The organism is Vibrio sp. ZF 223, assembly GCF_003050585.1.
GTDB classification, from domain to species: Bacteria; Pseudomonadota; Gammaproteobacteria; order Enterobacterales; family Vibrionaceae; genus Vibrio; species Vibrio crassostreae.
On the sequence record NZ_PIGB01000008.1, the window covers coordinates 115,344 to 230,686 of the forward strand.

At 42.3% G+C, this 115,343-nt stretch carries 102 protein-coding genes and 6 tRNA genes (2 of these 108 cut by a window edge); 70 read left to right on the forward strand and 38 right to left on the reverse strand.

The window, feature by feature from the left end; all coding sequences use genetic code 11:
- Positions 1-100: the 3' portion of a glycosyltransferase family 4 protein gene (locus tag CWO13_RS15930; RefSeq protein ID WP_108083179.1), read on the forward strand. Its footprint begins 980 nt before the window's first position; the window shows 100 of its 1,080 coding nt (coding positions 981-1,080); its start codon lies off the left edge, out of view; it ends in the stop codon at positions 98-100.
- Between the two features lie 20 nt (positions 101-120).
- On the opposite strand, the gene CWO13_RS15935 is transcribed toward CWO13_RS15930, so the two are convergent.
- From CWO13_RS15935 to rfaD, 14 genes are all read right to left on the reverse strand, one after another.
- Positions 121-813 carry an acylneuraminate cytidylyltransferase family protein gene (locus tag CWO13_RS15935; RefSeq protein ID WP_102479808.1) on the reverse strand — a complete coding sequence of 231 codons (693 nt, stop codon included), beginning with the start codon at positions 811-813 and terminating at the stop codon, positions 121-123.
- The gene (locus CWO13_RS15940) at positions 813-1,871 is read right to left on the reverse strand and encodes a nucleotidyltransferase family protein (RefSeq protein ID WP_108083180.1); all 1,059 of its coding nucleotides are present in this window, start codon (positions 1,869-1,871) and stop codon (positions 813-815) included. Before CWO13_RS15940 ends, CWO13_RS15935 begins: the two co-directional genes overlap by 1 nt.
- Positions 1,868-2,371 carry a GNAT family N-acetyltransferase gene (locus CWO13_RS15945; RefSeq protein ID WP_108083181.1) on the reverse strand — a complete coding sequence of 168 codons (504 nt, stop codon included), beginning with the start codon at positions 2,369-2,371 and terminating at the stop codon, positions 1,868-1,870. Before CWO13_RS15945 ends, CWO13_RS15940 begins: the two co-directional genes overlap by 4 nt.
- Positions 2,368-3,354, reverse strand: coding sequence for a pyridoxal phosphate-dependent transferase (locus tag CWO13_RS15950; protein ID WP_108083182.1), 987 nt, complete (start codon positions 3,352-3,354; stop codon positions 2,368-2,370). Before CWO13_RS15950 ends, CWO13_RS15945 begins: the two co-directional genes overlap by 4 nt.
- Entirely contained in the window at positions 3,338-4,501 is a 1,164-nt protein-coding gene (gene neuC / locus CWO13_RS15955; protein ID WP_108083183.1) for a UDP-N-acetylglucosamine 2-epimerase, read from the reverse strand. Before neuC ends, CWO13_RS15950 begins: the two co-directional genes overlap by 17 nt.
- Entirely contained in the window at positions 4,501-5,502 is a 1,002-nt protein-coding gene (gene neuB / locus CWO13_RS15960; RefSeq protein ID WP_108083184.1) for an N-acetylneuraminate synthase, read from the reverse strand. The genes neuC and neuB overlap by 1 nt, the downstream gene beginning before the upstream one ends.
- Positions 5,503-5,510: 8 nt before the next feature.
- Complete coding sequence (locus tag CWO13_RS15965; protein WP_108083185.1) at positions 5,511-6,503, reverse strand: GNAT family N-acetyltransferase; 993 nt, start codon at positions 6,501-6,503, stop codon at positions 5,511-5,513.
- Positions 6,503-7,654: a LegC family aminotransferase gene (locus CWO13_RS15970; RefSeq protein WP_108083186.1), complete on the reverse strand. Its 1,152-nt coding sequence runs from the start codon at positions 7,652-7,654 to the stop codon at positions 6,503-6,505. The genes CWO13_RS15965 and CWO13_RS15970 overlap by 1 nt, the downstream gene beginning before the upstream one ends.
- A gap of 12 nt (positions 7,655-7,666) precedes the next feature.
- Positions 7,667-8,857 carry a UDP-N-acetylglucosamine 4,6-dehydratase gene (locus tag CWO13_RS15975; protein WP_108083187.1) on the reverse strand — a complete coding sequence of 397 codons (1,191 nt, stop codon included), beginning with the start codon at positions 8,855-8,857 and terminating at the stop codon, positions 7,667-7,669.
- Positions 8,858-8,904: 47 nt separating this feature from the next.
- Entirely contained in the window at positions 8,905-10,005 is a 1,101-nt protein-coding gene (locus CWO13_RS15980; RefSeq protein WP_108083188.1) for a glycosyltransferase family 52, read from the reverse strand.
- Positions 10,006-10,066: 61 nt separating this feature from the next.
- On the reverse strand, positions 10,067-10,819 hold the full coding sequence (locus CWO13_RS15985; RefSeq protein WP_108083189.1) for a glycosyltransferase family 25 protein: 753 nt from the start codon (positions 10,817-10,819) through the stop codon (positions 10,067-10,069).
- On the reverse strand, positions 10,812-12,011 hold the full coding sequence (locus tag CWO13_RS15990; RefSeq protein WP_108083190.1) for an O-antigen ligase family protein: 1,200 nt from the start codon (positions 12,009-12,011) through the stop codon (positions 10,812-10,814). The genes CWO13_RS15985 and CWO13_RS15990 overlap by 8 nt, the downstream gene beginning before the upstream one ends.
- A gap of 16 nt (positions 12,012-12,027) precedes the next feature.
- Positions 12,028-12,984: a lauroyl-Kdo(2)-lipid IV(A) myristoyltransferase gene (lpxM, locus tag CWO13_RS15995; protein WP_108083191.1), complete on the reverse strand. Its 957-nt coding sequence runs from the start codon at positions 12,982-12,984 to the stop codon at positions 12,028-12,030.
- A gap of 142 nt (positions 12,985-13,126) precedes the next feature.
- A complete protein-coding gene (rfaD, locus tag CWO13_RS16000; RefSeq protein ID WP_108083192.1) occupies positions 13,127-14,068 on the reverse strand; it encodes an ADP-glyceromanno-heptose 6-epimerase in 942 nt (313 codons plus the stop codon).
- Positions 14,069-14,220: 152 nt separating this feature from the next.
- Between rfaD and CWO13_RS16005 the strand changes: the two genes are divergently transcribed.
- Both CWO13_RS16005 and CWO13_RS16010 read left to right on the forward strand, forming a co-directional pair.
- On the forward strand, positions 14,221-15,384 hold the full coding sequence (locus tag CWO13_RS16005) for a nucleotide sugar dehydrogenase (protein ID WP_108083193.1): 1,164 nt from the start codon (positions 14,221-14,223) through the stop codon (positions 15,382-15,384).
- Positions 15,385-15,508: 124 nt separating this feature from the next.
- Positions 15,509-16,147, forward strand: coding sequence for a TetR/AcrR family transcriptional regulator (locus CWO13_RS16010; RefSeq protein WP_076676097.1), 639 nt, complete (start codon positions 15,509-15,511; stop codon positions 16,145-16,147).
- Positions 16,148-16,789: 642 nt separating this feature from the next.
- Here CWO13_RS16010 and CWO13_RS16015 read toward each other — a convergent pair.
- The 5 genes from CWO13_RS16015 to CWO13_RS16035 all read right to left on the reverse strand — a co-directional run bounded on the left by CWO13_RS16015 (position 16,790) and on the right by CWO13_RS16035 (position 21,650).
- Positions 16,790-17,941 carry a murein hydrolase activator EnvC family protein gene (locus CWO13_RS16015; RefSeq protein WP_108083194.1) on the reverse strand — a complete coding sequence of 384 codons (1,152 nt, stop codon included), beginning with the start codon at positions 17,939-17,941 and terminating at the stop codon, positions 16,790-16,792.
- A 361-nt stretch (positions 17,942-18,302) separates the two neighbouring features.
- A complete protein-coding gene (gene cysE, locus CWO13_RS16020) occupies positions 18,303-19,124 on the reverse strand; it encodes a serine O-acetyltransferase (RefSeq protein ID WP_009847961.1) in 822 nt (273 codons plus the stop codon).
- A gap of 267 nt (positions 19,125-19,391) precedes the next feature.
- Complete coding sequence (gene gpsA / locus CWO13_RS16025; RefSeq protein ID WP_108083195.1) at positions 19,392-20,447, reverse strand: NAD(P)H-dependent glycerol-3-phosphate dehydrogenase; 1,056 nt, start codon at positions 20,445-20,447, stop codon at positions 19,392-19,394.
- 178 nt (positions 20,448-20,625) lie between these two features.
- Positions 20,626-21,093, reverse strand: a complete 468-nt coding sequence (gene secB, locus CWO13_RS16030) for a protein-export chaperone SecB (RefSeq protein ID WP_009847959.1) — start codon at positions 21,091-21,093, stop codon at positions 20,626-20,628.
- Between the two features lie 122 nt (positions 21,094-21,215).
- The gene (locus CWO13_RS16035) at positions 21,216-21,650 is read right to left on the reverse strand and encodes a rhodanese-like domain-containing protein (protein ID WP_048612491.1); all 435 of its coding nucleotides are present in this window, start codon (positions 21,648-21,650) and stop codon (positions 21,216-21,218) included.
- Between the two features lie 272 nt (positions 21,651-21,922).
- Here CWO13_RS16035 and rfbB (CWO13_RS16040) point away from each other — a divergent pair, with 272 nt between their 5' ends.
- From rfbB (CWO13_RS16040) to CWO13_RS16110, 14 genes are all read left to right on the forward strand, one after another.
- Positions 21,923-23,020 carry a dTDP-glucose 4,6-dehydratase gene (gene rfbB, locus CWO13_RS16040; protein WP_108083196.1) on the forward strand — a complete coding sequence of 366 codons (1,098 nt, stop codon included), beginning with the start codon at positions 21,923-21,925 and terminating at the stop codon, positions 23,018-23,020.
- On the forward strand, positions 23,020-23,904 hold the full coding sequence (rfbA, locus tag CWO13_RS16045; RefSeq protein WP_108083253.1) for a glucose-1-phosphate thymidylyltransferase RfbA: 885 nt from the start codon (positions 23,020-23,022) through the stop codon (positions 23,902-23,904). Before rfbB (CWO13_RS16040) ends, rfbA (CWO13_RS16045) begins: the two co-directional genes overlap by 1 nt.
- Positions 23,904-24,788 (forward strand): dTDP-4-dehydrorhamnose reductase, encoded by an 885-nt coding sequence (gene rfbD, locus CWO13_RS16050; RefSeq protein WP_108083197.1) that lies wholly within the window; start codon positions 23,904-23,906, stop codon positions 24,786-24,788. The genes rfbA (CWO13_RS16045) and rfbD (CWO13_RS16050) overlap by 1 nt, the downstream gene beginning before the upstream one ends.
- 1 nt (position 24,789) lies before the next feature.
- Positions 24,790-25,338 (forward strand): dTDP-4-dehydrorhamnose 3,5-epimerase, encoded by a 549-nt coding sequence (rfbC, locus tag CWO13_RS16055; RefSeq protein WP_108083198.1) that lies wholly within the window; start codon positions 24,790-24,792, stop codon positions 25,336-25,338.
- 19 nt (positions 25,339-25,357) lie between these two features.
- Positions 25,358-26,416 carry a polysaccharide biosynthesis protein gene (locus tag CWO13_RS16060; RefSeq protein WP_108083199.1) on the forward strand — a complete coding sequence of 353 codons (1,059 nt, stop codon included), beginning with the start codon at positions 25,358-25,360 and terminating at the stop codon, positions 26,414-26,416.
- Entirely contained in the window at positions 26,417-27,523 is a 1,107-nt protein-coding gene (gene wbjC / locus CWO13_RS16065; RefSeq protein WP_108083200.1) for a UDP-2-acetamido-2,6-beta-L-arabino-hexul-4-ose reductase, read from the forward strand.
- A 14-nt stretch (positions 27,524-27,537) separates the two neighbouring features.
- The gene (gene wecB, locus CWO13_RS16070; RefSeq protein WP_108083201.1) at positions 27,538-28,671 is read left to right on the forward strand and encodes a non-hydrolyzing UDP-N-acetylglucosamine 2-epimerase; all 1,134 of its coding nucleotides are present in this window, start codon (positions 27,538-27,540) and stop codon (positions 28,669-28,671) included.
- Positions 28,668-29,750 carry a glycosyltransferase family 4 protein gene (locus CWO13_RS16075; RefSeq protein ID WP_108083202.1) on the forward strand — a complete coding sequence of 361 codons (1,083 nt, stop codon included), beginning with the start codon at positions 28,668-28,670 and terminating at the stop codon, positions 29,748-29,750. Before wecB (CWO13_RS16070) ends, CWO13_RS16075 begins: the two co-directional genes overlap by 4 nt.
- Complete coding sequence (locus CWO13_RS16080) at positions 29,740-31,068, forward strand: lipopolysaccharide biosynthesis protein (RefSeq protein ID WP_108083203.1); 1,329 nt, start codon at positions 29,740-29,742, stop codon at positions 31,066-31,068. Before CWO13_RS16075 ends, CWO13_RS16080 begins: the two co-directional genes overlap by 11 nt.
- A 10-nt stretch (positions 31,069-31,078) precedes the next feature.
- The gene (locus tag CWO13_RS16085) at positions 31,079-32,911 is read left to right on the forward strand and encodes an ATP-grasp fold amidoligase family protein (protein WP_108083204.1); all 1,833 of its coding nucleotides are present in this window, start codon (positions 31,079-31,081) and stop codon (positions 32,909-32,911) included.
- The gene (locus CWO13_RS16090) at positions 32,908-33,642 is read left to right on the forward strand and encodes a glycosyltransferase domain-containing protein (RefSeq protein ID WP_108083205.1); all 735 of its coding nucleotides are present in this window, start codon (positions 32,908-32,910) and stop codon (positions 33,640-33,642) included. Before CWO13_RS16085 ends, CWO13_RS16090 begins: the two co-directional genes overlap by 4 nt.
- Positions 33,635-34,540 carry a glycosyltransferase family 2 protein gene (locus tag CWO13_RS16095; protein ID WP_108083206.1) on the forward strand — a complete coding sequence of 302 codons (906 nt, stop codon included), beginning with the start codon at positions 33,635-33,637 and terminating at the stop codon, positions 34,538-34,540. The genes CWO13_RS16090 and CWO13_RS16095 overlap by 8 nt, the downstream gene beginning before the upstream one ends.
- A gap of 1,149 nt (positions 34,541-35,689) precedes the next feature.
- Positions 35,690-36,454 carry a glycosyl transferase family 2 gene (locus CWO13_RS16105; RefSeq protein WP_108083208.1) on the forward strand — a complete coding sequence of 255 codons (765 nt, stop codon included), beginning with the start codon at positions 35,690-35,692 and terminating at the stop codon, positions 36,452-36,454.
- Between the two features lie 301 nt (positions 36,455-36,755).
- Positions 36,756-37,760: an NAD-dependent epimerase gene (locus CWO13_RS16110; protein ID WP_108083209.1), complete on the forward strand. Its 1,005-nt coding sequence runs from the start codon at positions 36,756-36,758 to the stop codon at positions 37,758-37,760.
- 417 nt (positions 37,761-38,177) lie between these two features.
- Here the strand turns inward: CWO13_RS16110 and wecA are convergent, their stop codons facing one another.
- On the reverse strand, positions 38,178-39,263 hold the full coding sequence (wecA, locus tag CWO13_RS16115; RefSeq protein ID WP_108083210.1) for a UDP-N-acetylglucosamine--undecaprenyl-phosphate N-acetylglucosaminephosphotransferase: 1,086 nt from the start codon (positions 39,261-39,263) through the stop codon (positions 38,178-38,180).
- Between the two features lie 490 nt (positions 39,264-39,753).
- Between wecA and CWO13_RS16120 the strand changes: the two genes are divergently transcribed.
- The 7 genes from CWO13_RS16120 (at position 39,754) to CWO13_RS16150 (ending at position 50,050) form a co-directional block, all read left to right on the forward strand.
- Complete coding sequence (locus CWO13_RS16120; protein WP_108083211.1) at positions 39,754-40,878, forward strand: LPS O-antigen chain length determinant protein WzzB; 1,125 nt, start codon at positions 39,754-39,756, stop codon at positions 40,876-40,878.
- Positions 40,879-41,657: 779 nt separating this feature from the next.
- Positions 41,658-42,200 (forward strand): outer membrane beta-barrel protein, encoded by a 543-nt coding sequence (locus CWO13_RS16125; protein WP_108020244.1) that lies wholly within the window; start codon positions 41,658-41,660, stop codon positions 42,198-42,200.
- Between the two features lie 19 nt (positions 42,201-42,219).
- On the forward strand, positions 42,220-43,134 hold the full coding sequence (locus tag CWO13_RS16130) for a serine/threonine protein kinase (protein WP_108083212.1): 915 nt from the start codon (positions 42,220-42,222) through the stop codon (positions 43,132-43,134).
- 182 nt (positions 43,135-43,316) lie between these two features.
- Positions 43,317-45,410 carry a YjbH domain-containing protein gene (locus tag CWO13_RS16135; protein ID WP_258186387.1) on the forward strand — a complete coding sequence of 698 codons (2,094 nt, stop codon included), beginning with the start codon at positions 43,317-43,319 and terminating at the stop codon, positions 45,408-45,410.
- A gap of 654 nt (positions 45,411-46,064) precedes the next feature.
- Positions 46,065-47,198, forward strand: coding sequence for a polysaccharide export protein (locus CWO13_RS16140; protein WP_108083213.1), 1,134 nt, complete (start codon positions 46,065-46,067; stop codon positions 47,196-47,198).
- A gap of 116 nt (positions 47,199-47,314) precedes the next feature.
- Positions 47,315-47,755 carry a low molecular weight protein-tyrosine-phosphatase gene (locus CWO13_RS16145; protein WP_048663167.1) on the forward strand — a complete coding sequence of 147 codons (441 nt, stop codon included), beginning with the start codon at positions 47,315-47,317 and terminating at the stop codon, positions 47,753-47,755.
- A gap of 123 nt (positions 47,756-47,878) precedes the next feature.
- Complete coding sequence (locus CWO13_RS16150) at positions 47,879-50,050, forward strand: polysaccharide biosynthesis tyrosine autokinase (RefSeq protein ID WP_108083214.1); 2,172 nt, start codon at positions 47,879-47,881, stop codon at positions 50,048-50,050.
- Between the two features lie 650 nt (positions 50,051-50,700).
- On the opposite strand, the gene CWO13_RS16155 is transcribed toward CWO13_RS16150, so the two are convergent.
- From CWO13_RS16155 to CWO13_RS16165, 3 genes are all read right to left on the reverse strand, one after another.
- Positions 50,701-51,036: a hypothetical protein gene (locus tag CWO13_RS16155; protein ID WP_108020250.1), complete on the reverse strand. Its 336-nt coding sequence runs from the start codon at positions 51,034-51,036 to the stop codon at positions 50,701-50,703.
- 419 nt (positions 51,037-51,455) lie between these two features.
- A complete protein-coding gene (locus CWO13_RS16160) occupies positions 51,456-52,019 on the reverse strand; it encodes an N-acetylmuramoyl-L-alanine amidase (RefSeq protein WP_258186388.1) in 564 nt (187 codons plus the stop codon).
- A gap of 14 nt (positions 52,020-52,033) precedes the next feature.
- Complete coding sequence (locus tag CWO13_RS16165; protein WP_108083216.1) at positions 52,034-52,507, reverse strand: hypothetical protein; 474 nt, start codon at positions 52,505-52,507, stop codon at positions 52,034-52,036.
- A gap of 288 nt (positions 52,508-52,795) precedes the next feature.
- Between CWO13_RS16165 and CWO13_RS16170 the strand changes: the two genes are divergently transcribed.
- From CWO13_RS16170 to CWO13_RS16275, 22 genes are all read left to right on the forward strand, one after another.
- A complete protein-coding gene (locus CWO13_RS16170) occupies positions 52,796-53,830 on the forward strand; it encodes a helix-turn-helix domain-containing protein (RefSeq protein ID WP_108083217.1) in 1,035 nt (344 codons plus the stop codon).
- A gap of 109 nt (positions 53,831-53,939) precedes the next feature.
- The gene (locus CWO13_RS16175) at positions 53,940-54,260 is read left to right on the forward strand and encodes a hypothetical protein (RefSeq protein ID WP_108083218.1); all 321 of its coding nucleotides are present in this window, start codon (positions 53,940-53,942) and stop codon (positions 54,258-54,260) included.
- Between the two features lie 423 nt (positions 54,261-54,683).
- Entirely contained in the window at positions 54,684-55,781 is a 1,098-nt protein-coding gene (rfbB, locus tag CWO13_RS16180; protein ID WP_108083219.1) for a dTDP-glucose 4,6-dehydratase, read from the forward strand.
- Positions 55,781-56,674: a glucose-1-phosphate thymidylyltransferase RfbA gene (gene rfbA, locus CWO13_RS16185; protein WP_108083220.1), complete on the forward strand. Its 894-nt coding sequence runs from the start codon at positions 55,781-55,783 to the stop codon at positions 56,672-56,674. The genes rfbB (CWO13_RS16180) and rfbA (CWO13_RS16185) overlap by 1 nt, the downstream gene beginning before the upstream one ends.
- Complete coding sequence (gene rfbD / locus CWO13_RS16190) at positions 56,674-57,555, forward strand: dTDP-4-dehydrorhamnose reductase (RefSeq protein WP_108083221.1); 882 nt, start codon at positions 56,674-56,676, stop codon at positions 57,553-57,555. The genes rfbA (CWO13_RS16185) and rfbD (CWO13_RS16190) overlap by 1 nt, the downstream gene beginning before the upstream one ends.
- A gap of 2 nt (positions 57,556-57,557) precedes the next feature.
- Positions 57,558-58,097 (forward strand): dTDP-4-dehydrorhamnose 3,5-epimerase, encoded by a 540-nt coding sequence (rfbC, locus tag CWO13_RS16195; RefSeq protein ID WP_108083222.1) that lies wholly within the window; start codon positions 57,558-57,560, stop codon positions 58,095-58,097.
- Positions 58,069-59,253, forward strand: a complete 1,185-nt coding sequence (locus CWO13_RS16200) for a hypothetical protein (protein ID WP_108083223.1) — start codon at positions 58,069-58,071, stop codon at positions 59,251-59,253. The genes rfbC (CWO13_RS16195) and CWO13_RS16200 overlap by 29 nt, the downstream gene beginning before the upstream one ends.
- Before the next feature lie 2 nt (positions 59,254-59,255).
- Entirely contained in the window at positions 59,256-60,356 is a 1,101-nt protein-coding gene (locus CWO13_RS16205; protein ID WP_108083224.1) for a hypothetical protein, read from the forward strand.
- Entirely contained in the window at positions 60,343-61,203 is an 861-nt protein-coding gene (locus CWO13_RS16210; RefSeq protein ID WP_146164380.1) for a hypothetical protein, read from the forward strand. Before CWO13_RS16205 ends, CWO13_RS16210 begins: the two co-directional genes overlap by 14 nt.
- The gene (locus tag CWO13_RS16215; RefSeq protein ID WP_108083226.1) at positions 61,164-62,312 is read left to right on the forward strand and encodes a hypothetical protein; all 1,149 of its coding nucleotides are present in this window, start codon (positions 61,164-61,166) and stop codon (positions 62,310-62,312) included. The genes CWO13_RS16210 and CWO13_RS16215 overlap by 40 nt, the downstream gene beginning before the upstream one ends.
- Entirely contained in the window at positions 62,284-63,009 is a 726-nt protein-coding gene (locus CWO13_RS16220; RefSeq protein ID WP_108083227.1) for a glycosyltransferase, read from the forward strand. The genes CWO13_RS16215 and CWO13_RS16220 overlap by 29 nt, the downstream gene beginning before the upstream one ends.
- Complete coding sequence (locus CWO13_RS16225) at positions 62,996-64,033, forward strand: polysaccharide biosynthesis protein (protein WP_108083228.1); 1,038 nt, start codon at positions 62,996-62,998, stop codon at positions 64,031-64,033. Before CWO13_RS16220 ends, CWO13_RS16225 begins: the two co-directional genes overlap by 14 nt.
- Positions 64,033-65,136 carry a UDP-2-acetamido-2,6-beta-L-arabino-hexul-4-ose reductase gene (wbjC, locus tag CWO13_RS16230; RefSeq protein WP_108083229.1) on the forward strand — a complete coding sequence of 368 codons (1,104 nt, stop codon included), beginning with the start codon at positions 64,033-64,035 and terminating at the stop codon, positions 65,134-65,136. Before CWO13_RS16225 ends, wbjC (CWO13_RS16230) begins: the two co-directional genes overlap by 1 nt.
- A gap of 9 nt (positions 65,137-65,145) precedes the next feature.
- A complete protein-coding gene (gene wecB / locus CWO13_RS16235) occupies positions 65,146-66,276 on the forward strand; it encodes a non-hydrolyzing UDP-N-acetylglucosamine 2-epimerase (RefSeq protein ID WP_108083230.1) in 1,131 nt (376 codons plus the stop codon).
- 49 nt (positions 66,277-66,325) lie between these two features.
- Positions 66,326-67,534 carry a glycosyltransferase family 4 protein gene (locus CWO13_RS16240; protein WP_108083231.1) on the forward strand — a complete coding sequence of 403 codons (1,209 nt, stop codon included), beginning with the start codon at positions 66,326-66,328 and terminating at the stop codon, positions 67,532-67,534.
- Entirely contained in the window at positions 67,531-68,127 is a 597-nt protein-coding gene (locus CWO13_RS16245) for a sugar transferase (RefSeq protein WP_108083232.1), read from the forward strand. The genes CWO13_RS16240 and CWO13_RS16245 overlap by 4 nt, the downstream gene beginning before the upstream one ends.
- On the forward strand, positions 68,120-68,644 hold the full coding sequence (locus CWO13_RS16250; RefSeq protein ID WP_108083233.1) for an acyltransferase: 525 nt from the start codon (positions 68,120-68,122) through the stop codon (positions 68,642-68,644). The genes CWO13_RS16245 and CWO13_RS16250 overlap by 8 nt, the downstream gene beginning before the upstream one ends.
- Positions 68,637-69,812, forward strand: a complete 1,176-nt coding sequence (locus CWO13_RS16255) for a DegT/DnrJ/EryC1/StrS family aminotransferase (protein WP_108083234.1) — start codon at positions 68,637-68,639, stop codon at positions 69,810-69,812. Before CWO13_RS16250 ends, CWO13_RS16255 begins: the two co-directional genes overlap by 8 nt.
- Before the next feature lie 332 nt (positions 69,813-70,144).
- Entirely contained in the window at positions 70,145-72,082 is a 1,938-nt protein-coding gene (locus tag CWO13_RS16260) for a polysaccharide biosynthesis protein (protein WP_108083235.1), read from the forward strand.
- Positions 72,083-72,268: 186 nt separating this feature from the next.
- Entirely contained in the window at positions 72,269-72,451 is a 183-nt protein-coding gene (locus tag CWO13_RS16265) for a hypothetical protein (RefSeq protein WP_017063154.1), read from the forward strand.
- 225 nt (positions 72,452-72,676) lie between these two features.
- On the forward strand, positions 72,677-74,209 hold the full coding sequence (gpmM, locus tag CWO13_RS16270) for a 2,3-bisphosphoglycerate-independent phosphoglycerate mutase (RefSeq protein WP_108083236.1): 1,533 nt from the start codon (positions 72,677-72,679) through the stop codon (positions 74,207-74,209).
- A 723-nt stretch (positions 74,210-74,932) separates the two neighbouring features.
- Positions 74,933-75,274 carry a four helix bundle protein gene (locus tag CWO13_RS16275; protein WP_055320084.1) on the forward strand — a complete coding sequence of 114 codons (342 nt, stop codon included), beginning with the start codon at positions 74,933-74,935 and terminating at the stop codon, positions 75,272-75,274.
- 214 nt (positions 75,275-75,488) lie between these two features.
- On the opposite strand, the gene CWO13_RS16280 is transcribed toward CWO13_RS16275, so the two are convergent.
- Positions 75,489-76,826 carry an MATE family efflux transporter gene (locus CWO13_RS16280; protein WP_108083237.1) on the reverse strand — a complete coding sequence of 446 codons (1,338 nt, stop codon included), beginning with the start codon at positions 76,824-76,826 and terminating at the stop codon, positions 75,489-75,491.
- A 388-nt stretch (positions 76,827-77,214) separates the two neighbouring features.
- On the opposite strand from CWO13_RS16280, the gene CWO13_RS16285 reads away from it, so the two are divergent.
- The 5 genes from CWO13_RS16285 (at position 77,215) to CWO13_RS16310 (ending at position 82,811) form a co-directional block, all read left to right on the forward strand.
- The gene (locus CWO13_RS16285; protein WP_017061289.1) at positions 77,215-77,505 is read left to right on the forward strand and encodes a co-chaperone GroES; all 291 of its coding nucleotides are present in this window, start codon (positions 77,215-77,217) and stop codon (positions 77,503-77,505) included.
- 51 nt (positions 77,506-77,556) lie between these two features.
- Complete coding sequence (gene groL / locus CWO13_RS16290) at positions 77,557-79,203, forward strand: chaperonin GroEL (protein ID WP_048661396.1); 1,647 nt, start codon at positions 77,557-77,559, stop codon at positions 79,201-79,203.
- 542 nt (positions 79,204-79,745) lie between these two features.
- A complete protein-coding gene (locus CWO13_RS16295; protein ID WP_108083238.1) occupies positions 79,746-80,087 on the forward strand; it encodes a four helix bundle protein in 342 nt (113 codons plus the stop codon).
- Between the two features lie 431 nt (positions 80,088-80,518).
- A complete protein-coding gene (locus CWO13_RS16305; RefSeq protein ID WP_017068001.1) occupies positions 80,519-81,076 on the forward strand; it encodes a VC2662 family protein in 558 nt (185 codons plus the stop codon).
- A 256-nt stretch (positions 81,077-81,332) separates the two neighbouring features.
- Positions 81,333-82,811 (forward strand): sensor domain-containing diguanylate cyclase, encoded by a 1,479-nt coding sequence (locus CWO13_RS16310; RefSeq protein ID WP_108083240.1) that lies wholly within the window; start codon positions 81,333-81,335, stop codon positions 82,809-82,811.
- A gap of 93 nt (positions 82,812-82,904) precedes the next feature.
- Here the strand turns inward: CWO13_RS16310 and CWO13_RS16315 are convergent, their stop codons facing one another.
- Both CWO13_RS16315 and epmB read right to left on the reverse strand, forming a co-directional pair.
- Positions 82,905-83,393, reverse strand: coding sequence for an MgtC/SapB family protein (locus tag CWO13_RS16315; protein WP_055320086.1), 489 nt, complete (start codon positions 83,391-83,393; stop codon positions 82,905-82,907).
- Positions 83,394-83,588: 195 nt separating this feature from the next.
- The gene (gene epmB, locus CWO13_RS16320) at positions 83,589-84,611 is read right to left on the reverse strand and encodes an EF-P beta-lysylation protein EpmB (protein ID WP_108083241.1); all 1,023 of its coding nucleotides are present in this window, start codon (positions 84,609-84,611) and stop codon (positions 83,589-83,591) included.
- Positions 84,612-84,644: 33 nt separating this feature from the next.
- Here epmB and efp point away from each other — a divergent pair, with 33 nt between their 5' ends.
- Positions 84,645-85,211 carry an elongation factor P gene (gene efp, locus CWO13_RS16325; RefSeq protein ID WP_048661402.1) on the forward strand — a complete coding sequence of 189 codons (567 nt, stop codon included), beginning with the start codon at positions 84,645-84,647 and terminating at the stop codon, positions 85,209-85,211.
- Between the two features lie 999 nt (positions 85,212-86,210).
- On the opposite strand, the gene frdD is transcribed toward efp, so the two are convergent.
- The 4 genes from frdD to frdA are packed head-to-tail and all read right to left on the reverse strand — an operon-like array spanning position 86,211 to position 89,582.
- On the reverse strand, positions 86,211-86,597 hold the full coding sequence (gene frdD / locus CWO13_RS16330; RefSeq protein ID WP_052880182.1) for a fumarate reductase subunit FrdD: 387 nt from the start codon (positions 86,595-86,597) through the stop codon (positions 86,211-86,213).
- 12 nt (positions 86,598-86,609) lie between these two features.
- On the reverse strand, positions 86,610-86,993 hold the full coding sequence (gene frdC, locus CWO13_RS16335) for a fumarate reductase subunit FrdC (RefSeq protein ID WP_048607793.1): 384 nt from the start codon (positions 86,991-86,993) through the stop codon (positions 86,610-86,612).
- Position 86,994: 1 nt separating this feature from the next.
- Positions 86,995-87,759, reverse strand: a complete 765-nt coding sequence (locus CWO13_RS16340) for a succinate dehydrogenase/fumarate reductase iron-sulfur subunit (protein ID WP_009847917.1) — start codon at positions 87,757-87,759, stop codon at positions 86,995-86,997.
- Positions 87,759-89,582 (reverse strand): fumarate reductase (quinol) flavoprotein subunit, encoded by a 1,824-nt coding sequence (gene frdA / locus CWO13_RS16345; protein WP_048607796.1) that lies wholly within the window; start codon positions 89,580-89,582, stop codon positions 87,759-87,761. The genes CWO13_RS16340 and frdA overlap by 1 nt, the downstream gene beginning before the upstream one ends.
- A gap of 450 nt (positions 89,583-90,032) precedes the next feature.
- Between frdA and epmA the strand changes: the two genes are divergently transcribed.
- Complete coding sequence (epmA, locus tag CWO13_RS16350) at positions 90,033-91,004, forward strand: elongation factor P--(R)-beta-lysine ligase (protein ID WP_107899582.1); 972 nt, start codon at positions 90,033-90,035, stop codon at positions 91,002-91,004.
- A 101-nt stretch (positions 91,005-91,105) separates the two neighbouring features.
- On the opposite strand, the gene CWO13_RS16355 is transcribed toward epmA, so the two are convergent.
- The 5 genes from CWO13_RS16355 to rsgA form a co-directional block, all read right to left on the reverse strand.
- A complete protein-coding gene (locus tag CWO13_RS16355; protein ID WP_048661408.1) occupies positions 91,106-91,993 on the reverse strand; it encodes a DMT family transporter in 888 nt (295 codons plus the stop codon).
- Between the two features lie 161 nt (positions 91,994-92,154).
- Positions 92,155-94,035, reverse strand: coding sequence for a methyl-accepting chemotaxis protein (locus tag CWO13_RS16360; protein WP_102431392.1), 1,881 nt, complete (start codon positions 94,033-94,035; stop codon positions 92,155-92,157).
- Positions 94,036-94,562: 527 nt separating this feature from the next.
- Complete coding sequence (locus CWO13_RS16370) at positions 94,563-95,978, reverse strand: SLC13 family permease (protein WP_108083242.1); 1,416 nt, start codon at positions 95,976-95,978, stop codon at positions 94,563-94,565.
- Positions 95,979-96,309: 331 nt separating this feature from the next.
- Positions 96,310-97,221 (reverse strand): archaetidylserine decarboxylase, encoded by a 912-nt coding sequence (gene asd, locus CWO13_RS16380; RefSeq protein ID WP_108083244.1) that lies wholly within the window; start codon positions 97,219-97,221, stop codon positions 96,310-96,312.
- A gap of 125 nt (positions 97,222-97,346) precedes the next feature.
- Positions 97,347-98,402, reverse strand: a complete 1,056-nt coding sequence (rsgA, locus tag CWO13_RS16385) for a small ribosomal subunit biogenesis GTPase RsgA (protein ID WP_048663217.1) — start codon at positions 98,400-98,402, stop codon at positions 97,347-97,349.
- Positions 98,403-98,552: 150 nt separating this feature from the next.
- Here rsgA and orn point away from each other — a divergent pair, with 150 nt between their 5' ends.
- From orn to CWO13_RS16420, 7 genes are all read left to right on the forward strand, one after another.
- A complete protein-coding gene (gene orn / locus CWO13_RS16390; RefSeq protein WP_010434065.1) occupies positions 98,553-99,098 on the forward strand; it encodes an oligoribonuclease in 546 nt (181 codons plus the stop codon).
- 180 nt (positions 99,099-99,278) lie between these two features.
- Positions 99,279-99,354: transfer RNA gene (locus tag CWO13_RS16395), tRNA-Gly, on the forward strand.
- Between the two features lie 53 nt (positions 99,355-99,407).
- Positions 99,408-99,483 (forward strand) — tRNA-Gly (locus CWO13_RS16400).
- A 49-nt stretch (positions 99,484-99,532) separates the two neighbouring features.
- Positions 99,533-99,609 (forward strand) — tRNA-Met (locus CWO13_RS16405).
- Positions 99,610-99,665: 56 nt separating this feature from the next.
- Positions 99,666-99,741: transfer RNA gene (locus tag CWO13_RS16410), tRNA-Gly, on the forward strand.
- Positions 99,742-99,808: 67 nt separating this feature from the next.
- Positions 99,809-99,885 (forward strand) — tRNA-Met (locus CWO13_RS16415).
- A 56-nt stretch (positions 99,886-99,941) separates the two neighbouring features.
- Positions 99,942-100,017, forward strand: a tRNA-Gly gene (locus CWO13_RS16420).
- Positions 100,018-100,649: 632 nt separating this feature from the next.
- Here CWO13_RS16420 and queG read toward each other — a convergent pair.
- A complete protein-coding gene (gene queG / locus CWO13_RS16425) occupies positions 100,650-101,810 on the reverse strand; it encodes a tRNA epoxyqueuosine(34) reductase QueG (protein WP_108083245.1) in 1,161 nt (386 codons plus the stop codon).
- A 240-nt stretch (positions 101,811-102,050) separates the two neighbouring features.
- Here queG and tsaE point away from each other — a divergent pair, with 240 nt between their 5' ends.
- The 8 genes from tsaE to hflC all read left to right on the forward strand — a co-directional run bounded on the left by tsaE (position 102,051) and on the right by hflC (position 111,496).
- A complete protein-coding gene (tsaE, locus tag CWO13_RS16430; RefSeq protein ID WP_004735870.1) occupies positions 102,051-102,515 on the forward strand; it encodes a tRNA (adenosine(37)-N6)-threonylcarbamoyltransferase complex ATPase subunit type 1 TsaE in 465 nt (154 codons plus the stop codon).
- On the forward strand, positions 102,509-104,224 hold the full coding sequence (locus CWO13_RS16435) for an N-acetylmuramoyl-L-alanine amidase (protein WP_102433510.1): 1,716 nt from the start codon (positions 102,509-102,511) through the stop codon (positions 104,222-104,224). The genes tsaE and CWO13_RS16435 overlap by 7 nt, the downstream gene beginning before the upstream one ends.
- A 51-nt stretch (positions 104,225-104,275) precedes the next feature.
- On the forward strand, positions 104,276-106,447 hold the full coding sequence (gene mutL, locus CWO13_RS16440; protein WP_108083246.1) for a DNA mismatch repair endonuclease MutL: 2,172 nt from the start codon (positions 104,276-104,278) through the stop codon (positions 106,445-106,447).
- Between the two features lie 97 nt (positions 106,448-106,544).
- Positions 106,545-107,477, forward strand: a complete 933-nt coding sequence (miaA, locus tag CWO13_RS16445) for a tRNA (adenosine(37)-N6)-dimethylallyltransferase MiaA (protein ID WP_048661597.1) — start codon at positions 106,545-106,547, stop codon at positions 107,475-107,477.
- A gap of 193 nt (positions 107,478-107,670) precedes the next feature.
- Positions 107,671-107,934: an RNA chaperone Hfq gene (gene hfq / locus CWO13_RS16450; protein WP_017059927.1), complete on the forward strand. Its 264-nt coding sequence runs from the start codon at positions 107,671-107,673 to the stop codon at positions 107,932-107,934.
- Between the two features lie 44 nt (positions 107,935-107,978).
- Positions 107,979-109,286, forward strand: coding sequence for a ribosome rescue GTPase HflX (gene hflX, locus CWO13_RS16455; RefSeq protein ID WP_017059928.1), 1,308 nt, complete (start codon positions 107,979-107,981; stop codon positions 109,284-109,286).
- Positions 109,287-109,313: 27 nt separating this feature from the next.
- Positions 109,314-110,516: an FtsH protease activity modulator HflK gene (gene hflK, locus CWO13_RS16460; protein ID WP_048661598.1), complete on the forward strand. Its 1,203-nt coding sequence runs from the start codon at positions 109,314-109,316 to the stop codon at positions 110,514-110,516.
- 2 nt (positions 110,517-110,518) lie between these two features.
- Positions 110,519-111,496: a protease modulator HflC gene (hflC, locus tag CWO13_RS16465; RefSeq protein ID WP_048661599.1), complete on the forward strand. Its 978-nt coding sequence runs from the start codon at positions 110,519-110,521 to the stop codon at positions 111,494-111,496.
- A gap of 158 nt (positions 111,497-111,654) precedes the next feature.
- Here hflC and CWO13_RS16470 read toward each other — a convergent pair whose 3' ends face one another.
- The gene (locus CWO13_RS16470) at positions 111,655-111,843 is read right to left on the reverse strand and encodes a DUF2065 domain-containing protein (RefSeq protein ID WP_010434105.1); all 189 of its coding nucleotides are present in this window, start codon (positions 111,841-111,843) and stop codon (positions 111,655-111,657) included.
- Between the two features lie 172 nt (positions 111,844-112,015).
- On the opposite strand from CWO13_RS16470, the gene CWO13_RS16475 reads away from it, so the two are divergent.
- Positions 112,016-113,332, forward strand: a complete 1,317-nt coding sequence (locus CWO13_RS16475; RefSeq protein ID WP_010434108.1) for an adenylosuccinate synthase — start codon at positions 112,016-112,018, stop codon at positions 113,330-113,332.
- Positions 113,333-113,647: 315 nt separating this feature from the next.
- Positions 113,648-114,283: a flagellar protein MotX gene (gene motX / locus CWO13_RS16480; RefSeq protein ID WP_048661600.1), complete on the forward strand. Its 636-nt coding sequence runs from the start codon at positions 113,648-113,650 to the stop codon at positions 114,281-114,283.
- A gap of 128 nt (positions 114,284-114,411) precedes the next feature.
- Here motX and CWO13_RS16485 read toward each other — a convergent pair whose 3' ends face one another.
- Positions 114,412-115,343, reverse strand: the 3' portion of a protein-coding gene (locus CWO13_RS16485) for an amidohydrolase (RefSeq protein WP_108083247.1). Its footprint extends 478 nt past the window's final position; only the last 932 of its 1,410 coding nucleotides appear in the window; its start codon lies beyond the right edge, outside the window; the stop codon is at positions 114,412-114,414.

Consider the following 115,343-nt stretch of genomic DNA (forward strand, 5'->3'; position numbering starts at 1 on the left):
AATGAGCGAAGCGGCTAAGAATCGGCTAGATGAAAGCTTCAGTTCACGAGTGACGGTTAAGAAGCATCTAGAATTTTTTGAGAAGTTACTTAAGCAATAATATAAAGTGAGGAGGGCTATTTAGCCCTCTTTGTTTATAAAAAATTCGGCAAGCTCAAAATCTAATTGTTGGTCAATATCAAAAGAAACTCTATTTTCCATCACGTAGGCAAAGGATTCCTCTGTGTATCTAATTTCGCCGTATTCCTTAAACTTTCGAACATCAAAGATGTAAATAGCTCCATTGAATCGGAAGAAATCCCCGCAATCTTGAGATCGCTTTAATGCTTCTGGGCGAATAAAGTCTCCCATTGTGCCATCTTCTGGAAGCGTGTTAGCCCAAAGCGGTGGGTGTTCACATGGTGTAACGGAAACTACAGAGAAAGCCTGTTTTTCAATGAATAGATCCAATGCTTCATCGATATGTTGAGCTGTCCGCAACGGAGATGTTGGTTGAAGCAGTACAATTATATCTATGTCATTTCCAAACTGTTCTAACGTATAAGTTAGAACACTCTCTGTCGTCGCGGTATCTGATGCTAAGTGGTCAGGTCTTAGTTCTGGAACATCGATACCAAATCGGGAAGAGACATCCGCGATCTCCTTATCATCAGTGCTAACGAATATTTGATCGATATATTTACTGTTTTTCGCTGCATCAATTGACCACCCAATTAATGGTTTTCCAGCCAAAGGCAGCACGTTTTTTCTTGGTAGTCGTTTGCTGCCACCGCGGGCTGGGATAATCGCCAATACTTTTTTAGTGTGAATCATTAGAACATCTCTAAGCTATGGATATCAGCCTGCGCTCGATTGAAATCGTCCATGCGGCCAATATCTAACCAATACTCGTGGATTGGAAACATCAATACATTGTTGCGTGTATTCATATGTTGCTCTAACAACGTAGGCATATCTACACGATGGTTCTTTGGCACAGAATCAATGACTTGAGGCGAGACTACATAAATCCCAGCATTCACAAAAAAACGTTGTATTGGTTTTTCGACCATACTCGTTATTTTGTTCCCTTCTCCATTTATCACACCGTAAGGGATTTGATAGTCGTATTCACGGACACACATTGTTGCATCAGCGTTATTGTCTATATGAAACTCTAACAAGCGTTGAAAATCTACCTTTGTTAGAACATCTCCATTAATCATAATGAGAGGCAGGTCTTTAGGTAGGTTATCAGGTAATAAGCCTAATGCGCCACCGGTTCCTAGCGGTTCATTCTCATGGACATAGGTGATGTTAATGCCTAAATCACTACCATCGCCAAAGTGGTTTTGAATTTGCTCGGGCATATAATGCGTAGAGATATAAAAGTTAACGAAACCCGCTTTAGTAAAGCTTCGTATCACCGTTTCAAGAATTGGTTTATCACCGATCTTTAGCATCGGTTTGGGGCAGCTATCTGTCAGAGGTTTCAAACGGGTACCAAAACCTCCAGCCATAATAAAGACTGGATTTTGATATTTGGGTTTGCTGAGAACTCCTTGTAATGTCTCGAGCCCGACAACTTGCCCTTCTTTTATCAACGGGATAGAGAGAATTCCCTTTGATTCCATTAAATCAATTAGTTCGTCTCTTCTTGCTCCTACATTTGCAACCGTTGGACTTGTATTCATAACCAATGCAATAGGGTCAGTTAGAGATAACTTATTTAATAGCCCTCTCCGGATATCACCATCAGTAACTATTCCAACTAAATGGTTGCTTTTGCCTACGACTAACGCAACTCGTAAAGCCTCTTTATTTATAATATCTAAAGCTTCTAAAATTGTTGAAGAAGGCTCTAATAAGACATTTTTCCACTCATGGCTCATAGACAATCACCATTATACTTATCATATCTACAGAATTTCACTGGGTTTGTTTCTTGTGCAAATACTCGAGTTTCTTCAGCTTGCGTTTTCACAAATCCTAAAGCCTCAACTGATTTGATCGAAGGTACGTTGGAAACTGCAATCCAAGCGAATACGGTGCTATTTTTACATTCTATTTTTGACAGCCCTTGCTTGATCATAAATTTAGCAAGTCCATGACCTTTCTTTTTCTCAGATATACCATATGATACTTCAATTTCCTTAGAAGACTCATCATAGTCTATGTACAAATAACCAATCGCAATATTTTCTTCTAGCAACAGGTAGAACTCTCTAGTATTGCTTTCGATTGCATATCTGAAGTGTTGCTCTAAATTTTCTCGTTTCGGTGCTTGAATAAAACCTGACCAATAGATGTTTCCAGATTCACTCTTCAATTGTAAAAAGTCATCGAAATGATCGTAGTCGGCAAGTTTCAACTTTAAACTTGATTTCTTCACTTATCTAGCTCCCTTATCAAATCACATATCCGCTTGATGTCTTCCGTCGTATAACGATTATCTAACGGTAATGACAGAATAGTGTCACATAGTGAACTAGGCGCTTGCCTGGTTTTTGGCCAATGAACAGCTAAAAAGATAGAATGCCCCATCAATGCCTTTCGAACTCTATCGCGATTCACTAGTGATAAAGGCAAGAAAGATGGGAAGTTTGCATTAATGTCTATGAACTGCTCTGAATCGAGCGTTGCTTTAGCAACTCTCAAGTTCTCTACTCGGGCTTTCTGCTCATTTCGGTAATTAAGGGAAAACTGACAAGCTAAGAATACACTTCTGTCTTCTGGCTCATACACTTCAGAACATTCATCAAGTAAGCTCTCTGCATTGGAAAAGAGTGATAGGTAATCACTCTCTTTCCCTACTGAAGCATTAAGGTATTGAGATTTAGCAGATTTCGCTTTGTACTTAAGAGTAGAAAAATTAGGTAGTCGTTCTTTGCGTAGTTCTGTTAACGGTGTACTCGACACTAACTGGCTAAAGTCAGCTACAGCTGTAATTTTTCTTAAACTATTGAAGTAACACCATGGTACTTCAGCAGGAATTTTAGGCGCTTCAATACCAAATACGTCATCGATAATGAGTGGTGTATCCGTGTTTTTAATTAGCTTGTCGAAGGAGTGACTCTCGTGGCCAAAATATTTCACGAGATATATGGCACTGATGCTTCCTAGTTCGTTGGGCAGCTCAAATTCAAAGTCTTCTCGAACTTGATAAAATTGAACTTCAATATCAAATTCAAGTAAGACATCAACAACTATCTGACACACGAAGTCCGGAACAAGAACCTTCTTTCGTTGAAGAGACATAGAGCGAATTGCCCACCTTAGTGATGAACGTCCACTATTGGTTACACCATAGAAAAGACCTTCATTCTCAAGTTCTTGCTCTCCGCCGACCATTTTAGTCTCAGTACTTAACATCATAAAATTGCTTTGTTTTTAAACTGCTTAGTTCAACGGTTTTAAGAGTTTGCACAACTTTCTCAGAGCTGTTACCACGCCCGTAAGGATTCACGATATGCTTTAAAGATGCCATAAATTCCGGAGTATAAACCTCAGCTAATGCCGAAGTGAGTTCAGCCTTGTTTACACTCACATCGATTGTGCTGCTGGCCCGCACTCGCCCTTTTTGACGGTTACCAATATTAATCGTCGCAAGTTTGAACGACGGCGCTTCCACAATACCACTCGAAGAATTTCCTACTACAGCATCCATATACTGTAACGCTGACAAATAACGAAGTTGTCCCAGAGAGGTAAATGCAATCGCTTTTTCAGTATTTCCTGCGACATATTCGTCTATCATCTTATTTATCAATCGACCACCTACGTCAGCATTCGCCTTAGTGAAGATGACTAACGTATGCTCCAAAGTGTCTAATGCACTAAGGATCTCTCGAAAATCTCTTTCGACTTCTACGATATCTTGTGTAGTTTCAGGGTGATAAGTGAAAAGTAAATTCCGCTCTTTTAATTTACAAGATATGGAGTTTTCAAACTCATCTTTCGACATCAACTGCATACGAAGTAAGTTATCAAGGCCGACTTCTCCGACGGTGAATACACGCTCTGGTTGCTCACCCATCTGAATAACTCGAGTGGAATACTCGTCCATAGCAGTAAAATGTAGTTGGGATAACTTCGTTATGGCATGACGAATTAACTCATCGATTGCACCTTCTGTAAGCTCCCCACCACTCAAATGCGCCACTGGAATACGCGCAATGTTTGCCGCGGAAACGATAGGGATCAATTCATAACGATCCCCTAATACAACAACAATATCAGGCTTTAACTCATCAAATGCCTCTGAAAAGCTGATTTGCGCAAGACCCATACTCTTACTTACTCCAACGGGAGTATCTGAGGAAAGAAGAATTTCTACTGTCTTATTTACGACGAATCCATCATCGAGAATTTGCTGATTCGTTAAACCAAACTCCGGAGATAAATGACTGCCTGTAGATACAACTTGCAGCTCAAGTGCTGAATCATTTTGAATATCTTCCAGTAAGCACTTTAACAATCCGTACTCCGCTCTTGTCGCCGTGACTACACATATCTTACGCATCAGATCAGCTCCCCAACTTGGTAGTCTTTCTTCGCTATAGAATCAACAACTTCATCCCATCGAGTTGGAGAAATACCGTTACCTGGGCGCTTGATTTCAAGCATTTCTGCTGAGATAACTTGGCCAGCTGAAATCGCCTTACCAGCAATAATGCTCTTTCTTACAATATCGCGGTTCGCTTTTTCCGTTTTGGTTGGTATTTTCCAACCAGAGCCCATCGCTTTTTCTATGTTGCGAATAGCGGTTACCATATCTGACAGTTCATTAGGTTCTAGACTTGCCTTGTGGTCAGGACCTTCCATTTGGTTATCTAGAGTAAAATGTTTTTCGATAACTTTAGCCCCAATAGCCACAGCGGCAATTGGGATTTCAATACCTAACGTATGATCTGAGTACCCAACGGCAATACCCGGGAAGGCTTTTTGTATCGTTAGCATCGCTGTTAGGTTTACGTCTTCTGGTGATGTCGGGTAGTCTGTCGTCGCGTGCAGAACGGTAATCTCTTCAAGTGACAAGCCCGCATCAACAAGCGTAGCTATAGCATGTTCAACTTCGAATAAGTAACCCATCCCAGTAGAGATAATAACGGGCTTTTTAAAACCAGCAATATGACGTAGGAAAGGTGTATTCGTTAACTCCCCTGAGCCTATTTTGAAGACTTCCTGTAGAGCATCAAGGAACGTTGCGCTCTGTTCTTCATCAGGTGTCGACATAAAAGTGATCGCTTTCGCGTCACAGTATGCTTTTAAGTCGGCAAAATCATCGTAGGTCAATTCAAGACGTTTCAGCATTTCAAACTGAGTTTCTTCTCGCTGAGTGTTCTCCACTTGATACTCAGCCATTTGAGCATCTTCAGTGACGAGTAACTCCGTTTTCCAAGTTTGGAACTTTACAGCATCAACCCCAGCCTCTACCGCCGTGTCAATCAATTTCTTAGCTAGACCAATGTCACCATTATGGTTAACACCTGCTTCTGCGATAATAAAAGTCTTGTTTGTCATAGTTACCTCTAAGCTCGGTATAACTGGAATAGTTTCGGAGTAGTAGAATCTTTACTTTGGTCAATCCATATTCGATTCAACATCTGGCGTTTTTCGGGCAAAAAATCCAGCCCTGCAATATAAAATGGCATCGTTAAAGGAGAGAATTTCGACTTAAACTTGAATAAACTGTCGTCAGGAGAAGAGGTTCGACCTCCACCTAGCATCATGTAGCGACAACCTTGGGTTTTAGCATGCTCAAAAGCGGCATCAAGTAGCAAATAATTGCCATTTTCCTTAGCGATATCCTGATTATTAGCAGACAAGTGATAGTGCGCGAGTTCTTTACCGGACATGAAAAAGCCCACTGAAGCATATGTACTTTCTTTCTTTGTGGCGAGTAAAGACACACCATCTAAAGCATTCAAATCATTGAAGTAGCTTTCTTGGAAGTAAAAAAAGTCGCTGGCTGAGTTTTTCTTCATTGTTTCATAGTACATCTCCATAAAATCAGAGAGTTGTACTGATGTTGTATCGACAGATAAGTTTTTCTCAGCTCTCTTAACAATGTTTCTTGTTGTTTTTGAGTATGATTTTCGGCGCTCTTCTGTGTTCTTTTCTAGATCAACAATAACGACTTGGCGCTCAGGGAAATGCATGTCAAATAACGACGGCATTTCACCGACAGTATTAAAAGGGTGAAAACGGATGAACTCGCACACAATGTTCTGAGCTTTGCAATGCTCTCTGTAGGCACTAAATGCACGCTGCAAAAATAACGTATCTGAAGAGTTAGAAATTGGACCTCCGTAACCGTAAGGTGTTTCTAAATCATACAACTCTTCAGCGATATCTTGCCCAGCAACACTTCGGATTGGACGTTTTAAAGCACTAAACCGAACATAAGAGCTATCCTCATCATACTGAAATTCAAAATGTTCACCATCGCCTTCATATAGCGCAGAGTATTCTCGCTGGTAGTATATGTCTGACGGCAAATCTGTAATGGTAATATTCATCATCATTCAGCTCTAAGAATTGGAGTGCTAGGTAAATTAACCAGATGCGCTTCAATAAACTCAGATTGAGTTAGATCGCCACACATGGCATTTTCAAACATTGGTAAACGATGCATTAACTTCCAGATTGGGCGAGTCATGACACCAGCAGCATTCGTCTCCTGCAGTATATGTTCACGAAGTTCAACATCAGGACAAATAATGGCATTTAACCAATAGTTGGATTTAGCGTACTTGGGTTCGACAACAAACTTAATGTCAGTCCCTTCAAACAGACTTATGTATTGATTAGCAAGACTGCGTTTTTGAATAAGGTATTGCTCAATCACTTCCATCTGTGCACAACCAAGCGCAGCATTCAGATTCGGCATGCGGTAGTTAAAACCTGGCTCATCATGGAAAAATTCATAAGGATGAGGCACTTTCGCTGTCGTAGTGACATGCTTGGTTCGTGCTCCTAGTTTTTGAGTTTTACATAGAACCATACCGCCACCACCAGTGGTAATGATTTTGTTGCCATTGAAGCTGACTGCACTCACATCACCAATAGTACCGGTATGCTTACCTTTATAGAAAGAACCTAGGCTTTCTGCTGCATCTTCTACTAGAACAAGATTCCATTTCAGGCAAACTGCAACCAGCTCATCAAGCTCTACAGGATGACCAAAGGTATGCATAGGGACAACCGCTTTAATTCGTTTGCCTGTATTCTTGTGAATACACCCCGTATTGGTTACTTCAGCGTGCTCCGTTAAGAATGCATCCACGGCTTTAGGGCATAGTCCTAAGCTCACTGGAGAAACGTCCACAAAAATAGGCTCGGCACCCATATGATAAAGAGCGTTACAAGTTGCAACGAAAGTCAGAGCTTGTGTAATAACAAGATCCCCTCGTTGAACATCAGCCATATATAAGGCCGCATGTAGTGCAGCAGTGCCATTGACTGTCGCTACCGCTTTAGCCGCGCCTGTATACGCTTCAATCTTTCGCTCAAAGTCATCCACAAATTTACCAACGCTAGAAACAAAAGTACTTTCAATCGTTTCCATAACATAGGCTTTTTCGTTGCCATTAAACGTTGGTGCGTGCAACGGAATGAATTCATTAGTTTTATAAGTATCTCTAACAAATTCAACAATAGATGTCGCTTTCATTACTTACTCCGCTTACATCTTACTATCGAGGTATTTACCCGTTTCTTTGTGTCCAAAATCAGGGATCATGGTAAAGAAGAGTTTTACGATTTGATCCTTAGTCCAAGCTTTCTCGCCTTTCATACCCAAAATGCTGTCTTCAAATAAGGTGAGTAATTCTTGATCATAAAGTGGATCGTTTTTAATGATTCCAAGATTTGCAAAGCGAGACATGTCCAACTCTTCTTTATCCGTAAAAAACTCTTCAAAGTCTTTCTCACCCGTTGTATCGCTTGCTGTGAACAGGCAGGGCCACTTTCCTTGTTCAGGAAGTGTATGAGCCAATTGTCGAGCTTCTTCTTCTGTTTCACACAAGTGAGGCTCATAGCCAAGTTGCTCTAAATATTTCACGGCAATATCAGCAAACGAAATAAGATGAAGTGCTTCACTCAGTTTAGGAAAGAAAATGTCACGATTTTCACCAAAGATACACGACATTAAACAGAGCTCACCTGACTCTTGAGGTGTCACGAAGTAACGCTTGATATCGTTTGGAGCCACGATAGGTTGGCGCTTTTGAATACGCTGGTTGAAACCATGCAACAATGAACCATCCGAAAATGCAACATTGGCAAAGCGTGCTGTTGAGATAGCCATCTGCTCGCTTTTACGCATTAGGAACATCTCCATAATACGCTTTGATGCGCCCATCATATTGACTGGGTTCGCTGCTTTGTCTGTTGATACACAGAAATACTTCTTAGCGCCAGCATCAATAGATTGTTGAATGGTTTTATCTGTATTAAAAACGTTTACATCGATCATGCGCATCAATGTATAAGGATCTTTCTCGCTTCTAACATGCTTAAGTGCGGATAAGTTCAATACATAATCAAACTTGCCATCTGCTTTGATGAACGCATCGTACTCGAGAGAGCCAATATCTAAGGCAAATGTTTGAAAATCACCATCGATGTACCCAAATGAGCTACGAATATCACGAACCAGTTCAACCATGTTGTTTTCGCTAATATCTACAACATGCAGCTTCTTAGGGTTACGTTTAAAGATTTCTTTAGTAACAGCTTGGCCAATAGAGCCAGCTCCACCTAAAACAAGAAAGCTAGATTTTGATATTATGTCTGCTAGTTCATTTTGATGCTGTTTTATATCAGAATTGAACAGCATCTCCGTACGACCGATTAGTGATAAGGCATTAGTCATCGAGTTACTCTTTATGTTGAACTAAATGGGAAAATTAATTTAGGTAATTATAATTCAATTTTTTGTAAAACTTGCTTAATCCTGAGATCTAACTCTGCAGGGTTTTGCTCAAAGCTTGCAATAGTATTGATTGTTTTGGCTATTTCTTCTTGTTTCAATATCTGAAAAACGTCACAGTACTCTTCCAATCCCATACCAACCGATGAAAATAACGACACAATTCCCATTTTCTTACTAGACAGCATCAGGAACAGTTCAACCGGAAGCTTAGGTGGTAATTGTTCAACGCCCTCAAAGAGTTTGTTGTAATCGTCTTTTGGCTCAGAAGGGTGGAGCTTTAAAACAACATTATAGCCTGCATTGGTTGCCTGTTTATAAATGTCTTGATAGACCTTTTTGACAAAGTTGATATCTTTGAATCGTAGAGCGTTTTCTTTAGATGTCGGCTGAGTAGCAAGAATGATCGTTCTTTTTTCATTTGTGTAATGATCGACTTGGAATAGTTCTGATACTACCTCAACTGCGTGTGCTGATTTTGATAGAGTAAGTTTTTTTACTTTGTCTTTTACTTTTGATGGTGATTTCTCAGGTGAAAGAAGGTGAATTTCTAGACACTCTTTTTTTTCGCCCATGATCATTGTTTTTGAAGGGTATCCCTTAAATCTTCTAAATATTTTTTTTACTGGACTATGAATAGGAATTTCAATGTAGTTCCTCATTCCATCTTCAATCATTTTATAGGTTGGAACCAGTAACCTAAATAATCTAGACATTTTATTGTCGTCATTGAAAACAAAAAGCTCATAGCTACCTAAATCTGGAAGTATGTTTTTATAATCATTAATATAGGAAATCAAAGAACTTTTTAATAAATTAGGGATACGCAATCCGAGCATGGAAGATTTTATTATAAATTTACCAATTAGGCCTTTTCGCTTTACTCCGGAGGTTAGTTCATCTCTACTAGCCAATATGATTTTAATATTGCTTGGTAGGTTAGATGTACTTATAAGTGTAGATGGAATGTTTTGGTAGTCACTAAATAATACAATGGTGGAGTATTTATTTGACTTAACCGCATGAAAAACACTTAGCATGACATGTCTTACCGTAGAACAAATATAAAGATTTGAATTCCCATCCATCATAATTCACCTCGATAAGACTGAGCTAATTTGTCTGTGTAAGAGCATTTTAACCACGTAAAGTTCATTGTTTTTTAATGCTAATTTTGAATTTTATATTGTGTAAGTGACGTTGAATGGTTTCGTTTAAATTGAACCATTCACGCTTACATTTCTTGAATAAACTTCTGGTGCTTGTGCGTTTTTCATATCCGATATCAGAATCAAACTTTGGGTCATTCGTTAAACAGGGTACTGCAATGCCGTAGCACTCGACTTCGTTTTGCCAGAATCGATCCATATAAATATCGACAGCCATATACCACTCTTTTGAGTGTTCAAGGAATTTTGTAGCTCCTGAAGGCCTTAAGAAATAGGCTGTTGCACTCATATGCCCTTTAGTGAACTTATGAATGCTAGTCGAGTTAGCCTCGAACACTTCGTAAGAATCATACTTACGGCGCTTATTTTTGAATAATCTTACACATTCTACAGTTTCGGGTATGTCACTAATATCTTGTATGAAGTTAAGGAATACCTCTTTAAATATAAGAGCATCATCTTCAATTACGATGATTGGTTGGTTGAGTTCGACACACTTCTGCCATAATAAGTAATGGCTTGCATAGCACCCTAACTGACCAGCGCTTAGTGTTTTTGCCCTGTATGTTTGGCTTAAATCATCATTATAACGCTTAAGCAGCGGATTAGGAGGCGATGTTCTGCCATCCACGGCAGAAAATAGTTCAAAAGGAAGAGATAGTTCATCTAGTTGACGACTAATATTTTCTTTTCTATCTGTGGAAGACTCTAAATTTATGACAAATATTTTAGTCATTAGTAACTCTCTTACATCTTGAACAAATAGGGACCAGGAACAATAAATATAACATCATAGGCTGAGCATGATTAAAAGGAACATCAGTTAAACCCGCAATGGAAAATAAACTAACTAAACCAATCACCATATATGTATCGGATGGTGGTAAATTTTTTATCATCATTAGTGGATAAACTAGAAGTAAAGTTACAAACATCAAACCTATAATTCCAGACTTAACCATTTTATCTAAAAATTGATTGTGGAAGTGGGCTGAAGCATAGTGATATAGCGAACTAGATATTTCACCATGTTCTAACTTATCTTTTAATATCTCCCTTTGTTCTTGTCCGTGCCCTAGTATTGGTTTTTGTTTTATTAATTCTGGCGCTAACATCCACATTTGTAACCTAAGTCCAACGGAGGTGTTATAATCGCCTGATTGAATCTTTTTTACCTCATATATGGTTTGGTTATATCTCTCATTTATTTTATCTTTAAATAAGAAGGCACCAGTAGAGGTTAGAGTCGCTGTAAATATAAAGACAAGTAATATTTTACTTTTTGAAGGCGGGTTATTAATGCATTTAGCAATGAATATAAAAAAGATACTCAAACTGAACGCTAACCAGATGCCTCTAGTCTCACTTAGAATTATGGGTGGAAGTGACAGCAAAAAAGCTATCAAAGGAAGTACTTTTCCCTTTAAGGAGCAAGTATCTAATAATAAAGAGAAAGCGATTATGGATATCAAGGCACACGCTGTTGCGTAGGGTATCGGGTTTATATAGCCAGCATTTCGTCCTGTATTTATATAAAGGTTGAAATAGACGCTATTGGCACATATTGCCAAACTACCGATCAAAACTACCCATTGAATTGTTTTTTGAGTAAGCATTTGGTATGGAAAAGCTATAAGGAAAAGAGTAACTCCAATCAGTGCTCTTAGCTCTCTAGAACTGGATCCATGATAATAATAGCTAAACACAGTATATATACATGAAGTGGCAATTAACCATACAAGCGGACTCTGTATGTTATTTAATATTGTTTCTTTTTTAAATACTAATATACTAACGATGATACTAATTAAAAACAGTGGGATCATTTTCTTATCACCACTATCCAAAACTAACATGCCCGTAACAGCAAAAAAGTAAGGTAATAGTAAGAGTGCTGTATAAATCTGTTTTTTATTAATAATATTCATACTGTTCAATGTAATTCTAACTACTATAAGGATTTATATTGCTATCAGGACGAGTCTTAAGCAATCTTAAGATCCACATATATTGTTCTGGATTCTTACTCACATAATCTTCAATGCATCGATTCATCATACGTGCGTCGTTCTCTTCGCTTCCGGTCGGGAATGGAAGGGCAGGGTAAAAATCCAACGTGTACCGACCAGTATTGCTATCGTATTGAGCAAACAAAGGTACGATTTTAGCCTTGCTCAGCTTAGATAATCGACCAAGGCCTGAAATAGTTGCTTTTTGTGTAGCAAAAAAGTCAACGAAGACACTGTGCTCACGGCCAAGATCTTCATCAGGGAGATAGTAACCCAGGTACCCATCACGTACTGACTTGATGAAAGGCTTGATGCCTCCGCTACGGTCGTAAACACGACCGCCGTATTGCACGCGCTGTCGGTGCATTAGCCAGTCACTGAGTTTGTTTTTCTGCGCTTTCGCCATCGCAGATACCGGAAGGTCACGCGATGCCAATAATACCGCTGGGATATCGATAGCCCATGTGTGTGGTACTAGCAAGATCACATTCTCGCCACTGTCTGTAATATCGGTTAGGTTGCTCAAGCCGTTAATCGAGGTATTGCTCTCTAACCAATCTTTGCTCTTTAGTGTCAGTGAAGCAAAGCCCATCAAAAATGAGATGGAAGTAACGTATGATTGATAGAGAGTTTCTTCGCGCTGTTCTACAGATTGTTCCGGGAAACACATCTCAAGATTTACACGAGCTCGGCGGTTAGCCTTATTCTTAATTTTTACAGCTTGCTTAGCCATAAACTTAGCTAATGCTAAACGAATGCTATTAGGTAAGAAGCAGACTAGAGACGACAATAGAACAGCAATCCAAGTGCCCCAGTATTTAGGTGCTAGAAATCCCCATTCAAACTCAGGATTGTAAGCTTTTGGATCAAAATCATTACGTTGTGTGGTCATTCGTTCACTACATTATTTAAATCAGAGAGTTAACTTTATATCGGTCACTCGGGGAATGATTATGTGTACTAGATTGCCTAATAATGCACCCTAAAAAGTAGGGGGCACTATTATAGTCTTAATCTGAAATATTAAGCTACAGCTATGCGTTTACGAGCTTCATGTACTCAGCGACACCATCTTCCACTGTTCTAAACTCAATATCGCAACCTGCATTACGAAGCTTGGTTAAGTCAGCTTGAGTGAATTCTTGGTAAGCGCCTTTTAAATGCTCAGGGAAAGGAATCGTTTCGATTTTACCTTTACCATGGTGCTTGATAACTGCCTTGGCGACTTCTTCAAACGACTCAGCATTGCCAGTACCTAGATTAAAGAGGCCTGATACCCCATTCTCAAAGAACCACAAGTTTACAGCAGCGACATCACCCACATACACAAAATCACGCTTAAAGGTTTCGCTACCTGCGAACAATTTCGGGTTTTCACCGGCATTCATTTGGTTGTTTAGGTGGAAAGCGACAGAGGCCATGCTGCCTTTGTGTTGCTCGCGCGGGCCATAAACATTGAAGTAACGAAACCCTACGATTTGCGAAAGCGTTTCGTTATGCGCTGCAGCATCTGCGGTTAGTCGGCGAACATAGTTATCAAATTGTTGTTTTGAATAGCCGTAGACATTCAAGGCACCTTCGTATTCTCTCGCCTCGATAAAAGTATCGGTTTCGCCGTAAGTGGCAGCAGAAGAGGCATATAGGAAGGGAATTTCACGCTCAACACAGTAATGAAGTAGCTCTTTTGAGTATTCATAGTTGTTGAGCATCATGTACTTGCCATCCCACTCAGTGGTAGCAGAGCATGCACCTTCGTGGAAAATCGCTTCAATATGGCCGAAGTCATCGCCAGCCATTACTTGAGTTAGAAAGTCATCACGATCCATATAATCTGTGATATCTAGATCGACAAGGTTCTTAAACTTCTTACCGTCTTTTAAGTTGTCGACGACTAGAATATCGTTGTGCCCAGCTTCGTTAAGCGCCTTAACAATATTGCTGCCAATCATGCCAGCACCACCAGTTACGATAATCATAATTCTCTAACTCTTTTGAATACAAAACTAGCACGAGTATAGCAAGGAATGGATAAGGCGGGCTAGTGGAATAATTCTCCAAGCAGAGTATGATATGACCAGTGAATTTATGGATTAAATTGAGTAAATAACTCAAAATTATAGGTATTAATATGAAAATTGCAGTAGCCGGTACTGGATATGTTGGCTTATCAAATGCGATGTTATTGGCACAAAACCATGAAGTTGTAGCTGTTGATATTATTGAAGACAAAGTGGTGATGCTTAATAAAAAGCAATCTCCAATTGTTGATAGTGAGATTGAACACTTCTTATCAAGTAAGAAGCTTAACTTTAGAGCAACAACAGACAAAGCAGCATACAAAGATGCTGAGTTCGTTATTATCGCAACACCTACTGATTATGATCCTAAAACTAACTATTTCAACACATCCTCCGTTGAATCTGTTATCAAAGATGTTATGAAGATGAACCCAGATGCTGTAATGGTAATCAAGTCAACGGTTCCTGTAGGTTACACCGCACAGATCAGAGAAGATCTCGGTTGCGAAAACGTTATGTTCTCACCAGAGTTTTTACGTGAAGGTAAGGCTCTGTATGATAACCTACACCCATCGCGAATCATTGTTGGTGAGTGTTCTGAGCGAGCTAAAGTGTTTGCAAATCTGCTGGTTGAAGGTGCTGAAAAAGAGAATATCGACGTGCTATTTACTAACTCCACGGAAGCGGAAGCGGTAAAGCTATTCTCAAATACCTACTTAGCGATGCGAGTTTCTTATTTCAATGAGCTCGATTCTTACGCCGAGGCGCATGGTTTGGATTCTCGCCAGATTATCGAAGGTGTGGGCTTAGACCCTCGAATTGGCAATCATTACAATAACCCTTCATTTGGTTACGGTGGCTACTGCTTACCGAAAGACACCAAGCAACTATTAGCTAACTATCAAGATGTACCTAACAACATTGTGGGCGCTATTGTTGACGCTAACCGCACACGCAAAGATTTCATCGCGGATTCTATTATTAAGCGCTCGCCTAAAGTTGTAGGTATTTATCGTTTGATCATGAAGGCGGGGTCTGACAATTTCCGCGCATCTTCTATTCAAGGGATTATGAAGCGCTTGAAAGCTAAAGGTATTGAAGTGGTGGTGTTCGAACCTGTGTTAGAAGAAGAGCATTTCTTTAACTCGAAGGTTTATTCCGACCTAGAAGAGTTCAAAGCCGTATCAGATGTGATTGTATCTAACAGAATGGTAGAAGAAATCGCAGACGTTGCAGATAAGGTTTACACACGAGATCTGTTTGGCAGTGATTGATTACAGTAGTGATTGATTCGGCTCTATTTAAGCTAATGCTAATTAGACCAGATGTTAACAGCTCGATCTATCCGTTTAGTGGCGATATACTGAGCCACTAAACGGATAGGGATACTAATAACTAATGAAAACACGTGACAAGATTGTTTACGCTGCTCTAGAGCTTTTTAATGAGCACGGCGAGCGTAGTATTACGACCAATCATATTGCTGAGCATATCGAGATTAGCCCTGGTAACCTCTACTACCACTTCCGTAACAAACAAGAAATTGTACGTGATATCTTCACTCTCTATTCAACAGAACTACTCGAACGGTTCACACCGATTCAAGGGCAACAAGAAAGCCTGACGCTACTAAAAACCTACTTAGATTCTATCTTCACACTGATGTGGAAGTACCGATTCTTCTATGCGAATCTGCCTGAAATATTGTCACGTGATGAAAAACTCCACCTTGATTACATGGCCGTGCAAGAAAGATTGCAAACCAACCTTGTCGATATCATGAGAGCCTTTGTTGAGTTGAACTTGCTCAAAGCAACGGATACGGAAATGAAGTCGATGGTCACTTCTCTTCACTTGATCGCATCGGGTTGGTTGGCGTATCAGTCTGCGATGTCTCCAAAAGCTCAAATTACTGAGCAAGTGGTACATCAAGGAATGTTGCAGATGATCGCGACCGTTAAACCAATTGCGACAACACAAGGTTTTGAGCAACTGACATTATTGGAAGATGGTGTAAGGGCGTTGAATTCTAAATAGAAAGAGACGAGTAAGCGAGATACGGGTTACGAAGATCGGGAAAGAGCAGATTCGAGTAACGGGATACGAGTAAACGAAAAGTTTAAAAGCAGATGCGAGTAACCGAGATTCGAGATACGAAGAGCGGTGGTTACTCATTAATACGATTACTGCACTCGCTTTCTAAAGCTCTTGGTTAGCGTTATTCGTATCGATGTCTTCATCACGCATTGTAAATAGCGACGTCATTCCCTACAGCGAGGTACGAGCGTGATAGGGAATCTTTGTGTTGTGGTGAATTAAACACGACAAATAATATATGAGACTGAGATTCCAGATATTTCGTTCCTCAATTCTGGAATGACGAGGTTTTGTAAGTGACTAGTTCAAGGCCTCTTAACTCTTTTGGGTTGCTCAAGATTAATTAGCACCTTTTCCTCGAACCTACTCTTAACCTTTCTGTCTCTGGAACATTTGCCCCCGATTCTGCTTTAAGCTCTTCGCATCTCGGTTCCCCGCATCCCGCGTCTGCTTTTAAGCTCTTCGCATCTCGGTTACTCGCATCCCGCGTCTGCTTTTAAGCTTTTCGCATCTCGGTTACTCGCATCCCGCATCTGCTTTTAAGCTCTTCGTATCTCGGCTACTCGAATCCCGTACCTGCTTTTATCTAACCAACCAACTCTTCGGGTTCTGAGCTTGACTGTTTCGGCGGATTTCAAAGTACAGTGATGGGCGAGTTTGGCCGCCAGTGTCACCAGCAAGTGCAATCGCTTCGCCCGCTTTAACCTTGTCACCTTCTTTCTTTAAAAGTGCTTGGTTAAAGCCGTAGAGCGTCATATCACCTTTGCCGTGGTCAAGTAGTACCACTAAGCCATAACCACGCAAGTACTCTGCAAATACTACTGTGCCTGAGTAAACAGACTTAACTTGCTGGCCGTACTTAGCTTTGATCACCATGCCTTTCCAGTTAATTTGACCCGTTTGGCGTGAGCCGTAGTTATGTAGAACTTTGTCTTTGATTGGCCAAGGCAGTTTGCCTTTATATTTGGCTAAACCATCCATAGGAACAGCGTTACGTCTTTCACGAGCTGCTTTCTCTGCTTTGGCGATTTCGGCTTTCAGGCGGGTTTCATTTCGCTGAAGCTCTGCTAAGTAATTCTTGTCACCTGAGATGTTTTTCTTGATGCTGCCAACCGTTTTCTTACGCTGTGTTTGCGCTTGAGATAACTTGTCGCGCTTTGTTGTTTGCTGTTTTAACAGTGTTGCGATCTGTTCTTGCTCAAGTTGGCGCTGCTTGTGACTTTCTTCTAACTCAAGTTGTGTCTGTTCAATCGTTTTGATTGTTGCAGATCGCGCTTTGGCAAGGTGTTGGTAATAGTGACTGATACGATCTTCTTCCACACCTGTATTGAGGATGTGAGAAGAAGCTTTAGCTCGGCTTGTCATATAGTAAGTCTGAATCAGTTGCTCTAACTTGTCGGTATGGACTTTTTTCTGAGCCGTAAGCGCTTTAATCTTGGTGTCTAAGTTAGCAATATTTGCATTAGCCGTATTGAGTTGCTTTTTACTGTCTAGAATCGCTTTTTCAAGCGAAGCGATGGATAGCTCTTGTTTCTTGAGGCTTGCTTGTAGGTTATCGAGTTTTTTCTGTTGAGAAGACAGGTTTTTCTGTTGGCGAGATATTTCACTCGATACGCCTTTCAACTCCCCTTGAGAGGCGGCAAATAACGATGTAGATAAAAGAGCAACACAAAGGCTGGCTGATATCAAAAGAGTCCGGCTAATAGCTCGAATTTGTTTCATCATTATCGTCATTTAGTTGTATTCATCTGCTCTTGATTTTTCGAATTTCACTGAATCGAATCCCGCATCTGCTCTTAGTCTTTTCGCATCTCGGTTACTCGAATCCCGCATCTGCTCTTAGTCTTTTCGCATCTCGGTTACTCGTATCCCGAACCTGCTCTTAGTCTTTTCGTATTAGGTTACTCGAACCCCGAACCTGCTTTTAGTCTTTTCGTATCTTGGTTACTCGAATCCCGCATCTGCTCTTAGTCTTTTTGTATCTCGGTTACTCGCATCCCGAATCTGCTTTAAGCTCTTCGCATCTCGGTTACTCGCATCCCGTATCTGCTCTTAGTCTTTTCGTATCTCGGTTACTCGAATCTCGTATCTGCTCTTAAATCCCATCACCATGGATGAAGTTTTGCGAGCGACCGTTGAACCCTTGGTCCATATCTAAAGATGGTTTATCGGTTTTTGGTTTGCCTACAATTTTTGCAGGAACCCCAGCGACTGTTGTATGAGGTGGTACGGCTTGCAAAACTACAGAGCAAGAACCAATCTTAGCGCCTTCACCCACTTCAATGTTGCCGAGTATTTTAGCGCCGGCACCAATCATTACGCCTTCGCGGATCTTAGGGTGACGATCGCCACCTTCTTTACCCGTACCACCAAGGGTCACGTCTTGAAGGATAGATACATCATTTTCAACGACGGCTGTTTCACCAATCACAATTCCTGTCGCGTGGTCGAGCATGATAGCTTTACCGATACGAGCTGCTGGGTGAATATCAACTTGGCAAGCAACTGAGATTTGGTTCTGTAGGTAAGTGGCAAGCGCAATACGACCTTGCTTCCACAACCAGTTGGCCACTCGGTAACCTTGCAGAGCGTGGTAGCCTTTTAGATAAAGCAGAGGCATCGAGTACATTTCGACCGCAGGATCTCGATTTACTGTCGCGCAGATATCACAAGCGGCAGCATCAATAATCGATTGGTCTTGCTTAAATGCTTGTTCAACCACTTCACGAACAGCCATTGCAGGCATTGACGCTGTCTTAAGCTTGTTTGCCAGAATGTAGCTAAGGGCAGCGCCTAAACTTTCATGGTTGATAATGGTGGCATGATAAAAACTCGCAAGCATAGGTTCTTGCTCAGACTGCTGTCGAGCTTCCTTCACAATGCATTGCCAAACTTTTTGTTGTTCACAGTGTTTCATTTTACCATCCATTATTTTTAAGGGGCAGATGCGAGTAACCGAGATGCGAGATACGAGGAGCGAGATCTAAAGAACAGATTAGAGTAGAGAGATGCGGATAACGAAAAGCAGCCTTCTTTGAGCGTTCAATCCGCTTTTACTCTCTTCGTATCTCGTTTACCCGAATCTCGTATCTGCCTTTACTCTTTTCGCATCTCGATTACCCGAATCTCGTTTCTGCTTTTACTCTTTTCGCATCTCGTTTACTCGAATCTCTCTACCGCTTTTCTATCTTTCTGACTTCTTGTCTCGTGCAAGTAGATCTTGTGCTGCTAAGTGTGCATCTTTCCCTTGATACAACACTTGATAAATTTGTTCAACAATTGGCATCTCAACGCCCATGCGTTCTGATAATAACCAAACTTCTTTGGTGTTGCGATAACCTTCGACAACTTGGCCAATTTCTTCTTGAGCCGTGTCGACGTCTTTACCTGAGCCTAGCGCCAAGCCAAAACGGCGATTTCGCGATTGGTTATCGGTACAGGTTAGTACTAAGTCACCCAATCCAGCCATACCCATGAAGGTTTCTGGTTGCGCGCCAAGAGCAGCGCCTAACCGACTCATTTCAGCTAAACCACGTGTGATAAGAGCGGTACGTGCATTAGCACCAAAGCCAATACCATCCGACATGCCTGCGCCAATTGCGATAACATTCTTCACTGCGCCGCCAAGCTGCATACCAATGAAATCTGAGTTTGCGTACACGCGGAATGTTTTACCGCAGTGAATTTTTTCTTGGAGCTCTTTTAGGAAGTTTTCGTCAGGCGAGGCAACTGAAATTGCTGTCGGCATACCCATCGCAAGCTCTTTGGCAAAAGTAGGGCCAGATAGAACTGCTAGTGAGTAACCACCACCAAGTACATCGTGTGCGACATCTTTAAGTAAACGGCCTGTCTCTGGCTCTAGGCCTTTGGTCGCCCAACAGATGCGAGAGTCTGATGCTAAGTAAGGTTTAACGCTGTTAAGCACAACGCCAAATACGTGGCTTGGGACGACAAGCAAAAGGTCTCGGCTTGAAGTCACTGCTTTTTCTAAGTCAGATTCAATAATCAGACTTTCTGGGAATTCTATATTTGGTAGAAACTCATTGTTTGCACGCTCTGATTCAAGGCGATTCATATGAACAGGGTCATGTCCCCAAAGAACAACATTGGCACCGTTACGCGCTAGAGATATCGCTAAAGATGTCCCATAAGAACCTGCGCCAATCACTGTCATCGCAATGTCTTTACCGTAAGCGCTGTCTTTACCGTAAGCGGCTGTCGCGCGAGTTGTTTCTGTCATGCTTCCACCTAAAAATAATGAGGGAAATCGAAGAGTTCTGAAAAAGCTATCCACTAAAATAAGAAGAGCTTTCAATCTTAGTACAGTGTAAAGAAAAAATGCACATCGCAGAAGTTGCGATGTGCATTTAAAAGCTAACTAGCGCTTGAATCGTTAGAGTTAAGTTCTACTTTGAGACTTAAGCCTGTTCGCCTTCAGCTTGCTGTGCTTGGTTCTGTAGGTAGTTCATGAACAATGCATCAAAGTTTACTGGTGCTAGGTTCAGTTGTGGGAACGTCCCTTTAACTACTAGGCTAGAGATTGTTTCACGAGCGTACGGGAATAGGATGTTCGGGCAGAATGCACCTAGGCAATGAGCCAGTTGACCTGCTTCCATCTCGCTTGCAGAGAAGATACCGCCTTGCTGAACTTCACAAAGGAATGCTGTGTCTTCTGCGTTCTTAACTGTAACAGTTAGACGTAGAATTACTTCGTACACGCCTTCGCCAAGTTCACGGCTTTGAGTGTCTAGGTCCAGTTTTACATCTGGGTTCCACTCTTTTTGAAACATGTCTGGAGAGTTTGGCGCTTCGAAGGATACGTCTTTTAGGAAGATACGTTGGATTGCGAAGTTTTGTTGTGCGTCTTGTTGTGCTGCTTCAGCCATTTTCTTGTCCTTAAAAATTTAAATTAGGTTTTGTTCGTCATATCTGCCGGACAAAACCTTAAAGTCATATTCGTGTAATCAGGTCAGCTTACTGCTTGTCTTTAAAGGTTTTTCACCTTTAACTACTTTTTACCTTTAACCAAAGGTAAGTTAGCTTCGCTCCAAGCCACTAAACCGCTTTTCAGTACGCTTACGTTTTCGAAACCTGCTTTAACCAGCAAATTTGCGCTTTCTTGAGCGGTTTGACCTGTCTTGCATACTACGATGATTGGGTCTGCTTTGCGGCTTTCAAGGCTACCAAAGCTATTTGCTTTGATGTCTGACGGCAAAATGTGAACTGCGTCCGTAATATGGCCCTTTTTGAACTCATCCTTAGTACGAATATCAACCACAACACCGTTTTCACGGTTAATCATGTGTGTGGTTTGCGCTGCCGTGATCTCTTTGTAGGCTGCGTTTGATGTCTTGATAACGTTCGCAATGATGGCAACAACCAAGCCGATCCATACGATGGCTAAAATCATATTCTCTTGAACAAATGGAACTAACTCTTGCATATCTTGAACTCTTATTCGTTATTGGGCGAAAATTCTAGGCAACGAGTATAGCGAGGTTTTGGGCTTGGTGTACATAGAGTTAGCTTACTGATGCAGATAACTCGATTTTTTTTTGATTATATCTACTCATACATAGATAATAGGAAAATTTACATTTTTAACTTTGAATGCGTAGTGTGGTTTCGCTTTGTGATCAATGGGCGGTAGCATGCTCAATAGCAAGCGCAATTAGTGCTAGGAGTTGATTTTCCAAGTTTATTTTAGGAGTTTTTGTGAAGATATTAGTCACCGGTGGTGCTGGTTTTATTGGTTCAGCAGTTATTCGCCATATCATAAATAATACATCTAACAGCGTAGTCAACGTTGATAAACTCACTTATGCCGGAAATTTAGAATCGCTTGTTGAAGTTGATACAAACGCACGTTATGTATTCGAGCAAGTGGATATTTGTAATCGTTCAGAGCTTGACCGTGTGTTTGCAGAGCATAAACCAGATGCAGTGATGCACTTAGCGGCAGAGTCGCATGTTGACCGCTCTATCACTGGTCCTGCTGCATTTATTGAAACGAACGTAGTTGGAACATATACGTTATTGGAAGCGACACGCGAGTACTGGAATAACCTTAAAAAGCGAGCTAAAGCAGACTTTCGCTTCCATCATATCTCTACCGATGAAGTTTATGGTGACCTTCCTCACCCTGACGAAGTGCCTGAGGGAGCAGAGCTCTCGATGTTCTTAGAGACGACATCTTATGAACCATCTAGCCCTTATTCTGCTTCAAAAGCATCAAGCGACCACCTTGTTCGTGCGTGGTTACGTACATACGGCCTGCCAACTATCGTCACTAACTGCTCAAATAACTACGGCCCATATCACTTCCCAGAAAAATTGATCCCACTGGTCATTCTTAATGCTCTAGAAGGCAAAGAGCTTCCTATCTACGGCAAAGGTGATCAGATTCGTGACTGGCTGTTCGTTGAAGACCATGCACGAGCGCTCTACAAAGTCGTGACCGAAGGTAAAGTTGGCGAGACTTACAACATTGGTGGCCATAATGAAAAGAAAAACATTGAAGTTGTAAACACGATTTGTGACATCCTTGACGCGCTAGTACCCAAAGAGACTAAATACGCAGAGCAAATCACCTATGTTAAAGACCGCCCAGGTCATGACCGTCGCTATGCTATTGACTCATCTAAAATGCAACGCGAGCTAAATTGGGCGCCAAACGAGACGTTTGAAACAGGCCTTCGTAAAACTGTGCAGTGGTACCTAGATAACTCTAAGTGGTGTCAAAATGTACAAGATGGCAGTTACCAACGTGAGCGTTTAGGTGTAGAAACCGTTGAATCAAAGGAAAACAAATGATGAAAGGTATTGTATTAGCTGGTGGTTCGGGAACGCGTTTATATCCACTGACACGTGGCGTGTCGAAACAACTACTGCCAATCTATGACAAGCCGATGGTGTTTTACCCAATTTCAACATTAATGCTTGCTGGTATTAAAGATATTTTGATTATTACTACACCTGAAGATAACGCTGGCTTTCAACGTTTGCTTGGTGATGGCTCTGATTTTGGTATTAATCTTGAGTATGCAATTCAACCAAGTCCTGATGGTTTAGCTCAAGCTTTCATTATTGGCGAAGATTTTATTGGCGATGATAGTGTGTGTTTAGTCCTTGGTGATAATATTTTCTACGGTCAGTCATTTTCACAAACTTTACAAAATGCAGCTTCAAGAAAATCTGGATCAACGGTTTTCGGTTATCAAGTAAAAGATCCGGAGCGCTTTGGTGTCGTTGAGTTTGATGGAAATATGAAAGCGATATCCATCGAAGAGAAGCCGGAAACTCCAAAATCTAACTATGCAGTCACAGGTTTGTATTTCTACGACAATCGTGTGGTGGAAATGGCCAAGCAAGTTAAGCCATCTCATCGTGGAGAATTAGAAATTACAACGCTTAATGAGATGTACCTTAATGATGGCTCATTGAGCGTAGAGTTACTTGGTCGCGGTTTTGCTTGGTTAGATACTGGTACACATGAGAGTCTTCATGAGGCTTCTTCCTTTGTACAAACTATCGAACATGTTCAAGGTTTAAAAGTCGCTTGTTTAGAAGAAATAGCATGGCGCAATGGCTGGTTGAGTGATGAACAAGTTCTGACTTTAGCTAAGCCGATGATGAAAAACGAGTACGGCCAGTATTTAACCCGTTTAGTGAATGATAAGAAGAAGGCAATGGCTTAATGCGCGTATTAATAACAGGTTGTCATGGGCAGGTAGGTACCTGTCTAACTGAACAGCTAAACCACAATGAAAATACGACAGTATTGGCACTAGATAGAGAGGATCTCGATATCACGAACCAAAATAGTGTTAATGCAGTTGTTTCTGAATTTCAGCCGACCATAATTATTAACGCTGCTGCACATACTGCTGTTGATAAAGCGGAAGAGGACGTTGAGCTTTCTTATGCGATAAATCGTGATGGTCCCAAGTATCTAGCACAAGCCGCACAAACCATTGGTGCGGCAATTTTACATATCTCAACCGATTATGTCTTTGAAGGGAACAAAAACGGTGAGTATGTAGAGAGCGACGCGACTAACCCGCAAGGTGTTTACGGTGAAAGCAAATTAGCCGGTGAAATGGCTGTAGCGAAAGCGTGCGATCAACACATTATCCTTCGTACGGCATGGGTGTTTGGTGAGAACGGTAATAATTTCGTGAAAACTATGCTGCGCTTAGGTCAGACTCGAGACGCGTTGAGTATTGTCGGTGACCAGTTTGGTGGACCAACTTATGCGGGTGATATTGCAAATACATTGATTCAAATCGCGAAACGTATTACTCAGGGAAGTGAAATTGAATATGGTGTTTATCACTACTCGGGTTTGCCTCATGTCAGCTGGTTTGACTTCGCTGACGCGATTTTTGATGTTGCTGTTCAACAAAAGCTTCTTGATAGCAAGCCGACCCTAACAAGCATTACTACAGAGCAATATCCAACCCCAGCAAAGCGCCCAAGCAACTCTCGATTAAGTAATGAGAAAGTTATGGCAAACTTCTCCATCGAAGCGAGTGATTGGCAAGCAGCTTTAAACAATATTCAAGCGTTTACCGGACAATAAAATGAAAGTAATCGATACACGCATTCCAGATGTGAAAATTATAGAGCCAAATGTGTTTGGTGATGAACGTGGTTTTTTTATGGAAACCTGGAGTCAAAAGCAATTTGAAGAGTTGGTGACTGGCAAACCGACCCCATTTGTGCAAGATAACCACTCAAAATCGAAGAAAGGGATTTTGCGAGGTTTGCATTACCAAACAGAAAACACCCAGGGTAAGTTGGTTCGAGTGGTGTCAGGTGAAGTGTTTGATGTTGCCGTTGATATTCGTAAAGGGTCACCGACGTTTGGTCAATGGGTAGGAGAGTATTTATCTGCAGAGAACAAACGACAATTATGGGTGCCGGAAGGTTTTGCCCATGGTTTTTATGTGACGAGTGAAGAAGCAGAATTTGTATATAAGTGTACGGATTACTACAACCCTGCAGCAGAAGAAACGCTAATGTGGGATGACGAAACAATAGATATTAAGTGGCCATTTCAAGGTGTTCCTTTGCTGTCAGGGAAAGATCAGAAAGGTACTCTTATAAATAAAATTAATCCACTTAAATAAAATAAAATTGAGTGAATATATGTCATATACTAAGCTAACAGATTTATCAAAAAAAACACTATTAATTACCGGTGGCACAGGTTCTTTCGGTAACGCTGTTCTCAATCGCTTCCTCAAAACCGATATTGCAGAAATACGTATATTCTCTCGCGATGAGAAAAAACAAGATGATATGCGTAAGAATTACAATTCTTCGAAACTAAAATTTTACATTGGTGATGTGCGAGACTACCAAAGTATCAATAATGCGATGCGTGGGGTTGATTATATTTACCATGCAGCTGCTCTAAAACAAGTGCCATCTTGTGAGTTTTATCCTCTTGAAGCGGTAAAGACTAACGTTCTTGGTACTGAAAATGTTTTGGAAGCGGCCATCTCAAATGGTGTTGAGCGTGTAGTGTGTCTCAGTACAGACAAAGCCGTTTACCCAATTAATGCAATGGGCATTTCCAAAGCCATGATGGAGAAGGTAATTGTGGCAAAAAGTCGTAATCTAGAGCATACCAATACTACGATCTGTGCGACCCGCTATGGTAACGTGATGGCCTCTCGTGGTTCTGTTATTCCACTGTTTCTTCGTCAGGTCTTTAGCGATGAGCCAATTACTATCACAGATCCAAGCATGACACGTTTTATGATGACGTTAGACGACGCTGTTGACTTGGTGGTTCATGCGTTCGAACACGGCTCTAACGGTGATATTTTTGTTCAAAAGGCACCAGCTGCAACAATTGAAACACTGGTAGATGCGTTGCTTAAAGTGGCGGACAAGCCAGAGCACACAGTTAATGTGATTGGTACACGTCATGGTGAAAAGCTATATGAAGCATTGTGCAGTCGTGAAGAAATGTTCGTGGCGCAAGACCAAGGCGAATACTATCGTATCCCATCAGACAATCGTGATTTGAACTACTCGAAATTCAATGATGAAGGTGAAAAAGATCTGTCTGTGGTTGAGGATTATAACTCTCATAACACCGACCGTTTAGATACCGACGGTATGGTTGAACTTCTGCGTAAATTAAGCTTCATCCGAGAGATTGAAGCGGGCAGCACAGTTGTTCCAGAGGGGGTATAAATGAACATTGTAGTCACTGGTGCTCAAGGTTTTATTGGTAAAAACCTCTGTGTGATGTTGGCGGAAAAAGGACATGACTCTATTGTACAGATAGACCGTGATACATCCGAAGAGACAATTAAAGAGGCACTATCAAGTGCCGATTTTGTTTATCATCTTGCGGGCATTAATCGCCCGAAAGAAGAATCCGAATTCACCAAGGGTAATGCAGATTTCACTAAATTTGTTGTTAATGAGCTTAGAGCTAATGGTCGTAATACTCGGATTATGTTGAGCTCTTCTATTCAAGCGAGCCTAGATAATGTCTATGGCGCAAGCAAAGCGCAGGCTGAGGCTTTGGTTGCTGATTATGGTAAAGATACTGGAGCTGGTGCCTTCATCTACCGCTTTCCAAATGTCTTTGGTAAATGGTGTCGTCCAAACTATAACTCTTTTGTTGCGACGTTTTGCTACAACATTGTGAACGGCATTGATATCAATATTCATGACCCAAGTGCGCCAGTGAGTCTTGTGTACATCGACGATGTCTGCCAAGCGTTGATCGAACTACTTGAAGGTGATATAGAAAGTGGCTTTAAACTAGTGCCAGTGGAGTATCACACCACCGTAGGTGAAGTAGCTGATTTGCTTAAAGCGTTTAAAGAGAGCCGGGACACCTTAGTGACTGAGCATGTGGGGACAGGTCTAACTCGCGCACTTTACGCTACTTACCTGAGTTACTTCGAGCCATCTAAATTCTACTATAAGTTGCCAAAATACGGTGATGAACGTGGCGTCTTTTGCGAAATGCTGAAGACCAAAGAGTCCGGTCAATTCTCGTTTTTTACTGCTCATAAAGGCATTACACGTGGCGGTCATTACCACCATTCGAAGAATGAGAAATTTTTAGTGATTAAAGGTGAAGCTCTGTTTAAGTTTGAGCACGTGGCTACGGGTGAACGTTACGAACTTTTGGTGAACTCTGAAGAGGCTACGGTGGTTGAAACGGTGCCTGGGTGGAGTCATGACATCACCAATATTGGTGAAGAAGAGCTAATAGTGATGCTGTGGGCGAATGAAATATTCGACAGAGAAGCGCCTGATACGATTTGGAAACCACTGAAATAGAGACGAGAATAAGAATGAACAAATTGAAAGTTATGTCAGTGGTGGGTACCCGCCCTGAAATTATCCGACTGTCACGTGTACTAGCAAAACTAGACGAACATTGTGAGCACATCTTGGTCCACACAGGTCAAAACTACGACTATGAATTGAACGAAGTGTTCTTCAATGACTTAGGTGTTCGCAAGCCAGATTACTTTCTTAATGCAGCGGGTAAGAATGCAGCAGAGACCATTGGGCAAGTGATCATCAAAGTTGATCAAGTTTTGGAGGAGGTACAGCCTAGCGCAATGCTGGTGCTGGGTGATACAAATTCATGTATCTCTGCAATTCCAGCGAAGCGCCGCAAGATTCCGATCTTCCATATGGAAGCGGGTAACCGTTGCTTCGACCAGCGTGTACCAGAAGAGACTAACCGGAAGATTGTTGATCACACAGCAGATATTAACTTAACCTACAGTACTATTGCTCGTGATTACCTGATTGCTGAAGGTATACCTGCAGATCGTATTATCAAAACCGGCAGCCCAATGTTTGAGGTGCTAAATTACTACATGCATCAAATAGATAGTTCGAATGTGTTATCCCGTTTAGGTTTAGAAAAAGGTCAATTCTTCGTGGTGAGTGCTCACCGTGAAGAAAATGTGGATTCACCAAAGCAACTAGGTAAACTTGCGGAAACTTTGAATAAAGTTGCAGAGAAGTATGACTTACCAGTTATCGTATCAACTCACCCGAGAACTCGTAACCGAATTGAAGCGCAGGGCGTAGAATTTCATCCTAACATCCAGTTATTAAAGCCTCTGGGTTTCCACGATTACAACAACCTTCAAAAGAATGCTAAGGCGGTGCTGTCTGACAGTGGAACCATAAATGAAGAATCATCCATTATGAACTTTCCGGCACTAAACCTTCGTGAGGCTCATGAGCGCCCTGAGGGTATGGAAGAGGCCTTTGTCATGATGGTTGGTCTGGAAGCTGAGCGTGTTTTACAGGGGTTAGCCATTCTAGAGTCGCAGCCAGTGGGTCAAGAACGCCTTTTGAGAGAGGTATACGATTACTCGATGCCTAATGTCTCTGACAAAGTTGTTCGTATTGTTCACTCATATACGGATTATGTTAAGCGAGTTGTTTGGAGAGAATATAGTTGAAACTAAAAATTATCACTATTACGCAATCTAGTTTAACGTCAGCGCAAAATATCCGGGCTGACTTGATGTTAGAAGCATTTAGAGCTGACAAATCAATTAGTGTTAAATATTGCCCGCTGATCCTTGACTCTTTCAAAAAAACAAACATAGTTGAAAGAGTAGTGAATAAGTTTAAGTTAATATCGAAAGCTTTAATCTTGGCTCTCTCAGTTAGAAAAGATGAAGTTATATATGTTTACGGAGATATACCCACGCTCATTTTCTCATTAGTAACTAAACGAGCTAAAAAAGTTGTTTATGAACGAACAGAGTATCCAAATCAAGTCTTGAGTGCGGGAAAAGAAATATACGTCAAGGAACTGAAGAAAATTCGCAACATTGATGGGTTCATTACATGTTCTGAAGCACTTTCAAAATACTATAGGCAATATTTCAATCATGATAAAGTATTCGATAGTTATTATCCTGTCAATGTAGATGTGTTTGATATTGTCAATAAAGTAAAGGTGTCTCAAAGGCAAGATTATATAGCTTATGCGGGTTTTATGGGGGGGAATAAGGATGGCTTAACGGACCTTATAAAAACATTTTCAAAAATTGATAATAAGTCAATAGTGTTAAAACTTGCAGGTAGTGGCCCTGAAGAAGAAGTCAAAGCCCTCAAAGCATTGATATTTGAATTAGGTTTAGAAAGAAGAGTTCAATTTTTAGGGAGTTTAAAAAGAGCAGAAATACCGGAGTTTTTCTGTAAAGCGAAACTATGTGTATTACAGCGCCCATCTAATATACAAGCTAAAGGTGGAATGCCAAGTAAATTACTTGAGTATATAGCATCAGGAACACCGACTATCGTTACAAATGTTGGTGAGATTAGGCATTACTTTAAAGATAAAATTGATTGTATAATTGTCGAACCCGATAGTCGGAAAAAGTTCTGTGATGCTATTAATGATACTCTTGATAATTATTCAGATGCGCTTCTTGTTGCAGAGCAAGGTCGAAAAACAATAAAAGAACATGATTATTTATTACAAAGTGCCAAGCTAATTCAGTTTTTGAAAGTTATAAATGAGTCTTAATAAATTAATAAAAAATACAATAACTTACGGGTTAGGTGTTGTAGCAAGTAGAGGTGTTGCACTTATATTGCTCCCTATTTATACCGCTTACTTCTCTACTGAGCGGTATGGTAGTATTGAGCTAATAACAACACTTATTCAATTTTTAATAGTATTTGGTTCTTTACAAATAGAAACGGCTTATCAAAGATATTATTACTCTGAAGAGAGTAAAAACAACCTGATGGTGAGTTTGTGTCTGGTTTCTATCTTTTCTCTCTGTTCATCTTTGTTAGCGATGTTTTTTGCAGAGGAAATTAGCACGTATATTACCGGTGGAATAGATAAAGAAGTAATAAAAAGTATTTACTTGCTATTTGGTTTGATAATGCTAACTAATGTGAATACTATAATACAAATTGAATTAAGAAATAGTGATAGATTAATTGCATTTAACGTATTAACCTTTATTCAAGTCATTGTTTCTGCGATCTATACAATAGGCGCCCTACATTATATATCTGTTAGTATATATCATGTCTTTCTGGGACAATTATTGGGTTTAATAGTATACTTCCTATTTTCATTAAGATTTTTTTACTCCAAATTGGTTTCTCAATTATCTTTTAATGTGAGTACTGCACGGGAAATTTTTCAATATGCATTGCCTCAGGTTCCTGCAAGAATATTGAGTTTTGCTAATATTTACTCTAACCGAGTTCTAGTGCTAATTTTCCTCTCTTCAACGGAGGTCGGTATTTTATCTGTTGCGATTAAGATTGCATCAATATCAATGCTAATACACCAAGCTTTTGTTATGTCTTGGGGGCCTTATGTATTCAAAAAAGATTTTACTCAAAAACAAACTTTAAGAGAGATCGAGAATGTATTTAAATATCTTCTAGTTGCTATTGCGATTTTAGTTATTATTTTTACATTATTAGCTAGTCCTCTTCAATCTATACTAAGTTCTAATGAATACGAGCCAGCAACAAAATTAATTGCGGGATTTGCATTTGCAAATGTGCTATTGATTGTTAAAGAAATTGTAGACATTGGCCCAAAAGTTAAAAATCAAACGAAATATATTTCTTATACTTATGCGATAGCTACTTTAACCTCTTTAGCCAGTCTTATTATTCTTCTACCAATAATAGGTTTGGTAGGCGCTGTCGTATCTTCTATCTTTTCTAATATAACTCTAGTTGTTGCTTCTTGGTATTATACTGAAAAAATGTTAGATATTAAGTATAATCGAATGTGGTTTATTGGAATAACTTTTATTTTATCTCTGGCACTTATTTCTCAGTACTTAATCTTGGGTAGTCATAACTATTAAGAATTTTAAAATGAAAAAAAATAATTTAAGATATACCGGTGATCTAGTTTTACAGGGCATCTCCGAAGAAAATATCGGCATGTTAAAAAATATCACGTCTGAAAATTGTGTTGTTAATTTAGAGTCTCCTTTTGTATTAAGAGAACACAAAAAAATAAAGGATAAGGTATGCCTTCACTCTGACTCTGAAACGGTCTCTATTTTAAAAGAGGTTTCACCATATTTAGTTAATTTAAGTAACAATCATATTAATGACTTTGGTCTTGAGTCTGCTAAATTTACAATGGATCATTTAATTGTATCTGGTCTTAGCATATTCGGTTGTGGAGTTGATGGTGATACGAACCATATTGTAATTGATAGTGGTAGAAAAGTTATCAATGTCGCATATACTGATAGAAGTGCAGATCTTACTGGTAATAAACTACACTGCGATAGCTTTTTCTATGGTCCTAAGCCCGTCAATTATGCTGAGTTAATAGAGTTAAGAGAAAAGCATCCTGACTACGTCATAATAGTTTCAGTGCACTGGGGATTAGAGGATATAGACTTACCGACGCCGGATGTTCGAGAGATAGCAAAGAAAATAGCAAAAACAGATGTTGATGTGATAATTGGGCACCATCCTCATATTATACAACCGTGGGAAATGATTGATAATACTCATGTTTATTACTCATTAGGTAACTTATATTTCCCTGAGATAAAGTATGATTTAGGTGGTCAGGAGATAACAAAAAAGCAGTTGCCTCATCAAATGCGTGGCTTAATCGTAGATATTACATATACCAGTCGTGATGATTTGAAAGTTGAGACTTGTAAGGCTATTAACCAAGGGGAATATTTGAGTCTAGAATCGTATATTCTACCGCGCCTAAATCAAAAAATGTACTCCTTCGAATACAAAATTAAGTCTGCGATAAGGCTTATTAATATCTATAGAGATGGTTTTTTTACTAAAGTTTCTAAGAAGATTAAATCTCTTATTTTGAATGTAATGGCTACGCAACTTAGAGATGAACATTTTATTAAAATTGTTTTCTACAAAGCACTAGGCTATCCGCTTAACTTGAACACGCCTAGAACATTGAATGAGAAACTTCAATGGTCTAAATTAAATTTAGTAAATGAAAAACTCACAATGTGCGCGGATAAATTGGCAGTAAGGGAATACATATCAGAAAAAATTGGTGATGAATACTTAGTTCCTGTGGTGAAAGAGGTTTTAGATATTGATTCTTTGACTATAGATGATTTACCTGAATTTCCTTTCATTATCAAAGCTAATCATACTAGTGGAACATACAAAATAGTATGGAATAGACACAATATTGATATAGAAAATCTTAAATCGGAATGCAGAAAGTGGCTCCTGCTCGATTATACTAAGTATAATAAAGAATATCAGTATAAAAGTATTGAGAGGAAGATATTTATAGAAAAGTTACTGATAGATGAAAATGGAAAGATCCCTAGTGATATAAAGTTTAGCTGTATTCACGGCAATGTTGAGATAATACACGTTGATTCAAATAAAGAGAAGACACATTTAAGAAATAACTATTCTCGAGAATGGCTCCCTTTGGACTTTGACTGGCCTAGCGATATCCCTAAAGGAGCGATAATTGAGAAACCGAAAAATCTAGAGAAATTAGTATATCTAGCTGAAGAGATAGCAGCGGAATTTCCATTTGTAAGAGTCGACTTCTATACTTTGAATAATAAGATATATTTTGGCGAAGTTACTTTCCACCCAACCTCTGGAATGGGACAATTCTCTGATTATAAATATGATCTCTATTATGGTGATAAGTTGAATTTTAAGGCAGGTTTGTCAGTATGAAACGCAGAGTTGTGTATACAGTAATTTCCGGTAATTATGATAAGTTAACGGAAGTTAAAAATGAAAGCGGCATAGATTTCTATATAGTTAGTGACTCCGAGATTAACATACCCAGTGGTTGGAAATTATTGGTAATCAGTGATAGTGGTTATACTGGTCATTTATTTAACAGGTACTATAAAATTAATCCTCATTTGTTATTCCCAGAATATGATGAGTCTCTATATATAGATGGTAATATAACTATAATATCAGATATCAATAGTTTATTTGACGATGCTCTGTTAGACAATGAAATTGCTTTATATAACCACCCAGAAAGAAACTGTGTATATGATGAAGCTGAGGTTTTAAAAACTGTTGGCTATGATTACTTTTACAAAATTAACGAGCAAATGAAAGGCTATAAAAGGGAAGGGTTTAAAAGTGATGCTCTTTATGAGGGGAATATTATTTTTAGAAAACACAACACTTTGCCTATGACTAACGTTGCTGCATCTTGGTTTAATGAACTTACTACAAAAGTTTCAAGGGATCAGTTGTCATTAACGTATTGCTGTTTTAAAGAATGCGTATCTATAACATCTTTAGGTAGACATGACGCTCGCTTTGTTAATACCTATTTTGAGTATCGACCACATAATCACCGAAATTCAGCAATGAAATATACAGTTAGATTTATCAACATTATCGCTAGACTTTCAAAACTTGACAAGGGTATACATGAGTAAAGTAGATATAGTAATAGCGTCTTATAATGGTGAGCGGTATATTAAGGAACAGATTGAAAGTATCTTTTCGAACACACTGTTTAATGAATGTGTTAACAAGATTATTGTTAGTGACGATAACTCTTCAGATAAAACCGTGTCGATTGTTGAAGGTTTTAGCGATGAACGTTTAATCTTAGTTAATAATCAAGGCGGTAAAGGGGTTATCAATAACTTTCAAAATGCTTTATGTCTAACTGAGTCAAAATATGTAATTTTATCTGATCAGGACGATCTATGGACGAAAGATAAAATTGAGGTATTACTAAATGGTATCAAATCTACTGAAAGTAATAGTATGCCATGTCTCTTTTTCTCTGACCTTATAGTTATTGATGAAATTGGAAATGTAATATGTAATTCTTTCTGGGAATATCAAGGGTTAGATCCAAATTTAATTAACAATAAAGCAGATTTAATCTTTCAAAATGTCTCTCCAGGCTGCGCTATGATTGTTAACAGAGAGTTGCTTAATTTATCTCTGCCATTTCCTAAAGATATAGCTATGCATGATTGGTGGTTATTATTGGTTGCAAATACTTTTGGGAAAGTAGGGTTCACATACTCAGCAACGACGCTTTATCGACAACATAATAGCAATGTTGTTGGGGCAACGGATAGCACTATTGTTGAAAAGTTGAATAAGATTAAAAATTTGGCAACTACAGGCGACAAAGGTGTTAGATATACACAGCTGCTGGCGTTAAAAACTATTTCTGAATATAATTCACTTCCGATGGAACCTGTATTGATTCGAATTTTAGGTTTGTTTAAATCTGATTTTTGTTATAAGGTTAGAAGCATTTTTAGAATAAAAATAAAAACAAAATTTAAGTTATGGCTTCTATTCAATAGATAGAATTTAGGGGGTTAATTGTGTGGAAACCTGTCCAGAACGCGTCAACGAAGGTTAAGTTGACTGACGTGTATGTTTATTTGTTAAGTGTTGTGTTATTTATAGCCTTAGTCTGTGCTTATTATAATTTCTTTTTAGAACCAGTTTATGAACTATACACTCCTGATAATCCATATAATAATATAGCTAATATACACGACCACCTTGTATATTTTGAACGCTTACTATTTATTGAAAGTAATAGTAACTTTATCATTGATGTTCTTTCTGGTAATGAACGAATCTTCGATAATATTACAGGTATTGCTTTATTTTATTTTTTTATAGATAAGTTAACACTGGGATTTTTGCCCATAGAAAATCTTGCATTATTTTCTAATTTGATTTTAATTGTCGCGATCTTTGTGTGCCATTTTTATATAGTTGTTAGGTTTTTTAATAATAAGAAGGTGATGTTTTATGCGTTCTTGAACTTACCATTAATATACCTTTCTCAACTAATCAATAAAGACGTTATCCATATTTTAGCTCTTTACCTACTATTGATCTGTTATTTAAGACAAAGTTTATTGTTCTTTGTACTTATAGTCACTTTTATGACTTTATTTATTCGTGTTCAGTTTGCTTTTTTATTACCTATTGTTTTTATTACTCACATATCAAATTTTTCGTATGCAAATAGATTTATTCTTGTTCTTATCGTGATATCGTTAATGTCGGCTTTTCTATTTGAGTATGTTGTAGGTTCGTCATATCAATTGCCTAGTAGGTCTCTTCTTTATATTAAACTTATTAATGAGAAAACGTTTTTTCTAGGAAGTTTATTATTTCTACCGCTTAAGTTCATTCAATACTGTTTGGAGTTGGTTGCTTACCCTCGATTTATTGCAGGCGGTAACTTTATGGCAATTTTTAGTCTTCCTTATATAATTTATTTTTTAAAAAATATTAATTTTTTGTTTAAGGGGAAGAATTTTTGGTATTACAATAAGTTCGGTGGCTTTTTATTCTGTAGCTTCGCTATTTTGTTAGTATCACCATTAACTGGTGTGCGGTATATTATATTATATCTTCCACTCTTTGTGTTATCGGTTTGTTACTATAAAGAGGTTGGAGATAAAATAAGAAACCCAGTAAATTAATGGAGAATTGATGAAAGTAGTTATCTCAGTCGTATCACACGGACACGAGCACATTATTAAAAATTTGAAATCACTAGATAATCTATCTGAAAATTTCAATGTTGTGATAAAAAGCAATAAACCCGGTGACGACTTCTCAGAGTTATCATCGAAATCACAAGTTCATTGGATTAATAATGAGAAAGAATACAATCTTGGTTTTGGAGAGAACAATAATATTATATATCGATACTGTATAGATAGCTTAAACCTATCCAGTGGAGATTATTTCTTGGTGGTCAATCCCGACGTCTCTGTGCAACATGATACGATTTTGTCACTGGTCAAACGTATGACATTGAATAAGAACAAGGTCGCTTGCCTAAACTTATACAAAGATGAAGGCTTTACTATCTATGATAATTCTGTTCGTTCTTTTCCTTCGCTTACAAACTATATAAGCTCTTTTTTAGGGTTGGGTAATGACTCCATCATAAATAAGAGTAATATCGATGATACTTGTAAGGTAGACTGGGCCGCTGGCTCCTTCTTAGCATTTGAAGCCGAGCATTATAAAAAGTTAGATGGTTTTGATGAGCGATACTTTATGTATTGTGAAGATATTGATATTTGTTTTAGAAGCCATATTTTAGGTGAATCGGTAATTTTTTATCCTGACTTAAAGGCATTGCATTTAGCTGAACATGCTAATAGGAAATTATTTTCTAAGCATTTTTACTGGCATTTAAGTAGTGTTTTTAGATTCTTACTGACTAAATATAAGCATCGTACTTGAGATCGTATCTGTTAGGAATATTCATGTCTTTGAGTTTTAAATCTACCTTAATTAGAGGGTTTTTCTCTACCAATATTTAGGCATAATCAAATAAATAAGAAAATAATTACGTAAACACATAGATAGATCTGCATTAAAATTGAGCTGAAGGAAAAGTTTCTCCGTTCATTAGTACTCACCTGTTTTGACCTGTTTTCTTCAAAGGTAATGTGACCGTCTCAAATCGTATTGCTTAAGGTAGCTGATGTAAAAGACAGTATGTACATATGCGAACTATTCAGTTCAAATTAAGGAGTAATAAGTGAAATATTTGATAACGGGCGCTGCAGGTTTTATTGGAAGTGCCGTGATAGAGAAGTTAACAACTCAAGGCCATCAGGTTGTCGGTGTCGATAACCTGAATGACTACTACGATGTCGCTTTGAAAGAAGCGCGTCTAGCACGCATCCAACATGCTAATTTTAGATTGGTTCGGTTAGACATTGCCGATCGCGATGGCGTCACGAGTTTGTTTGAAGCGGAGCAATTTGACCAAGTAATCCATTTGGCTGCACAAGCGGGCGTTCGCTATTCTATTGAAAACCCACACGCTTATGCCGATTCTAACTTAATAGGGCACTTAAACATTCTTGAAGGGTGTCGTCACAATAAAGTGAAGCATTTGGTGTATGCCTCTTCGAGCTCAGTATACGGCTTGAATACTAAAACACCGTTTGCAACGTCGGATTCAGTCGATCACCCCGTTTCACTGTATGCTGCGACCAAGAAGTCGAATGAGCTTATGGCACACAGCTACTCTCACCTATACGATATCCCGACCACAGGCTTACGTTTCTTTACGGTTTATGGTTCATGGGGCCGTCCAGATATGGCACCGTTTATCTTCACTAAGAAAATTCTGGATGGTGACACTATCGATATTAACAACAACGGTGATATGTGGCGTGATTTTACTCACGTAAACGATATTGTTGAAGGTGTGATACGCATTGCCGATGTAGTGCCAACACGTGATAATGAGTGGACGGTCGAAGCAGGGACGCCAGCAACCAGTTCTTCCCCTTATGCGGTGTATAACATTGGCCACGGCTCGCCAATCAATTTGATGGATTTTGTAAAAGCTATTGAAGACGGACTGGGTATGGAAGCGAAGAAAAACTTTCGTGAAATGCAGTCTGGCGACGTCTATCAAACCTACGCCGATACTCAAGATTTGTTTACTGCTACGGGTTACATGCCGAAGGTATCCGTAAAAGAAGGAGTCGCTGAGTTTATTCAGTGGTACCGTGAGTTCTACAATAAGTAGCCCCTCAGTAGGTATGCTTCGTTCCAATGATCAAAACGACTCGGTTTACATATGCTCTGTTAAGCCGAGTATTCGACAGTCCAATATAGAAGTCACATAATTACTTTGCAAACCTCTACATTGTAGGAGTTAGTACCCAGTTTATTCCTAGTGAACCAACGTTCTTGGCTAAGATACATAGGTTGGATTGACAGCAATACGTTTCTATAATTTCTTAGTTCATAAAGCCTTAGCACAGTTCTTTATAAGTTCGATTAGTTATAAGGAGCTCTGTGTCTAGGCCATGATGTTCAAGAGGTTCTAGGGCTTATTGTAAGTCAACTTATCAATGTTGATCATGTGAAGAGCTATCATCTCAATCAACTTGGTGCTAATAAAACCATATCCATACTTTACTATCGTGTTCATAAGGCAGGTTTATTTTGGCTTCACTTCTGTATTTTGTTTGGGGAAAGACTTTCTGATAGACGAAGTTATTTTCCAGATATTACTTAATATCATGAGGTAAATAGCAAAGCAGACGATAAAAGCATAGAACATGATATATTCTGGAATGTTTAACATTTCAGCAGAAATGCCTATCATCACGTAAAGAGTTGCAATACTACAAATAACAATAAGTGTTTGTGTTGAGCTTAACCCCAAACGCTGGAAAATGTGGTGTAAATGTTCACGGTCGGGATGAAAAGGTGAGTCACCTCTTCTTACTCTACGAATCATAATAGCCGCCATATCCATTAGAGGGACAGCAATTAACCATAGAGCAGTAACTGGACGTAGTGGGGGCGCACTTCCGTTTTGACTCGAGAGCAATAATAGCCAAATTACAGTAAAGCCAATCAGCATGCTTCCTGCATCCCCCATAAACACTTTTCTTTTTCGACCAAAGGCACCCAGGTTAAGCAATATATATGGGATAATAGCAACGACTAATACCAGGCAAATGTAGGCTAAATTTGCCTGTCCATCAAAGCTAAGCATAATACCTAGGCCACCGAAGGTGACAATAGATAATCCACCGAGTAGGCCATCTATCCCGTCGACCATATTGAAAGCATTAATTGCACCAACCACTGCAAGAATGGTTACAAAATATCCAAACCAGCCCAAGGTGATCACATCGCCGCTACCGAAGACATCACCTATAGTATTTAGCTCAATACCACCAACAACCATCATTATGATAGATAGTCCCGCTTGAACAGCAAACCGTAACTTAAAGCTGATGTCGTATTTGTCATCCAAAACGCCAATACCAACAAGTATCAGTACACATGCGGCGTAGAGTTCTGCATTTGGCAAAATTTCCGGATTATTGAATAAGAAGTATAGGATGGAAATACAAATAGATACTCCACCGACCAAGGGAATAGCTCCATCATGCAGTTTACGAGCATTTGGTTTGTCAACTAATCCTATTTTTTTTGCAAATTTACGCAGGGTAAAAGTGGTGGCTAGAGAAAACAAAAAAAGAAAAGAGAGATCAATAAATGAGATGAGCACGATTTAGCCTAATAGTGTATTTGAGGATATTTTAGTGTATTTATTATCGAGTTGAAAGAAGGGAGGATGATCTACGTGATCTTTCTCTATGGTATGTAGATTTTCATTTACGTCTAATTGCTCCCAACCGGCTGTCTGTTTTTTCGAACGAAGTGATGTCCTTTTATACTTTCACTCAGTCTGCCCATGAGTTTCTTTAGGTCACTTAAGTAACTAGGACATGGAGTCAAATGGGAATCGTTACTAATGAGATGAGCAAAACTGACATGAATCATATATGTTTTTGGCGATTGAGAATAAGGTTTTGTAGAATCACAAGAACTTGCGCTGTTTACGCTTAATACGCACTGGCGCTAGAGAGTTGTTTGCGTATGTTGAATTGTTAGCAGCCTGAAGACCGCTTTCAAAAGTTTACAAATCACACAATACTAACACTATATGGTGTGATAGCATTTGCAGTTATTAATTTAGATGTTTTGAGAGACTCACATTGAAAAAACATAGCCAACCACAGCCTTACTCCCCAGAAAATCCTCCAGTGTATAGCGCAAATGATGAAATTGATCTGCGAGAACTTTTTAAAGCGCTATGGGATGGGAAACTAATAATAATTTTGATCACTGCATTTTTCACAGCTAGTAGTATTGCCTTTGCACTGTTAGCTCAAGAATGGTGGTCTTCTAGTGCTAAAATAACAAAAGCTCAACCTCAAAACCTAGCTGCATATCAGCAACAGGTAAGGCAATTTCAACCTGTTTTTAATATATATCAAGAAGATGGAACCGTCCTTGTTAGCAAAGAGCTAGATAGTTTGGTTGATTCTAAAGTGTTGTTCCAACGGTTTATAAATGCTTTTAATTCAACTAATAATAAGAGAGCTTTTTTAGATAACAGTGCCGAATTCCAAGAGTTTAAAAGCTCTATGGCTGTTGGTAGTTCTGATATGAGCGTTGATGAGGCTAGAGCTTTTCATGCTGAATGGTTTAACAAGATCTCAGCTTTTACAGCTGATAATAAAGGGCCGAATTCACCATACACTATTAATTTCCAAACACTGACTAAGGAAAGTAGTTTCGATCTGTTAACAGCTTACATTTTGGCTACAGAGTTAAACGTTCATGAAGATGCATTTAATAACTTGCAGGCTATCGTGAACGGCAAACGAAACGAGTTGGTGCAACAAAAAAGAATTTTAGAAAGCCAGGCAAGCAATCAACTGTTAGTTGAAACCGCACGAGCAAAGTATGCAGCTCAAATTGCTAAGTCCGCAGGCGTCGAGAGGCCAATTCAAACTGGTAATGAGAAAGAGTTGTTTAGTATTGATTTAGGCGCTAAAGGATTAGATGCTAAAGTGAAAGCTCTAGAATCAGTCAAAAATTTAAGTGTCATAGAGCCTCGCCTTCAGGGAATTAACGCAAAGCTAACCATGCTTAATAACCTAGACATTGATCGTACTGTTGGGTTTCAAACGTTTCGTTTTTTAGAGAATGTCGAGCAACCTATTACTCGAGATAAACCCAAACGAGTGCTGATTGTTCTCTTTGGTTCCTTCATCGGTGTGCTTTTCGGAGCGGGCTTTGTGCTGATAAGATTTGCATTTAGAAAAGAAGATTAACTTCCATTCAATGGCTAGTGTCTCACACTAGCCATTTTTTATTCCCCCTTACATACAATCCCCTGAGCTACGGCCTGCACAACGAATGGCTGTCGTAACTCAATCCAAATACTGATACCTAACGTTTGGCGGGTTAGGGTTGCTTCTCCTTAACACATAGAATGAGATACCAACCTCCGTACATCACTAAACCAGCATTAAGCGAAAGTGCGGGCGACCGCGTTCAAATTTTCTCCATTCATCTTTTTACCCCTTTCTGACGCAATCCTGACTTTTTTTTGAATCGTTGTGGTGCGTTTATTAATTATACATTTACTTGATAGCGGTAATTACCTATCATAATGCTCAATTAGTTGTTTAATCAGAGTAATTCCTTTTTAGGCTATCTATCATTGATTAGATGGTTTTGGTTGGATATTGAAAGCAAAGCAGCAATTTTCTGGTGTTGGTACCTTCTGAGTACCATTTTTGTAGTGTCATACGAAAAGATTATGCTAGCTGCTCGCTTGCTGCATACAAAGCAAGCTACTCTTAAGTTCTTTGTGCTTGTTAAACAGCATTGATAAATCTGGCGAAATTCAAAAAGTACAGTATTGACCTGTCTGTAGCTTCTAGCTTCAGCATGCAATATTGTGCAATTGCGTCAGTAGCTTTGGTACGGAATGGCGTGTATGAGTGTCTGCTTTTTGGGCTTTCATACAAAAACTGATTAGACTATCGCTTAGATTTGCTAGGAAAATCAGCCTCAGTTCAGTTTGAAATATGGAAGATATAATTATATGAAAATGCAGTGGTTAGCTAGGGTTTCACCTTTGTTGTTGCTATCAGCAACAGCTGTTGGAGCTGAAAATTTATACGTAGGCGCTAAAGTCGGTAGTGTAACTGCCGATAACTTTGCACCATTAGTAGAGAGCCGTACGGCTATTGACGACTCAGACACATCTTACGGTTTGTTTGTGGGTTATCAATTATTGGACACCTTGTCTATAGAAGGCAGCTACAACTATCTTGGTGAATATAACCTTAAAGATATTGCCGGTGGTAGTTACGATGCAAGCACCTTTGACGTGCTACTTAAAGCCTCTGGTAACATAAACGATAGTCTAGCGTTATATGCTAAAGGTGGCTTCGCTATTTATGACTGGAACGCAAACGGCCCTGGCGTGGAATCTGATGATTCTGGCGTGATTCCAACAATCGCTTTCGGTTCTGAATACTCGATTACACCATCAATGAAGATTGGCTTAGAGTATCAATTCTATGATGGTATTGGTGGTGTTAACATCGATTCATTTAATGTTGCCTTGTCTCATAGCTTTTAATCATTTGTAGGGATAAATTGTGAAATATAAAATCTTAGCGTTATCAGTCGTTGGTGCGATTCTTGGGGGCTGTGGTAGCGATAATGACAACAGCGTTCCGCCTGAACAAGCGTATCGTAATATTACGGCATTCGACCCTGCAGTTATGGGTATGAAAGGCACATTCAGCTGTGACGATGGTACAAAGGGTTCTCTTGAAGAAACAAACTACTACGGTGTTTCTGAAGTTACTGAGCTTACCGTTCTTAACTACCCTGAAACTTGTTCGTTTGCTTACGCTGCAACAGCGGATGCAGTTGACGTTTCTAACGGCAAAGACATGAGTAAGGTGAGCTACAAGTTCCCTAAAGGCCTAGCGAACTACGACGACCTTGTGACATCTTCTCCAATCTCAACACTGATTGAGAAAGAGCTAGATGGTCAATCTTATGATGAGTCGATTGGTGAACAGATTCTTAACGATCTTGGCTTGGGCTACCTAGTAAACAATGGTCGTGCTACTAGTGTTGCTGACTTCCTGCGTCGCACGCAAGAAATTATTGAAGACCTTCCTGCATCTGAAGCTAGCCTAGTGTCAGCAACCGCAGCGGTACTATCAGACGTACTTGTCGTAAGCCCGAATGCATCAGCAACAGAGTTGTCTGACGCAGCGGTTGCAATCACTGAAAAAGTTCTTATAAGCTACCCTGATTACCCTACAGCGCCGGGTGGTGGTGAGATTTATCTAGATCTGACTGAAGACCCAACGTTAATTGAAGAAGCAGTTAAAGACCCTAATAATGTAGGTACTCTTCCACCGCCAAAAGATTCAGAACCGGTTCCAGACCCAGATGAAGGCACTAAGCCACCAACTGGCGGTACTGGTGGTACTGGCGGTACTGGCGGTACTGGCGGTACTGGCGGTGGCGGTAACGGCGGTGGTACTGGCGGCTAATTTAAGCATCATTAATAAAAGGCACCACTCGGTGCCTTTTTTGCATGCTATTAATATCGAGCACAGTCACCATTAAACTCTGTCGCGATTAAACATAGTCACTTTCAAGCACTGTTACTAATAAACACGGCCACTATCTAACATAGTCACTGTCAAATACGGTTAAAACCTATTGTATCCCAATGAAAATATTCAGTTATTCTAAAAGCGCATCTCTCATAGCTTCTCTTAGCGCATTAGCGATCGCTTCTAATGCCTACGCCGTCGATAACTTGATGTCGTCCCAAAGTTATACCGGCGCAATCATTGTGCCCAACGCTCAAGTGATGGACACTGGCGACATCTCTTACCTTTACGGCCAAGGCGTGCCATACAAGGGCAAAACCAGTGAGTTAGATAACATATTATTCAGCGTTGGCTTATTCGATGGTTTTGAAGCAGCGGGCAGAATTGTCACAAAAACTTATGACTGTCACCTCTACAAAAATGTACCGAACTACAATCCTAATTGTGGTAACGGTATTCGTGATTTGTCGGCATCGTTTAAATACCAACTTCCTTTCGTTAAAGATTGGACAGGGTTCGATTTGGCGATAGGTGTTCAAGATTTTGGTGGCGCAGCCAGCAACTTTGAAACCTACTATGCAGTAGCCGATTTTGAACCTGACTTTGTCCCTGCAAGGTTTAGCGCCGGTTACGGTAAATCAGAAGTGAGCCATGGCGTTCTGAACGGGCCCTTTGCCAGCTTAGAATATCAGCCGTTGGATTTTGTTCAGCTGATTGCAGAACACGACTCTCACCAATTCAATGCTGGCCTTAAGGTATTTACACCAGAACACTACTTACCACTGGATACGCAGTTATCTTTTCAATACCAGTTTTATACCAGTGGTAATGCCGATATAGATATTTGGTCGGTAGCTGCATCTACTCCTTTAATGGGCTTCTCTGAGTCTCGTCGAGTGAATGAGTTAACCCTAGAAGACAAGATCGCAGTAGAACAAGCGCATCATAAATTTGCTGGTATGGTTCAACTTAAAAAAGCACTGGTTGATGAAGGCTTTCTTAACGTTAGAATTTCGGCTGATGATATTGGTTTAAACGTAGCACTGGAAAACCGACGTTATAATCGTAACCAAGTTGATGGCGTTGGTGTCGCGTTGGGTATTATCTCTTCCTACGTGGGAGAAGGTATGCTTCAAGGCCTGGGGGTTAAAAACTACCAACAACAAAACATTCGCCTGTTTAACTTGGTGAATGACATTCCGATGATGGAAGTGATCACCAATGCGCCATGTTACCGTGAGTTTGTAAAAACGGGTGAACCTTGCAAAACACTTCTTGTTCGTACTTCAGATGTGAAAAAGAGTTATGCAAAGGCGGAATTTGATAAAGAGGCCGCTCGTTCGGGATTTGGACGTACGCAGGTGATTGTATCTCCAGCTTTGTATCACAACACCGCAACAGAATACGGTGTGTTTGACTACTCTTTAGCGCTTGCTACTAACTTATACACACCTCTGTGGAAAGGTGCAGCTTTGGATGTTCGACACGTAATGCCACTGGCCGAAAGTGATGACTTTGAAGACGGCGAAATATGGGGTGATAACGGGTTTGAAAACGAAGTCGATAGGGTTCTTTTCCACCAAGCATTCCAATTGCCTTACAACCTCACGACTCAGTTCTCATTCGGTCAGGTTTACGGAAACTTCTTAGGATTTTTGAATGAAACGCAGTATGCGAACAATAGTGGTCGTCACATTCTAGGAGCTGAATACGCGAACTTTTCTGCTCAAGATAAGTACGACTCAAGAGGGAAAGCTATCTTAGATGCGACCCCTATGATTGGCCACTACACCTACTCAAGACCGGACTGGAACTGGCAAGGTAAAGTGCAAGCAGGTCAATTTTGGAAAGGCGATGAAGGGGTACGTGTGACAACCAGCCACTGGTTGGGTGATGTAAGAGTTGATGCGTCATACCAGACCACAAAAGCAGTAGGCAGCAGTGAAGCCGAAGATTTTGTGACGCTTTCTATCGCGATTCCGCTGACACTATGGCGTGATATGAGCCCTGACTACGTTCAATTACGTGGTATCGACCAGTTTGTATACGCACTTCAAACTCGCGTTGGTGATACTCACAATAATCTAGGCACAGGCTTAGGTGTCGATACTGGCTTGCAACACAACATTGAAAGACAGTACTTTAACCGTAACCGCATCGGCGCAAGTTACTACTATGAAAACCGACAGCGCTTACGCAACGCTTCCTAAAATATTTAGAAGCAGTAAAATAATTCAGCGTAACATTTAAATCTAAGAGCCAGCACCTCATGTGTTGGCTCTTTTTTTGCTCTTGCTCTTGCTCTTAGCTCTTCGTTCACTCGAATCCCGTTTACCCGAATCTCGATACTGCTCTTATCTTTTCGCATCTCGTTCACTCGCATCCCGAATCTGCCCTTAGGCTCTTCGCATCTCGTTCACTCGCATCCCGAATCTGCCCTTAGGCTCTTCGCATCTCGTTCACTCTCATCCCGAATCTACCATTAGGCTTTTCGCATCTCGTTCACTCGCATCCCGAATCTGCCATTAGGCTTTTCGTATCTCGTTCACTCGTATCCCGAATCTGCTCCTAAACCATTCAACTAGGTTGATAATAACCACAATTTGTGGATAATGTTTACGGATTAAAATGACCGGATGCAAGCATCGTTTTTGCTGCGTTTTGGGATAACTACGCAGTGTGGTGTTGCGGACTATCAAGGGGCGGTAGCATCTTGATTTTTCGATGATAAATGAGAGTTAGATCTTATTATTTGTTCACGTAAGCACTATTTTAAGCTGCATAGCTGATAAAATTACGCGCTTAACTTCCTTTGGTGTCCTTTTGGGTATCACAACACATTCCACCTCTATTACTTGGTTAACATGAAGATCAATAAAAATCGTCTCCTTTTCGCGCTTATACCTGCATTGCTTGTAGGGTGTACGACTCCAGGTACTCACCTGTCTACCGGTGGCAAGAATGTGATTCAGCCTTCTGAGGAACAACAAGAGTCTGATATTTCTGAAGTAGTGAATGTGTATCCGCTGACGGCGCAGCTAGTATCGACTTACCAGACGGGTACATTGTCGGTGTCACAAGCCAACCCTGAACTCGACCTAGACATCGCAAAGTATGAATACAAAGTCGGTGTGGGCGATATCTTAAACATCACGATTTGGGACCACCCTGAATTGACGATTCCTGCGGGCTCTTACCGTAGTAGTACCGAAGCCGGTAACTGGGTTCATGCTGACGGCACCATCTTCTACCCGTACATTGGTACAGTCGAAGTGGCAGGAAAAACGGTCCGTGAAATTCGTTCTGATATAGCGACACGTTTGGCGAAATACATCGAAAGCCCTCAAGTTGACGTTAACGTCGCGGCCTTCCGCTCTAAGAAAACCTACATTACTGGCGAAGTGTCTAACCCTGGCCAGCAGCCAATCACCAATATCCCATTAACATTATTGGATGCCGTGAACCGTTCTGGTGGTTTGTCTGAAGATGCTGATTGGCGTAATGTTTCATTAACCCGCAATGGCGTGGAAGAAAATCTTTCGCTCTACGGTTTAATGCAACGTGGTGACCTAACCCAAAACCGCTTATTGCAAGCGGGTGATATTGTTCACGTACCTCGTAACGATAATCAGAAAGTGTTTGTGATGGGGGAAGTGAAAGAGCCTAAGTTATTAAAGATTGATCGCGTAGGAATGAGCCTAACCGAAGCACTCAGTAACGTAGGTGGTATTAATGAACTTACCGCCGATGCAACCGGTGTGTTTGTGATCCGAACTTCTGATGATAAATCAGAGCGCATGGCGGATATTTACCAACTGGACATCGAAGATGCGTCAGCCTTAGTGATTGGCACCGAATTTGATTTAAAGCCTTACGACATTGTTTACGTAACGGCCGCACCAATCAGCCGTTGGAACCGTGTAATCGGTCAGTTGCTTCCAACCATCAATGGATTTAACAACCTAACCGAAGGTATGTTGCGCGTTCGTAATTGGTAATAAGCCCTGGTTTGTAATAAACCCTAATTAATCATCAGGTTGCATTGTACGTGTAACCTGATTTTTACATCTAAAAGTAAACCCAGTTTATAAGCCCAATACAATTAGAGACCATTATGTTTAATAAAATTTTAGTCGTATGCGTGGGCAACATTTGTCGTTCCCCGACTGGAGAGCGAGTTTTACAAAACTTGCTGCCTAACAAAGAAGTGGCCTCTGCCGGTATCGCGGCCGAGAAAAGCCGTTTAATCGGTAAGCCTGCAGACGACACGGCGATTTTGATCGCTGCAGAAAACGGGGTCGATGTTGAAAATCACCAATCGCAGCAAGTTACACCACAGCTTTGTGCGCAGTATGACTTGATCTTGGTGATGGAGAAGGGCCATATGGAGGCGCTTACTCAAATATCGCCAGAGGCACGCGGTAAAACCATGCTGTTCGGTCAGTGGATTGGCCAAAAAGACATTCCTGACCCTTACCGTCAAAGCCGTGAAGCGTTTGAACACGCTTATAAGCTGATTGACGAAGCGGCACAAGCTTGGGCAAAAAAGCTGTAATTGATAGAGAAAATCTTCAGTTAAGCTATGTTGCATAGCCACCAACAGAATCATATAAAAGAGAAGTACGCGGAGCGTATATATCGTCTCTTAAATAGCAATAATTTAGGAAGTAGCAAACAAATGACAACACAACCCTCTCAGCAATCGCATACAGATAACTCTGATGAGATAGATTTAGGAAAACTGCTTGGCATTCTGCTGGACGCTAAATGGCTAATCATGCTGACCACATTTGCTTTTGCTGTGTTTGGTATTGCGTTTGCATTGCTTTCAACGCCGATATACAAAGCCGACGCGTTGATTCAAATTGAAGAGAAGAGCTCTGGCGGTATATCTTCTATGGTCGGCGATATGGGCGAACTATTCTCGCAAGAGTCATCGGCAACCACCGAAGTTGAGATCATCAAATCTCGTATGATCTTGGGCGAAACGGTCGATAAGTTTAACCTCACGACGGTGACATCACCGAACTACGCACCTATCGTCGGCAAAGGCTTTGCTCGCTTAACAGGCGACATCAACCACATCGCAGTGAGCCGCTTTACTTTGCCAAGCTATGCGAGCGGTTACGAACACACCATTCAAATTCTCGATGCCGAGCAGGGCACTTACCAACTGGTTCGTGACGATGAGCGAGTTATCTTAAAAGGCAAAGTGGGTGAGCTAGCAACAGCCGACGACTACAGCTTGTTTGTGGCAGGTTTTGAATCACACAACGATTTTGAATTCTCTATTAGTCAACGTAGCCGACTAGAAGCGATCGAATGGTTGAAGAAGTCTTTATCATTGTCTGAGCAAGGTAAGCAAACCGGCATTTTGAAGCTGAGCTTTGAAGGTGAAAACAAGCAACAGATCTCTGAAATCCTCAATCACATTAGTCAGATCTACTTCTTACAAAATGTGAAGCGTAATTCAGCAGAAGCAGAGAAGAGTCTCTCTTTTCTAGAAAGTCACCTTCCGGGCATTAAATCTGAGCTAACTGGTTATGAAGACGTACTAAATAATTACCGCCAAAAGAACGAATCGATCGACTTGGGTTTAGAAGCACAATCAACCCTGAAGGTAATGGTAGAGCTTGAAGCGCAATTGAATGAACTGACGTTTAAAGAGAGTGAAATCAGCCAGCGTTTCACTAAAGATCACCCAGCATACAAAGCCCTACTTGATAAGCGTAAAACGCTATTGGGTGAGAAAGAGCGCTTAAACAAGCAAGTGCAAAAGCTGCCGAAAACACAACGTGAAGTACTGCGTATGACACGTGATGTTGAAGTAAACCAACAGATCTACATCCAGCTATTAAACAAGGTTCAAGAGCTGAGCATCATCAAAGCCGGTACCGTCGGTAACGTTCGTATCTTAGATGACGCGCAAGCGTATGCTCGTGCCGTTAAACCGAAGAAGCCACTGATTGTTGTATTAGCAACGCTACTGGGTGGCATGCTAAGCGTCGCGTTTGTATTAGTAAAAGCAGCGCTCCACCGTGGTGTGGAAAGCCCAGACCAAATTGAACAAATTGGCCTTCCGGTTTACGCTGCGGTACCAAAATCAGATTTACAGATTGAGCTAACCAACCGCTTTAAATCGAAGAAAGTACAAACAAAAGGCGTTCAGGCATTGCTTGCCGAATCGAACCCTGCCGACCTTTCGGTTGAAGCACTGCGTGGCCTTCGTACTAGCTTGCACTTTGCGATGCTAGAAGCGAAAAACAACGTTTTGATGATCTCTGGCCCTGCACCGGGCATTGGTAAATCCTTTATCTCGACCAACTTTGCTGCAGTAGCCGCAAAAACAGGCCAAAAGGTATTATTGATTGATGCCGATATGCGTAAAGGTTACCTACAACAAAGCTTTGGCGTGAACTGGGACAACGGCCTTTCTGATGTATTAAGCAGCAAGCAAGAGTTTGCTCAATCTGTTAAAACCACACCAGTAGAAAACCTACATATTATTACTCGCGGCCAAGTACCACCCAACCCATCTGAGCTGCTGATGCACCCACGCTTTGCAGAGCTAATGGAATGGGCATCAAAAGAGTATGACTTGGTGATTGTCGATACCCCACCCGTACTAGCGGTAACCGACCCAAGCATTGTCGGCGCCTTCGCTGGCACCACACTAATGGTGGCGCGCTACGGCCAAAACACCATTAAAGAGATCGACGTGGCTCGCAACCGTTTCGAACAATCAGGTATTGAAGTGAAAGGCGTTATCTTCAACGCCATCGAGAAGAAAGCTTCAAGCTCATACGGCTACGGTTACTACAACTACGCATATTCGAGCGATAAGAAATAAAGAGCAGTAACGAGATGCGAGTAGCGAAGAGCAGATACGAGATGAGAGTGGCGAGATACGAAAAGCGCCACTCGAATCCGCTCTTCATCTCTTCGCATCTCGTTTACTTGTATCTTATCTCCTCACCTAATAGTAAAAAATAACGGCGTCATTCCCTACAGCGAGGCACGAGCGTGATAGGGAATCTCTTTTCGTCGTGGATACCAACCATTTAAATTGGTCGTGTCATTGAGATTCCAGATATTTCGTCCCTCAATTCTGGAAGGACGGAGTCTAATAGGGGGCGCATCCCGTCGCCCGCATCCGCTCTTTAGCTCTTCGCATCTCGTTTACCCGCTACCCGCATCTGCTTTTAAGCTCTTCGCATCTCGTTTACCCGCCACCCGCATCTGCTCCTCTAGCTCTTCGCATCCCGTTTACCCGTCACTCGAATCTGCTCTTTAGCTCTTCGCATCTCGTATACCCGTCACCCGTATCCGCACTTAGTCTCTTCGCATCTCGCTTACCCGCTACCCGCATCTAGCTCTTCGCATCTCGCTTACCCGCTACCCGCATCTGCTCTTAGTCTCTTCGCATCTCGTTTACTCGCATCCCGCATCTGCTCCTCTAGCTTTTCGCATCTCGATTACTCGCATCCCGCATCTGCACTTCTACTTTTTTATAACCCCTCCCGTTAAATACAATCCAATCGCCGCTAACACCGGATAACCAAACGCCTCATTGGTCATTTCCCCTAATGGCTTCCAATCGTAGCCGTGCATACAACCTAAAATAACCATCACATGCAGCGCCACATAAGGAATGGTGAACAACAACACAATGTATCGCTGTACCAACTTAAAAGGTTCATACGCTTTAAGCAGTGCCAGCTTGTGCTTCGCTTTTTCTTCATCAGTAAAAAACATCGCATCTCCTGTGTTGGTGATTGCATCTAACCCTTTGTTAATGGAAGACTGGCTCCCAAATATTCTTCCGAACAATGTCATACTGCTCCTTGGTTTATGGATGGCTATATACCGCCTTTCTCGTCACTCCCGCTCTTAAGCCTTTCGCATCTCGCTTACTCGCATCCCGCATCTGCTCTTCCTGCTTTTCGCTACTCGTTTACCCGCATCTCGAATCCGCTTTTAGTCTATTCGCATCCGCTCTTAATCCTTTCGCATCTCGTTTACCCGAATCCCGCATCTGCTCTTAAGCCTTTCGAATCTCACTACCCGTCACTCGCATCCGCTCTTAAGCCTTTCGCATCCCGTTTACCCGTCACTCGCATCCGCTCTTAAGCCTTTCGCATCCCGTTTACTCGCATCCCGCATCTGCTCTTTAAGCTCTTCGCATCCCGTTTACTCGCATCCCGCATCCCGCATCCCGCATCTGCTCTTAAGCTCTTCGTATCCCGCATCTGCTCTTAAGCTTTTATCTTCAAAACAGGACATGCCTTATTCACGCCCCAATCTTTATGCCCCTTAACATTCTCATCTGAAATCAAGAACTGCTCTTGTAGTGCGGCCATCAAACCAAACAGCGCCTTGCGCTGCGCAAGTGTGAAGTTATCTTCTGGTTGCAGTTCGGCATTACAGCCACCGACCATACAAATCCCAATATTGCCCTTGTTGTGTCCTTTCACATGCGCGCCGGTTTGCGACAGCGGCCTGCCAAGTTCGACATCCCCATTGCGACGAATAACAAAGTGATACCCGACATCGCGCCAGCCTCTCTTTTTATGCCATCGGCGAATCTCGGCTACGTCTACATCTTGCTGTGGCGGCGTGGCGCTACAATGCACTGTAATAAAAGAATATGGCGGACAAAAGGGTAAGCGGAGCAAAACTGAAACCAAGCTTAGAGAATAGGAAGCAGGAGATAAGCAAGGCTCTAACGAAGGGATGAGCTCTATAGAGTCAGCCTGTTCTCGTGAATCTGAAGGCTCTTCCGTGCTAGCCCGTTCTTGCAAACAGGTCGGCTCTTGCAAAACAGCAGGCGCCTCTAACGGCTGGTGTGGAACTCGATCAGTTGCTGGTGGAGTGTTTGACAAAATAAATCCTCGTGTTGTTGTAACCAAGTGATTAAAGACGTTGATAACGATTCTTTTAAATTAGGATGCAAGGCGATGTGTTGTCGCAAACTGGCGGCTACGGTTTTGGCATAACCAGAGTGGTGGTTTACATAACGTAAATACATCACGCAATAACCCAGTGGCTGGCTACGCCGCGCTCGGCTGATCATCCAACAAATATCCTCATAGCTGGGGACGTCACCGCATTCATTCTCATTAAAGTAACAACCTTCAATTTGGCTTTCTTTATAGCCGCCGGCTTCATAGCTCAGTACTTGGCCAGCCCCATCGCTATCACTAAAAAATAACGGCTGGCGAGACGGATTGAGGGGATCAGCTAGGCACTCGATGCTCGCCATACCGGGTTGATACGCTGAAATAAAAAGAGAAACTATCGCCTTCATTAAGCACCTTATTGCTGTATGGGGAAGGCAATGTACTTCAACACTCTTGATTGGGGGTGGCGGTAATAACGCGAAAACGGAGGAACACAGAAAAGTGAGAGGTGCTTCGCAGGTTATCAGTTTTGGTACTGTTCTTGTTGCATATTGATGAGAGTGAACAGGAAAAACACTTTTTGTTACTTTTTATCCCGCCTCACTGTTGCCCCTAATGCATAAAAAAGTGGTGTTAATGCTCTTTTATGTCAATGGCCGGTTATAGGAATGGCCAGCTAACAAGGAGCGTTATTCATGTGTGTTTCTCTTATTCTTTCTTTTATGCCGATGAAAACCGGTTCGCCTATCAGCAAGTTGGTGCTCTTAAAGTTGGCTGATAATGCCGACGCGCGCGGCGTGTGTTTTCCTTCCTTCAATTACTTGGCGCAATATTGCGAAGTGTCGGTAAGAACCGTGAAACGACACGTTAATGAGCTCGAAAAGCAAGGCTTTGTGAAGCGAATAAAGCGCTTTGATGATTCGGGACGCCAGCGCAGCAATATTTATCAGCTGCGCTTACCCAGCGACAGCCACATTCAGCAGGCCGATTTAGGCCAAGCAAATAGAGATTTAGATCAAACTGACCATTCAGACACTCCCCTGGGTGACTCAAGATCCAGCACGGAGAGTGATCATCCTGCACACATAATCTTTCATAAAGAACATAAAACAGAGCTGAGCTTGAAAAACGGCCTCTTAGACGACATCGATGTGCTTGATCCCCCAAGCGGTTCTGAACAACATGAGAGCTCCCCTTTCACCTCCAAACCCAAAACCAAAAATAAAGCCGTGATTCATCTGCTCACCAAAGAGGGCAGCGCACCGATTTATCATGAGTTCTACAAAATCTTAGAAAGCACCTACCCAAAGTTAGATGTGCTGCAAGAACTGCATGCCATGCAAGCCTGGCTGTACATCAACCCCGATAAGCGCAAACCCTTCGAGCACATTGGCCACTTTGTGAATGGCTGGCTGAGAAGAAGTGCTCAGGCCAAAGCGAAGCGAGACTCATCGCCAGTCTCTAAGCAAGCAAGGGCGGGTAAACCAGCAAGGGCTTCTACACCAACCAAGGCAGCTAAACCCCAAAAGGCCGCGCAAGCAATAGGTTCCACAAAAACAATAGGCTCCGAAACGGCAATACAGGAAGCTAAGCCCATGGAACCCAAACAACCCACACCTGTCTCTCAGGCTTTAGCGGACTACAAAGCCAAAAGCACCACTAACCCGTTTGAAGCGCGTATCAAGGCCCTAGTTCAATCCAAGTCGTCGAGTGCTGATTCTAAGCAGTGATTATTCGATTATTCAGACGACCAAAAGCAGAGCAAAGAACTTAGGCAAATCAAAAACGAATACAGACAAAAAACGTCAAGAGACAAAAGTAGAATTAGGGAGAGGGCACATGGACGATATCAGCCTAAAAAAACTGACAACGGAAGAAAAAGTCACCATTTTAGAAAAAGAGATAGCGCGAGTAGAAGGGCGTATTGGCGAGTTCTTGAAACTGCTGGTTAGCCACTACCCGCAAGGGCTAACACGCACCGAGATTAAAGCGTTATTGGCGATAAACAACAACCCAAGCTTTGTGTCGCTATACCGCAACGGCAATATTTTTATTGATATAGAAAAGCGCTACTGCGACGCAGCACAAGAAAACCGCTACCACATAGGGACTCAGTATCTACAAGACGTACAATGCTCGCGCTGGGTCAATACTTTGTGAGGCACTTGTCAGAATGAGGTAAATTGCAAACTGGTCAATATGCACTTGATTTGCTAGACTACGCAGCAAATTAAAACCGTATGTAAAACGCATAAACCTGAAACACAGTGAAAAATTGTGATTCATTGCCTGTAGGAGCCAAACCTAAGGGCGGTAGCGTACCCAAACGTGAGTGGCTAGCTAGTTAAAAGTGCTCCAAGCCACTGAAAGACTGTTTTTTGTTGCCTATTGGGGCGGTTTTAAGAAAGTAAGAAAAATCTAGGTATTATAAGGGATTGTCTAAAATAGACTGTCTCAAAATGAATAAAAAGTGTCTCAGTGGCTTAACATTGGCTGAGATACTCTCGTGAGATTAAACCTCAAAAATTCTATACATCTTCACGCTCGTGAGTTGTTCTAAACAGTATATTACAAGAGAAAACTATGAAGATCCTCGTCACTGGTGGTGCTGGCTTTATCGGCTCTGCGGTCATTCGTCATATCATTAAGAATACATCTGACAGCGTGGTCAACGTTGATAAGCTTACTTACGCAGGTAATTTAGAATCTCTTAGCGAAGTGGATTCGTCTGAGCGCTATGCCTTTGAGCAAGTCGATATCTGTAATCGTTCTGAGCTTGATCGAGTGTTCGCTGAGCACAAACCAGATGCGGTGATGCACCTAGCGGCTGAATCGCATGTTGACCGTTCAATCACTGGCCCAGCAGCATTCATTGAAACGAATATTGTCGGCACTTATACCCTGTTAGAAGCGACTCGCGAATATTGGAATACACTTGAAGCTAACGTAAAAGCAGAGTTTCGTTTTCACCACATCTCTACTGATGAAGTTTATGGTGATCTTCCACATCCAGATGAAGTTCAAGAAGGCACAGCGCTGCCAATGTTCTTAGAGACAACCTCGTATGAGCCATCTAGCCCATACTCGGCGTCAAAAGCATCGAGCGATCATTTAGTTCGTGCATGGTTACGCACTTACGACCTGCCGACCATAGTAACTAACTGCTCTAATAACTATGGTCCATATCACTTTCCTGAAAAGTTGATCCCATTAGTTATCCTAAATGCTTTGGAGGGAAAAGACCTCCCTATCTATGGTAAAGGCGACCAAATCCGTGACTGGCTGTTTGTTGAAGATCACGCCCGCGCACTATACAAGGTAGTAACCGAAGGTAAGGTTGGTGAGACTTACAATATTGGCGGTCACAACGAGAAGAAGAACCTCGAAGTTGTGAATACGATTTGCGACATCCTAGATACGTTAGTGCCTAAAGATTCAGCGTATGCAGAGCAGATCACGTATGTTCAAGACCGCCCAGGTCACGACCGTCGATATGCTATTGACTCATCTAAAATGCAGCGTGAGCTAAACTGGACGCCCGAAGAGACATTTGAAACAGGGCTTCGTAAAACAGTGCAATGGTATTTAGATAACTCAGCATGGTGTCAAAACGTACAAGATGGTAGTTACCAACGTGAGCGTTTGGGTGTAGAAACAACAGAATCAAAGGTGAAGAAATAATGAAAGGGATTGTTCTAGCTGGTGGCTCAGGCACGCGTTTATACCCATTGACTCGCGGCGTGTCCAAGCAGCTATTGCCGATTTACGACAAGCCAATGGTGTTTTATCCAATCTCAACATTAATGCTCGCTGGCATTAAAGATATTTTGATTATTACTACACCAGAAGATAACGCAGGTTTTCAGCGCCTACTGGGTGATGGTTCTGATTTTGGTATTAATCTTGAGTACGCGATTCAGCCAAGCCCTGATGGCTTAGCACAAGCGTTTATCATCGGTGAAGAGTTCATTGGTGATGACAGCGTGTGTTTAGTGCTAGGTGATAACATCTTCTACGGTCAGTCTTTTAGTCGCCAATTAACAAAAGCTAGAGAGTTAACATCGAAAGGTTTATCAACGGTATTCGGTTACCAAGTAAAAGACCCAGAGCGTTTTGGTGTGGTTGAATTTGATGAAGACATGAAGGCCGTTTCTATTGAAGAGAAACCGCAAACACCAAAATCTAACTATGCGGTAACTGGGTTGTATTTTTACGACAACCGTGTAGTTGAAATGGCCAAAAAAGTTAAACCATCTCATCGTGGTGAACTAGAAATTACCACACTTAATGAAATGTACCTCAATGATGGATCTCTGAATGTTGAGCTATTAGGTCGTGGTTTCGCCTGGTTAGATACTGGTACGCATGAAAGCCTGCACGAAGCCTCTTCTTTCGTTCAAACGATTGAAAATGTTCAAGGCTTGAAAGTCGCTTGTTTAGAAGAAATCGCGTGGCGTAACGGTTGGTTGAGTGATGAGCAAGTTCTGACTCTAGCCAAACCAATGATGAAAAATGAATACGGCCAGTACTTGACTCGTTTAGTGACTGAAGCGCATAAAAAGGCAGTAAGCTAATGCGTATTTTAATTACAGGTTGTCATGGCCAAGTGGGTTCGAGTCTAACTGAGCAGTTAGCGAACGATGAGGATACCGAGACGTTAGCGCTTGATAGAGAGCATCTTGATATTACTAACCAAGAGGCAGTCAATGAAGCTGTTGCTGACTTTCAACCTACTATCATTATTAATGCCGCGGCCCATACTGCCGTTGATAAGGCCGAAGAGGAAGTGCAACTTTCTTTCGCCATTAACCGCGATGGTCCAAAATACTTAGCCCAGGCGGCACAAAGCGTTGATGCGGCCATTTTGCATATCTCGACTGATTATGTCTTTGAAGGCAATAAAGCCGGCGAATATGTGGAAGCGGATGCGACAAACCCACAAGGGGTTTACGGTAAAAGTAAGCTCGCTGGTGAAATCGCCGTGGCACAAGCGTGTGCAAAACACGTTATCCTTCGTACTGCATGGGTGTTTGGTGAGAACGGTAATAATTTCGTGAAAACCATGCTGCGTTTAGGTGAAAACAGAGACGCCTTGAGCATTGTCGGTGACCAGTTTGGCGGGCCGACTTATGCGGGTGACATTGCCAATGTATTGATTAAAATTGCGAAGCGCATCGCTCAAGGTGATACGGTTGAGTATGGCGTTTACCACTACTCAGGCTTGCCACATGTGAGTTGGTTTGATTTTGCTGATGCGATTTTTGATATTGCTGTTAATCAAGGCTTTCTTGATAAAAAACCGAGCTTAACGAGTATTGTCACCGATCAATACCCAACGTCGGCTAAGCGCCCAAGTAACTCTCGATTAAGTACAAAGAAAATCAGTGAAGGTTTCTCTGTTGAAGCGAGTGACTGGCAAGTTGCATTAGAAAAGATTAAAGGATATATGGCTTAAATATGAAAGTTATAGATACTAAAATCCCAGATGTGAAAATTATAGAGCCCACAGTCTTTGGTGATGCACGAGGTTTCTTTATGGAAACCTGGAATCAAAATAAATTTGAAGAATTAGTGACGGGAAGGCCGATCCAATTTGTGCAAGATAACCATTCAAAGTCGAAAAAGGGTATTTTGCGTGGTTTGCATTATCAAACTGAAAACACCCAAGGCAAGTTAGTTCGCGTTGTTTCTGGTGAAGTGTTTGATGTTGCGGTCGATATTCGCAAAGGCTCGCCAACCTTTGGTCAATGGGTAGGTGAATACTTATCTTCAGAGAACAAACGTCAATTGTGGGTGCCAGAAGGATTTGCTCATGGGTTTTATGTGACCAGTGATGAAGCGGAGTTTGTTTATAAATGTACAAATTACTACACTCCATCGAGCGAAATATCTCTAAAGTGGAATGATAATGATCTAGCTATAGTATGGCCTGTTATTGGACAACCGGTTCTTTCAGAAAAAGATGATAATGCTATCTCCCTTAAAGAAGCCATATAGTGGTGAACATTTGAATTTAAGAAATATCACTCCTATATTGATATCTTTTTTTGTTAGGTTTTTATCTGGTTTATTACCAATCTTAGTCATCTATGCAATGGATGTTATGTATGATAAAAATAATACAGGAGTCTATCTTTTTTTGGTTGGTATATCGTCCATTATTGCAAACTTTACTCAAGGTATTATGCCTGTCAGCTATGCGGACGCATTTTTAAAAAATAAAGAAAAGGTAAAATTAACAGTTTTTGATTACAAAAAATCTATAATTAATGTATTTGTAACTGTGACCTTTGTTAGTATTGTGGCATGCTTTTTAGATGTTGAATATTTGACAGGGAATATAATTGAATTTTTAATGCTATCGTTAGCATATATGAATTTTACTTTTTTAGGAAAGTATTATTTAAATAAATTTAGTGTCAACCACTTTGTTTTTTACAATGTAGCGTGTCCAAATATTATAGTTCTAGTATCGATGTCTATTATGGTTTTATTTAATGTTAGGTTTGAGTTATATTATATATTTACGTCGCTTTCTATCATTTCATTTTTACCAATAATTAAGTTGAATTTATTTTGTTATACTACAGTAGATAAAAATGAAATTAATGTCCATTTTCGTCTCAACTTTAAAGAAAGGATATTAAGAGCTCTTTTAGCCATAATAGAGCAATTAGATGTATTGATTCTAACTTTTGTGGGACTTCATCAATTGGTTGTATTTGCTTACCTCAAACGTATTGTCGGCGTTGGTTCGATTGCATCATCTATCATAACCAAAACATTTGAGTCAAAAATTGTTGGTGGTAGTTTGAATGTCAATTTAATGGCTACGGTTAAATATTGTATTTGTGGTATGCAAACAATATTTGTCATATGTATTTTCTTTTTAGCAGAAGATATTTTCAGCAATGAGAATGCCTACTTGTTCATTTCAGCTGGAGTTATATCAGTATTTCAAATTTTAATATCTGGTGAAGTGGTTTCAATTTTATTAGATGAAAAAAGAACCATAATTACAATATTATTTTTATCAGCTATTATAACTACTTCTTTGGTTCTGTACTTTAACTCGAACATGACAACATTGAACTTTAGTATTCTATTTATAGTTGTTAATCTATTCAAGATTCTAATATTAAAAAAGGTATAAAATTGGAAAGGCATATTGTTTTATTTTGGCCCAGTGCTGTTGAAAATTATCCGGATATAATTTCTGATTTTGGAAAAAGGACTGATGTGATCTCTAGTTTAGATCTTGAGTGTAAATCCAAACCAGATATGATGTCATTGTTGAATTGCCTGTATGGCGAGAAGTTAAAAGGTAGAGATTATAAATATAAAGAGGTCGGTTTAGGAACTATTAAAGCCTATATTGTTGAAGTAAATTCTGAGTACAAAGTGTTACAAGTTACATCTGGTTTGAATTCTGTAAATTTGTATATGCATGAACTAAAAAAAAGTCTCCGTTTAAAATGTGGAGGTGGACATAATGTGCACGGAACTGAAGACATTATAGAGGCTACGGACGATGCGATCCTATTTTTTCAAAAGGAAATTGATAAAATTGAAGTTGGGACAAAGTACATCGAAAGCTTCTCTGACTGGAAAAGTAAAGGCGAGTCATGGTTTGACGAGTATTTGAGATTTAAATCGACTTATGGAGAAACATCTATTTTAAGAGGTATTGGTATCGACGAACAAGGAACTGATTCTGATATTGATATTCTAGTTGATGATAAGTTGGTTACTTCTTTAAGGAAAAGATTGAGACTATCGGCAAAGAAACCTAAAAAACTCGACTCTCGTGCTTTTTATTCATTAAGTTCTAATATCGATTTTGATCTTAGGTTATTGAGTGATAATTATTTGCCACTTGATTTGTCAAAAGCTCTTTTTGAATCTGAAGAATCACTAAATGAATATAATGAAATGCAAATAAAGGGCATTGCTTATCATTGTTTAGTACACAAGAATTTTGTAAACACAAAGTACCTAAATTGTTTAGAACTTGATGCCAATACTAGCTCTGTCTATAAGATAGATTTACTAGGGATAATTGAGCGAGATATAAACCTATGCACATCAGCATATCCTTGTAAAGACATATCTGTAGGCTATTACAATTACACTGAGATTAATGGCAATCCACCTACTTTTTTTAGAAGGTTTTTCTGGGGGTATCTTAACTTAAGAAAGTTTATTTCATTTTTGATACGACCAAAAAGGTATGAGGCCCAAATTGAAATTATTTAATAACTATATTAAGTTTGAAAATGAAAACAAGATAGTTAATATCTTATCAAAAAAAAACAATGATGATAGATTTATTTTCGGACGCTATTTTAAAATTTTAGGCTTTGAGATTCATATTGCCCCTATTGTTCCAGGCCAATCGCTTGACACCATACTGGAAAACGAATCTAATGAAGTCGGAACTATATATAATTGCTTTAGAACATTGTATTTGTTGATGTTAAAACTTAATCGAAGTGGAATTCAACATAGGGATATTAATCCGGGTAATGTTATTTATAAAGATGGTGCTGTTTTTGTCATTGATTGGGAGCATGTTAGCGACTTAGATTCCCACGTGATATTTGATAATAAGAAAAAGGGACTTGGGTACCCTAATTATATTGCACCTTATATATGGAGTGATCTATATAGTGTTTGTTCAATGTTTTTTAAAAGACTTAAAGGTTCGAGGTTCGAGAGTCGAATAGTTTTTTTGATGAATGTGCATTCGAGACTTTTTGAACAAATGGATACTTGTACGCTTGGTCATCTGAAAAATGATAATTATGATTTGATAATGTCAAATATGTTAAATTCAAAAAGTGGTCGCTTTAATTTTTTTATCGGTGAAAAAGGAAAAGAAATTGAGGTGTCTTTTAAAAGAGAATTAATTGATAGCATATTACCATTATATAAAAGTGAGTCTTTGAATAAAATTAAGTTTGAGTTATTACATAAAACAAACGCACTGGATATTATAACGTTAAAATATTGTTCTGGATCAAAAAGCCCTCATAATAAAATAGATTTATTAAGGTTGTTATTATGCGAACCAAGTTTGTTTCTAAAGAGAATGATTCATTAGCAAAGTTTTTGGTGTATGCTTTTTTACTTAGTAGCTATTTAAGTAGTACAACAACATATGCTTATTTATTTTGTATTATAATGTTTATTTCATGTTTTATATTCCATGGGAAATTTAATTTAAAAATAATTACAGTGTTATTTTTATTGTTTGTGTTTCAATATCTATATTTCTTGCTCGGTGTTGCTAATGACGCCAACATTTTTGATGCTATATATAACTTTGCTGGTTTCTATTTATTTATAGTTTTTGGTTTTTTCTTCATGAATTATGATGGGCTAGATATAAATGATTTGATTTTAAAATCATTATTGTTCTCAGTGCCTATTGTGTGCTTTATGTATCTTTCTGGAACTAACTATCTAGACGGTAATGATGACTTGTCTGATATAAGTCTGTTGAGAAGAATGTTTTTAATGATCTCTTTTATATACATAGGCTTGATGGTTAATTATTTGACTTTTTACGGAAGAATGCATAGTAGATATAAGAAGTTATCTATATTGATTTTGTTATCGTTTTTATCTGTAATAACCTCATTTTCAAAAGTTGCTATATTTCTAACAACAATAATAATGTCTTTATGGTTTTTACGAAACTTTAAGCTAATTTCCATTTTTGTTGCATTTTTTTTGGTGTTATTTGTCTTAGACAATTACTATATTTTTTCACCTAAGTTTTCGGTCATATTCTCTGGGTATGATATTGAATCAAGTGGCAATCAACTTCGAAGCCTGCAAATAGAATATTTATTTAATGACATATCTTTCTTTGGAAAGGGGCTTGGGAGTTATATTGATGGGTTTAGTCGAAGAACTCAAGGCTATGGTATTGAGTTAACATATTTCAACTTATTGCATAAATATGGTTTTTTTTCTATTGTTTATTTAACGGTGTTCTTGGCTCCAATGATAGTGGTTATTTTTCGTTGGTTGAAGAATAATATGAGTTATTGGGATAGAACATATATTTATATAGTTCCAGTGTTGATTGCATCGTTTATGAACCCTATGTTGAGTGCCCCTCTAGTTATTTTTATTGTTGCATATTGGTGGGTTAATGAGTTAAGAAGGAATAATTATGATATCAGTTTGCATGACCACCTATAATGGTGGTTTGTTTATTGAGAAACAATTGAAATCTATTTTGAATCAACTGTCTGAGAATGATGAAGTAATAATATGTGACGATATTTCAAGTGATAATACGGTGAGTGTGATCGAATCATTTTATGATGAACGAATTAAGTTATATATAAATAGTTCCAGATTGGGGCATGTTAAAAATTTCGAAAAATCCATTTCTTTATCTAAAGGAGATTTCATTTTTTTAAGTGACCAGGATGATGTCTGGAGCGACAACAAGGTTGATGTTATATTAGATAAGTTCAATAATAACCCTCAAGTCGAGTTGATTCATCACGGTATAGCAACTATTGACGTTGAAGATAAAATTATTGATCATCATTATATTATAAATGATATTAAAATTGGCCAGTATAAATTGCTGAATTTAACTATCAAACCTAGTTTTTTTGGTTGTGCGATGGTATTCCGACGTAGTTTACTTAAACTGGCTATGCCTTTTCCTCAAATAGTATATGCTCATGATCATTATTTGTGTAATGCGGCATTGATTAAAGGGCAAGCAATATCAGTTCCCGAGGTTCTTATTCATTATCGTCAACATGATAAAAATTTGACGCCGAAAGTCTCTACTGTTTCTATTCGATCAGCTATTAATAGAATTAAGTTGTTAACTTTAAATTTATGTCTAATATTCAGGAATCGATATGTTCAAAAATAATGTTTTGTTAATTACGGGTGGTACAGGATCGTTCGGTAATGCTGTCCTTGACCGTTTTTTGGAAACAGATATTAAGGAGGTGCGTATATTCTCTCGTGATGAAAAGAAACAAGATGATATGCGCAAAAAATATAACTCCCCTAAGTTAAAGTTCTACATTGGTGATGTACGCGATTACAACTCTATTCTATCGGCTACACGTGGTGTTGATTTTGTTTACCACGCAGCAGCACTTAAACAAGTACCTTCGTGTGAATTCCATCCAATGGAAGCGGTGAAGACCAATGTATTAGGTACGGAAAACGTCCTTGAAGCATGTATCGCGAATGAAGTTTCACGTGTAGTTTGTTTAAGTACAGATAAAGCAGTTTACCCAATTAATGCGATGGGTATTTCAAAAGCTATGATGGAAAAAGTCATTGTTGCTAAATCTCGTAATGTTAATCCTAACAAGACAGTTATATCGGCAACGCGTTACGGTAATGTCATGGCGTCTCGTGGTTCGGTAATCCCGCTGTTTTTGCGTCAAATTATAAATGGTGATGCAATCACAATTACAGATCCGAATATGACACGTTTTATGATGACATTGAATGATGCTGTCGATCTTGTATTACATGCATTTACACATGGTATTAATGGTGACATCTTCGTGCAAAAAGCTCCCGCTGCGACTATCGATGTTTTAGTACAGGCTTTAAAAACCATCACGTCTACACCTGAACATGAAGTCAATGTGATAGGTACTCGTCATGGAGAAAAACTGTATGAAGCATTATGTAGCCGTGAAGAGATGTTTGTTGCTGAAGACCAAGGTGGTTACTACCGTATCCCTTCAGACAACAGAGATTTAAATTATTCACAATATGTTGAAGAAGGTGAACAAGATTTAAGCGTTATTGAAGATTATAACTCTCATAATACCGATCGTTTAGATGTAGAGGGTATGATTAAGTTACTTCATAAGTTGGATTTTATTTCTGATATAGAAGCTGGCAGTCTTAACGTGCCCGAAGGTGTGTAATGAGAGTTTTAGTTACAGGCGCAAAAGGCTTTATTGGTAAGAACTTGTGTTTTCAATTAGAAGAGCAGGGGTTTACAGATATTGTTAAAATTGACCGAGACCATTCACTTCAAGAGTTAGATAATGCATTAGAAACAGCAGATTTCATTTATCACTTGGCCGGTGTCAATCGTCCGAAAAATGACGAAGAATTCAAACAAGGTAATGCAGACCTAACTTCTTATATCGTAACCAAGCTAAACGAGCTCAACAGAGCTACACCCATTCTTCTTACTTCCTCTATACAAGCTGAGAAATCGAACCCATATGGTGTCAGCAAAGCTCAGGCAGAAGTCGTTGTAAATGAATATGGCTTACAGTCTCAAGCAAAAGTTTATATCTATCGTTTGCCAAATGTCTTTGGTAAGTGGTGTCGACCAAACTACAACTCAATGGTTGCTACCTTCTGTCACAATATAGCAAATGATCTACCGCTGACGATCAACGACCCTACAGCAAAAGTTAACTTAGTTTATATCGATACAGTTTGTGAACATTTTATCCATCACCTAAATCATGATGATAAATCAGGTGAGCAATCAATCAAGCCAATCTACCCAACAACGGTTGGTGAGGTTGCTAACGCACTTGAGTCATTTAAAAAAAGCAAATCATCTTTAATAACTGAAAACGTAGGTTCTGGCTTCTTGCGAGCACTTTATTCTACTTACATTAGTTACTATTCCCCAAAACAATTTTCGTACACAGTACCTGCCTATACAGATCCTCGTGGTTCTTTTTGTGAGCTTTTAAAAACTAAAGATGCTGGGCAGTTCTCTTTCTTTACTGCTCATCCGGGTATCACGCGTGGCGGGCATTATCATCATTCAAAAAATGAGAAATTCTTGGTTATTAAGGGGCAAGCAAGATTTCGGTTTGAACATATCTCAACCGGTGAACGCTACGAGTTAGATGTTACAGGCGATGATTACCGAGTAGTCGAAACTGTCCCTGGATGGACTCATGACGTGACTAATATCGGTGACTCTGAGCTTATTGTAATGTTATGGGCTAACGAAATCTTTGATCGAGAAAAGCCAGACACGCTTGCAAAGCCACTGTAGGAATTTAAAATGAAAAAATTAAAAGTAATGTCGGTGGTCGGAACTCGACCTGAAATCATTCGTTTATCTAGAGTGTTATCTAAATTGGATGATCACTGTGAACATGTTCTTGTCCATACAGGTCAAAATTATGATTTTGAGTTAAACGAAGTATTCTTTAATGATTTAGGTGTGCGTAAACCCGATTATTTCTTGAATGCTGCAGGTAAAAATGCAGCTGAGACTATTGGGCAAGTGATCATTAAGGTGGATCGAGCATTAGAAGAAATTCAACCAGATGCAATGTTAGTATTAGGTGATACAAATTCTTGTTTGTCTGCAATACCAGCAAAACGCCGCAAAGTTCCTATCTTTCATATGGAAGCGGGTAATCGCTGCTTTGACCAACGTGTACCAGAAGAAACGAATCGACGTATTGTTGATCATACCGCCGATATCAACCTTACTTACAGTTCTATTGCGAGAGACTACCTACTTGCGGAAGGTCTACCTGCTGATCGTGTGATTAAAACAGGCAGTCCAATGTTTGAGGTATTAAGTCACTATATGCCTCAAATTGATGGCTCAGATGTATTATCTCGTTTGGGACTTGAAAAGGGGCGATTTTTTGTGGTGAGCGCTCACCGTGAAGAAAACGTAGATTCTCCGAAACAGCTGGCAAAACTAGCTGAAACTTTAAATAACGTTGCAGAATATTATGATTTACCTGTAATTGTTTCAACGCACCCTAGAACTCGCAACCGAATTGAAGCGCAAGGTATTGATTTTCACCAGAACATTCAATTGCTCAAACCGTTGGGTTTCCACGACTACAACCACCTTCAAAAAAATGCCAAAGTGGTTCTCTCAGACAGCGGCACTATTAATGAAGAATCTTCGATCATGAATTTCCCTGCATTAAATTTGCGTGAAGCACATGAGCGCCCAGAGGGAATGGAAGAAGCTTCGGTCATGATGGTTGGTTTAGATGTAGAGCGTGTAATGCAAGCTCTGCAAATTTTAGAGACTCAGCCAAATGGTAATGAGCGACTATTACGCCCAGTATACGATTACAGCATGCCGAATGTATCTGACAAAATGGTGAGAATCATTCACTCGTATACGGATTACGTCAAACGAGTCGTTTGGAAAGAGTATTAAGTGAATTAACTCGTGAGGTTGACTCACGAGTTACAAGATAGAGTCATATATGAAAATTCTTTTGTTAACTCAATGGTTTGATCCGGAACCTACCTTTAAAGGTATTCTTTTTGCTCAAGCTCTACGTGATGAAGGCCATGAGGTTGAAGTTCTTACTGGCTTTCCGAATTATCCTGGCGGTAAAGTTTACGATGGCTATAAAATTAACGTTTACCAAAAAGAGGTTATGGATGGGATAACTATCCATCGAGCACCTTTGTATCCAAGCCACGATGGCTCTGCAGCTAAACGAATTTTAAATTATATGTCATTCGCGATTAGTACTTTTCTTGTAGGACTGATAAAAACTAGAAATATAGATGTTATTTATAGTTATCACCCTCCTTTAACAACATCATTGTCGGCTTGTTTGTTGGGATTTTGTAAAAGGGCTCCTTTTATTGTCGATGTACAGGACTTATGGCCTGATACATTATCTGCGACTGGGATGATTAATAACAAAAAAGTTCTCAACATAGTCGGAAAAGTTTGTGATTTCGTATATAAAAGAGCAGCTAAAGTTGTCGTTTTATCACCTGGCTTCAAAAAAAGAATAGTATCAAGAGGTGTACCTGTCGAAAAAGTCGAAGTTATTTATAATTGGTGTAACGAATCTGCTTTAAATAAGTTTGAAAAGACAGGTGTTAAATTACCAGAAAACGGAAATTTAAACCTATTATTTGCTGGCAACCTTGGCTTTGCTCAGGGGCTACCTTCTATTATTCAGGCGGCAGAGATATTGCACCGCCAAAATATTAACGTAAATATTGTATTTCTCGGTGACGGGGTTGCAAAACAGGCGGCAATCGAGACTGTTGAAGATCTAAAATTAAGCAACGTATATTTTTTGCCAAGAGTTTCTATGCAACAAGTTGGCTCATTACTTTCTTGTGCGGATATGCTTCTGGTGCATTTAAACAAAAATGAATTATTCGAAATTACAGTACCTTCGAGAACTCAAGCAAACATGGCAATGGGTAAACCCATTGTTATGGGAGTTGCGGGTGACGCTTCTGATTTAATTAATAAAGCTAAAGCTGGTGTTTCTTGTCAACCTGATAATCCGGAATCTTTAGCTGAAGCCGTAATGCATGTCTGTTCTTTAACGGAGTTGGAAAGGTTAAGCTTAGGTGAAGCTGGTAAAGAGTATTACGAACAACATCTTTCTCTGAAGCAAGGTGTTAATAAGTTTATCTCGATTTTTGAGGACGTTAAGTGAAAAGAATTTTTGACTTTATTGTATCTTTAACGGCTTTAATTGTATTTTTGCCTATCATTGCCTTCGTTGCTTGGAAGATTCGCAAAAATCTTGGATCTCCCGTTTTATTTCGTCAAACTCGCCCAGGATTGAACGGAAAGTTATTTGAAATGGTGAAGTTTCGCAGCATGAAAGATGCGGTTGATGCCAATGGTAGCCAACTTCCTGACGACGAACGCATGACACCATTTGGTGACAAGTTACGTTCAAGTAGCCTAGATGAGTTACCAGGCCTTTGGAACGTTTTGAAGGGTGATATGAGTTTAGTCGGCCCTCGCCCTTTATTAGTGCAATATCTTCCCCTTTATAGCAAAGAGCAAGCTCGCCGCCATGATGTTCGTCCTGGGATAACGGGATGGGCTCAAGTCAACGGACGCAATGCGATCAGTTGGGAGGAGAAGTTTAAACTAGATGTTTGGTATGCTGATAACCTAAGTTTTCCTCTAGATGTGAAAATACTTTTCCTAACAATTAAAAAGGTCTTTATTAAAGAAGGCATCACGGCTGAAGGTCATGTGACTACTGAAGCATTTAAGGGTACTAGTAATGATTAAAGGTACAATATATGGCCTGGCTAAAGTTGTTGGCTTAGACAATTTAGTGCTTGGAGAAAGAAGTCAAATTGACGATTTTTGCTTTATTAACGCAGGTAGGGAAACTAATATTGGGCGAAATGTTCATATAGCCTCTTTTACAACAATTGTTGGTGGGGGGGAATGTGTTATAGGTGACTTTGCAGGTTTGAGTGCTGGGTGTCGGCTCATTACGGCTAGTGATGATTTTTCCGGCCCATATCTAACCAACCCAACAGTACATTCAGATTTCACTAACGTGAAATCTGGCAAGGTAGAGATCGGACGTCACGCTATTATTGGTACGAATAGCGTTATTTTCCCTGGGGTCACTATTGGTGAAGGCTGTGCGGTAGGTGCTGGTGCTGTTATCCGAAAAAACTTGAAACCTTGGACGGTTTACGCAGTGATTGATGGCAAACTGAAAGAACTAAAGAAGAGAGATATGAAAGCTGTGTTAGAGGCTGAACGCCAGTATCTGGAGAGTGAACATGCTTAATACATCATTTTCTCCATGGCCTTCGTTTACTCAAGAAGAAGCGGACGCCGTAAGTAAGGTTGTACTTTCGAATAAAGTTAATTATTGGACGGGTCAAGAAGGTCGTGATTTCGAAAAAGAGTTTGCGGCTTGGGTTGGCTGTGAATATGCAGTAGCTCTGGGTAACGGTACGCTAGCGTTAGATGTTGCACTGAAAGCATTTGGGGTTGGTCAAGGTGATGAAGTGATCACCACATCTCGTACTTTCTTAGCATCGGCTTCGTCAATTGTAACGGCTGGTGCGACACCTGTTTTTGCGGATGTTGATCTAAACAGTCAAAACATTACCGCTGAATCGATACAAGCGGTACTTACGCCAAAAACCAAAGTCGTGATTGTTGTTCACCTTGCAGGCATGCCTGCCGAGATGGATGCGATTATGGCGCTCTCTGAAAAGCATGGCTTCAAGGTAGTTGAAGATTGTGCTCAGGCGCACGGTGCGAAATATAAAGGTCGCAGTGTCGGTACGATTGGTCATATTGGTGCTTGGTCTTTCTGCCAAGACAAGATCATGACTACCGGCGGCGAAGGCGGCATGGTAACGACTAACGACAAAGATCTGTGGTCGTTTATGTGGTCTTATAAGGATCATGGTAAAAGCTTTGATGCCATTTACAACCGCGAGCACTCACCAGGCTTTCGTTGGCTTCATGAAAGCTTTGGTACCAACTGGCGCATGACAGAAATGCAAGCGGTTATTGGTCGTATCCAAATTCAACGCATGGCTGATTGGACGCAAAAGCGTCAAGCGAATGCAGCTGTGATTGAAGCGGCGATGGCTGATCTTGCTATTGTTCGCAGTGTGGATATTCCTGAATACATTGAACATGCTGAATATAAGCATTATATGTTCATTCGCCCTGAGCATCTAAAACCAGGTTGGACTCGCGATAAAATTGTTGATGCGATTGTTGAGCAAGGTGTGCCTGCATACCAAGGCAGTTGCTCTGAGGTTTATCTAGAAAAAGCATTTGATGGTACAAGTTACAGGCCTAAAGTGCCGTTAAAGAATGCGGTTGAGCTAGGTGAAACCAGTTTAATGTTTTTAGTGCACCCAACCTTAACGCAGAGCGAGATTGAGAAAACGGCGGAAGTGCTGCGTGCTGTTTTACTTGAAGCACAAGCTTAACCATTCTCACAAGTAAAAAGAGCTTTTTCTTTCAGCACCTTTGGTCTCAATATTACTGGCTTACTGGCTTACTGGCTTACTGGCTTACTGGCTTGATTTTCCAATATATGAGATGTCAGTTAGTTTAAGCTCTTTTCTTAAGCGGTCACCAAACCCCCAATAGATGAAAGTTGTCGAACTATTGGGGCTTTTATATCAATAACAAATTAAAGCGCGAATTAAATATTCGGGTTATCTTTTGCAAGTTCTCTTTGCGAATTTAAATAATGTTCAACACATCCACTCATGCAGTCTTTGTGGTTTATTAAATACTCATAAATAAGAATAACTTTATGCAACGTCTAAACTTCATATGGCACCTTTCTCGTTTTAAAAAGCGGGTTATCAGTGTTTCTATTGATGCTTTAATCATTATATTTGCTCTGCACATTGCGCTGTGGACAAGGCTAGGCGACTTCCAATTTTTGAATGATGGCGATAATTTATTACTGACAGGCTTAACAGTAATAATGACGGTGCTTATATTTACAAAAATTGGTCTTTATCGAGCAGTACTTAGGTATCTCACCTTTCAAGCGCTGTTTGTGGTAACGGCAGGCGCAATATTGTCGGCAATCTCTTTGGCTCTGCTTGCCTATTATCTGCAAGAACCTGTCCCTCGTACGGTGCCTATTATTTACGGTGCTTACTTAGCTTTATTATGTGGCGGCTCTCGTTTGGTGGTTCGCAATCTTGTCGCGACGACGTCGAAAGATTCACGTCAAGAAGTATTAATTTACGGTGCGGGCTCAGGCGGCCGACAATTGGCTGTCGCGTTAAGAGCGTCTGAAAACTATCGAGTACGCGCGTTCATTGATGAAGACAAAACGCTCACCAATACGATGATTTTGGGCTTGCCCGTTGTTGCATTAGGCAAAGCGGAAAGGTTGATTGAAAAGCACAACGTTTCTAAAATCTTGCTCGCGATACCTAGCGCCTCTCGCGCTCGCCGTAAGCAAGTATTGGATTTGCTGGCGCAGCTGCCCGTTGAGATTCAAACCGTTCCTGAAATGGCCGATATTGTGTCAGGTAAAGCGAAAATTGATGAGCTTACCGATGTACCTATTGAAGATTTGTTGGGTCGTGATGCGGTTGCGCCTCAGCAAGCTCTGATGGAAGCTAACATCAAAGATAAAGTGGTGATGGTGACCGGTGCTGGCGGCTCTATTGGTTCTGAACTTTGTCGTCAAATCCTTAAACAACAACCTAAAACATTAGTGCTGTTTGAAGTCTCTGAGTTTGGCTTATACCAAATTGATCGTGAGCTTTCTTTAGTTAAAGAAACCAAAGGTTACGATGTTGAAATCGTGCCTTTACTAGGTTCCGTTCAGCGCTCACATCGCTTATTGACCTCAATGCAGTCTTTTGGTGTACAAACGGTTTATCATGCCGCGGCTTATAAACACGTTCCTCTTGTCGAGTATAACGTGGTAGAAGGTGTGCGTAATAATGTTTACGGCACTTACTATACGGCTAAAGCCGCTATTGAAGCAGGTGTTGAATCATTTGTGCTTATCTCGACAGATAAAGCGGTACGCCCAACTAACGTAATGGGCACCACCAAGCGTATGGCGGAATTAGGTCTACAAGCTTTGGCTGAGCAAGAGAACCAAAAAGAGCACGGCACACGTTTCTGTATGGTTCGCTTTGGTAATGTACTTGGTTCGTCTGGCTCGGTTATTCCTCTGTTTAAAAGGCAGATTAAAGCCGGTGGCCCACTTACTGTTACCCACCGCGATATTACCCGTTTCTTTATGACCATTCCTGAAGCGGCGCAATTGGTGATTCAAGCGGGTGCTATGGGTAAAGGCGGTGATGTTTTCGTTCTTGATATGGGTGAATCGGTCAAAATCACAGACCTTGCAGCAAACTTGATTAATCTTTCAGGGCTTTCTGTTAAGAATGAAGAGAACCCTCATGGTGATATTGAAATCCAATTCTCAGGCCTGCGTCCTGGTGAGAAGCTCTATGAAGAGTTATTGATTGGCGATAACGTATCCCCAACCGCTCATGAGCGAATCATGACCGCGCAAGAAGTATTCTTACCGATTAATGAATATGACACGCTACTTGAATCTTTGGATTTTGCTTGTCACAACTTACAACATGATGCGATTCGCCAGCTACTTCTTGATGCGCCAACCGGGTTTAAGCCGACAGATGGGGTAGGGGATTTGGTTTGGAATGCTGCTCAAAACCAAGAAGATCTCCTTCTAGAACCTAGAACCTAGAACCTAGAACCTAGAACCTAGAACCTAGAACCTAGAACCTAGAACCTAGAACCTAGAACCGATATTGGGTTCGGTTATTTGAATTATGACTTTTAGTTAGCAAATACTTCACACAATCTTTTCGGAAACGTCATGATTATTGTCCATAATTACTATGAGCTTTAATAGCGATATGAGGTAGTAATCATGATAATAGATATTTCATCTAATCAAGAAATTGAAGAAAGTTTGGATCAAATATTGTGGGATGATTTTAGCTTTCAATATGTTACCAACAAAACCACAGTGATAGAGCAACCAGCGGTGCATGATCTAAAGTCACAGGACGATGATGAAGAGCATGACACTGAAATTAATCTTCTAAACTGAAGAGCCGTGAGGCTACCGTTGTTGCGCTTTTTCAATGTAGATGTAGGGATATAAATTTTCATATCCCTACTTTACGCCCTCCTAAAATGACGCTTTTTTTCACATTCGATCATCCTACCTGCGCCCTTTCTTGATCTTCCACTACAGTTTTGACTGTAAACTGTAGTAAAATTACGCTAATTTGTTTTTATACCGATTTATTTTGAATTGAACGAGGTCAGTCCTATGTCAGCTAAGAAGCCAATGGCTCTAGTGATCCTTGACGGTTACGGTTACCGTGAAGACAACCAAGACAACGCTATCGCGAACGCTAAAACACCAGTATTAGACGGTCTTATTGCTAACCAACCTAACACGCTAATCTCGGCTTCTGGCTTAGATGTAGGCCTACCTGATGGCCAAATGGGTAACTCTGAAGTGGGTCACACCAACATCGGTGCGGGTCGCGTGGTATACCAAGATCTTACTCGTATTACCAAGTCAATTTCAGATGGCGAATTCGGCAAAACTGAAACGCTAGTTAACGCTATCGACAAAGCGGTGAAAGCTGAGAAAGCGGTTCACATCATGGGTCTTATGTCTCCAGGTGGCGTTCACTCTCATGAAGACCACATCTACGCAGCTGTTGAAATGGCAGCAGAGCGTGGCGCAGAGAAAATCTACCTACACGCTTTCCTAGACGGCCGTGATACACCGCCACGTAGCGCAGAAAACACACTTGCACGTTTCCAAGCCCTATTCGCTAAGCTAGGCAAGGGCCGTGTGGCTTCGCTTATTGGTCGTTACTACGCAATGGACCGTGATAACAACTGGGATCGCGTTCAAGAGTCTTACGACCTGCTGACTCAAGCAAAAGCTGAGTTCACATTCGACACAGCAGTAGCTGGCCTAGAAGCGGCTTACGCTCGTGACGAAAACGATGAGTTCGTGAAAGCAACTGAAATCAAAGCGGAAGGCGAAGAGTCTGCCGCTATCGTTGATGGCGATGCAGTTATCTTCATGAACTACCGTGCTGACCGTGCGCGTGAAATTACGCGTGCATTCGTGCCTGATTTCGACGGTTTTGAGCGTAGTGTATTCCCAGCGATCGATTTTGTGATGCTGACTCAATACGCAGCAGACATCCCACTTCTATGTGCATTCCCACCGGCTTCTCTAGAGAACACCTACGGTGAATGGCTATCGAAAGAAGGCAAAACGCAGCTACGTATCTCTGAAACAGAGAAGTACGCGCACGTGACTTTCTTCTTCAACGGCGGTAAAGAAGACGAGTTTGAAGGCGAAGAGCGTCAGCTTGTTGCTTCTCCAAAAGTAGCAACGTACGACCTACAACCAGAAATGAGCGCACCAGAGCTAACTGAAAAGTTAGTTGCTGCAATCAAAGGCGGCAAATACGACGCTATTGTTTGTAACTTCCCTAACTGTGACATGGTTGGCCACACTGGCGTTTACGATGCAGCAGTTAAAGCCGTAGAGTCGCTAGACGAATGTCTGGGTAAAGTGGTTGAAGCAATCAAAGAAGCTGACGGCCAACTGCTTATCACTGCTGACCACGGTAACGCGGAAATGATGGTAAACCCAGAAACGGGCGGCATCCACACTGCGCACACTAACCTACCAGTTCCACTTATCTACGTAGGTAGCAAAGACGTTGAGTTCAAGGAAGGCGGTAAACTGTCTGACCTAGCACCAACGATGCTTTCTCTGTCTGGTATTGCAATCCCAGCTGAAATGTCAGGCGATGTGATCGTTAAATAGTTTTAACTTTCATCGAATACTAGAACGGCTGCACGCGAGTGTGGCCGTTTTTTTGTATCTGGAGTTTGAGGAATAGATGCGAGATACGAGTAAACGGGATTCGAAGAGCTTAAGAGCGGATACGGGATACGGGATGCGGGTAAACGGGATACGAAGAGCTTTAAGGGCAGATGCGAGATACGAGTAAACGGGATTCGAAGAGCTTAAGAGCGGATGCGTGATACGGGTAAACGGGATTCGAAGAGCTTAAGAGCGGATGCGTGATACGGGTAAACGGGATTCGAAGAGCTTAAGAGCAGATGCGAGATGCGGGTAAACGAGAAGCTTAAGAGCGGATACGGGATGCGAGTAAACGGGATACGAAGAGCTAAGAGCAGATTCGGGATGCGGGTAAACGGGATACGAAGGGCTTAAGAGCGGATGCGAGATACGAGTAAACGGGATGCGAAGAGCTTAAGAGCGGATGCGAGATGCGGGTAAACGAGATTCGAAGAGCTTTAAGAGCAGATGCGAGATACGGGTAAACGGGATTCGAAGGGCTTGAAAAGCAGATACGAGATGCGAGTAATCGGGATGCGAAGAGCTTGAAAAGCAGGTGAGAGTAAGCGAAATTCGAGAAGATAAAAGCATAAGGCCTGAACTATCTCTAACTTGGTTCTTTATTAATACTTTTCTACGATGTTCTTTTGAGATGATTAGGTTTTCGGTCTTTAGGTAGAAATTGTGCTTTATAGAAAACTTGATGTTTGGCAACGAAGCCGGCAGTTATCGATAAATGTTTATCGGGGAATGTCTATGTGTAGAGATTTTGGTTTTAAAGATCAGATTACTCGTAGTGCTTTATCTGTACCTAGCAATATCGCAGAAGGCTGTGAGCGGAAATCTCTGAAAGAGCGTAAGCACTTCTTTGCAATCGCTAAGGGGTCTATAGGTGAATTTGCAACTCAAGCTGACATAGGCTCTGAAGTTGGGTTCATTTCCAAGAGCGTTGGTGAGCAATGGCAATCGGAAGCATTTCAAATCTCACGCATGTTAGGAGCTTTAATCAAGTCACTAGAACAATAACTTCCTTTGCTTTTCTCATCTCGTTCACTCGAATCCTACATCTGCTTTTATCTCAGCTCTTTGCCTTTCGCATCCCGTGCACTCGAATCCCGCATCTGCTCTTTGCTTTTCGCATCTCGATACCCGAATCTCGCATCTGCTCTTATATCTTTTCGCATCTCGATACCCGAATCTCGTATCTGCTCTTAAGCTCTTATATCTTTTCGCATCCCGGTTACTCGCATCTCGAATCTTTCTCTACTTGAAGTGCAAAACAATACCCTGAAATACCACCCATGATGTTCCCCAAGGCTAAGCCAATAAACAGCCCTTCTACGCCATCGATTTGGCTACCTACCCAAGCAAACGGCAAGGTAAATACAAACAGGCGCATGAAGCTCCATTGAAAGGCTTTGAGCGGTTGATGCATGGCATTCATTGCACTAATCAGCATCATGATAATTCCTTGGAAGCCATAGCTAAACGGGACAACTAACAAGTAATGCCACAAGATGCCTCGTACAGATTCTTCTTGAGAGAACAGGGCTGCCAAAGGGATGCTCAATGGCACCATCATTAAGAAAATCAAACCTTGGAACATCACAGCGAAGCGCATGCTTAAGAACAGAGCTTTGAAACTACGTTGTGGATTATTAGCGCCAAAGTTTTGCGCCATGAAAGGCGTAAGAGCCGAAGTCAGAGACATCAATACGATGATTAGAATCGATTCAATACGCTGGGCAGCTCCGTAAGCCGCCACCGCTTCTGTCCCTTGTTTGGCTAACATCATCATGATAATGGCGCCAGCAAGTGGGTTAAGGGCATTGGAAAGGGCTGCGGGTGTGCCAATGGTTAAGATCTGTTTCCAGTCATCGATGATGTTTTTTAGCTTAGGCGGAGCAAGTAGCTTTTCTCGTATGGTTAATACATACAGTGAGCCACATAAAGCACCAAACCAACTGAATCCGCTAGCAATGGCTGCGCCCTGAATCCCTAGTTCAGGGAAGGGGCCGTAACCAAAGATTAATAGAGGATCGAGAATGCCGTTAATCAGGCCTGCCAGCATCATGATCTTGGCGGGCGTTTTGGTATCGCCACTCGCTCGTATTGCGCTATTACCTGCCATTGGAATAACAAGTAGCGGTATCGCTAAATACCAGACTGACATGTATTCGGATATCAGTGGCAGTAACTCAGGTTCTGCCCCCAACAGAGTAAACATAGGCTCTAGTGTTACTAAGCCCAGTGTTGATGCAAAGCCAACAAGCAACACCGCAAGCATTAACCCGTGACATGTAAAGCGAGCCGCATTTTGTGCGCAACCTTGACCAAGTAACCTTCCAATACACGTCGAAAGGCCGATGCCAATTCCCATGGTGATGCAGTTGATGGCAAAGGTGACAGGGAAGGTGAAGCTCACCGCAGCAAGGGCTTGGGTACCCAATAATGAGATAAAGAAAGTATCGACCAGGTTAAACATCAAGATCGCCACCATACCGAATATGGTCGGTATGGTCATGGTACGCAATGTACTCTCAATTGGGGCGGTTAATAGCCCGTGCTTATCTTGCATGTAAAACGCCGATAGAAACCAAAAGCGTAGGATAAACAGATGCGGGCGGGAAGGGAAGAAAAGCAGATGCGAGATGTGAAAGAGCAGATACGAGATGCGGGTAAACGAGTATCGAAGAGCTAAGAGCGGAAAAAGAGATGCAGCCTTCTTTTGTTTTATCCCTGACAGTTACACAGGACTATTCGCAGGGGCGTTTTTGCTTTTCGTATCTCGCATCCCGTTTACTCGTATCTGCTCTCAAATCATTCGCATCCCGTATCTGCCCCTTAGATCACAATTTTTCCCTTTCACCCCTTGGGATCTTTCACATCGCCCCAACATACTCTTTAACCCCATGCCAATCGTGGCAACTATCAAATTAAATGGAAATTATCAGGAGATCTGACCGATGAATATCCGTCCTCTACACGACCGAGTTATCGTTGAGCGCCAAGAAGTTGAATCTAAATCTGCTGGTGGCATCGTTCTAACTGGTTCTGCCGCTGAAAAATCAACTCGCGGTACAATTCTAGCTGTTGGCAAAGGCCGCATCCTAGAAAACGGTTCAGTACAACCATTGGACGTTAAAGTTGGCGACACTGTTATCTTCGCTGAAGGCTACGGCACTAAGTCTGAAAAAATCGACGGCAAAGAAGTTCTGATTATGTCTGAAAACGACATCATGGCGATCGTTGAGTAATCCGACCCATAAAACTGAACTGATTGAATAAAGAATTTAAAGGAAATAAAGATGGCTGCTAAAGACGTTAAATTTGGTAACGACGCACGTATTAAAATGCTAGAAGGTGTAAACGTTCTGGCTGACGCGGTAAAAGTAACGCTAGGTCCTAAAGGCCGTAACGTTGTTCTAGATAAATCATTTGGCGCACCAACGATCACTAAAGATGGTGTTTCTGTTGCACGTGAAATCGAACTTGAAGACAAGTTCCAAAACATGGGTGCACAAATGGTGAAAGAAGTGGCTTCGCAAGCGAATGACGCAGCGGGCGACGGTACTACTACAGCAACCGTTCTTGCACAAGCTATCATCACTGAAGGCCTAAAAGCCGTAGCTGCTGGCATGAACCCAATGGATCTTAAGCGCGGCATCGACAAAGCGGTTATCGCAGCAGTTGAAGAGCTTAAAGGCCTTTCTGTTCCATGTTCTGATACTAAAGCTATCGCTCAAGTAGGTACTATCTCTGCGAACTCGGATTCGACAGTAGGTAATATCATTGCTGAAGCGATGGAAAAAGTAGGCCGTGATGGCGTAATCACAGTTGAAGAAGGTCAGGCTCTACAAGACGAGCTAGACGTAGTGGAAGGCATGCAGTTCGACCGCGGTTACCTATCTCCTTACTTCATCAACAACCAAGAAGCGGGTTCTGTTGATCTAGAAAGCCCATTCATTCTTCTTATCGACAAGAAAGTTTCGAATATCCGTGAACTTCTTCCGACTCTAGAAGCAGTTGCTAAGGCATCTCGTCCACTTCTTATCATCGCTGAAGATGTAGAAGGCGAAGCGCTTGCAACTCTCGTTGTGAACAACATGCGTGGCATCGTTAAAGTGGCTGCGGTTAAAGCACCTGGTTTCGGTGACCGTCGTAAGTCTATGCTTCAAGATATCGCTATCCTAACGGGTGGCACGGTTATCTCTGAAGAGATCGGTCTAGACCTTGAGAAAGTAACGCTAGAAGACCTAGGTCAAGCTAAGCGTATTACTATCACTAAAGAAAACTCGACTATCATCGATGGTGCGGGTGATGAAGTGATGATCCAAGGTCGCGTTTCTCAAATCCGTCAACAAATCGAAGACGCAACGTCAGACTACGACAAAGAGAAGCTTCAAGAGCGTGTAGCTAAGCTAGCTGGCGGTGTTGCAGTAATCAAAGTTGGTGCTGCGACTGAAGTTGAGATGAAAGAGAAGAAAGACCGCGTTGAAGACGCACTTCACGCAACTCGCGCTGCAGTTGAAGAAGGTGTGGTTGCTGGTGGTGGTGTTGCACTTATTCGCGCTGCATCTAAAGTTGCTAGCCTTGAAGGCGACAACGAAGAGCAAAACGTAGGTATCCGTGTTGCACTACGTGCGATGGAAGCACCGATTCGTCAAATCACTAAGAACGCAGGCGATGAAGAGTCTGTTGTTGCTAACAACGTTCGTGCTGGCGAAGGTAACTACGGTTACAACGCGGCGACTGGCGAATACGGCGACATGATTGCAATGGGTATCCTAGATCCAACTAAGGTAACGCGTTCTGCACTTCAGTTCGCAGCATCCGTTGCTGGTCTTATGATCACAACAGAAGCGATGGTGACAGACAAACCTCAAGATTCAGCTCCTGCAATGCCTGATATGGGCGGCATGGGCGGTATGGGTGGCATGGGCGGCATGATGTAATCATCCCTCGCTATTCATAGTGAAATTGAAAACGGAGGCTTCGGTCTCCGTTTTTGTTTTTTAAAGAGCAGATACGAGATTCGAGTAATCGGGATGCGAAGAGCTTGAAAAGCAGATTCGGGATGCGAGTAATCGGGATACGAAGAGCTTGAAAAGCAGATTCGAGATGTGGGTAATCGGGATACGAAGAGCGTAAGAGCGGATACGAGATTCGAGTAAGCGGGATACGAAGAGCTTGAAAAGCAGATGAGAGGTGCGAGTAATCGGGATGCGAAGAGCTTGAAGGGCAGATGCGGGATTCGGGTTAACGGGATGCGAAGAGCTTTAAAGGCAGATACGAGATGCGAGTAATCGGGATACGAAGAGCTTTAAAGGCAGATGAGAGGTGCGAGTAATCGGGATGCGAAAAGATTTAGAAGGTTAGAGCAGATATGAGATTAGAAAAGATGAAAGGATAGAAGTCTCGAACTTTGGTTCTTTATTAATACTTTTCTACGATGTTCTTTTGAGATGATTAGTTTTTCGGTCTTTAGGTAGAAATTGTGCTTTATAGAAAACTTGATGTTTGGCAACGAAGTCGACAGCTATCGATAAACGTTTATCGAGTAATGTCTATGTGCAAAGATTTTGGTTTCAAAGATCAGATTACTCGCAGTGCTTTATCTGTACCTAGCAATATCGCAGAAGGCTGTGAGCGGAAATCTCTGAAAGAGCGTAAGCACTTCTTTGCAATCGCTAAGGGGTCTATAGGTGAATTTGCAACTCAAGCTGACATAGGCTCTGAAGTTGGTTTTGTAGCTAAAGAAGTTGCTGCTAGGTGGCAATCGGAGGCACTTCATATATCTCGCATGTTAGGCGCTTTAATCAAGTCACTAGAACAATAACTTCCTTTGCTTTTCTCATCTCGTTCACTCGAATCCTACATCTGCTTTTATCTCAGCTCTTTGCTCTTTGCTCTTTGCTCTTTGCTCTTTGCTTTTCGCATCTCGTTTACTCGAATCCCGCATCTGCTTTTATCTTTACTCTTATTCTTTTCGCATCCCGTGCACTCGAATCCCGCATCTGCTTTTATCTTTGCTCTTATTCTTTTCGCATCCCGTGCACTCGAATCCCGCATCTGCTCTTTGCTTTTCGCATCTCGTTTACTCGAATCCCGCATCTGCTCTTAATCATTGCTCTTTTTGATTTACCGTCTTATATTCAACAGTACAGTTATGACATTGATCTAACATGGATAGCTGTTGAATAAAGGATAATAAATGCTTGATTGAAAATGGATTAATCAAGTCAACAATAAGTCAGTGGAGACTCCCCAATGAAAAAACTACTTTCAGTACTTGCTGTGTCGGCAGCAGTAATGGCACCAGCGGCATTCGCTTCTTCGCCTGTTATGTTTTCAACGATCAACGGCTTCAACGCACCTGATTCAGATGCGGTTGGCGGTGTACGTTTAGCTCTGCTTCACGGACAAGTAAACGACCTTAAAGGTGTTGATCTTGCGGTTGTTGGTATGTCTGAGACGCAAACAACAACAGGTGTGAACCTGGGTATCTTCGGTGCATCAAAAGTGAACCAAGAAATGACCGGCGCATCTCTAGGTTTCTTCAACTGGAACACAGGTAAAACAACGGGTGTTAACCTTGGTGCAGTGAACATTACCAATGATGTAAAAGGCGCGAACGTGAGTTTCGTCAACTACTCAGAAGGTAACACTATGGTTGATGTTGGCGCTGCGAACCTTTCAGAAGTGTCGACGGTTCAGGTTGGTATCTTCAACAAAACCAACAAAATCGAAGGTGTACAAGTTGGCCTGATCAACTGTGCTGATAACGGTTTCTTCCCGTGCTTCCCGATTGTAAACTTCGCTAAATAAAGCGGTCGTTTAGCCTTTAGTTCTACTATTGGCGAGCGATGTTTAGTTGGCGTATTAGCTTTTATTTAGCGCATTAGCGTTTAAAAGCGAAGCCTATCAACGCCTAAACCCTTGTTTAGGCGTTATTACATTCAATTCCACAACCAAGATAAACTTCTCAAACCACCTGATAAGCATATTGTTTTATATTTCCTATTGCAGTATTTTTACTTATAAGTACAATGTGCGATAAATTCCCAATGATGATTTATATGCTTTGATTAACCACCATACCATCGATTTTAAAAAGGCTTTTTTAAGTCTGACCGCCAGTTTTTTAGTAGTTTTGAGCTTGTTGCTCGTTGATTCAGCGGAAGAATCAGATAAACAGTATGGAATCGAAAACCAAGGCGTGACACGCTCTTTAGCGGAGCTCACACAGATCATAAATGCGCTTGAGTACAACATCACTGCGCTTTATCCACTGCATGGGGATACCTACGTATTCTCGCATGACAAAAAGATTGAAGGTGAGACGTGCTACTTCACTAGTGAGGAGCAACATGCCCCTCGTTTTGATTTTATGTTCTCTGGCCCTCGCGAGATGTGTAACCCGAAATCGGACCTTTATACCGAAGCGGGTAAGCGTTTGTTTATTGCGCCTACCATGGCCTATTTCGCCAATACCATTGATACCATCTCAGCGATCTACTTCATCTCGAAAGAGAAGTTTATTATCTCTTCCCCCTCTGATATTGCCCAATATATGAAAGGTGATACGTTCGACTCTGTCGTAAATAGCCGACCATATTGGATCAATACGGTTCGCTTTGGCCTATCGCAAGGCAAAGACCAAGTGGTGTATACCGGCCAATACGATGATTATCTGACAGGTCAAAAAGTGGTGACCTTAACCAAAGGGATTTACGTTAATGGTGAGTTTAAAGGGGTATTGGGTGTCGATGGCTATGTCTCTAACCTAGTATCAAACCCTACCCATGGCTATAAAGTCACAAGTACGCGAGGCACAAACAAATACGGCTTTATGGACTTTACCTATTCTAAGCCTCTGTATGTTTATGACATTAACACCCAGCTATATCTGAGTATTGAAGAAGATAAGAGCGAGCACTTTCTGCATGTATTGGAGATGGAGAAGATTCAGCTTTCGATACTGTTGGTTTTGTATCTGCTCTCGGTTTTATGGCTATGGCGTTTCTATACAAGACAAGAGCACCAGCGTTTAAATGCCCTAGCAATGCGCGACCCATTAACGGGCTTGCTGAATCGACGTGGCTTTGAAACTCGATTACTGGCGCAAGATGAAGAGCCGATTATTGGTGTTGGCGTGTTTGATATCGATGATTTCAAAGTCGTTAATGATCAATATGGTCATAAAGTGGGGGACGAGGTGATTTGTCATGTTGCTCAGTTGATGCTGAACAGCGTTAGACAGCAAGATATCGTGGCTCGATTTGGTGGTGAAGAGTTTGTTGTTGCGATTACGGGTGAATCATCAGAGTTGCTTTCATCGATCTTTGAGCGAATCAAAAACGACATTAGCCTACAGAGTTATCGATGCCCAACGGGTGACAAGATAAATATCTCTGTCTCTGGTGGCGCGACGCTCTACTCTTTGTACAAATTCGACAGTGTTGGGCACTTGTGGGAAAACCAGAGTATTCGCGCTTGCGACGAACAGCTCTATAAGGCAAAGGCTGCGGGCAAAAACCAGGTGTGTATTCAGGTGTATTAAGCGCTTTCGTAATAGCTTAAAGCCTAGTCGTTTGACTAGGCTTCTTTTTTGTCTAAGGAATTGTGTCTAGTAAATCTCATTCAAGAAGAGAGGTTACTTTTTCGCGCGACCTTTTCTCATCCACTTTTGGTGAACACCACGACGCAGGCTCTGGAAGCTATTTTCCACCTTGTCGACACCAAGCAGAATCACTAGCGCCATTAGCGTGATAATGACTGATTGGGAAAGGTGGCCAAGTGCGATCATCATACCTAATGCAGCGAGTACCCAGATAATCGCGGCTGACGTGACACCATGAATCTTGCCATCCAATGTCATCATTACCCCAGCGCCAAGGAAACCCACCCCAGTAATTATCTGCCCAAGCACACGAGCTTGATCAAGCGTATTGGGGGAAAGGCTAATCGCCATGGTGAGGAAGAAGTAGGTGCCGCTGATGATCAGAATCGATGTCCTGATCCCTACCGGTTTACCGCGTGTTTGTCGCTCGATGCCGATTAACGAACCACACAGCATGCATACTGCAAGACCTGCCCAGCTAAAGGGGGCAAGGTTGAGAGTTTGTTCTATAAATTGTGTCATATCACCCCTCCTAAAAATTTAGAATAGAGCCGAGTATGCTAATAATAGACCGGACGATCGAACAAAAACTTTTTGTCTTAACGATTGATAAAGATGACTTAAAGTCTAGCAGCCGATGTTGTTAAGGTGAAGCTAGGGGAGTTTTTCTTTTGTCGCTTCTTGATACTCAAGAAGCGACCATTGCTCGAGATAGAGTTATTCAATGTGTAGGTCGAGTGGTGTCTTGCTGCTGCGTCCGCCAATCTCTCGGGTTAATTTAGGTACTAGGTAGCCAGAAACCTCAGAGATTAATCCCTTAAAGTGATGCTTCGCTTCTTCATCTGAAATATAGAAATGAGCAGCACCCTGAACCTTATCAAGTACATGCATATAGTAAGGTAAAACCCCGGCATCGAATAGTTTTTCGCTTAAATCTTTCAATGAGTTAGCGCTGTTGTTCACACCTTTAAGCATCACGCCTTGGTTGAGCAGAGTCGCTCCAGTTAGCTTAAGCTTATGGAAGGCTTGCTTGAGTTCAAAGTTGATTTCATTGGCATGGTTAATATGGCTGACCATGACCACATTAAGACGAGTTTGAGCTAATGATTGGCACAGCTCATCCGTTACTCGAGCGGGAATCACAACCGGTAATCGGCTATGAATTCGAACGGTTTTTACATGTGGGATCTGTTCGATAGCATTGATAAGCCACTCTAGTTCGCTGTCTTTGGCCATCAGTGGATCGCCACCCGACAAGATAACCTCGTTGATCTCTGGGTGAGCCGCCACATAGTCGAGGCTGGTTTGCCAAACAGACTTGGAGCCCTTGTTATCTTGATAAGGGAAGTGACGACGGAAGCAGTAGCGGCAGTTAATCGCACAGCCACCCTTCACTATCATCAGTGCTCGATTTTTATATTTGTGCAGTAAGCCCGGGATTGCGTTCTCTTGCTCTTCTAGGGGATCAGCGGAATAGCCTTGGTGCACCTCAAACTCTTCACTTAGCGGTAAAACCTGTCTTAGCAAAGGATCGTGTGGGTTGCCTTTTTCCATTCGTTCGACAAAGCTAAGAGGTACCCGAAGTGCAAATAGCTCACGAGCAGCGAAGCCTGCTTGCCACGGTGTTGGGTCTATTTCCAATGCCTCAAGCAGTTTTGTCGGGTCAGAGATCGCATTCGATAGTTGTTTGAGCCAGTTTTGCTCAACAGATTCGACTTTTCGGGTTATGATATGCGGCATTGAAATTAACTCAAAGATGTGGAAGAGAAAATCATGGCGTCAGTAAGCACCAATGAATTCAAAGGCGGTTTAAAATTCATGTTAGATAACGAGCCTTGCTCAATTATCGACAATGAATACGTTAAGCCAGGTAAAGGCCAAGCGTTTAACCGTGTAAAACTTCGTAAACTGCTGTCAGGCAAAGTGTTAGAGAAAACATTCAAATCAGGCGAAAGCTTTGAGCTTGCAGATGTTGTTGACGTTGAACTAGGTTACCTATACAACGATGGCGAATTCTACCACTTCATGAACAACGAAACATTTGAGCAAATCGCAGCAGACGTAAAAGCAGTTGCTGACTCTGCAAAATGGTTAGTTGAAAATGACGTTTGTACTCTAACGTTGTGGAATGATAACCCTATCACAGTAACTCCACCAAACTTTGTTGAGATCGCAGTAACAGAAACCGATCCTGGCCTTAAAGGCGACACACAAGGTACTGGCGGTAAGCCTGCAACTCTAGCAACTGGCGCGGTAGTTCGCGTACCTCTATTCATCGCTATCGGTGAAGTTGTTAAAGTTGATACTCGTACTGGCGAATACGTTGGTCGTGTAAAATAATTTGATTGTGTCCATCTTGTTTAAGATGGCTCAGTGAAATAAGAAAGGTCGCTTATGAGCGACCTTTTTTTGTATTAAAAAAGCAGATGCGCGTAAACGAGATGCGGGATGCGAAGAGCTTAAGAGTAGATGCGAGTAAGCGAGATACGGGATGCGAAGAGCTTGAAGGGCAGATGCGAGTAAGCGAGATGCGGGATGCGAAGAGCTTGAAGGGCAGATGCGAGTAAGCGAGATGCGAGATACGAAGAGCTTGAAGGGCAGATGCGCGTAAACGGGATGCTAGATACGAAGAGCTTGAAGGGCAGATACGAGTAACCGAGATGCGCGATACGAAGAGCGGTAAGGGCAGATGCGCGTAAACGAGATGCGGGATGCGAAGAGCTTGAAGGGCAGATGCGAGTAAGCGAGATGCGAGATACGAAGAGCTTGAAGGGCAGATGAGAGTAAGCGGGATGTGGGATACGAAGAGCTTGAAGGGCAGATGAGAGTAAGCGGGATGTGGGATACGAAGAGCGGAAAGAGCAGGTTAGAGTAAGCGGGATGCGGGATACGAAGAGCGGAAAGGGCAGATGCGCGTAAACGAGATGCGCGATACGAAAAATAAAAAAAAAGCAGAGCTGGATAACCTAGCTCTGCTTTCGCTTTTCTGCTCTTAAGCTTTTCGCATCTCGATTACTCGAATCCCGCATCTGCTTTAAGCTCTTCGCATCTCGATTACTCGAATCCCGCATCTGCTTTAAGCTTTTCGCATCTCGATTACTCGAATCCCGCATCTGCTTTTAAGCTCTTCGCATCTCGATTACTCGAATCCCGTATCTGCTTTAAGCTCTTCGATACTCGATTACTCGATTACTCGAATCCCGCATCTGCTTTAAGCTTTTCGCATCTCGATTACTCGAATCCCGCATCTGCTTTAAGCTTTTCGCATCTCGTTTACTCGAATCCCGCATCTGCTCTTAAGCTCTTCGATACTCGTTTACTCGAATCCCGTATCTGCTCTTAAATCATAAAGATGAAAATAACAGACAATGCGCTGATTAGGCCTGCAAAGAAGTAGCAACCCACTTTACCCGCAACGCCGACGTGGAACTTAAGGTCGTGCATGCCGTGGTGAAGACGGTGCATTGCGTGCCACATTGGCAGTGCCAGCGTACCGATGATGAATAGCGCACCGATGATGCTGGTGGCGAACTCAGACACACGCTCGTAGCTCATTGCGTCCGCATCGATGATGCCCATTGGCACTAAGATACCCAACACTAGAATCGTGATCGGTGTGATCATCGCGAACCAAGTACCGCCAGCGCCAAATAGGCCCCACCAGATTGGCTCATCAGAGCGTTGTGGGTTGTGGTTAACAGGTTTTACTTTGTAATTTGTGTTCATAACGAAAGCTCCTTACACCACAACAAGAACGATTAAAGAAATAAAAGCCACCGCTGCCCACTGGGTCAGTACGATGATTCTTTTATCAACCAATTTGCCTTTAAGACGGATTGGCATTACTTGAGGCATCATGCTGAAGAAGGTCTGAGCGTGCAGCAAGCTGCCAAGCAGTGCCACGATATTAATACCGACAACAATAGGATTCGCCATGAAGCTCAACCAACCAGCCCAAGCTTCAGGGCCTTTCACTAGTGCACCCAAACCGAAGGTTAGGAACAGAGTGAATAGAATCAAAGGCAGTACAGTCGCTTCACGTAGCATGTAGAAGCGGTAGAACGGATGGTTGCTCCACCACGTTCTCTTCATCTCACGAACATAAGGCTTACGATTGCTCATATTATGCCTCCTCTGCTGTTTTTACTTGCGATCCGTCTGGCTTGAACATCGAGATAACGAAGTCCATTGAAGACTCAACTTTACCTTGGTTCACTGCCGCTGCTGGGTCTACTTTCTTCGGACATACGTCAGAACAGTAACCTACAAACGTACAGCCCCAAGCGCCATTGTCGCCATTGATAAGCTTCATACGTTCAGCTTTACCATTGTCACGGCTATCTAGGTTGTAGCGGTGAGCAAGAGCAAGAGCCGCAGGGCCGATGAACTCAGGGTTTAGACCGAACTGAGGACACGCTGCGTAACACAAACCACAGTTGATGCAGCCAGCGAACTGTTTGTACTTCGCCATTTGCTCTGGAGTTTGGATGTTAGTGCCGTCTTCTGGCTTACGGTCGTTACCAATGATGTAAGGCTTGATTGCTTCAAGGCGCTCGATGAACGGCGTCATGTCGACAATCAAATCTTTTTCGATTGGGAAGTTAGCCAAAGGCTCAATCTTGAAGCCATTCGGGTAGTCACGTAAGAAGCTTTTACATGCCAGTTTTGGCACGCCATCAACCATGATGCCGCAAGAACCACAAATCGCCATACGACAAGACCAACGGTAAGACAGGTCTTTATCTAGGTTATCTTTGATGTAACCGATCGCATCAAGTACTGACATGGTTTCATCAAACGGAACTTCAAAGGTTTGAAAGTGAGGTTCTGCATCGTGCTCAGGGTCATAACGCAGGATTTCAATTTTTTGGATTCGATTCGCTGACATTATGCTTGCTCCTCTTCGCTCTTCTTAGCATTCTCTTCTGCTGCTTTTTCAGCGGCAGCGGCTTTCTCTGCAGCTTCACCGTACAGACGAGCTTTAGGTTGAGATTTGGTAATCTTAACGCCGCTGTAGTCGATGGTTGGTGCTGCATCTTCGTTGTAGAAAGATAGAGAGTGTTTCAGGAAGTTCACGTCATCACGTTCTGTGCAGTTGTCGTCTAGACGTTGGTGTGCACCGCGAGACTCTTTACGAAGAATCGCTGAGTGAACCATCGCTTCTGCAACTTCAAGGCCGTAACCCACTTCGATAGCGTAAAGTAGGTCAGTGTTGAACACTTTGCCTTTGTCTTTAATGCTGATCTTCTTGTAGCGCGCTTTCAGTTCAGTGATTTTGTCGATGGTCTTTTGCATCAAGTCTTCTTGACGGTAGATACCACAACCCGCTTCCATGGTGTGACCCATTTCAGTACGGATATCAGCCCAGTTCTCGTCGCCTTCTTGAGCCAAGATGCCTGCGATGCGATCTTCAACCGCTTTCACTTGCTTAGCGATAGACTCTTCGTTCCAGCCTTTGAATTCAGCAGCGCGTTTCACCGCTTCTTCACCAGCAACGCGGCCAAATACCACGAACTCAGCCAGTGAGTTAGAACCTAGGCGGTTTGCACCGTGTAGGCCAACTGAAGCACATTCACCAACGGCGAATAGGCCTTTGATGCGAGTTTCACAAGTACCGTTAGTTTCAATACCACCCATGGTGTAGTGAACAGTCGGACGAATTGGGATTGGCTCTTTTGCTGGGTCTACGTTTACGTACGCTTTTGCCAGCTCACAGATGAACGGAAGACGCTCTTGCAGATACTCTTCACCCAGGTGGCGAAGGTCAAGGTGTACGACATCACCAAGAGGGTGCTTGATGGTGTTGCCTTTCTGCTGTTCGTGCCAGAATGCTTGGGAAACTTTGTCACGAGGACCCAGTTCCATGTATTTGTTTTTCGGCTCGCCCACTGGAGTTTCAGGGCCCATGCCGTAATCTTGTAGGTAACGGTAGCCGTTCTTGTTGACGATGATACCGCCTTCACCACGACAACCTTCGGTCATCAAGATGCCAGTGCCCGGTAGGCCTGTTGGGTGGTATTGAACGAACTCCATATCACGCAGTGGTACACCGTGGCGATAAGCCATTGCCATACCGTCGCCAGTTACGATGCCGCCGTTGGTATTACAGTGGTAAACACGACCTGCGCCACCGGTTGCTAGAACAACAGATTTTGCTTTGATGGTAACAAGCTCACCTTCAGACATGTGAATCGCGATTAGGCCTTGTACTTCGCCATCTTCAACGAGCAAATCCACCACAAAGTACTCATCAAATCGTTTGATTGTGTCGTACTTCATCGAAGTCTGGAACAGAGTATGAAGCATGTGGAAGCCGGTTTTATCCGCTGCGAACCACGTTCTCTCTACCTTCATACCGCCGAATCGGCGTACGTTTACTTCACCGTTTTCTTTACGACTCCATGGGCAGCCCCATTGTTCCATTTGGATCATTTCGCGAGTCGAGTTTTCAACAAAGTATTCAACAACATCCTGTTCACATAGCCAGTCGCCACCGCCAACAGTATCGTTGAAGTGGTTATCTAGACTATCTTCGTCTTTAATTACCGCTGCTGAACCGCCTTCTGCAGCTACCGTGTGCGAACGCATTGGGTAAACTTTAGAAATCAGTGCTACTTCCAATTCAGGATTAGCTTCAGCTGCTGCAATTGCTGTACGAAGACCAGCGCCGCCTGCGCCGATGACTGCGATATCTGTGGTAATTGTCTTCACAGTTATTCTCCAGTGTGATGCGGAGTATTCCGCTTGTAATTATAAAAAGCATTTAGAGAGTACTTAAACGGCATCAACCGTTTATCACCCCTAAGCCTTAAGTGGTAGGTTCAGTGTAAGAGAGGAAGGTATTCGAAAAGTTGATGCATTTGGGTTTTTAGGTCGGTAGTGCATATGGAGGCATAGAATTTATAGGTTATGTGACTGCAATCACGGCAATGAATTGTTGATAACGATTAGCCCACAGGGCTTGTGTTAACGGCTTGTTGAGTATGATTTTTGTTATCAATGTGGATGTGAAAGCTGTATTGATAATTGTATTGTAGAACGTAATTTTCTGGCTCCATTAAGGCAACATTTTGCTTTCATCTATAGAAAGATAGAAGCTTACAAAAGAGGCGAAAGGTGGTAATTTCCGTCGCCTAGAATTCAGTAATATGGAACTTAATAATGCACTCAACATGGCAACCAGCCGCAACCATTAAGCAGTTAAAGCAACGTGCTGATATCCTTAATCAAATCCGTCAGTTCTTTGCTGAGCGAAACGTGATGGAAGTGGATACGCCTGCGATGAGCCACGCCACGGTGACGGACGTGCATTTACATACTTTCAAAACTGAATTCGTAGGGCCGGGTTATGCGCACGGTCAGCCCCTGTTCTTTATGACTAGCCCTGAGTTTCATATGAAACGTCTATTAGCGGCGGGCAGTGGCTGTATTTACCAAATTTGTAAGTCTTTCCGTAACGAAGAAAATGGCCGTTATCACAATCCTGAGTTCACCATGCTGGAGTGGTATCGCGTCGGTTTCGATCACCATGACTTAATGGATGAAATGGATCGGCTGTTGCAGCAAATCCTCAAGTCGGGCTCAGCACAGCGAATGACTTACCAACAAGCCTTTATCGACGTGTTAGGTGTGTGTCCCCTTGAAGATTCGATGGATACCTTGAAACAAGCGGCAGCGAAACTTGGGCTCAGCGACATTGCTGATCCTGAAGAAGATCGCGATACGCTATTGCAGCTTCTTTTCAGTATTGGGGTGGAAGCAAAGATTGGCCAACAGGTGCCAGCCTTTGTTTATGACTTCCCAGCCTCACAAGCGGCATTAGCTAAGATTAACCCCGAGGATTCGCGAGTGGCGGATCGCTTTGAGGTGTATTTCAAAGGCATCGAGTTAGCAAACGGCTTCCATGAATTAGATAAGCCACAAGAGCAGCTCAAGCGCTTTGAAGATGACAACGCCAAGCGTATTGAGATGGGCTTATCGCCTCAGCCGATTGACCATCACTTGATTGAGGCATTAAAAGCGGGTTTACCAGATTGTGCGGGTGTTGCTTTGGGTATCGATAGGCTGATTATGCTGGCTTTGGGTTACGACCACATCGATGATGTGACCGCTTTCCCGTTCCCACGTTCTTAGCTTTTTGTTTTTTTACTGAGAGCTAATAGCTCTCAGTTTCCATCAGCTTGGCTAGCTGACCAGAATACCAGTACCACTATCTGACTAGAATACCTGTGCCACTAGCTAACCAGAATACCAGTACCCACTACGGCAACAATGGCACCTATCCAAGCGTAGGCATTTGGCCTCTGCTTGGTGTAAAGCCAGAGTATTGGTAACAACATAATCGGTGTGGTTGAAGATAACAAAGCAACCATGCCGACATTGCCTTCCTGTAACGCATACAAGATCAGCGTCATTCCCACTGCCATCGCTAAAAAGCCGTTAACTGCCGTAATCGCAAATATCTGACCATTCATCGGGTTGATTGCGCGTGACAGCTTGGCACCTGTTAAACGAAATGCGGAGTGGGCGACAAAGGCGGTGATCATCCGAATCGCAGAAGCTGCTACTGGATCGATGTTGGTTTGCATTACCGGCTTTGCAATGATGCCACCCAGTGCTTGGCAAATCGCAGCTGTAATTCCCAGTGCAACGCCAATCCAAACGGTGCCTTTGATGGTTTCGAGTTGGTTGTTGGCTTGTCCTCGACGACCAAAGAATATCGCGGTTAATACACCACTGAACACCAAAGCTGAGCCAATTAGCTCAACAGAAGTCATGCTTTCGCTAAACAGGAAGTAACCGAGAATCGCCGAGAACACGGCGTGACAAGAGAACAGTAAACCCGCTTGACGCGGCCCCATTCGGTTCAGACAGGCAAATAGGGCGGTATCACCAATGAAGATGCCAATTAGCCCAGACAGCATCATCGGTGTGACTAGATTGGCTTCGACAGTTGACCAACCTCCGGTAAACCAAGCCATACTCGATAAGATGATTGCGGTACAACCCATTCGCCAGCGGCTATAGGCGAAAGAACCTAAGTGTTGAGCAGGCTTTACGGACATTAGGCTCGCAATCGCCCAAAGAAAAGCGGCAGCTAGAGCTAACCATTCGAATCCCATCTGAATAACATCCTTGTGTCTGGGATAAATTAGCTCATCAATATGCATTAAACCGAACTGAGAACAAAGTGATTCTTATGAAAAGAGTCACTTTGTTTCAGCTATTGGTTTACGTCAGCAGCCTCTCGGTGGTGTGGTTTACTTACTTTGCTTGAGGTGAGTTATACCTTAAAGCGCTCCACATCTCGGCGCATCGACTCGGCAGCGCTACTCATTTCATTGGAGCTATTACGGCTGCTTTCAGCTTGCTGTGCTAGGTCGTCAGAGGCATCTTTGATCCCTTGCGTATTACGGCTGATGTCTTCGCTTACCGCGCGTTGCTCTTCTGCAGCACTGGCTATTTGCAGTGCCATATCGTTGATTTCAGTGATGGCTTGAGTGATTTTAGAGAGGCTGCCATGAGCTTGCTCTGCGAAGCCAACGCTGTTCTCTGCCAGTTGGGTGCTGGTGGTCATGCTTTCAACGGCATGTTCGGTATTCTTCTGCAACGTATCAATCATCACGCGGATCTCTTCCGTTGAGCCATGCGTTCTTTGGCTTAACACTCGAACCTCGTCTGCGACAACGGCAAAGCCACGACCTTGTTCACCTGCACGCGCGGCTTCAATTGCAGCATTCAGTGCCAATAGGTTGGTTTGCTCGGCAATGCCTTGAATAGTTGACAGGATTTGGTTGATGCTTTGCGCGTTGTTTTCCAGTTCTCGGATGACATTGGCCGCGTCTTCCACTTGGGTCGCAAGACTAGTGATGGCATCGCGGTTCTGTTGAATTACTTCTTGGCCGTCATTACAAGCGGTTGCAGAGGCTTGAGAAGCGGATGCGGTTAATTCGGCATGGCTCGCCACTTCGGCTGCGGTGGCCGACATCTCATGAATCGCGGTCGCAATCTGGTTGATATCGTTTTGCTGGTTCTCAACTCGAATGGAGGATTGGGTCGCCAGTTGGTTGGCCTTTTCGGCATGATTGTTAAGATCGTGGCTGTGCTCTATGACGCCCTTCAACATGCTTTGCATCTGGCTTAAGAATTGGTTTACAAGTTCGGCCAGTTTGCCTATCTCATCCATACGCGTGATATCAATACGTTGAGTGAGATCACCTCTGCCTTGAGCGAGTTGAGTCAGCGCTTCAGATAAGGTTTGTAATGGAGAAAGCAGGCGGTTGATCACCATTGTGCTCGCAATCGAAATGACGATGTATAAAACCAAAGAGGTTAGGGAGATGAATTGAATCGCATCAGAGACCGCAGAAAACGCCATTTCCTTATCGATAACAATACCCAGAGACCAATCGGTATTCGGGACATTGGCAATGTAAACCAGTTTATCCCCTTGGCCAGGCCAAGTTAGCGTGGTGATCGTTTGGTCTTGGATCAATTGCGACACTTTGTTTGCAGTGAGTCCTGGGTTCAAACTGGTCAGTGGTTTCTGACTTAGCTCTTCATCCGTGTAGGCAACGATGTTGTTGTTACCATCCACTAAAAACGCAAAGCCATCGTTATCCAGTTTTACATTGAGAACCGTATCAATAATGCTGGTGACGGTTAAGTCTGCTGCGAGGACACCTTGTCTTTCACCGTTGAATGCTTTCGCAAAGCTGATGACAATGCTGCCATCGAAGTCTTGATAAGGCTCGGTAATGATGAGGTTTGATGTTGCGTTGGCATCTTTATACCAAGGGCGGGTGCGTGGGTCATAGCCTGCTGGCCAATCTTCACCTTTATCGCCATACGCGATAGTGCCATCGCTGAATCCCGCATAAACAGACAAAAACTGCCCGGCTTGTTTGGTGATCAATAACTCGCGGTCAGAATTACTATTGCTTGAAATAGTCGGCTCGTTAGCAAGCATCATATCGCTGCGAGTTGAGAGCCAATCGGCAATATAATTGGTAGTACCGACACTGACATTTTTCATTTCTTGGTTGATCGCGACTTCAGTCTCTTGAGTCAGTTGATTAACCGATATCCAAGCTTGAGCGCCACTCACGACGGCAATAATGACCGCAATAGCGATCTGAATTTTAAATTTAATAGTATGTCTCAAGGTCCATTCCTCTCTGATTAGACAAAAAACTAGGGCGTGTTGACCTTTCGCGGTTCAATTTTGTTCGAGATAAAAGCGTTTTAATCGCGGCGAGGGGGAAGTAGCCTAGCCATTCTAAGCAAATCCCCCTCAACAAAGAGTAAAACGCTTTTAGCCGAACCCTTCGGGCAGCGTTTGCTGGTCATTTCTACTGCGTTATCGGCTTCTCATGTAGGCTAGCTACACATCAAAACCTCTGCCTTGTAGACATACCCAGCAATTCGCTGCAAAAATCAGCTCGAAAGGTCAATACGCCCTAATGACAGTGACGTACTTGATGGTGAATTAATGTGTCTCTGATGCGTGTATATTGCCGCTGTCTCGGTAGTATTAAACGTGTTTAAAATCAAAAATTTAAAATGAGTCATCGTTATTTTTAATAAACCGTGAAGTAGAATCACAATTATCTATCGATAAAAAACTGATAAACCCACCAGATAGCGAAATCACGATTGCTATCTGATGGGCTGTAGTGAGGCGTTAACGTGCTAGGTGATGATAAACAGCGCGAGGTAAACCATCAGCAAGCCGACAATACCCAAGATGATACCCATCTTAGCCATGTCTTTACTTTCGATAAGTCCGGTTGAGTAAGCCAGTGAGTTTGGTGGTGTCGATACTGGAAGAATCATGCCGAGTGATGCTGAGAAGGCAACTACAACCAGCAAGCCTTGCAGACCACCAATCGCAACTAGGCTTTCCATGGAAGCACCAATCGCAGCGGCTATCGGCATCAGTAAGTTGGCGGTAGCGGTGTTTGACATGAAGTTCGCCATCAACCAACACACGATAGATAGCGTGAGAACTACGGCTGCTGGAGAGAGCGACTCATAGTCAATCGCGTGTGCTAACGCTGCTGCTAAACCTGTCTTATCAAGCCCGATACCAATCGCAATACCACCTGCAACCAGCCACAACACGTCCCAGTTAATCAGCTTGAGCTCTTCTTTGCCCATGATGCCTGTAAGAGTGAAGACAGCCAGTGGAATGATAGAGACCACATAAGTGTTCATGCCATGCAGCTTGGTGGTCATCCACAATAAGATGGTCGCAGCGAAGGTGATATAAACCACAATCGCTCGCCAACTCTTTCTGAATTGTCCATCGAGCTTAAGCACCATGTTCTTCTGCTTGGAAGGAAAGATTTTCTGAAGAAGGAACCAAGCAATGGTGAGTTGGATGATCACAAAGGGTAAGCCCATCATCATCCAGCTGAGGAAGTCGATGGTGTTTTCACCGGTTAGGTATTGCAGTGCAATGGCATTGGGTGGCGTGCCGATCGGTGTCGCGATACCACCAGTATTGGCCGCGATTGGAATACACAACACGAGCGCTTTGATACCCATATCGCCTTTTGGTGCAGAAGCCACGATAGGGCCGAGCAGTGCCAGCATCATAACTGTGGTAGCGGTATTCGACATGAACATCGAGAACACTGCGGTGATCAACATTAAACCCAGCATGATGAAGCGTGGCTCGGTACCGAATGGTTTCAGTAGCACTCGAGCTAGGTTGTTATCGAGTTCGTACTTGGATGCAGAGATCGCGAGTGCGAAACCACCCATGAATAGAATGATGATTGGCGATGAAAATGCACCGAATATGTCGGTATATTTGATTAACTCGCCGAGTTCGTGTCCTGCGGGTGGATTTCTAAATAGGTGTAAGCCTTTGTCAGAAATCATTACCAGCTCAAGTGCAATGATCAGTATTGAGGTAGCGAAAACCGGAACTGGTTCAAGCACCCACAGCAGAGCTGCCAATAAGAATATCGCCAACAAGCGGTGTTGAATCAGCGTGAGATCATCGATTGGTATTGAATCTATCGGCATGAACAACACGCCTAAGGGAATCGCAAAACAAATCAACAGCTTGACCAGAACGCCAACATTGAGTTTAGGCATGTACAAAGACCCTATGAATAAAATATCTTCAAATAGAGTAAGTTATCTGGATTTTTGGTACTTGGAGACGGGTTGTAAAATCGAAAAGTTGTTTAAGGTTTCGACAGTTGTTTTGTTTTTGGTCAATCTTTTATCTGGGCAATTAGAGGCAAGAGTGAGAAGCAACAGGTGGCTGGGCTGGGCTGGGCTGGGCTTGAGGATTGAGGTTTGAAAGCTTGGGTTGTTAGAGCTTGAGTAACAAACGAATCGGTAGAGTTAAGAAAAAGGCGCGTTCTTCTCTAAATATAGAAAGATAACGCGCCTTTAAAACTAAATGAGTTAATTCAAACCGTTAAGCTTGGTCGGTGTTCTCTGCTGAATCCACAGCTTCAGTCTCAACTTCTTTACCAGCAATGTGCGCGAAAGGGGTACCAAGAACGGTTTTCTCACCATTTTGCATCGTGTCGTCAAACTTGATCGCATCTTTAGCGAACAGGTTGATAACCGTTGAACCAAGCTTAAAGCGGCCCATCTCTTCACCTTTCTTCAAGACGACGGCTGTATCACCTTGTGCAGGGTAATCCCACTTGTAAACTGAGTTACCACGAGGTGGAGTAATGGTGCCAGCCCATACTTGCTCGATGCTGCCTACGATAGTTGCGCCAACCAACACCTGTGCCATTGGGCCAAATTCCGTATCGAAGATACAAACCACACGCTCGTTACGTGCAAATAGGTTTGGAACGTTCTCTGCCGTTAATGGGTTAACTGAGAAAAGATCACCCGGAACGTAGATCATCTGGCGTAGTGTGCCGTCGCATGGCATATGCACGCGGTGGTAATCACTTGGAGACAGGTAAAGTGTTGCGAATTCGCCGTCTTTAAACTCATCCGCTAGCGCTGCATCACCACCCAATAGCTCGCGAGCTGAGTAGTCATGGCCTTTAGCTTGAATCAGTTGACCGTCAGTAATTGGGCCAAATTGGCTTACACGTGCATCTGCAGGGTGAACAATAATAGAATCACCCTCAGCGATAGGGCGCATGCCTTCTTTCAATTCACGCACGAAGAATTCATTGAATGTTTTAAAGTGTTTTGGATCGCTATGCAGAGCTTCATCCATGTTCACTTTGTATTGCTTGATGAACCAGTTGATGATCGCTGTCGTTAAGCCGCCCGCTTTAGCAGACGCAAGTTTGCCGACTAGACGAGTCAGTCCATGTTGTGGAATCCAGTACTGCAATCCAACTTTAATCTTATCCATTGTATTAATTTTCCAATGCTAATTGTGTTTCAATTAAATCTGTCGATGACGGTTTAGGGCGCGAGATGTTACTTAAATTCGCGCCAATTGTCAGTAAATGCACACATTTGTTCACAAAAACGCGATTAGAGATCGGCTTTTTTGTTGCGTGAATACTGACGGTTATCTTTGTTACTCGCCATGCTTTCAATGATGCGGTGGTAGTTGTCGAAACGTAATCGACTGATCTTGCCGTTTTCTACCGCTTCGCGCAGGATGCAGCCTGGGTCATCGTTGTGTTTACAGTCGCGGAATTTACAACCGCCAAGGTAAGGCTTGAACTCGATGAAGGCTTCAGTGATTTCATCGGCTTCTAAGTGCCATAGGCCGAATTCACGAACTCCTGGTGAATCAATAAGATCACCGCCAGAAGGGAAGTGGTACAAACGAGCTGCCGTGGTGGTATGTTGGCCAAGACCTGAGTTCTCAGACACTTCGCCCTCTTCAATGTCGAGCGTTGGCATTAATGCATTCACTAGGCTTGATTTACCCACACCTGATTGACCAACAAAGATGTTGATACGGTCTTTGAGTTCAGCTTCCAGCTCTTTGATGCCGTAGCCAGACTCTTTACTCACGAACATCACTTTGTAGCCGATCTTCTCGTACTCTTTAAGTGTTTCACGGTATTCAGCAATCTGCTCATCAGTCAGCAGGTCGACCTTATTCAGCACAACAAGCGGCGCGATGTTCACTGTTTCTGAAGCGATTAAATAGCGGTCGATAATATTAAGTGATAGCTCTGGTAACACAGCCGATACGATAACCATTTGGTCAACGTTCGCAGCAACCGGCTTTAGGCCATCGTAGTAATCAGGACGAGTCAGCATTGAAGTTCTCGGTTCAACCGCTTCCACAACGCCAGAAATGCCGGCCATGGATTCTAAGCCTGCGCGCCAAGTCACTCGGTCACCAGAAACTAAAGTCTCGATACTACGGCGTAAGTTACAACGATGAACTTCGTTAGTTTCAAGATCTTCGATATCGGCATGTTGGCCAAAGCGCGTAATTACGAGTCCGCTTTTGGTTCCACCAAGCATGTTCTCATCCCACTGGATAGAATCTTCTTTCTTGAGTCGCTTGTTCTGGTTGCTACGTACTCGACGTACTTGACCTTTGGTTAACTTCTTTTTTTTAGCCACAATTTTTCACTTAACACATCTAACTTGATGATTGGGGACTCAAACTGGATGTTGCTGGTACCACATGATTTCGATGGTCCTAAAGCTAGTTTGAGTATAGTTATTTGGGTATAGTACCTCTTTTACACATAAACAAATAGGCGACGCCTTATGTCCTTTAGCGATCAGAACCTTATTTGGGTTGATCTAGAGATGACAGGACTTGATCCTGAAACTCATAAAATCATTGAAATTGCTACTATCGTTACTGATAGTGAGCTTAACATCCTGGCTGAAGGACCTGTTTTGGCTATTCACCAACCTCAGAGTGAATTGGACAAGATGGACGAGTGGTGCACAACGACTCACACTGGTAGCGGTCTCGTGAAGCGAATTCAAGAAAGCACCGTTTCAGAGCAAGATGCCATCCAACAAACGATTGAGTTTCTTGAAAAATGGGTACCAAAAGGTAAGTCACCGATTTGTGGTAACAGCATTGGTCAAGACCGCCGTTTCCTATACAAGCACATGCCTGAGTTGGAAGAGTACTTCCACTACCGTTATGTTGACGTTAGCACTCTGAAAGAGCTGACTCGTCGTTGGAAACCTGAAGTGTTAGATGGTTTTTCTAAGTCGGGAAGTCACCTTGCGTTAGACGATATTCGAGAGTCGATCGCCGAGCTGCAGTACTACCGAAAAACGATTATTAACATCTAGTCGAATAAAATGATCACGTTTATCTAACTTTTCAGGGACATAAGAGCTGTTTTTTTTGCAAATCTGTGTGCTTTTACAGCAGTTGAGTAAAAAGTTTCGTAATTTTGCATTAAGGACTTGCATCACAAAAAAATGCTCTTATAATTCGCAGCCCTGAACGGCGAAAGACGTTTTCAGATTGCGATACTAGCTCAGTTGGTAGAGCGCAACCTTGCCAAGGTTGAGGTCATCGGTTCGAACCCGATGTATCGCTCCAATTTGTAGGTTATGGCGAAAGCGGTAATCGAAAGGTGAAAGACCTTTTATAATGCGATACTAGCTCAGTTGGTAGAGCGCAACCTTGCCAAGGTTGAGGTCATCGGTTCGAACCCGATGTATCGCTCCAAATTAGCCTTTTTAAGGCAAGAGTCATTGACTTAAACAATGCATCCGGACGCGGGATGGAGCAGTTTGGTAGCTCGTCGGGCTCATAACCCGAAGGTCGTCGGTTCAAATCCGGCTCCCGCAACCACATTACAGTTAAGCGCTATCTGTTGCCCAAGGCAGTAAGAGCAGCGATTAACTAATGCGATACTAGCTCAGTTGGTAGAGCGCAACCTTGCCAAGGTTGAGGTCATCGGTTCGAACCCGATGTATCGCTCCAAATTAGCCTTTTAAAGGCAAGATTCATTGTCTTAAACGATAATGATGCGAAAAGAGAAACATCCGGACGCGGGATGGAGCAGTTTGGTAGCTCGTCGGGCTCATAACCCGAAGGTCGTCGGTTCAAATCCGGCTCCCGCAACCACATTACAGTTAAGCGCTATCTGTTGCCCAAGGCAGTAAGAGCAGCGATTAACTAATGCGATACTAGCTCAGTTGGTAGAGCGCAACCTTGCCAAGGTTGAGGTCATCGGTTCGAACCCGATGTATCGCTCCAGCTTTCTTCTAAAAAGCTATTAAGACTCTTTAAACCACCGTGTTTTTCTTTAGATCACAGAGTTTAAAGGCGACCTTAAAGGTCACGCTCTTTCTTTAATGCTGCGAAGCATAATCTCCCCAAAAAGCAAATAATCCTCCATCATGGTGGATATTTTTTTGTCTTAAATTTTTCTTAGCAACTGGAATGCTAGTAAACATCAGGTCTCTGAAGCAGATACTTGAGGTTTTTCACATCTATAAACAGACTTATCCACAAAATGTTAGGTGTGGATAACTTGGTTGATAAAGTTATTTCAGGCTTAATTCTTTACCTATCCCTAAAAGATCTTTCTTGTTTTCAATATATTAGATGAACTGTGGCGATCGTAACTTATTGTTTTTTATCAAGTTGGATGCTTATCTTGGATTTGATAAAAGATCGTTAACTTGTTGTTTTTTGATCTTAATCATTTATCGGTACTGTGTTTAACTTTGCGCGGGTGTCGGAAGTTTACGAGAGTTCTGAATTTTTTCCACATTGCTAGAATTGAGAACAAGGTCAAACATTGTTCTAAAATTATGTGCAACGAGTTGTCTTAAATGTTGGACTGTTAGTGGGGGCTCGCCTGCCATACATTGGTATATAAAGCGTTAAGCGTCTCTTGGTAGTCCTTTCTCAACAATACGTATCAGTCTGTGCTTTTTGGTGGAGATTTTGCTGTTACTTTTTTGCACACAGTTATCTTGTTGCACGCCGCTAGCGTTAGGTAACTGTTGTAGTTGTTTATTCAAAGCCCACTCAATATGGACATCTAGCATTTCGTTTTTGCCTTGATGGGACTCCAGGGTTTCAACAATGCGTTGTTGAAATGGCGCATTGCCCATCGCAACAAAGATATTGCGCAACCACTGGGTGTGGCCGATACGTCTTATTGCGGAGCCTTCCATTTTCTTTAGGAAGGTCGCTTCGTCCCAACTTGAAAGTGCAACCAGGTCAGCCTCTTGGAAGCCTTCTCTGCGGTGAAAGTCGGTTTGTTCTGTGAGTTCGGCATGACGGTTCCATGGGCAAACTAACTGACAATCATCACAACCGTAGATACGGTTACCAATCGCTTCTCTAAACTCTTCCGGGATCACACCATCATATTCAATGGTTAAGTACGATATACATTTGCGCGCATCCACCACGCCATCATCAATAATGGCACCCGTTGGGCAAGAAGTGATACATGCGGTGCATTTGCCGCACTCATCGACACTGGGTTCATCCGTTGGAAGAGGGATGTTAACTAACAGCTCCCCGAGAAAGAACCAAGAGCCAGCGTCTTTATCAAGAATTAATGAGTGTTTACCTGTCCAACCCAACCCTGCTTTTTGAGCGAGCGGTCTTTCCAAAATAGGCGCTGAATCAACGAAAGGTCGTGAGTCTAAACCTTCGACCTCTTTTTCAATTCTTTGTCCCAGCTTTTTCAACTGGTTACGGAACAATTTGTGATAGTCGCGGCCTAAAGAATAGCGGCTGATGTAGCCTTGAGTAGTATCGCTTAGGTTAGAGGCAAACTGAGCTTCCGGTGGTAGGTAGTTCATTCGAGCGCTGATCACTCGAATTGTACCAGGGTGAAGTTCATCAGGGCGTGCACGCATCATCCCATGCCGAGCCATCCAATCCATTTCGCCGTGGTGACCCGCATCTAGCCATGCTTGAAGGGGGGCTTCGTGTTCACTTAAATCAACATCGCAGATGCCAACTTTTTGAAAGCCTAGCTCTTTTCCCCAGATTTTAATTTTTTCAGCAAGATGGTCTAGATTCATGGCTTAATTCTTATTTTCTCTGTTTTACAATTAGAGATAAGGCTAATTAAAATTAGGTTCGGCAAAAATGGGGGCGGATCTTAACGGATCTTAGTGGTGTTGACCAGAACAGACGCGTTTTGAGCAGTATTTTTCATAGAACTTACACTTGAGTGCTTGTCTCCCAAAAGCATCACGGTTTACTATTCTTGTTCTTTTGATTTTTATATAGTCAACGATCGATTTTTAGAGAACGTATTCATGAGCACGAAACAATTTACTTTGAAAGATGAACAAGCAACGATTCAATTAGGAACGGAGCTTTCTAATCTTTGCTCACAGCAGACGACGATTTATCTGCATGGTGATCTTGGCGCAGGTAAAACGACCTTCAGTCGTGGCTTTGTAAAAGCACTTGGCCATCAAGGAAATGTAAAGAGCCCAACGTATACTCTAGTTGAACCTTATCAACTTGCCGATTGGCAGGTGTACCACTTTGACCTTTATCGCCTAGCCGATCCTGAAGAGTTAGAGTTCATGGGTATTCGTGACTACTTTACTCCGGATGCTATCTGTTTGGTTGAATGGCCTGAGAAAGGTTATGGGATGCTACCAGAAGCCGATTTGGATATTGATATTCGTTACCAAGACGATCACCGTATTGTTTCTTTAACCGCTAATAGTGAATACGGACAGCGCTTACTTAGTCAGTTGGAGTTATGTTGATTTCTAAACGCCTTATTTCAGCAGTGGCCATAATGGCTGCTGTTTTTTCTATACTGTTTTCTTCACTTGTTTCTGCAAACTCACTGAAAAGTTTAAGGGTTTGGCCTTCTCCAGAAGAAACTCGTGTGGTGATCGACTTAAAATCAGAAGCGGACTTTAGCTATTTCACCCTGAGTAGCCCGAGTCGTTTAGTGGTCGATTTAAAGAACACTAATCTTGCGACTAAGTTACCGGTCGTGGTGAAAGATAGCCCTGTTCTATCTAAGATTCGTAAGAGTTCACCGCCAGACAAAAACACCTATCGCTTGGTTTTTGAATTAAAGAAGTCGTCTAAAGCAGAGTTGTTCAAACTGAGCCCGACTCCGGGTGGTCAGTATGGGCACCGTTTGGTGATCGACTTACCTCATGGTGCGGCAAGTAAAGCGACATCGAAGCCAAGTAAGCCAACGGTAAGTAAGAACATTAATCAGGTTAAACGTCAGAAAGACATTTTGATCGTGATTGACCCTGGCCACGGTGGTGAAGATCCTGGCTCAATCGGCCCATCTCGTAAATATGAGAAGAATGCGACTCTGAGTATTTCTAAGAAGTTAGCAGCTCAATTGAATGCGATTCCGGGGATCAAAACCCGTATGACTCGTAATGCTGACTATTTTGTAAACCTGAATCGACGTGTCGCGATTGCTCGTGAAAACGAAGCTCATCTGTTTATCTCTATTCACGCGGATGCCTTTACTACCCCTCAACCAAGAGGTGGTTCGGTGTTTGTGTTGAATACTCGACGCGCAAATACCGAGATCTCTCGATGGATCGAGAACAAAGAGAAGCAGTCTGAATTACTCGGTGGTAGCGGTGCGGCTTTCACTGGCAATATTGATGATAAGAACGTAAACCAAACTCTGCTTGATCTGCAGTTTAGTCACTCTCAAAAAGAGGGTTATAAACTGGCAACGGCGATTCTGTCTGAAATGGGTAAAGTCGCGAAGCTGCATAACAGTAAGCCGATTAACACCAGCTTAGCGGTATTACGCTCACCACAGATTCCATCGGTATTGGTTGAGACAGGCTTTATTTCGAATCCGACGGAAGAGAAGCTGCTCTTCCAACGTTCGCACCAAGACAAGCTGGCCCGTTCTGTGACTAAAGCCGTTGTTAAGTATTTGAAAGCTAACCCGCCAGAAGGGATTATCTTATCGAATGCGACATCATCAACGGGCAGCGTGAGCCAACATAAAGTCTCTCGTGGTGAGTCTTTGTCTGTGATTGCGAGCAAATATGGTACGTCGACACAGACGTTGATGAAGTTCAACAATCTGAAATCGAGTAGCCTAGCTATCGGCCAAATACTTAAGATTCCAGGCAGCGCTTCAAGTTCATCATCAAGCAGTGCTGTTAAAACGAAAACTATCACTCACACGGTTAAGTCTGGAGAGTACCTAGGTAAGATCGCCAGCCGCTATAAAGTGTCGGTGGCTGATATTAAACGTGAGAACCGTTTGAAATCAGAGACGGTGAGAGTGGGCCAAAAGTTACGTATTACGGTTGAAGTAAAAGATGTTCCTCTGCGCAAACACAAAGTTGCAAGGGGCGATTATCTTGGCAAGATTGCGTCGAAATATGGCGTGAGCGTTAACAGCATTCGCCAAGCAAATAAGCTACGATCTGACAGCCTCGCGGTGGGGCAGGTGTTGATTATTCCGCACAAATAAGTTTTTTAACACAGACATGTTTCCATCAATGGCAGTAAGGTAGCTATAAATATGACGATCAAAATACTGCCAGCTCGGCTAGCTAACCAAATCGCAGCGGGTGAGGTGGTAGAAAGACCCGCTTCTGTTGTGAAAGAGTTGGTTGAGAACAGTTTGGATTCCGGCGCGACACGTATCGATATCGATATCGAGAAAGGTGGCGCTAAGATGATCCGCGTTCGTGACAACGGCAAGGGCATCGTTAAAGATGAGCTCGCCTTGGCGCTGAGCCGTCATGCTACCTCTAAGATCCATACCCTTGATGACCTAGAGGCGATCGTCAGCCTCGGTTTCCGTGGTGAAGCGCTCGCGAGTATTAGTTCAGTTGCGCGCTTAACCATGACTTCACGCCCTGCGACTCAAGATCAAGCTTGGGCGGCACACAGTGAAGGCCGTGATATGCAGGTGAAACTGCAGCCTGCAGCGCATCCCATTGGTACTTCGGTTGAGGTGTTGGACCTGTTCTTTAATACGCCAGCACGTCGCAAATTCTTACGCACCGAGAAAACCGAATTCACGCATATTGATGAGTTGCTTAAACGCATCGCATTGAGTCGCTTTGATGTGACGATCAACCTTCGTCATAACGGCAAAATGATTCGTCAGTACCGCGCTGCTAAAACACAAGTTCAAGCAGAAAAGCGCATCGCTGCAGTATGTGGTAATCCTTTTGTTCGCCATATGCTTAAGATCGAACTTGAGCACCAAGGTCTAAAACTTCATGGCTGGATCACCACGCCAGAAGGAGCAAGACAACAAAGCGATCTGCAATACTGCTATGTGAACGGTCGTATGATGCGAGACAAGCTGATCAATCATGCGATTCGTCAAAGCTATGAGACCAGCCTACGCCCAGACCAATTTGCAACTTATGTGTTGTTCATTGAGCTAGACCCGCATCAAGTCGACGTGAATGTTCACCCTGCCAAACATGAAGTACGTTTCCATCAAGCTCGCCTTGTGCATGACTTTATTTACCAAGCATTGAGTGACGGTTTAGCACAGAGCAAGCAGATTGATGCGGCGCCTATTAATCAATCCGCTTTCCACCAATCAGAAGCCCCTAATTATCAACAGGATAGTTCGGTGCCTGAAGTGGAAGAGACGACGAGTTTTAGCGCTCCAGAAAGCGATGCCCCAGCTCATTCGGAACAATCGCAGGTTTCTGAAAGAGTGCGACATGCGATTGAACAGACTCCAGCCTATCCGAGAAAAGCAGAATCTGAACAAGCCTATAACCAGCCTCAACACAGCGTTAATGATGGCGGGCAGCGCTACAGCTCACCAGCCAACCGAAGTTCATCGCCGAGCGGAGGCTCGTCGGCTCGCGAAACCAGTTTTACCGGTTCTCCTCGCCAAGAATGGATAGAGTCTCGACCTGAACCTAAAAAAGAGAAAGAGTCACATCAACATCATGCTGAGCCAGCACCCTCAAAGCGCGAAGTTAAGGCCTATAAAGAGCTTTTAAAAACGCCAGACTTTGATGAGCACACCGTGGATCTCACCCCTCCTCAAGAACAGGTGGCACAAACAGCGCCAACAGAAGCTAAGCCTGCCCAACAGAATCCCGTTAACTCGAAGCCAAGAGCACCTGTAACGGACTTGGGCAAAGCCGTCTCGATTGTGGAACGTCAGTATCTGGTGATGGGTAATAAGAACGGCAGTGTGTTGGTTTCTTTGGCTAAGGCTGAATTGTTGCGTGTTGTTGGTCAGCTTGATACTCGAGGGGGGGCGTTAAAAAGCCAACCACTATTGGTGCCCTTATCGATTAAGCTTGGCAGTGAGCTTGTCGAAGTTGCGAAGGCGTTGAGCCAAACACTGGCATTACTGGGGATTGAGCTTAAGGCGCGAAACAGTGAGGCGGTAATGGTGATGGGCGTACCTTCTCCTTTAAGGCAGCAAAACTTACAAATTCTGATCCCAGATCTGTTATCTTACGCGGCTTCATTAAATACTCAGATTGTCGATAATCACTCGGCTAATGTTTCCAGTGACCTGTTGCCATCATTGGTTAACTGGATCGGGATTCAAACCGCACAAGTAAAAAGCGACTACACTTTATCTGAAGCGGTTCAACTAGTTGGGGAACTTGAACAACTTTGGCATGGTCTACTTCCATTAGATGATCCTGAGTTTGTTAATCCTATCGACTTTTCAGCGACTATAGCCGCGTTTACGGTTTAATTTTTTCGCGACGACATTTGTCTTTTTAGCTGAATACGTCGCGACACAAAGCCCTTTGCTAAAAAGCGCTAAAACAGAGAAGCAAATACAAAATATCATGACTGAAAAATTACCTTTAGCGTTGTTTTTAATGGGCCCAACGGCGTCAGGAAAAACAGATTTAGCTATCCGCTTACGTCAGAAATACCCAGTAGAGATCATCAGCGTCGATTCGGCACTTATCTACAAAGACATGGATATCGGCACCGCTAAACCGGATGCGCAAGAGCTTGCACTTGCACCTCATCGCTTGATTGATATTTTGGATCCAAGCGAAGCATATTCTGCGGCAGATTTTCGTCGTGATGCGATCAATGAAATGAATAAGATTGTAGCGGAAGGCAAAATTCCGCTACTTGTTGGTGGCACAATGCTTTACTACAAAGCATTGTTGGAAGGTTTATCGCCATTACCCGCAGCGGATCAAGAGATTCGTAAGCAGATTGAAGCGGAATCTATCGAACAAGGTTGGCAGGCATTGCACGATCAATTAAGAGAGATAGATCCCGTATCCGCTGAAAGAATACACCCAAATGATCCACAAAGGCTTTCAAGGGCATTGGAAGTTTACCGAATTTCGGGTAAAACATTAACAGAGCTAACTCAAACGAAAGGCGATAGCCTGCCATTTCGTGTAAAACAATTTGCAATAGCTCCCAAGGAAAGGAAAGAACTCCATCGCCGCATTGAGCTGCGTTTCGAGAAGATGATAGAAGCAGGATTTGAAGAGGAAATGAAGGCGTTGCACGCCAGAGAAGATCTTCACCCTGAACTGCCATCGATCCGATGCGTTGGTTATAGGCAGATGTGGGATTATTTAGACGGTAATTGTGATTTAGACGAAGCGGTTTTCCGTGGTGTCTGTGCAACCCGTCAGTTGGCCAAGCGACAAATCACCTGGTTGCGCAGTTGGGATGATTTAACTTGGTTAGATAGCGAAAACATTGATCAAGCGTTAGAAACTCTTTCAGATGCAATAGCATCTGATTAGTATTGCTGTGTATAATGTGATCGCTTTTGCGTGAATATACTCTGGAAAGGATCCGTTATTGAGGCTTTTAAAAAATCACAGCCTTTCAATAACAACGGAGTTTTTTTATTCATTTAGCTCAGATGCAAAGGCCGCACCTTTTTGTGCACCACTAGCTAAATAATTACAACAAAATACAAATAAGGAAAATAAAATGGCTAAGGGGCAATCGCTACAAGACCCATTCCTAAATGCACTCCGTCGTGAGCGCATTCCAGTCTCTATCTATCTTGTCAACGGCATTAAGCTGCAAGGTCAGATCGAGTCTTTCGATCAATTCGTGATCTTATTGAAGAACACAGTAAACCAAATGGTTTACAAGCATGCGATTTCTACTGTGGTACCTGCACGTGCAGTTAGTCACCACAGCGGCGAGCAACGCACGCCATCTGATCGTCCAGAGAAGACTGAAGATTAATCGTTCAATTGATACAGCTTACGCTGTAATAAGGAGTTGGTTGCTTGTTTGACCGTTATGAATCCGGCGAGCGAGCCGTACTTGTTCATATCAACTTCACGCAAGAGGGAGAGTGGGAAGACCTAAGTGAATGTGAAATGCTGGTCTCCTCAGCGGGGGTAGAAACGCTACAAGTGATTACTGGTAGCCGACAATCCCCACTCCCTAAATACTACGTTGGAGAAGGTAAAGCCCTAGAAATCGCACAAGCTGTTCAGCTAACCGGTGCTGAAATTGTGATTTTTAACCACTCCCTATCTCCTGCCCAAGAGCGAAACCTCGAGCAATTGTGTAAATGTCGTGTGATTGATCGCACGGGTTTGATCTTAGATATCTTTGCACAACGTGCGCGAACTCATGAAGGTAAGCTACAAGTTGAGCTCGCTCAACTTCGTCATATCTCTACCCGATTGATTCGTGGTTGGACTCACCTTGAAAGGCAGAAAGGTGGTATTGGTCTTCGTGGTCCAGGTGAAACTCAACTGGAAACCGATCGACGTTTGTTGCGTGACCGTATAAAGGCAATACTGCGTCGTTTAGCGAAAGTCGCTAAGCAGCGTGAACAAGGACGACGTGCTCGTAATCGAGCTGAAATCCCAACAATTTCTTTAGTTGGTTATACCAACGCAGGGAAATCAACACTTTTCAATCGCATCACAAGTGCGGGTGTTTATGCGGCAGACCAACTGTTTGCAACCTTAGACCCAACACTACGTAAGATTGATTTGGCAGATGTCGGTCCTGCAATTCTCGCAGATACCGTAGGTTTTATCCGTCATCTACCACACGACTTGGTCGCTGCGTTCAAGGCAACATTACAAGAGACGCAGGAAGCTGACATTTTGTTACATGTTGTTGATGCCAGTGATGACCGTTTTCGTGAGAACATTCAGGCTGTTCATGAAGTATTAGAAGAAATCGATGCTCATGAAGTGCCAACCCTTGTAGTCATGAACAAAATTGACTGCATGGAAGACCAAAAACCTCGAATTGAAAGAGACGAAGAGGGCGCACCTCGCGCTGTTTGGGTTTCTGCAATGGAAGGAGAAGGTATTGAACTGCTGTTTGAAGCTTTAACTGAGCGTTTAGCTAGCCAGATGGTTCAATTCCGGTTGTGTATTCCACATCAACATCAGGGGCGTATTCGCAGCTTATTCTTCGAGATGAAATGTATTCAACAGGAAGAGTATGATGAAAATGGTAACTTGTTGATAGATATCCGAATGCAACAAATAGATTGGTCTAAACTTGAAAAAAGAGAAGGGGCGCTCTTAGGTGACTTTATCGTTACCAAAGAGACTGCTACAGTATAACGTCATATCAAATGATGGAGCTTTCTAATGGCGTGGAATGAGCCTGGAAATAATAACAACGGCGATAATAACGGCCGCGATAATGACCCTTGGGGTAATAAAAATAATCGCGGCGGCCGAGATCAAGGACCGCCAGATCTAGACGAAGTGTTTAGTAAACTAAGTCAAAAGTTAGGTGGCAAGTTTGGTAAAAAGGGTGGCAACGGTAACGGGCCATCTATCGGTGGTGGCGGTGCAATTGGCTTTGGTGTCATTGCCGTTATCGCGATTGCTATCTGGTTCTTCGCTGGTTTCTACACCGTTGGCGAAGCAGAAAGAGCAGTAGTACTTCGACTGGGTCAATTCGACCGTATCGAAGAACCTGGTCTTAACTGGCACCCACGCTTCATCGATGAAATCAAAGATGAGCAGCTAGTAAACGTTCAAGCGATTCGTTCTCTACGCGCGTCAGGCACCATGCTGACTAAAGACGAAAACGTTGTGACCGTTGAAATGGGTGTTCAATACCGTGTTTCTGACCCATACAAGTACTTGTATCGTGTAACGAATGCGGATGACAGTTTACGCCAAGCAACCGATTCTGCGCTTCGTGCGGTAATTGGTGACTCACTAATGGATAGTATCCTAACAAGTGGTCGTCAGCAGATTCGTCAAAGCACTCAAGAAACGTTGAACCGTATTATTGATAGCTACGACATGGGTATTCTGATTGTTGACGTGAACTTCCAGTCAGCACGTCCACCTGAGCAAGTGAAAGATGCATTTGATGATGCTATCGCGGCTCGTGAGGATGAAGAGCGTTTTGAACGTGAAGCTGAAGCTTACCGAAATGATATTCTTCCAAAAGCAACAGGTCGTGCTGAGCGTTTGAAGAAAGAAGCGGTGGGTTACTCAGAGCGCACAGTTAATGGTGCTCTAGGTCAAGTAGCTCAGTTCGAGAAACTGCTACCTGAATACCAAGCAGCTCCTGAAGTAACACGTAACCGTATGTATCTAGATACAATGGAAAAAGTGTACTCAAGCACATCGAAAGTCCTGATTGATTCTGAATCAAGCGGTAACTTGCTATACCTACCAATTGATAAGCTAGGCGCACAAGGTGGTTCTCAGTCGGGCACTCGCCCTGCAAAAGCACCATCAACTTACGATCAAATTGAATTAGAAAAACAAGCGGATCCAAAGTCTAGCACTCAAACTCGTTCAGACAGTTCACGTCAAGGGAGATACTAATAATGCGTAAATTAATGATCCCTGTATTAGTTGTGACGATTGCCCTTCTATTGATGTCACTGTTTGTGATTCAAGAAGGCGAGCGTGGCATGGTAATTCGTTTTGGTCGAGTTCTCGATGACAACGGCGTATCACGAATCTATGAACCAGGCCTGCACTTTAAGCTGCCACTGTTTGATCGCGTAAAAGTACTTGATGCTCGTATTCAAACGATGGATGGTCGTTCTGACCGTTTCGTAACGTCAGAGAAAAAAGACGTTCTAATTGATACCTACGCAAAATGGCGTATTGCTGATTTTGGACGTTTTTATCTGAGTACTGGCGGCGGCAATATCATGACGGCAGAAGCACTTCTTGAGCGTAAAGTGACAGATGTTCTTCGTTCTGAAATTGGTTCTCGTGAAATTAAGCAGATCGTGTCAGGTCCTCGTAATAAGGACATCCTGCCAGACTCTGCTGATAGCGAAGTCGTCACAACGGTAGCGGCTGCAGAAGCTCTAGAAGTTGATGGCGAACGCGATAAGATCATGGAAAACGTTTTGTCTGGAACGTCAGAAAGTGCGATGGCTGATTTAGGTGTTGAAGTTGTTGATTTCCGAATGAAGAAGATTAACCTTCCTGACGAAATCAGTGAATCTATCTACCGCCGTATGCGTGCAGAACGTGAATCGGTTGCTCGTAGGCACCGTTCTCAAGGTCGTGAGCGTGCTGAAGTTATCCGTGCTCAAGCTGAACTAGAAGTGGCAACAGTTCTTGCAGAAGCTGACCGTACAGCTCGAATCACTCGTGGTGACGCGGATGCAGAAGCAGCGAAGATTTACTCTGATGCTTTCAGCAAAGATCCTGAGTTCTACGGCTTCATGCGTTCATTGCAAGCTTATGAGGCATCATTTAGCGATAAGAGCGACATTCTAGTACTGGATCCGAAGACTGACTTCTTCCAATACATGAATCAAGCAAGCGGCGCTCCAGCAAAGTAAGCTGATGCGTTAGTAAATGCTTAGCTCAATAAGCAAAATACGTTAGAACTTAAAAGGCTCCCATAATGGGAGCCTTTTTGTTTTCTATTGTTTTCAGATCTACGATTGGGGGCGCGAGGGAAGGCGCTCAATAGCGTTCTACTTATAGAAACCTAAACTTAGCGGTAGGTCATGAAAGCGATAACCGCTCCTGCCACCACAAGACAACCGCCAATGCGACGCAGTTGTGTGTCCGGTTGTTCGCTCAGTTGCGCGACCATGTTTCTCCAGCCATTGGGTGCAATTAAGGGGCCGAGCCCTTCAACAATAAGTACGAGCCCAATAGCGAGCCAAATTGATTGAGACATGGTTCTGCCTTTTGTCTGTAAAAAAGCAATGATATCAGTATCTTCATACATTCGCCCTCAGTTATCGCTGGTTTATTTTTGTACAGCGTTAACGTTTATGGACAAAAAGTGACTGCAAGAAGTGTGATTCAGTGCTAGAATCCATTTTTAATTAGCAACAGAAATTGGAAAGATGGGAAATAACGTAGTCGTTCTAGGCACCCAATGGGGTGATGAAGGTAAAGGTAAAATCGTTGACCTTTTAACTGAAGATGCAAAATACGTGGTTCGCTACCAAGGCGGTCACAATGCAGGTCACACACTTGTAATTGACGGTGAAAAAACCGTTCTTCACTTAATTCCATCAGGTATCCTACGCAATAACGTTAAATGTGTTATTGGTAACGGTGTAGTATTATCGCCTGACGCACTTCTAAAAGAAATGAAGCCTCTTGAAGATCGCGGTATCCCAGTACGTGAGCGTCTTTTCATCTCTGAAGCTTGTCCTCTAATTCTTCCGTACCACATTGCAATCGACAACGCGCGTGAAATCGCTCGTGGCGCTAAAGCTATCGGTACAACGGGTCGTGGTATCGGTCCAGCTTACGAAGATAAAGTTGCTCGTCGCGGTCTACGCGTTGGCGACCTTTTCGATAAAGAAGCATTTGCTGAGAAGCTAAAAGAAGTTATGGAATTCCACAACTTCCAACTAGAGCACTTCTACAAAGCTGAAACAGTAAGCTACGAAGAAGTTCTTGAGCAAGCGATGAGCTACGCAGACATGTTAACTGCGATGGTTATCGACGTAACTGACGAACTAGACGCAGCACGTAAGCGCGGCGACAAGATCATGTTCGAAGGTGCTCAAGGTACGCTACTAGATATCGACCACGGTACTTACCCATACGTAACTTCTTCTAACACGACTGCTGGTGGTGTTGCTGCAGGTTCTGGTTTCGGTCCTCGTCACATCGGTTACATCCTTGGTATTACTAAGGCTTACTGTACTCGTGTTGGTTCAGGTCCATTCCCAACTGAGCTATACGATGGCCTTGAGAAGCAAGACCCAGTTGGTAAGCACCTAGGCGATGTTGGTCACGAGTTTGGCGCAACAACTGGTCGTCTACGTCGTACTGGTTGGTTCGATGCTGTTGCTATGCGTCGTGCAATCCAAATCAACTCTCTATCTGGTATGTGTCTAACTAAACTAGACGTTCTAGATGGCCTAGAAGAACTAAAAATCTGTACTGGTTACAAGATGAAAGATGGTTCTATCCTAGAAGTTTCTCCAATGGCTGCTGAGTCATTTGAAGAAGCGACGCCAATCTACGAAACCATGCCTGGTTGGTCTGAAAACACATTTGGTGCTAAATCTATCGACGCGCTTCCACAAGCTGCTCTAGATTACATCAAGCGTATCGAAGACCTAACTGGCGTTCCAATTGATATCGTATCAACTGGCCCAGATCGTAACGAAACTATCATCAAGGTTCACCCATACGGCGCGTAATGCCCGCTGAGTGATTACCACAGCATCAATATTGCTTTGACAATTAAAGTGCTTTGATAATTAAATCGTTTTTAAAAGCCGACTTTATTAAGTCGGCTTTTTTGTACCTGTAATTTGAAAACGAAGCCGTCTTTGGTGATCTTTTGAACGCCATCTGGCAAAATATTGCCCATTAGCGGCAAGTTTTGTCTAAAGCCATCAGGGTTATTGCCGATACAGATATCATGGAAAGTGAAGTTCACCCTGTTTTGTGCGTGTAGAAATCCTCTGCACCCCTCAATAGATAACTTTAGCGACAGATAATAGAGTGCAGGTATGAAGCTACGAATTGTAGCAGCTTCATTGATAATGGCGCTGAGCTCATCCTTGAGTCATGCTAATTTGGCTGATGTGGGAGAGCCCGTTCCAATATATACAGAAGCTGAACTGATTAATTTAATCGAAAATAATCAACATCTAGAGCGAGTGAAAGCTGATAAGTGCCAGTTAGTTGAAGATATCGTTGCTCGTGCAACGCGTATTAGCTTGCCTTCTTATGAGTTTTTATACGGCGATATGTTGGCTTGGGGTGTGTGTGTTCCACAAGATGTAGAGCTTGGCCTTTACTATATGGAAAACGCGGCACATCAAGGTTTACCCGCTGCATTAGAGCAGTTAGGTCGTTATTACTCTCGTGGTACTTTGGTACAACAAGACAAAGAGCGTGCGATTCCGTATCTACGTGAAGCGGCTTCGATGGGGAATCTAAGTGCGAGTATTCACTTAGCTGAACTCTTGTTACGTGACTACGGTAGTCCATTGGATTATGAAGATGCTTACCGTTGGTTGTATAACTCGGTAACGGCAGACCAAAGACAACACAGACGTATCACTGTGCTTCGTAGTGGTCTGGAACAGAGAATGCCAGACAATATTATTGCTCGAGCAAAACGTCGAGACGTGTTCTGGTAATACCGAGCCAAAAAACTGTAATGATCCCTGCACTCATTGTTACAGGAAATAAGATTTAAAAAGCCTCGCCTAATTGAATTAGTGCGGGGCTTTTTACGTTTAGATGGTCATGCTATTCGATAGCGAGCTTATTGAACAACCTCACCAGACTCAATTACCGTTTCACGAACAACCTTGGTGAAATCGAGTGCTTCTTGACGAATCTTGTCTTCGTCTACCGTTAGCATGTCGCGGTCTTGCATGATGATCTTGCCATCAATGATGGTGTGGCGAACGTTACCCGAGTTAGCAGAGTAAACTAATGCTGAGTATGGGTTGTACACTGGAACCATGTTTGGTGCCTTGGTATCGATCACTATGATGTCGGCGAGTTTGCCGGCTTCAAGAGAGCCAATCTGATCTTCCATGTGTAGCGCTTTTGCTGCGCCCATGGTCGCCATGTCGATCACTTTGAACGGCGGCATTGCAGCACGATCTTTATTAACTAGCTTGTGAACCTTAGCGACTTGGTTGAACTCATCAATCGTGCTCAGTGTGTTACCAGACATTGGGCCATCGGTACCTAAACCGATACGCACGTTCTCGTCATACATCTTAAGCGCAGGTGATACGCCTTTTGCTGACTTGATGTTAGCACTCATGTTGTGAGCTACGCCCATATCCGATTTCTTCACCAGTTCGATATCATGATCGTCTACTAGGATCATGTGTGCACCCACCAAGTTTTTGTTGAGTGCGCCAATGCTGTCCATGTATTGAACTGGAGATAACCCATCAGAACGCTCTGCGATTTTGTCTTCTTCACGATGTGATTCTGCAAGGTGAATCATTACTGGTACATCTAACTCTAGAGAGAGCTTAGATATTTTCTGCAGGATCTCTGTGGTGTTGGTGTAAGGCGCATGCGGGGCAAACGCTGGTGTGATGCGTGGGTGATCTTTGTATTCTTCAATGAAGTTCAACGCGTACTTAATACCTTCTTCGGCGTTAGCTGCATCGGCTACAGGGAATTTAATCACCGTTTCACCTAGGATGGCACGCATACCAATCTTATCGACGG

What these genes read in the sequence shown, in the direction of transcription:
- CWO13_RS15935 (WP_102479808.1), bottom strand. Translation starts at nt 813, where the DNA reads ATGATTCACACTAAAAAAGTATTGGCGATTATCCCAGCCCGCGGTGGC.
- CWO13_RS15940 (WP_108083180.1), bottom strand. Translation starts at nt 1,871, where the DNA reads ATGAGCCATGAGTGGAAAAATGTCTTATTAGAGCCTTCTTCAACAATT.
- CWO13_RS15950 (WP_108083182.1), bottom strand. Translation starts at nt 3,354, where the DNA reads ATGATGTTAAGTACTGAGACTAAAATGGTCGGCGGAGAGCAAGAACTT.
- neuC (WP_108083183.1), bottom strand. Translation starts at nt 4,501, where the DNA reads ATGCGTAAGATATGTGTAGTCACGGCGACAAGAGCGGAGTACGGATTG.
- neuB (WP_108083184.1), bottom strand. Translation starts at nt 5,502, where the DNA reads ATGACAAACAAGACTTTTATTATCGCAGAAGCAGGTGTTAACCATAAT.
- CWO13_RS15965 (WP_108083185.1), bottom strand. Translation starts at nt 6,503, where the DNA reads ATGATGAATATTACCATTACAGATTTGCCGTCAGACATATACTACCAG.
- CWO13_RS15970 (WP_108083186.1), bottom strand. Translation starts at nt 7,654, where the DNA reads ATGAAAGCGACATCTATTGTTGAATTTGTTAGAGATACTTATAAAACT.
- CWO13_RS15975 (WP_108083187.1), bottom strand. Translation starts at nt 8,857, where the DNA reads ATGACTAATGCCTTATCACTAATCGGTCGTACGGAGATGCTGTTCAAT.
- CWO13_RS15980 (WP_108083188.1), bottom strand. Translation starts at nt 10,005, where the DNA reads ATGATGGATGGGAATTCAAATCTTTATATTTGTTCTACGGTAAGACAT.
- CWO13_RS15985 (WP_108083189.1), bottom strand. Translation starts at nt 10,819, where the DNA reads ATGACTAAAATATTTGTCATAAATTTAGAGTCTTCCACAGATAGAAAA.
- CWO13_RS15990 (WP_108083190.1), bottom strand. Translation starts at nt 12,011, where the DNA reads ATGAATATTATTAATAAAAAACAGATTTATACAGCACTCTTACTATTA.
- lpxM (WP_108083191.1), bottom strand. Translation starts at nt 12,984, where the DNA reads ATGACCACACAACGTAATGATTTTGATCCAAAAGCTTACAATCCTGAG.
- rfaD (WP_108083192.1), bottom strand. Translation starts at nt 14,068, where the DNA reads ATGATTATCGTAACTGGTGGTGCTGGCATGATTGGCAGCAATATTGTT.
- CWO13_RS16005 (WP_108083193.1), top strand. Translation starts at nt 14,221, where the DNA reads ATGAAAATTGCAGTAGCCGGTACTGGATATGTTGGCTTATCAAATGCG.
- CWO13_RS16010 (WP_076676097.1), top strand. Translation starts at nt 15,509, where the DNA reads ATGAAAACACGTGACAAGATTGTTTACGCTGCTCTAGAGCTTTTTAAT.
- CWO13_RS16015 (WP_108083194.1), bottom strand. Translation starts at nt 17,941, where the DNA reads ATGACGATAATGATGAAACAAATTCGAGCTATTAGCCGGACTCTTTTG.
- cysE (WP_009847961.1), bottom strand. Translation starts at nt 19,124, where the DNA reads ATGAAACACTGTGAACAACAAAAAGTTTGGCAATGCATTGTGAAGGAA.
- gpsA (WP_108083195.1), bottom strand. Translation starts at nt 20,447, where the DNA reads ATGACAGAAACAACTCGCGCGACAGCCGCTTACGGTAAAGACAGCGCT.
- secB (WP_009847959.1), bottom strand. Translation starts at nt 21,093, where the DNA reads ATGGCTGAAGCAGCACAACAAGACGCACAACAAAACTTCGCAATCCAA.
- CWO13_RS16035 (WP_048612491.1), bottom strand. Translation starts at nt 21,650, where the DNA reads ATGCAAGAGTTAGTTCCATTTGTTCAAGAGAATATGATTTTAGCCATC.
- rfbA (WP_108083253.1), top strand. Translation starts at nt 23,020, where the DNA reads ATGAAAGGTATTGTATTAGCTGGTGGTTCGGGAACGCGTTTATATCCA.
- rfbD (WP_108083197.1), top strand. Translation starts at nt 23,904, where the DNA reads ATGCGCGTATTAATAACAGGTTGTCATGGGCAGGTAGGTACCTGTCTA.
- rfbC (WP_108083198.1), top strand. Translation starts at nt 24,790, where the DNA reads ATGAAAGTAATCGATACACGCATTCCAGATGTGAAAATTATAGAGCCA.
- CWO13_RS16060 (WP_108083199.1), top strand. Translation starts at nt 25,358, where the DNA reads ATGTCATATACTAAGCTAACAGATTTATCAAAAAAAACACTATTAATT.
- wbjC (WP_108083200.1), top strand. Translation starts at nt 26,417, where the DNA reads ATGAACATTGTAGTCACTGGTGCTCAAGGTTTTATTGGTAAAAACCTC.
- wecB (WP_108083201.1), top strand. Translation starts at nt 27,538, where the DNA reads ATGAACAAATTGAAAGTTATGTCAGTGGTGGGTACCCGCCCTGAAATT.
- CWO13_RS16080 (WP_108083203.1), top strand. Translation starts at nt 29,740, where the DNA reads ATGAGTCTTAATAAATTAATAAAAAATACAATAACTTACGGGTTAGGT.
- CWO13_RS16085 (WP_108083204.1), top strand. Translation starts at nt 31,079, where the DNA reads ATGAAAAAAAATAATTTAAGATATACCGGTGATCTAGTTTTACAGGGC.
- CWO13_RS16090 (WP_108083205.1), top strand. Translation starts at nt 32,908, where the DNA reads ATGAAACGCAGAGTTGTGTATACAGTAATTTCCGGTAATTATGATAAG.
- CWO13_RS16095 (WP_108083206.1), top strand. Translation starts at nt 33,635, where the DNA reads ATGAGTAAAGTAGATATAGTAATAGCGTCTTATAATGGTGAGCGGTAT.
- CWO13_RS16105 (WP_108083208.1), top strand. Translation starts at nt 35,690, where the DNA reads ATGAAAGTAGTTATCTCAGTCGTATCACACGGACACGAGCACATTATT.
- CWO13_RS16125 (WP_108020244.1), top strand. Translation starts at nt 41,658, where the DNA reads ATGAAAATGCAGTGGTTAGCTAGGGTTTCACCTTTGTTGTTGCTATCA.
- CWO13_RS16135 (WP_258186387.1), top strand. Translation starts at nt 43,317, where the DNA reads ATGAAAATATTCAGTTATTCTAAAAGCGCATCTCTCATAGCTTCTCTT.
- CWO13_RS16140 (WP_108083213.1), top strand. Translation starts at nt 46,065, where the DNA reads ATGAAGATCAATAAAAATCGTCTCCTTTTCGCGCTTATACCTGCATTG.
- CWO13_RS16145 (WP_048663167.1), top strand. Translation starts at nt 47,315, where the DNA reads ATGTTTAATAAAATTTTAGTCGTATGCGTGGGCAACATTTGTCGTTCC.
- CWO13_RS16150 (WP_108083214.1), top strand. Translation starts at nt 47,879, where the DNA reads ATGACAACACAACCCTCTCAGCAATCGCATACAGATAACTCTGATGAG.
- CWO13_RS16155 (WP_108020250.1), bottom strand. Translation starts at nt 51,036, where the DNA reads ATGACATTGTTCGGAAGAATATTTGGGAGCCAGTCTTCCATTAACAAA.
- CWO13_RS16165 (WP_108083216.1), bottom strand. Translation starts at nt 52,507, where the DNA reads ATGAAGGCGATAGTTTCTCTTTTTATTTCAGCGTATCAACCCGGTATG.
- CWO13_RS16170 (WP_108083217.1), top strand. Translation starts at nt 52,796, where the DNA reads ATGTGTGTTTCTCTTATTCTTTCTTTTATGCCGATGAAAACCGGTTCG.
- CWO13_RS16175 (WP_108083218.1), top strand. Translation starts at nt 53,940, where the DNA reads ATGGACGATATCAGCCTAAAAAAACTGACAACGGAAGAAAAAGTCACC.
- rfbB (WP_108083219.1), top strand. Translation starts at nt 54,684, where the DNA reads ATGAAGATCCTCGTCACTGGTGGTGCTGGCTTTATCGGCTCTGCGGTC.
- rfbA (WP_108083220.1), top strand. Translation starts at nt 55,781, where the DNA reads ATGAAAGGGATTGTTCTAGCTGGTGGCTCAGGCACGCGTTTATACCCA.
- rfbD (WP_108083221.1), top strand. Translation starts at nt 56,674, where the DNA reads ATGCGTATTTTAATTACAGGTTGTCATGGCCAAGTGGGTTCGAGTCTA.
- rfbC (WP_108083222.1), top strand. Translation starts at nt 57,558, where the DNA reads ATGAAAGTTATAGATACTAAAATCCCAGATGTGAAAATTATAGAGCCC.
- CWO13_RS16200 (WP_108083223.1), top strand. Translation starts at nt 58,069, where the DNA reads ATGCTATCTCCCTTAAAGAAGCCATATAGTGGTGAACATTTGAATTTA.
- CWO13_RS16215 (WP_108083226.1), top strand. Translation starts at nt 61,164, where the DNA reads ATGCGAACCAAGTTTGTTTCTAAAGAGAATGATTCATTAGCAAAGTTT.
- CWO13_RS16220 (WP_108083227.1), top strand. Translation starts at nt 62,284, where the DNA reads ATGATATCAGTTTGCATGACCACCTATAATGGTGGTTTGTTTATTGAG.
- CWO13_RS16225 (WP_108083228.1), top strand. Translation starts at nt 62,996, where the DNA reads ATGTTCAAAAATAATGTTTTGTTAATTACGGGTGGTACAGGATCGTTC.
- wbjC (WP_108083229.1), top strand. Translation starts at nt 64,033, where the DNA reads ATGAGAGTTTTAGTTACAGGCGCAAAAGGCTTTATTGGTAAGAACTTG.
- wecB (WP_108083230.1), top strand. Translation starts at nt 65,146, where the DNA reads ATGAAAAAATTAAAAGTAATGTCGGTGGTCGGAACTCGACCTGAAATC.
- CWO13_RS16240 (WP_108083231.1), top strand. Translation starts at nt 66,326, where the DNA reads ATGAAAATTCTTTTGTTAACTCAATGGTTTGATCCGGAACCTACCTTT.
- CWO13_RS16250 (WP_108083233.1), top strand. Translation starts at nt 68,120, where the DNA reads ATGATTAAAGGTACAATATATGGCCTGGCTAAAGTTGTTGGCTTAGAC.
- CWO13_RS16255 (WP_108083234.1), top strand. Translation starts at nt 68,637, where the DNA reads ATGCTTAATACATCATTTTCTCCATGGCCTTCGTTTACTCAAGAAGAA.
- CWO13_RS16260 (WP_108083235.1), top strand. Translation starts at nt 70,145, where the DNA reads ATGCAACGTCTAAACTTCATATGGCACCTTTCTCGTTTTAAAAAGCGG.
- CWO13_RS16265 (WP_017063154.1), top strand. Translation starts at nt 72,269, where the DNA reads ATGATAATAGATATTTCATCTAATCAAGAAATTGAAGAAAGTTTGGAT.
- gpmM (WP_108083236.1), top strand. Translation starts at nt 72,677, where the DNA reads ATGTCAGCTAAGAAGCCAATGGCTCTAGTGATCCTTGACGGTTACGGT.
- CWO13_RS16280 (WP_108083237.1), bottom strand. Translation starts at nt 76,826, where the DNA reads ATGCAAGATAAGCACGGGCTATTAACCGCCCCAATTGAGAGTACATTG.
- CWO13_RS16285 (WP_017061289.1), top strand. Translation starts at nt 77,215, where the DNA reads ATGAATATCCGTCCTCTACACGACCGAGTTATCGTTGAGCGCCAAGAA.
- groL (WP_048661396.1), top strand. Translation starts at nt 77,557, where the DNA reads ATGGCTGCTAAAGACGTTAAATTTGGTAACGACGCACGTATTAAAATG.
- CWO13_RS16305 (WP_017068001.1), top strand. Translation starts at nt 80,519, where the DNA reads ATGAAAAAACTACTTTCAGTACTTGCTGTGTCGGCAGCAGTAATGGCA.
- CWO13_RS16315 (WP_055320086.1), bottom strand. Translation starts at nt 83,393, where the DNA reads ATGACACAATTTATAGAACAAACTCTCAACCTTGCCCCCTTTAGCTGG.
- epmB (WP_108083241.1), bottom strand. Translation starts at nt 84,611, where the DNA reads ATGCCGCATATCATAACCCGAAAAGTCGAATCTGTTGAGCAAAACTGG.
- efp (WP_048661402.1), top strand. Translation starts at nt 84,645, where the DNA reads ATGGCGTCAGTAAGCACCAATGAATTCAAAGGCGGTTTAAAATTCATG.
- frdD (WP_052880182.1), bottom strand. Translation starts at nt 86,597, where the DNA reads ATGAACACAAATTACAAAGTAAAACCTGTTAACCACAACCCACAACGC.
- frdC (WP_048607793.1), bottom strand. Translation starts at nt 86,993, where the DNA reads ATGAGCAATCGTAAGCCTTATGTTCGTGAGATGAAGAGAACGTGGTGG.
- CWO13_RS16340 (WP_009847917.1), bottom strand. Translation starts at nt 87,759, where the DNA reads ATGTCAGCGAATCGAATCCAAAAAATTGAAATCCTGCGTTATGACCCT.
- epmA (WP_107899582.1), top strand. Translation starts at nt 90,033, where the DNA reads ATGCACTCAACATGGCAACCAGCCGCAACCATTAAGCAGTTAAAGCAA.
- CWO13_RS16355 (WP_048661408.1), bottom strand. Translation starts at nt 91,993, where the DNA reads ATGGGATTCGAATGGTTAGCTCTAGCTGCCGCTTTTCTTTGGGCGATT.
- CWO13_RS16370 (WP_108083242.1), bottom strand. Translation starts at nt 95,978, where the DNA reads ATGCCTAAACTCAATGTTGGCGTTCTGGTCAAGCTGTTGATTTGTTTT.
- asd (WP_108083244.1), bottom strand. Translation starts at nt 97,221, where the DNA reads ATGGATAAGATTAAAGTTGGATTGCAGTACTGGATTCCACAACATGGA.
- orn (WP_010434065.1), top strand. Translation starts at nt 98,553, where the DNA reads ATGTCCTTTAGCGATCAGAACCTTATTTGGGTTGATCTAGAGATGACA.
- queG (WP_108083245.1), bottom strand. Translation starts at nt 101,810, where the DNA reads ATGAATCTAGACCATCTTGCTGAAAAAATTAAAATCTGGGGAAAAGAG.
- tsaE (WP_004735870.1), top strand. Translation starts at nt 102,051, where the DNA reads ATGAGCACGAAACAATTTACTTTGAAAGATGAACAAGCAACGATTCAA.
- CWO13_RS16435 (WP_102433510.1), top strand. Translation starts at nt 102,509, where the DNA reads ATGTTGATTTCTAAACGCCTTATTTCAGCAGTGGCCATAATGGCTGCT.
- mutL (WP_108083246.1), top strand. Translation starts at nt 104,276, where the DNA reads ATGACGATCAAAATACTGCCAGCTCGGCTAGCTAACCAAATCGCAGCG.
- miaA (WP_048661597.1), top strand. Translation starts at nt 106,545, where the DNA reads ATGACTGAAAAATTACCTTTAGCGTTGTTTTTAATGGGCCCAACGGCG.
- hfq (WP_017059927.1), top strand. Translation starts at nt 107,671, where the DNA reads ATGGCTAAGGGGCAATCGCTACAAGACCCATTCCTAAATGCACTCCGT.
- hflK (WP_048661598.1), top strand. Translation starts at nt 109,314, where the DNA reads ATGGCGTGGAATGAGCCTGGAAATAATAACAACGGCGATAATAACGGC.
- hflC (WP_048661599.1), top strand. Translation starts at nt 110,519, where the DNA reads ATGCGTAAATTAATGATCCCTGTATTAGTTGTGACGATTGCCCTTCTA.
- CWO13_RS16470 (WP_010434105.1), bottom strand. Translation starts at nt 111,843, where the DNA reads ATGTCTCAATCAATTTGGCTCGCTATTGGGCTCGTACTTATTGTTGAA.
- CWO13_RS16475 (WP_010434108.1), top strand. Translation starts at nt 112,016, where the DNA reads ATGGGAAATAACGTAGTCGTTCTAGGCACCCAATGGGGTGATGAAGGT.
- motX (WP_048661600.1), top strand. Translation starts at nt 113,648, where the DNA reads ATGAAGCTACGAATTGTAGCAGCTTCATTGATAATGGCGCTGAGCTCA.